The organism is Streptomyces sp. NPDC093064, assembly GCF_044754605.1.
Lineage (GTDB): Bacteria > Actinomycetota > Actinomycetes > Streptomycetales > Streptomycetaceae > Streptomyces.
In genome coordinates this window covers 1-112,403 of sequence record NZ_JBIVPK010000026.1, presented here as the reverse complement: position 1 = coordinate 112,403, position 112,403 = coordinate 1, and the positions used below count along the sequence as shown (strand labels likewise).

Genomic DNA, 112,403 nt, shown 5'->3' with positions numbered 1-112,403 from the left:
CGCGGCCGTCACCCGGCGGGCGGGAACCGACCACGGAAGTTCGATGCAGACCGTCTTGCCGCCCTCCCGGGTCGGCCGCACGGTCAGACTGCCGCCGCACTCGGCGGTGAGCCACCGGATGATCACCATGCCCCGGCCGTTGTCCTGCTGGACGGCGGCCGGCAGGCGTTTCGGGAACCGGGGGTGGCTGTCGGTGACCCCGATGTGCAGTCGTTCGTCTCGCACGAGGACAAGGTCCACCGTGAAGGTGGGTGACTGCCCGAAAGTGTGCTGTACGGCGTTGGTGGCGAGTTCGGAGACGATGAGCCGGACCGTCTCGGCGGTGTCCGCGGCCGGCGGCAGGCCCCACTCCGCGAGCGTGCCGGCCACATAGGCACGGGCCGCGTAGACCGAGGCGGGATCGCTCGGCAGAGTGACGGATGCTTCCAGATGGTCTGCCATGGCGACGTCGTCCCTTTCCCACGGGGCCGGAGTCCGACACTGAGCGGATGATTCGAGTACGGTCCCGCACTGGTGCTTCGCCGTCAGACTGCCATCAGCACTCCGGTCTCGGTGGCGATCCACCGAGATATGCATATATCTGTCGCTCGATGCGGTGAACTCTGCGACGGCAGACCGTATCCGGAGCGGGTCGCGTGGAGCGTTCAGAGGGAGCGAGGGAGTAGCCCATGCAACACGGTCCCGAGGTGCGCCGGCGGAAGCTGGGCGCCGAACTGCGCGCCCTGCGCACCGGCGCGGGTCTCACCAGCGGTGAGGCGGCCCGCCTGGTCGGCTGGCACCAGTCGAAGGTCAGCCGGATCGAGACCGGCACCAGCGGGGTGAAACCGGCCGATGTGCGCTCGCTCCTGGACGCGTACGCCGTCCACGACGCCCAGCTGCGCGAGTTGCTCCTGGTGCTCGCGGGGCTGGACGACGGCGGCGACCGGCACCACTGGTGGCACGCCTATCGCGGAGTGCTGCCGCCGACCTACCGGGACTTCATCAGCCTGGAGTCGCAGGCGAGCGGGATGCGCACCCTGGAGACCTCGGTCGTCCCCGGCCTGCTCCAGACGCCCGAGTACGCGCGCGCGGTCACCCGGGCCGCCGTGGACGGGCTCGACGAGGACCGGCTGGACGCGCTGGTGGAGGTGCGGCTGGCCCGCCAGGACGTGCTGCGCTCGCGACCGCCGCTGAAGCTGGACGCAGTGCTGGACGAGGCGGTGCTGCGCCGGGAGGTGGGCGGGCCCGAGGTGATGAGGCGGCAGCTGGAGCGGCTGACGGAGGCGGCCCGGCTCCCCCAAGTACGGCTCCAGGTGTTGCCGTTCGCCGCCGGCGCTCACATCGGCATCACCGGCCCTTTTGTTATTTTCTCATTTTCGAACGCTTCTGATCTGAACGTAGTGGTTCTCGACCACTTGACGAGTAGCCTCCACCTCGAGCGGAAAGAAGACCTAGAGGCCTACGCCGAGGCCTTCGACACCCTGCGGATCCACGCCCTCTCGCCCGAGGACTCGTTGGACTTCATCGCCGGGATACGCCAGACCCCCTGACGGCGCACAACCGCGTACCGCGTTAAGGAGGCCCCATGTCCGCTCTGCCTCGGCACGTACCTTCCAGCACCGATCTGCACGGCGTGCGCTGGCTGCGCAGCAGCTACAGCACGGGAGCCAACAACTGCGTCGAGACGGCCCGGCCCGCCACGGGACCGTGGGCCGGGCTGCTCGCCGTGCGCGACTCCAAGGCCCCGTCCGGGCCCGCGCTGCTCTTCTCCCCCGCGAGCTGGGCAGGCTTCACGGCCGCGACACACCTCACCTGACGGACAATCCGGTCATATCCGCACTCGGTGACACCCGGCCGTGTCACGCCGACTCATGGTCGTGTTCCACCGATCACCCGTACAGCGCGTTCGATCTGCGCCCCGGAGAGGTCCGCGCGGGCGGTCAGCCTCAGCCGTGAGATGCCGTCGGGCACGGAAGGAGGACGGAAGCAGCCCACGGCCAGCCCGGCCGCCCGGCAGTCGACCGCCCACCGCACGGCCCGCTCCGGGGACGGCGCGCGCACCGAGACCACCGCGGCGTCCGGACGCACCGCCTCCAGGCCCGCGGCGGTCAGGCGTGCGTGGAGTTCGGCCGCCACGGCACGCGCGCGTGCCGCACGCTCCGGCTCGCGGCGCAGCAGTCGCAGCGCCGCGAGGGCGGCGCCCGCGGCCGCGGGGGCGAGACCGGTGTCGAAGATGAACGTCCGGGCCGCGTTGACCAGGTGGTCGATCACCCGCGCGGGCCCGAGGACGACTCCGCCCTGGCTGCCGAGCGACTTCGACAGTGTGGCCGTGACGACCACGTCGCCGGCGCCCGCCAGCCCGGCCGCGTGCGCGGCGCCGCGGCCGCCGGTGCCCAGGACGCCCAGCCCGTGGGCGTCGTCGACGACGAGACCGGCGCCGTGCTCCCGGCAGACCGCGGCGAACTCCGCCAGCGGGGCCGCGTCGCCGTCGACTGAGAACACCGTGTCCGACACGAGCACCGCCGGGCCCTCGTGCGTGCCGAGCGCCTTGCGCACGGCGTCCGGGTCGGCGTGCGCGACGACCTGCGTCGTGCCCCGGGCCAGCCGGCAGCCGTCGATGAGCGAGGCGTGGTTGCCCGCGTCGGAGACGACGAGCGAGCCGTGCGGCGCGAGCGCGGTGACCGCGGCCAGGTTCGCGGCGTATCCGGAGGAGAAGACCAGCGCCGCCTCGAAGCCGCAGAAACCGGCCAGCTCGCGCTCCAGTTCGGCATGGAGTTCGGTGGTGCCGGTGACCAGCCGGGAGCCGGTCGAGCCGCCGCCCCAGGTGCGCGCCGCGACCGCGGCCCCCTCGGTCACCTCCGGATGGCGGGCCAGCCCCAGGTAGTCGTTGCCCGCGAGGTCGAGCAGCGGCGAGTCGGCGGGGCGGGGCCGCAGGGTCCGTACGAGCCCGGCCCGGCGGCGTGCGTCCGCCTGCTCCTCGATCCAGCCGAACGCCATGGGTCCTCCGGGGCATTTGTAGGCAGTGGACAGACCCTAGCGGCAGGTCCGGCCGCCCATGATGTGGCAATACCCACATGTCGATGTGCCCGTCGTTGTGCGGAGTCTCCTTGGCCGCGGACCGGGCCGTAGGACAGGATCAGCTCTCATGAACCTGCTGAACACGCTGGTGGACAAGGGGCTTCGGCGCGAGTCGCCGACCCGCGGGGAAGCTCTGGCCGTACTGGCCACCTCGGACGACGACCTGCTTGATGTGGTGTCCGCGGCCGGGAAGGTGCGCCGCCACTGGTTCGGCCGGCGGGTGAAACTCAACTATCTCGTCAACCTCAAGTCGGGCCTGTGCCCCGAGGACTGCTCCTACTGCTCCCAGCGGCTCGGCTCGAAGGCCGACATCCTCAAGTACACCTGGCTCAAGCCCGACGACGCCTCCAGGGCCGCCGCGGCGGGGCTGGCGGGCGGCGCCAAGCGGGTCTGCCTGGTGGCCAGCGGGCGCGGTCCGACCGACCGTGACGTGGACCGGGTCTCCGACACCATCAAGGCGATCAAGGAGCAGAACGAGGGCGTCGAGGTGTGCGCCTGCCTCGGACTGCTCTCCGACGGCCAGGCCGAACGGCTGCGCGAGGCCGGGGCCGACGCCTACAACCACAACCTCAACACCTCCGAGGCGACGTACGGCGACATCACCACCACCCACACCTATGCCGACCGGGTGGACACGGTGAACAAGGCGCACGCGGCCGGGCTGTCCGCCTGCTCCGGGCTCATCGCCGGGATGGGCGAGAGCGACGAGGACCTGGTCGACGTGGTCTTCTCGCTGCGCGAGCTGGACCCGGACTCCGTTCCGGTGAACTTCCTGATCCCGTTCGAGGGCACACCGCTCGCCAAGGAGTGGAACCTGACCCCGCAGCGCTGCCTGCGGATCCTGGCGATGGTCCGGTTCGTCTGCCCGGACGTGGAGGTGCGGATCGCGGGCGGCCGCGAGGTGCACCTGCGCACCATGCAGCCCCTCGCGCTCCACCTGGCCAACTCGATCTTCCTCGGCGACTACCTGACCAGCGAGGGCCAGGCGGGCAAGGCCGACCTGGAGATGATCGCGGACGCCGGGTTCGAGGTCGAGGACGCCGACCAGGTGACGCTGCCCGAGCACCGGGTGGCGGCCGAGGGCGGGTGCGGGTCCCACGACGGCACGGGGTGCGGGTCCCACGAGGGCTCGGGGCCCGGTGCGCACGAGGGGCCGGGGTGCGGCTCGCACCAGGGTGGCGGGGTCTGCGGTTCCGCCGCGGCACCGACGGAGGAAACGGCATCGGCACCGGCCGCGACCGGCAGCGAGCCGCGTACGGATCTCGTCGCCGTACGCCGCCGGGGCGCTGGAACGGACCTCGCGCCCAATGCCTGAACCGCACACCACACCCGGCCCGAGCGTGCCCGAACTGCTGGAGCTCGACCGGCGGCACGTGTGGCACCCGTACGGACCCATGCCCGGCCGCCACGAACCGCTCGTCGTGGAGTCGGCGAGCGGGGTGCGGCTGCGGCTCGCTGACGGCTCGGGCGAACTGGTCGACGGCATGTCGTCATGGTGGGCGGCGATCCACGGCTACAACCACCCGGTGCTGAACGAGGCCGCGCGGGAGCAGCTGGAGCGGATGAGCCACGTGATGTTCGGCGGACTCACGCACGAGCCCGCCGTCCGACTCGCGAAGCTCCTTGTCGACATGTCGCCAGAGGGACTCGAGCATGTGTTCCTCTCCGACTCCGGTTCGGTGTCGGTCGAGGTCGCGGTCAAGATGTGCCTTCAGTACTGGCGCTCGCTCGGCCGCCCGGACAAGCGGCGGCTGCTGACCTGGCGGGGCGGCTACCACGGGGACACCTGGCAGCCGATGTCCGTGTGCGACCCCGAGGGCGGGATGCACGAGCTGTGGACCGGTGTGCTGCCGCGTCAGGTCTTCGCGGACGCGCCGCCGGCCGAGTACGAGGAGGCGTACGCCGACCATCTGCGGGAGACGGTCGAACGGCACGCCGGCGAACTGGCCGCCGTGATCGTCGAGCCGGTGGTCCAGGGCGCGGGTGGGATGCGCTTCCACTCCCCCGCCTATCTGCGGGTGCTGCGCGAGGTGTGCGACGCGCACGACGTGCTCCTGGTGTTCGACGAGATCGCGACCGGGTTCGGGCGCACCGGCGCCCTGTTCGCGGCGGAGCACGCCGCCGTGACGCCGGACGTGATGTGCGTGGGGAAGGCGCTGACCGGCGGCTATCTGACCATGGCGGCGACGCTGTGCACCGCGCGGGTGGCCGAGGGGATCTCGCGCGGCGAGGTGCCGGTGCTCGCCCATGGCCCCACGTTCATGGCCAACCCGCTGGCGGCGGCCGTGGCCTGCGCGTCGATCGGGCTGCTACTCGGCCAGGACTGGCGCACGGAGGTCAAGCGGATCGAGACGGGCCTGCGGGACGGACTGGCCCCGGCCGCGGAGCTGCCGGGGGTGCGGGACGTACGGGTCCTGGGCGCCATCGGAGTGGTCCAGCTCGACCACGCGGTGGACATGGCGGCGGCCACCCGGGCGGCCGTGCGCGAGGGCGTGTGGCTGCGGCCGTTCCGTGACCTGGTGTATACGATGCCGCCGTACGTCACCGGTGACGTGGACCTGGCACGGATCGCGCGCGCGGTGTGCGCGGCGGCGCGGGAGGGCTGAGATGCCGGTACTGGTGATCACGGGAACGGGCACGGAGGTCGGCAAGACGGTGGCGACGGCCGCCGTCGCCGCTGCGGCCGTCGCGGCCGGGCGGTCGGTGGCCGTGCTGAAGCCCGCGCAGACCGGCGTGGGGCCGGGCGAGCGCGGGGACGCCGACGAGGTCGCTCGGCTGGCCGGTGCGGTGACGGCGCGCGAACTCGCCCGCTATCCCGAGCCGTTGGCGCCCGCGACGGCGGCCCTGCGGGCCGGGCGGGCGCCGGTGCGCCCGCACGAGGTGGCCGAGGCCGCCGCCAAGCTGGCGACCGAGCACGATCTGGTGCTGGTGGAAGGCGCGGGCGGGCTGCTCGTCCGCTTCGACGCGGACGGCGGCACGCTGGCGGACGCGGCGAAGCTGCTGGATGCTCCGGTGCTGGTCGTGGCCACGGCGGGTCTGGGCACGCTGAACACGACGGAGCTGACGGCCCGTGAACTGCGTTCCCGCGAGCTGGATCTCCTCGGCGTGGTGATCGGCAGCTGGCCCACCGAGCCCGACCTCGCCTGCCGCTGCAACGTCACCGACCTCCCCGAAGCGGCCGGCGCCCCCCTGCTCGGCGCCCTCCCCGAAGCCGCCGGAGCCTTGTCCCCGGCCACCTTCCGGTCCATGGCCTCCAAGTGGCTGGCCCCCTGTCTGAACGGCACGTGGAACGCGGAGGAGTTCACCGATCGGGAGGCACCCGCGCCGTTCGCACGCGGGGCCTGAGCGGGGCGGCGGACGTACGGACACCTGGCCCACGTGCCCGCACGCCGCCCGTGTGCGGTCGGGTCGCGGCCGGGTGACCGACCACGACGGCCCGTGCGTGGCGGCCGGACGCCGAGCCATACGGCTAACGTCATCCAACGCGCGGCGGGCCGCGACGAGCCACCCAGCGCGGATCGGGCAGCCCTCGGACCACGACGGCCGAGCGACCGACCACGACAGACCGGCACAAGGGGCACCGGGCCATCGCCCGTGCCAGCACGGCTCGTCGGGCCAACCCGGCCACCGCACGACCGGCGACGCAGGCGGGCGCCGCGGACGGGTAAGGCTTGCGCCATCCAACGCGCGGCGGGCCGCGACGAGCCACCCAGCGCGGATCGGGCGGCCCTCGGACCGCGGCAGCCGGACGACCGACCGCGACGGACCGGCACGCAACAGCCAGGCGCCGGACCGTCGCCCGCGCCGGCGGGCTCGTCGGACCAACTCGGACGAGCGCACGGCCGACGACGCAGGCGGGCACACCGCCGGCGGATACGGCTTACGCCACCCAACGCGGTCGGCCGCCACGGCCACCCAGCGCGGGTCGGGCGACCGACCACGACAGGCCCACGCGCGACAGCCAGGCGCTCGGCCGCCACCCATGCCGGCAGGCTCGTCGGACCAGCCCGGACCAGCGCACGGCCGAGGACGCAGGCAGGTGCGCCGCGGACGGATACGGCTTACGTCTTCCAACGCGCGGCGGGCTGCGACGGCCTCCCGGCGCGGAGGCGCGTTGCGGTTCTGCGGGCGAGCGCGCCAGGCGGCCTCCGGTGACACCCGGAAACCACCCCAGCCCTGCGCATGTGCGGCACGTACGACGAGCCCCCGCGCGCGTGCGCCACGTACACCGGGGACACGGACCGGACGGCAGGAGTCGGCGCACGGCTCCAGCGCACGTGCCGTAGGCACGGCCGGGACGTGCGGGCGGGGTTGGGGATCGGCATTGACGGGCGTGCGGTGGGCAGGCGTGGGGGACACTCACCGTAGGCCCGTCGTGGTCGGGGAGGGTGCCATGTTCTTGCGGTCCGTCGGCTCCGGGAAGGCGGCACGGGATGCCGTGCGTCATCCGGTGTTCGCCCGTTACTACGCCCGCGCCAGCGTGGCCGCGGAGACCAGCATGGGCATCGCCGGGGTGCGCCAGAGGCTGCTGGCCGGGCTGTCCGGGCGGGTGATCGAGATCGGCGCGGGCAACGGGCTGAACTTCGCGCGCTATCCGGGCTCCGTCGCGGAGGTCGTCGCGATCGAACCGGAGCGGCTGCTGCGGCAGCGGGCGCTCGAGGCCGCCGTGCGCGCCGAGCTCCCGGTCGACGTGGTGCCGGGCTGCGCGGAGGCGCTGCCGGTGAAGAGCGAGGCGTTCGACGCGGTGGTGCTCGCGCAGGTGCTGTGCAGCGTGCGCGACGTGCCGCGGGCGCTCGCCGAGGCTCGGCGGGTGCTGAAGCCCGGCGGCGAGGTGCGGTTCTTCGAGCACGGCAGGGGCGGCGGCCGGGCGATGAACCTGACCCAGCGCGCCCTGGACCTCACGGTGTGGCCACTGCTGAGCGGCGGCTGTCATCTGTCCCGCGATCCGGTCTCCGCCCTGCGCGACGCCGGGTTCGAGCTCGGCCCCTACCGGCGGATTCTGGTTCCGGAACAGGGTCCGGTGCTGCCCTCCTCGTACTGCGCGCTGGGCACCGCCTGGCGACCGGTCTCCACCGGCCTCGGTGATCGGCCGACCACCTGATCAGCCCATCACGTGTTCACTCGCGCCTCGGCTACGCGGGCACAGGCACAGGGTGGAGCCCGCATGCCCCTTACAGGGGTGTCAGGGCCCCGTCCTGAAGGCGGAGACCGCTGCTGGGCCCAACGGAGGATACCGATTGTGGGCCCGATCACATTACGCTCGGCCGGGGACAAACCTGTCATGAGCCAGGACGTAACGGGTCGAAGGACCCCCAAGGAGGCCCCCGTGTCCACACCTGCTGCGCCGCCGGCCCAGGCGTCGGTCGACGGGATCGCCGCCCGCGCCCGCGGACTGACCAAGTCGTACGGATCGGACGAGACCGCCGTGCTCGCGCTGGACTCGGTGGACGTCGACATCGAGCGCGGCCGTTTCACTACGGTCATGGGCCCCTCCGGCTCCGGGAAGTCCACGCTGATGCACTGCCTGGCCGGGCTCGACACCGTCTCGGCCGGTCATGTCTGGGTCGGCGACACCGAGATCACCGGACTGAAGGACCGCGAACTGACCCGGCTGCGCCGGGACCGGATCGGCTTCATGTTCCAGTCGTTCAACCTCATCCCCACCCTGAACGCGCTGGAGAACATCACCCTCCCGATGGACATCGCGGGCCGGAAGCCCGACGAGAAGTGGCTGGACGAGGTCATCGACACGCTGGGGCTGCGCAATCGGCTCAAGCACCGGCCGTCCCAGCTGTCCGGCGGCCAGCAGCAACGCGTGGCCTGCGCGCGGGCCCTGGCCTCGCGGCCCGAGCTGATCTTCGCCGACGAACCCACCGGCAATCTCGACTCGCGGGCCGGTCTGGAGGTGCTCGGCTTCCTGCGCGACGCCGTCGACAGCCTCGGGCAGACCGTCGTCATGGTGACCCACGACCCGAACGCCGCCGCCCACTCCGACCTGGTGCTGTACCTCGCGGACGGCCGGATCGTGGACACGATGGAGCACCCGACCGCGGAGGCCGTTCTGGAGCGCATGCGCCTGTTCGCCGGAGGAGTCGTCCCCACCCCCGGCCCTGCTTCCGGCCCCACCCCCAGCCTCACCCCCGGCTTCGACGTGGTCCACGACCGGTTCGACGGGGACGGCGTCGCCGTCGAGGAGGCCTGACCCCGTGCTCAAGGCGACACTGCGCAGCTTCCTGGCCCACAGGGGGCGGCTGCTGCTCTCGGCCCTGGCCGTCATCCTGTCCGTGGCCTTCGTCACGGGCAGCCTGATCTTCTCCGACACCGTCGCCCGCACCTTCGACCGGCTCTTCGCCTCCACCGCCGCCGATGTGACGGTGGCCCCGAAGCAGGAGCTGCAGTCCGCCCTGCCCACCGGGGTCGTGCAGACCGTGCCGGCGTCCCTCGCCCAGCGGGTGGCCGGGGTCGACGGCGTCGCGGCGACGCACGTGGACGTGGCCGTCCAGAACGCCATGGTCGTCGACAGCCGCAACCAACCGGTCGGCCCGACCACGGGCGCCCCGACGATCGTCTCCAACTGGCAGGTCACCGACCGCAGCCCGGTGCGGCTGACCTCCGGCCACGCCCCGCACGGCGACGCCGAGACCCTGTTGGACGCCGACACCGCCCGGCACAACGGCGTGCGGATCGGCGACGTGCTCGCGGTCCAGGCGCAGCCCGGCTCGTTCCGCGTCCGGGTCGTCGGCATCGCCACGTTCACGACCACCAACCCGGGCGCGGCCAGGCTCTTCCTGGACACCCCCACCGCCCAATCCAGGCTGCTCGGCTCCACGGCCCGCGCGACGAGCATCTCGGTCGACGCGGTCAAGGGCGTCACCGACGCCGAGCTCAAGCAGCGCGTCGGCCGGGCCGTCGGTACCACCGGCTACGACCTCAGGACGGCCAGTGAGCAGGCCAAGTCCGCCGCCGCCCGGCTCGGCGGATTCGTCAAGATCATCAAGTACGTCATGGTCGGATTCGCCGGGATCGCGGTCCTGGTCGGCGTCTTCCTGATCGTCAACACCTTCTCCATGCTGATCGCCCAGCGCACCCGCGAGCTGGGCCTGCTGCGCGCCCTGGGCGCCGACCGGCGGCAGGTTCGCCGCTCGGTGCTGGCCGAGGCGGTGCTGCTGGGCGTGGTCGGCTCCACGGTGGGGCTGGCGGCCGGGATCGGCCTCGCGGCCGGGCTGATCCGGCTGATGAGCGCCTTCGGCATGAACCTGACGACCGCGGCGATGGTCGTCCGGTGGATCACGCCCGTCGCCGCGTACGCCGTCGGCATCGGCGTCACCTTCCTGGCCGCCTACCTCCCGGCCCGGCGCGCCGCGACCGTCTCGCCCATGGCGGCCCTGGCGGACGCCGAGGTGACCGGGGTGGGGCGGCCGCTGCGGGTGCGCGCGTTGGCGGGCGCGGGCGTGGGAGCGGCCGGCGCGGCCGCGCTCGCGGGCTGCGCCGCCGCGCACCGGACCGCGACCGCCGCCTCGCTGCTTGGCGTGGGCATCGTCCTCACCCTGGTCGCCGCCGTCGTCGCGGGGCCGCTGCTGGTGCGCCCGCTGATCCGGGTGCTGGGCGGGGCCTTCCCGGCCCTGTTCGGGTCCATCGGGCGGATGAGCCAGCGCAACGCGCTGCGCAACCCGCGCCGAACCGGTGCCACCGCGGCCGCCCTGATGGTGGGCCTGGCCCTGGTCGGCGGGCTGTCCGTGGCCAGTGCCTCCATGACCAGCTCCCTGGACCGCCAGATCGACAAGGTGCTGGGCGCCGACTACCTGGTGCAGAACCGCAGCTTCCTGCCGTTCTCCGCGGAGGTCACGGACGCGGTGCGCGGCACCCGGGGCGCCGGCACCGTCGTACGGCAGCGGCTGGCGGCGGTCGCCCTGCGGATGCCGGACGGCAAGCGCGTCGAGACCACCGCATCCGGGTACGACCCGCGGCTCGACTCGGTCGCCCACATCAAGTACGTCCACGGCAACACGGCGGCGGCCCTCGTCGACGGGCACATCGCCATGGACGCCCGCTTCGCCGGGAAGCACGGGGTGCGGGCCGGAAGCGTGCTGCCCGTCGAGTTCCAGGGCGGACGGCTGGCCCGGCTGACCGTGGCCGCGCTCACCAACCAGGACGCGGCCGAGGGGTTCGGCATCGAGGGCGGCGTGTACTTCGGCATGGGGACCCTGGAGAAGTACGTGCCGGGCACCCCGGACGCGGTCCTGTACGTGAACGCCACGCCCGGCACCGGCGCCGGCGAGTTGCGCTCCCATCTGGAGAAGGCCCTGGCTCCGTACCCCAATGTGGAGGTGCGCGACCAGGCGGACTACAAGAAGCTGGTCCACGACCAGATCGCGGTCCTGCTCTACCTCGTCTACGCGCTGCTCGGCCTCGCGATCGTCATCGCGGTCCTGGGCGTGGTCAACACCCTCGCCCTGTCGGTGGTGGAGCGCACCCGGGAGATCGGTCTGCTGCGCGCCATCGGGCTGGCCCGCCGGCAGCTGCGGCGGATGATCCGGCTGGAGTCGGTGGTGATCGCGGTCTTCGGCGCGGTCCTGGGGCTGGGACTGGGCCTGGTGTGGGGCCTGTGCACCCAGCGGGTGCTGGCCCTCCAGGGCATGAAGGCGCTGGCCATCCCGTGGACCACGATCGTGGCGGTGGTGATCGGCTCGGCGCTCGTGGGCGTCGTCGCGGCCCTGCTGCCCGCGCTGCGCGCCTCCCGGATGAACGTGCTGGCGGCGATCGCGCACGAGTGACCGGTCGAGGCTGTGCGCGAGCATCCGGATGCTGGAATCGGGCCCGGCGGGCGGCGGTGCGTGGTCTGATCACCGCATGAGCGATCTGCACATACGCGCCGCGACCGCCGACGACCTCGACACCGTGCTGGCCTTCTGGACGGCGGCCGCGGAGGGCACGAGCATCAGCGACGACCGGGACGGCATGGCCCGCCTGCTCGCCCGCGACCCGGAGGTCCTGCTGCTGGCGGAGCAGGACGGCGAGCTGGCCGGCACGGTCATCGCGGGTTTCGACGGCTGGCGCTGCCACCTGTACCGGCTGGCCGTGCACCCGGACCGGCGGCGCCGGGGCATCGGCTCGGCCCTGCTGGCGGCCGCCGAGGAGCGGTTCGTGCGGCTCGGCGGACGGCGCGGGGACGCCATGGTGCTCACCCGCAACGAGACCGCGCACCGCGCTTGGCGGGCGGCGGGCTACGCGCCCGAGGAGCGCTGGCGGCGCTGGGTGAAGCCCCTGGCGGACTGACCCGTGAAGCGCTGACGGACTGACCTCGAACTCTTTTTTGCCCTTCCTTTACCCTTGGAGGACACACGATCCTCCATGAAAGGTTGTGAGCGTCCGCCCATGGGCGAGCCTCCCCGAGCGCGACATAGCGCGCCTGTCCCCGTCCTGCCCGACCATAGGCCGGGGGTGACCCGATGACCGAAGTGCTCCTGTTGCTGGTGGCGGTGCTGCTGAGTCTCGCCTGCGGCGCCTTCGTCGCGGCCGAGTTCTCGCTGACGACCGTCGACCGCGGTGCCCTGGAGCGGGCGGCCGAGCGCGGTGAACACGGCGCGGCCGGCGCGCTGAAGGCCGTACGGAACCTGACCTTCCAGCTCTCCGGCGCACAGCTCGGCATCACCGTCACCAATCTGGTGGTCGGCATGCTCGCCGAACCGTCGATCGCCAAGCTGATCGCGGGCCCCATCCAGGCGCTCGGCCTGTCCCGGTCCGCCGCGACCACGGTGGCGCTGGTCCTGGGCACGGCCCTGTCCACGGTGTTCCTGATGGTCGTCGGCGAGCTGGTGCCCAAGAACTGGGCGATCTCCTCGCCGCTCGCGGTGGCCAGGCGGGTGGGCAATCCGCAGCGCTGGTTCAGCGCCGCCTTCCGCCCCTTCATCACCCACCTGAACAACACGGCGAACCACGTGGTACGCCGGCTCGGCGTGGAGCCCGCCGAGGAACTCGCCTCCGCGCGCGGCCCCCAGGAGCTCGCCGCCCTGGCCCGGCACTCCGCCAAGGAGGGCGCCCTGGAGGCGGACACCGCCGAGCTGTTCGTGCGGACCCTCAACCTGGCCGACCTGACCGCGGAGAACGTGATGACCCCGCGCGTCCAGGTCGTTGCCCTCGACGCCCAGGCGACCTGCGAGGACGTGGCGAACGCGACCCGGGCGACCGGGCTGTCGCGGTTCCCCGTGTACCAGGGCGGCCTCGACTCGGTCGTGGGCACCGCCCACATCAAGGACGTGCTGGCGGTGCCCTCCGAGCGCCGCACCCGCACGCGGGTCTCCGAGATCATGCGCGAGCCGCTCCTGGTCCCCGAGTCGCTGACCGTCGACCGGCTGCTGGACCGGCTTTCCGGTAAACGAACGATGGCGGTCGTCATCGACGAGTACGGCGGCACCGCGGGCGTGGCGACGCTGGAGGACATCGTCGAGGAGGTGGTCGGCGAGGTGCGTGACGAGCACGACCCGCACGAGACGCCCGACCTCGCCCCGGCCGGGGCCGACGAGGAGGGCCGCGGCCTGTACTCGGCCGACGGCTCCGCGCGGGTGGACCAGCTCGCGCGGGTCGGGCTGCGGGTGCCCGAGGGCCCGTACGAGACGCTGGCCGGCCTGATCGCCAACGAGCTGGGCCGGATCCCCGAGACCGGCGACATCCTCCAGGTCGCCGGCTGGCGGCTGGACGTGGTGGACGCGAGCGGCCGCCGGGCCGCGCGCGTGCTGCTGCACGCGCCGCTCGACGACGAGGACGGCGACGGCCGCGAGGACGGCGGGGACCGCGAGGGACCCGCAGGGCGGACCGATCATCCGCGCGGTGACGCGCACGACGAGAAGAGGGCCGGCCGGTGACCGCCGTACAGATCCTGATCGGCCTGGCGTCCCTGGTCGTCAACGCCTTCTTCGTGGGCGCCGAGTTCGCGCTGATCTCGGTGCGCCGCAGCCAGGTCGAGCCGTACGCCGAGGAGGGCGACCGGCGCGCCAGGAGCGTGCTGTGGGGCCTGGAGCACGTGTCCGCGCTGCTGGCAGCGGCGCAGCTCGGCATCACCCTGTGCACCCTGGTCCTCGGTGTGGTCGCCGAGCCGGCGATCGCGCACCTGCTGGAGCCGGTGTTCCACGCGGTGGGCCTACCGCCGGGGGCGGGCCACGCGGTGTCGTTCGTGATCGCCCTGGCCCTGGCGACGTATCTGCACATGCTGCTCGGCGAGATGGTGCCGAAGAACGTCGCGCTCGCGGAGCCGGTGCGCAGCGCGCTGCTGCTCGGGCCGCCGCTGGTCGCGCTGTCCCGGGCGCTGCGGCCGGTGATCTTCACGGTGAACACGTTCGCGAACACGCTGCTCAAGCTGTTGCGGGTGGAGACCAAGGGCGAGGTCTCCTCGACCTTCACGGACTCGGAACTGGCCCAGATCGTCAAGGACGCCAGCGCGGCCGGCCTCATCGACGACCGGGCGCAGGAGAGGCTGCACGACGCGCTGGAGCTCGGCAGCCGGCCCGTGCGCGACGTGGTGCTGCCGCTGGAGCGGGTCGTCCACGCGCGTCTGGGGGTCACCCCCGAGCAGTTGGAGGCGCTGTCGGCCGAATCCGGTTTCTCGCGCTTCCCCGTGGTCGACGAGGAGCGCCACATCGTCGGCTACCTGCATGTGAAGGACGCCCTGGACGCCTCACCGCGAGGAGAGCCGTTCCGGCTGCGGGACATGCGCCCGATCGCCCGGGTCCGCGAGGGCACACCGCTGGACGACGTGCTCACCGCGATGCGCGGCGGTCGTGCGCATCTGGCGGCCGTCCTGGGTGCCGACGACCGGCTGGCGGGCCTGGTGACGATGGAGGACGTGCTGCGGGAGCTGTTCGGACCGGCGGGAGTGACCGGGACGGCCTGACCCCGGCGGACCAACCGCTTGGTATGGCGCTGGGCCGCAGGGATACCATCACTCACGCCATGCAGACGAATCCCACGTACACCAGCCTGGTCGCGGTCGGCGACTCCTTCACCGAGGGCATGTCGGACCGGCTGCCCGACGGCTCGTACCGCGGCTGGGCGGACCTCCTCGCGGCGCGGATGGCCGCCCGCACCCCCGGTTTCCGGTACGCCAACCTCGCCGTGCGCGGCAAGCTCATCGGACAGATCGTCGACGAGCAGGTGGAGACGGCGGTGGCCATGCGGGCCGACGTCGTGACCCTGGTGGGCGGCCTCAACGACACACTGCGGCCCAAGTGCGACATGGGCAGGGTCACAGGGCTGCTCACGGAGGCCGTGGAGCGGCTCGCGCCGTCGTGCGAGCGGCTGGTGCTGATGCGCAGCCCCGGCCGGCAGGGCCCCGTCCTGGAGCGCTTCCGGCCCCGTATGGAGGAGTTGTTCGCCTGCGTCGACGAGCTCGCCGAACGGCACGGCGCGCTCGTCGTCGACCTGTACGGGGCGCCGTCGCTCGCCGACCCCCGGCTGTGGGACGTGGACCGGCTGCACCTGACCGGCGAGGGCCACCGCAGGGTCGCGGAGGCGGTGTGGCAGACGCTCGGCCACGCGCCCGAGGACTCCGAGTGGCGCACGCCCATGCCGGCGACCGCACGTCCGGACTGGCGCGCCCGCAGGGTGGCGGACGCCCGTTTCGCCCGGCAGCATCTGCTGCCGTGGATAGGACGGCGCCTGACCGGCCGTTCCTCGGGCGACGGCCGCCCGGCGAAGCGGCCCGAGCTGCTGCCCTACGAGGACCCGGCGCAGCCGCCGACGGCGGCCGACGCGGAGCTCTCGTAGCTTCCCACGAACACCCCCGCGGCGCTGGCCTGCACGAATCGCCAGTAGAATCCGTCTACGTGACTTCAGCGCCCGCCAAGCCCCGCATCCCGAACGTCCTCGCCGGACGTTACGCCTCCGCCGAGCTCGCCACGCTCTGGTCGCCCGAGCAGAAGGTGAGGCTGGAGCGGCAGCTCTGGCTCGCCGTGCTGCGCGCCCAGAAGGACCTCGGCATCGAGGTGCCGGACGAGGCGATCGCCGACTACGAGCGGGTCCTCGACCAGGTCGACCTGGCCTCGATCGCGGAGCGCGAGAAGGTCACCCGGCACGATGTGAAGGCGCGGATCGAGGAGTTCAACGACCTCGCCGGGCACGAGCACGTGCACAAGGGCATGACCTCCCGCGACCTGACCGAGAACGTCGAGCAGCTGCAGATCCGGCTCTCGCTGGAGCTGATGCGGGACCGCACGGTCGCCGTCCTCGCCCGGCTGGGCAGGCTGGCCGCCGAGTACGGCGAGCTCGTCATGGCCGGCCGCTCGCACAACGTCGCCGCGCAGGCGACCACCCTCGGCAAGCGTTTCGCGACGGCGGCGGACGAGCTGCTGGTGGCGCACGGGCGGGTCGAGGAGCTGCTGGGCCGCTACCCGCTGCGCGGTGTCAAGGGTCCGGTGGGCACGGCCCAGGACATGCTGGACCTGCTCGGGGGCGACGCGTCGAAGCTCGCGGAGCTGGAGCGGCGCGTCGCCGGGCACCTGGGCTTCTCGCGGGCGTTCACGTCGGTCGGCCAGGTCTACCCGCGCTCGCTGGACTACGAGGTCGTCACCGCGCTGGTGCAGCTGGCGGCAGGACCCTCCTCGCTGGCGAAGACGATCCGGCTGATGGCCGGGCACGAGCTGGTCACCGAGGGCTTCAAGCCGGGCCAGGTCGGCTCCTCGGCGATGCCGCACAAGATGAACACCCGCTCCTGCGAGCGCGTCAACGGCCTGATGGTGATCCTGCGCGGCTACGCCTCGATGACCGGCGAGCTGGCGGGCGACCAGTGGAACGAGGGCGACGTGTCCTGCTCGGTGGTGCGCCGGGTCGCGCTGCCGGACGCGTTCTTCGCGCTGGACGGCCTGCTGGAGACGTTCCTGACGGTGCTCGACGAGTTCGGCGCCTTCCCCGCGGTGATCGCCCGCGAGCTGGACCGATACCTGCCGTTCCTGGCCACGACCAAGGTGCTGATGGGCGCCGTGCGGGCCGGAGTCGGCCGCGAGGTCGCCCACGAGGCGATCAAGGAGAACGCCGTCACGACCGCGCTCGCCATGCGCGAGCAGGGCGCCGAGCGCAACGACCTGCTCGACAAGCTGGCCGCCGACGACCGCCTCCCGCTCGACCGCACGGCGCTGGACGCGCTGATGGCCGACAAGCTGTCCTTCACCGGCGCGGCTGCCGACCAGGTCGGCGCGGTCGTGGGCCGGATCGAGGAGATCGTGAAGCAGCACCCGGAGGCCGCGGCCTACGCGCCGGGGGCGATCCTCTGACCCGTTTCACCCCGGCGGAGCTCGAGGCCGCCCGCGACCGTCCGGTCCCGGATGTCGTCGCGGACGGCCTGAGGGTGCTGTTCTGCGGCATCAACCCCGGTCTGATGACGGCCGCGACCGGCCACCACTTCGCCCGGCCGGGCAACCGGTTCTGGCCGGTGCTGCACCGGTCGGGGTTCACCCCGAGGCTGATGAAGCCCGCGGAGCAGGGCGACCTGCTGTCGTACGGGCTGGGCATCACGAACGTCGTGGCGCGGCCGACGGCCCGGGCGCAGGAGCTGACGCCCCAGGAGTACCGGGAGGGCGGACGGCTCCTGGCACTGAAGGTGGCGCGGCTGCGGCCGAGGTGGCTGGCCGTGGTCGGCGTCACCGCGTACCGGGCGGCGTTCGGCGACCGCACGGCCCAAGTGGGGCCGCAGGAACGGATGTTCGGCGAAACGCGGGTGTGGGTGCTGCCCAATCCGAGCGGGCTGAACGCGCATTGGACGGCCAAGACGATGGCCGAGGAGTTCGCACGGCTGAGAGTGGCCGCGGAGGCGTCCTAGCGGACCGGTCACGGTGGATCCACGTCGGTGACGACCGCCAGGAGCTGGAACGGCAGCTCCTTGTCCCACTGGGAGACCGCGAGCGCTATCCACGGGCCGGTCTCCTGCGCCCTCCACAACTGGACGTCCGGTACGTGCCCGCTGAGCGAAGCCCACGGCTCGGGCACGTCCTCACCCGACAGGGTCCGTTCGAGCACGCTGTACAGGCTGAACACCTGCGGCGGGCCCCAGCGCCCGGTGAGCCGCTCCCCCAGTCCGTCCCGGTCGAGTTCGTACTGCTCCGCCGTCGCCTCCCGGCGGCTGCCGTCGTCCTCCCAGAAGTCGTCGCTCGACTCCAACTCGGCTATCCGGTAACCGGGGCCGGCCGTGCCGAGGTCCGTCCTGGTGCGCTGGGCGGGACACTCCCCGCGGCGCAGCCGGTCGATGACGGCGAGAGCCTTCGCGATGTCCATGTGCTCCAGTAAAGCGACCCCCACTGACAACTGGCGGGGCGTCAGCGACCGCATCCCGGGCGGGCGGCGCTCCGCCGGCGCGCGCTCGTGCCGTCCCCGGCGCTCGCTGCCCCGGCCCGTGCCGAGTACGATCCGCCCAACACGCGCACGAGCTGGGAGGACGGACGGTGGGGCGGCTGACCGGCGGGGATCCCTCGCTGCTGCGAAGGATCAACTCCGCGGTGGTGCTGCACGCGCTGCGTGCCACCGACTGTGCGACGCTCACGGAGATCACCCGGGTGACGGGGCTGTCCCGGCCGACGGTCGAGGGCGTCGTGGAGGGCCTGATCGAGGCGGGACTCGTCGTCGAGACGGCGGCCGAGGAGGGTGCCGCACGACGGCAGGGACGGCCCGCGCGCCGATTCCGGTTCCGGGCCGAGGCCGGATACCTGCTGGGCCTGGAGATCGGCGCGCACCGGGTCGCCGCGCTGCTGGCCGACCTGGACGGCCGCGTGGTGGGTGCCCAGGCCAAGGACGTGGAGGAGACCGCCGAGGCGGACGAGCGGCTGGAACGGCTGCGCGGCGCGGTCGCCGAACTGCTGCGCAGGGCCGGTGTCCCGCGCAGTTCGCTGCGGGCGGTCGGGGTCGGCACGCCCGGGATCGTCGAGGCGGACGGCACGGTACGGCTGGGCACCGCGCTGCCCGGGTGGACCGGCCTGCCCCTGGGCGAACGGCTGAGCCGTTCGTTCAAGTGCCCGGTGCTCGTCGAGAACGACGCGAACGCGGCGGCGGTGGCCGAGCACTGGAAGGGCGCCGCCACCGAGTCCGACGACATGGTCTTCGTACTGGCGGGACTGAGCCCGGGCGCCGGTTCGCTGATCGGCGGGCGGCTGCACCGCGGGTTCGGCGGGGCCGCCGGCGAGATCGGCGCGCTGCACCTGCTGGGCCGGGAGGCGACCCCCGAGACGCTGCTGTCGACGACGGACCAGCCGCTGCACCCGCTGGACGAGCGGGCGGTGGCCGAGGTCTTCGCACTGGCCCGCCGGGGTGACCGGCGAGCCGGCGCGGCCGTCGAACGGTTCATTCAGCGGCTCGTCCACGATGTGGCGGCGCTGGTGCTGGCCCTGGACCCGGAACTGGTCGTCATCGGCGGCTGGGCGGCCGGGCTGGACGGTGTGCTGGAGCCGCTGCGGTGCGAACTGGACCGCTACTGCCTGCGACCGCCCAAGGTGACCCTGTCGATGCTCGGCGAGGCGGCCGTGGCGACGGGCGCGCTCCGGCTGGCCCTCGACCACGTCGAGGAGCAGCTGTTCGCGGTGGAGGGCACGGTGACGGCGCGCCGCTCCCAGTGACGGCCAGGCGTTGCCGACGAGGGCCCGCCGTTCCCAGTAAGCGCCCGCCGTTCCGGTGACGGCCCGCCGTTCCGGTGACGGCCCGCCGCGAGGGCGGGGCCCGTCGGCCAGGAGGCCTGCCGGCTAGGAGGCCTGCTGGTGCGGTCCGTGGTGTATCTCCACGCCGCCCGAGTCCCCGAAGGTCAGCCGGCAGGTGTCGGCGCGGTAGGTGGCCACGGAGATCGCGGCGGTGCGTCCCCGGACGACGAAGCGGCTGGTGACGACAAGGACGGGGGCGCCGGGCAGCCGGTCGAGTTCCTTGGCGTCGTCCGCGCGGGCCGAGCCCAGCTCGACCGAGCGGTCCTGGCCCTCCAGCTCGAGGCGGTGCAGCTCGCGCAGCACGGCACGCGCGCGTGCCGGCCCGGACGGCGCGTCGATCGCGCTCAGGTCGGGCACCGAGCCGTCCGGAACGTAGAGCAGTTCGGCGGCAACCGGCTGACCGTGGCTCATCCGGGACCGGCGCACGGTGTGCACGGGCTCCTCGTGGCCGATCTCCAGGGCGTCGGCGATCGCGGCCGGCGGGACGGCCCGGGTGCAGTCGACGCTCTGCCAGGCGTCGCCGGCCGCCCCCGGCCAGGCGTGCTGCTCGGTGCCGACGGCCACGCCTACGCGTGGCGGCGCGACGGTCGTACCCACGCCGCGGCGGCGCTGCAGCCGTCCCTCCAGCTCCAGCTGCTCCAGTGCCTGGCGCAGCGTGGCACGGGCCACGCCGAAGCGGGCGGCGAGCTCTCGTTCGTTGGGCAGGATCTCGCCCACCGAGAACTCGGAGTCCAGTGCCTCGCTGAGCACGGTCTTGAGATGCCAGTACTTCGGCTCCGGCACCGATTCCAGCCGCGTGGTCCCCACCCTGTCCTCCGCAATCGCCGTGATCCGGCCGCGTTTTAGCGCCCTTGTTTATTAAAGGTTGTTGTACTTATCTGCGACGATAAAGCGGCCCCCACCCTTGGTCAAGACCAATCCTCGTTCCCTCGGACGGTGCACAGACGCCTGTCGCACGGTGTTCACGACCCGTTCGCACGGGGCCGGGTTACCGGGCACCACGCCGCGGCCCCCGTCATCCGGAACGGGGGCGCGGCAGCCGCGCAGGCGCCCGGGACCGGAGGCCGCGGCAGCCGTGCGGGCGTCGGGGCCGGGAGGCTCAGGGGGTCAGGGACCGCAGCTTGTCGGGGTTGCGGACGATGTAGACGGCCTGGACGCGCCCGTCGGCCACGTCCAGTTGGAGGACGCTGTCGGGCTTGCCCTCGGACAGGATCAGCACGGCGGGGCCGCCGTTGACCTCCAGGAAGCGGACGGACGGATCCGGGATGCCCTTGTGCGCCACACCGACCAGGAAGCGGCCCACCTTGTCGGCGCTCTCCAGGACCCGCAGCGGCGCCCTGGCCTTGCCGCCGCTGTCCCCCACCAGGCGGGCGTCGGGCGCGAGCAGCGACATCAACCCGTCCAGGTCGCCGCCCGCCGCGGCGGCGAGGAACCGCTCGGTGAGGTCGCGCCGGTGGGCGGGGTCGACCTCGTAGCGCGGCCGGCGTTCGCCTACGTGCCTGCGGGCCCGGCCGGCCAGTTGGCGCACCGCGGGCTCGCCGCGGTCGAGCAGGGCGGCGATCTCCGCGTACGGATAACCGAAGGCCTCCCTCAGGACGAACACCGCGCGTTCGAGCGGTGACAGCGTCTCCAGGACGACCAGCACGGCGAGCGACACGGAGTCGGCGAGGACGGCCCGCTCCTCCGCGTCCGGGACGGTCCCCGCGAGATCCGTGACCAGCGGTTCCGGCAGCCAGGGGCCGACGTACGACTCGCCGCGCGCCTGGAACCGGCGGAACCGGTCGATGGCGAGCCGGGTGGTGACCCGCACCAGGTAGCCGCGCGGTTCGCGCACGGCGTCCCGGTCGGCGGTGGACCAGCGCAACCAGGCTTCCTGGAGCACGTCCTCGGCGTCCGCGACGCGCCCGAGCATGCGGTAGGCGACACCCATGAGGACGGGGCGGTGCTCTTCGAAGACTTCGGTCCCGGTATCGGTGGTCACGCCCTCATCCCAGCCGACGTTCGGCATTCGTGTCCAGCCGCGCCGGGTTGGGGGCCATGGCCGCGGAGCGGCGTGTGGGTCTCGGGGCCGGCGCGATCCCCGGAGATCGAGGGCTACCCGTCGGTAGCATTTGCTGACACTCTGTCTACCGTCGTTGTCGGCGATTCCCCCACGAGGAGCACCCATGTCCGCCACCGTCTCCTTCGAGGTCCCCTCCGCGCACGGCCCGCGGACCGTGACCCTCTCCTACGCGCGCGTGGGCGGCGGCGAGCCGCTGCTCCTGCTGCACGGCATCGGACACCACCGCCAGGCCTGGGACCCGGTGGTCCACCTGCTCGCGGCCGAACGCGAGGTGATCACCGTGGACCTGCCGGGCTTCGGGGCCTCCCCCACACTGCCCGAAGGGCTCCGGCACGACCTGCCCACGATGAACGTGGTGCTGGGCGCCCTGTGCGAGGTGCTGGAGATGGAACGGCCCCATGTGGCCGGCAACTCCCTGGGCGGCCTGCTGGCCCTGGAACTGGGCCGCGAGAAGCTCGTACGGTCCGTCACCGCCCTGGCCCCGGCGGGGTTCTGGACACAGGCCGAGCGGCGTTACGCCTTCGGCGTGCTGCGGACCATGCGTACGCTCGCCCGGCGGATGCCGCTGCCGCTGGTCGAGCGGCTCTCGCGGACGGCGGCCGGCCGCACCGCCCTGACCAGCACCATCTACGCCCACCCGGCCCGCCGTTCGCCCGAGGCCGTGGTGGCCGAGACGCTCGCTCTGGCACAGGCGGACGGATTCGAGGAGACCCTCCGGGCGGGCGTCGGCGTCCGCTTCACCGACGTCCTGCCCGGAATCCCCGTCACCGTCGCCTGGGGCACCAAGGACCGGCTGCTGGTGCGCCGCCAGGGAGTGCGCGCCAAGCAGATCATCCCCTCGGCCCGGCTCGTGCGCCTGCCCGGGTGCGGTCACGTCCCGATGAACGACGACCCGGCACTGGTCGCGCGCGTCATCTTGGACGGCAGCCGCTGACCATCGCAGGCGTCCGTCTGGGCGCAACGCCCCCGCACATCGGGGCCGTTCGCATGCGCGCGGACCACGCCACGGTGCGTGCCCTGTCGGCGTACCGGCACGCGGACGCCGCCGGCTTCGGCCACGAGGGCGTGCGCCTCGTCCTCGGTTACGCCCATCTGTCCCCTGGGCGACCTCGGCCGGACCGGGAAATGCGTGCCGAGCCCGGCGGGCCAGCCCCGCCTCGGCGGCCCACGGCCGCTGCGGAAAAGGGCGCCGCGACCAGGTCGGCAACTCCCGCCCCGTGAAGGGTGTTTTCGCAGGTCGAGGCCGGTTGTCAGTGGTCGCCCCTACGGTTTTCCCATGACGCGATCCTTGCAGACCGTGGCCTATTCCCGACCCTCCGTGCTGGAGCCCGCCGCGGGCGGACAGCGCCTGGGACTCGAGACGTCCCGGGGTGCGACGCCCTCGGGAATCCAGGACCACCCGCGTTTCTTCACAGGCTTCCTGACGTCACCTCAGGTGGCCTCCGCCGGACTGCTGGCAGTGGCGGACGTGGCAGCCGCCCGCTACTACCAGCCGCAGTTGCGCGCCTCCCTCGATCCGGTGGTGACGGGGAACGGCGACCGGCTGCGCTTCGAGTCCTTCTCCGGCTGCTGCGGGGTGTACGCGCGCCTGGACGTGCTGCGCCCGGGCCTGGACGGCGGCGAGGTGGGGCACGGCACGACGAACGTCGACGTCAACAACCCGCTGCGCGAGGCGCTGTCACGGATCGGCTCGGACGATCCGCTCCACATGCGGGTGGGTCCGGAGGAGCTGGCCGTGACCACCGTGGACGGACCCGTGGTGGAGAAGAAGGTGCCGCTGCCGGACCGGTGGCTGCGCGGGTTCGCGGAGGCCCAGGTCATAGCAGCCGGCTTCGATCTGCGGGCCGAGCTGTCCGCTGCCGAGGCCGTGCGGTTCCTGCGGTCGCTGCCGCGGAGCGGACCGCGGGGTGCGGGCGGTCCGCGGTGGGTGGTCCCGGCGGGCCGTGCCCTGCGGCCGACCACCCGGCCCGCGCCGGGCGCGGTCTGCCTGCCCGGGCCCGAGCGGCTTGCCGCGCTCCAGCGGGTGCTGCGGCATGCGACCGCCCTGCGCGTATACGGCCCGTCGGTCGCCGGTGCCGGAGCCACGGCCAGCGCCTGGGAGGCGGTCCTGCCGGGCATGCGGCTCACGCTGACGCTGTCGCCCGACGCCTCGCGCGGGTTCTCCGGCGAGGGCGGGGTGCTGGACGCGCTCGCCACCGACGAGGCGGCCGAGGACGCGGAGCTGATCGCGGTGCTGCTGGCCTGGGAGCCCCGCGTCGACGTCGCCGACCTCGCCGGCGCCTCCGGACTCACCCCGGAGCGGGTCCGCGCGGCGCTGGTCCGACTCGGCACCTCGGGCCGGGTCGGGTACGACACCGCGGAGGCGGCGTACTTCCACCGGGAGCTGCCCTACGACGCGGATCGCGCCGAGCGGCACAACCCGCGCCTGCGGACCGCCCGTGCCCTCGTCACCGCGGGAGCGGTAGCCCTGGACGGCGCCCTGGCGACGGTGACGGCCGAGGACGGCCACGCGCACCGGGTACGCGAGGAGAAGGGCGTGCTCAGTTGCAGTTGCCAGTGGTGGGCGAAGTACCGGGGCGGGCGCGGACCGTGCAAGCACGCGCTGGCGGTGCGGATGACGCGGCGGGGCGCCGCCGCGGTGGAGCAGGACATGGCACGAGTCGATGGGGGTGCGCGATGACAACGCTGACGGAGGCGGTACGGGCCGGGCGGACGGCCGAGGTGGTCGGTCTGCTGGACGACATGACCGACGCCGAACGCCGAGCTTTCTTCCCGGAGTTGAAGGCACTGCGCAAGGAGCTGAGAGCGACGCGCTGGGACGGGCCGTCCCGCCGCGCGTATCCGGCGCTGTACGTGGCCGGAGTGGCGTGCCAGACGGGCGCGGCCGGCGTGGCGAGCTGGATCGCGGCCGCCGACATGCGCTGGCCGGGGGTCTCCCCCGCGGTGCTGCTCCGCGTCCTCGCCGACCGGGAGGCCGGCTGGCTCGCCGATCTGGCGAACCGGCTCGCCCAGCGGCCCGCCACCGCGCAGGTGCCCTACGAGCTGATGTCCGCCCTGGTGCGCCTGGCGGGCTGCCCGGTGCCGACGACCGACGCCTATGTGCGGGGCTGGGTGCAGCAGGTCGGCGGCAACTGGCGGCGAGGCAACACCTTGCTGGAGCGGCTGCGCACGGACCCGCACCTCGCGCCGCTCGTGGCCGCGCTCTTCGAGGTGAACGACATCGGCGGCCTGCTGGAATGGGCGGCCGACGAAGGACCCGCCAGCTGGCACGGCGCCCTCGCGCAGCTCACCGCGGGGGGCCCGCTCGACCGGAGGGCCACGGTCGATGCCTGCGTGGCCCGCCTGCTGCGGGGTGGCACGAGCGCCGACCACCGGGCGTTCCTGCGCGTACTGACATCCCTGGCGCTCACGCGCGAGGAGCAGCGGGAGCGGGTGGCCGACTGGGTGGCACTGGCCTCGGACGCGGTGTCTCCGGTGGCCTCGCACGCCCAGTCGGTGCTGGGGGCGCTGGCCCTGGACGACCAGTTGACACACCGTCACCTGGCCGAGGTGTCGGAGGCGGTGCTGTTCCGGCCGGAGCGCAAGCTGGTGCGGGCGCAGCTCGTGCTGTTGGGCAAGGTGCTCGCGCGGGACGCCGCGGCGGCGGACGAGTTGCTGCCCGCCATCGCGCAGGCCTTCGGACACGAGGACCCCGGCGTGCAGGAGCGGGCGCTCAAGCTCGCCCAGCGGCATGTGAAGAAGGTCCGCTCCGCCGAAGTGCGCGCCGAACTCGCCTCGACGGCTGACGAGTTGATCCCTCCGCTGCGCGCCCAGGCGGTGAGGTCGCTGGGCGCGGCACCGGCGGAGGTGGCCCCGGTGTACGAGGAGGTGCTCCCCCTGGTTCCCGAGCCGACACGTCTTGCGCCCGCGGCGGGCTCGGTCGTCGAGCTCGCCGAGGAGGTGGGCGCCGCGCTGGCGTCCGACACCGATGTGACCGGCTTCGAACGCGCTCTGGACGGGCTGGTGCGCCACGCCCACCGCGACCGGGACGCCCTGCTGGAGGCACTGGAACCGGTGATCTCCCGCCAATGGTGGGACGGCGCCGATCCGTTCTACGACCTGCGGCTGGAACATCAATTCAGCGACGTCCGGGGCGGCTTCGACGGGTTCGCGGGCCTGGATCTGCTGCTCATCACGCTGCGGGGAAAGCTGAGCACCACCAGGCTGCACGCCGCGATCCGGCCGGGGGCACCGCATCGGACCTGCGCGCACGGCGCGCTCTCCCAGCCCTTCGAAGCCCGCCTGTGGGAGGTGGCCTACCGGATCCGCACGGATCCCTTGCCGTTCCTGCTCTCGACGCCCACCTGGAGCACGGGCCTGCTGGAGCCGGACGAGCTGGTGCAGCGGCTCGACGCGTACCGGCGTCTGGGGGCGCGCGTGTCGGCGGCCGACTTCGCGCAGGCGCTGCTGCGGGTGCGGCGCGGAAACCGACCGGCGGCAGAGTCCGCCGCGGAGCGGGCGGCGGCCCTCGGTACGGCGGAAGGGAAGCGACTCGCCCACTGGCTGGCCACCGGCGCTCCCGTACTGCCGGCGATCCGGCGCCGCACATCGGGGCCGCGCATACTGGCGGAGTCCGGTGAACTTCCCGAGCTGCAAGAGGACTTCCCCGACGCCTTCCGCGCACTGGGCAGGCCGGCCGGCGCCTTCGCGGAGAGCCGGTACTGCGCCCACTGGAGCGGTTCCGCGCACCCCCACTGGCTGGCCGTGCTGCCCGAACTGCGTGAACTGGTGGCCGTGCGGATCCTGCGGGACCTGTCCGCCGTGGCCGTGGCCGACAGCCGGAGCGCGGCCTCCGTCCTTCCGCTGCTCGCCGAGTCCGGCGGCGAGGCGGGCGAGGCGACGCACCTGTGCGTGGCGTACGGACTGGGCGCCCGGCACCCCGAGGACCGGCTGGCCGCCGTGGACGCGCTGCTCGTCCTCGCCGCGCGCGGACAACTGGACGCCGTCCGCCTCGGCGCGGACCTCGGCGAACTGGTGCGGCGCGGTGCGGTGAAGCCGCTGCGCCTTGCGGAGTCCCTGCGCACGGCCGCATCCACCGGGGCGTACGCCACCGTATGGGGTCTGCTCGGCCATGCGCTGCCGCCGCTGCTCTCCGACCTCGCCGCCGACGGACCGGCCGGTCCGGTGCGGGGGCTCGGTGATCTGCTGGGCGTCGCGGCCGAGTGCGCCGAGCGGTCCGGCGCGCGGGGCGACCTGCCGCACCTGGCACGGGCGGCGGACCGGCGTGGCTCATCGCGCCTGGTCGCGGAGGCCCGCCGGCTGCGCGGCGCGCTGGCCCCGGAGGTGGCCGCCTGACCCGGCGCCCACCCGGCTCGCCGCCTGGAACAGCCGCAGGAGACAACCCCGAGAAACAGCTACGAAAGGTGCGAACATCGCTTTACTCATCGGTCACAGCGCGTTCGTGATCACGCAACACCGATCCGTCACAGTGGCCGTATGACTCGAGAAGTGTCGAACACGACGTGGGCGAAGCACAGTCGCCGGGCGCATCACTGGCGGCGGGACCTGGTCGAACTGGCCGCGCTCTTCACGGCCGTCGCCGTGGCCGACGGGGTGGCGAACCTGATCGGTCACGGCCCCGACGGTCCGGCCCTGCTGGTGATCTCGGCGTTCGCGCTGGTGGCCACGGCGGCCTTCCACACCTGGTGGGCACGGCGCCACGGTCACGCACCGCCCGCGGACGATACCGGCGCCCGGCCGCTCGCCGCCCAGCAGGCCGGGCCGTCCACCGTCGGCCCCGCGGCGGTCGAAGCGGCGCCGGGCGACCGCACGCTGTGGCGGATGCGGACGACCGTGCAGGACGCGCCCGGTTCGCTGGCCTCGCTCTGCGCGGCGCTGGCGGCCCGGCACGTGGACATCCTGAGCCTGCAGACGCATCCACTGGCCGAGGGCACGGTGGACGAGTTCCTGCTGCGCGCTCCCGGCGGGCTCGAGGCGTCCGGCATCACCCGGGCGGTGTCACTGGCCGGCGGTGCCGACACGTGGATCGAGCGGGCGGACGCGCACGACCTGGTGGACGCGCCGACACGGGTCCTGGGCCTGGCCGCGCGCACAGCGCTCGACGCGGCGGAACTCCCGCTGGCGCTGCGGCAATTGCTGGGGCGGTGCACCATCCGTTCACTGCCCGACCGGCCGGCGGCGGCCGAGGACCCGCAGGAGGTGCCGGCCGAGGGGGTGCTGGAGGACACGGTGATGCGGCTGCGGGCACCGGAGGGCGGGACGATCACCGTGGAGCGGCCCTATCTGCCCTTCACGCCCACCGAGTTCGCGCGGGCGCGCGCCCTGGTGGAGCTGGACACCCGGCTCGGACCGCGCATTCCGCGCGGCCAGGACGTGCTGACGCTGCCCGAGGGCGAGGCGATCACCGTGCGCAGGGCCGACACCGGCGACCTGGCTGCGGCCAGGGCGATGCAGGCGCGCTGCTCGGCGCGCACCCTCGGTCTTCGCTACCACGGGCCGGTCGGCGACGCCGACCGCTATCTCGACCACCTGCTGAGCCCGCGGTTCGGCCGCACACTGGCCGCGCGGACCGCCTCGGGGCGGATCGTGGGCCTCGGTCATCTGCTGTGGGACGGCGACGAGACGGAGGTCGCGCTGCTCGTGGAGGACGCCTGGCAGCGCCGCGGCGTCGGCGGCGAACTACTGGGCCGGCTGGTGGCGATGGCCGTCGAGGCGGGCTGCGCGAGCGTGTACGCCGTGACGCAGGCGGCCAACACCGGCATGGTCGCCGCCATGCGGGACCTGGGCCTGCCGCTCGACTTCCAGATCGAGGAGGGCACCGTGGTCATCACTGCCCGGCTGGACGCGACCCCGGTGGCCTCCCGGCTGCCGTACGACGCCGAGCAGGCGCAGGCCGAGGAGGCACAGTACGGGGCGTCGCGCCCGCGGGACTGAGCAGCGGCGGAGGGTGCGCGGCCCGGCACTGCCCGGCCGCGCGTCCTCCGGACGGCCCCGCTCAGCTCATCGCCTGGTGCAGCCCCTTCACTTGCGGCTGTCCCGGCCGCGCCCCCAACGCCCGGTCCAGGTCGGCCCACAGGTCCTCGACGTCCTCCAGGCCCACCGACATCCGCAGCAGCCGGTCGCCGACCCCGGCGCCCCGCCGGTCGGCCGCGTCGACGATGCGGTGGCTGATGGACGCCGGGTGCTGGATCAGGGTGTCGACGCTGCCGAGGCTCACGGCCGGCGTGATCAGGCCGACGCCGCCGATGACGGCGTGCGGGTCGCCGTGCACCTCGAAGGAGACCATGGCACCGCCGATGGACGGGTAGTGCACCCGCGCGACACGCGGGTCGGCCGCCAGGCGAGCGGCCAGTTCCGCGGCGGTGGCGGAGGCGGCCCGCACCCGGACCGGAAGCGTGGACAGTCCGCGCAGCAGCAGATAGCCGGCGAGCGGGTGCAGCACCCCGCCGGTGGCGAACCGCACCTGCCGCAGCCGTCCGGCGAGTTCCTCGTCGCAGGCGACCACGCCCGCCATCACGTCGCCGTGGCCGCCCAGGTACTTGGTGGCGCTGTGCAGCACCAGTCGCGCGCCCTGCTCGGCCGGGCGTTGCAGTACGGGGGTGGCGAAGGTGTTGTCGACGAGGAGCGGCACGGAGCCGCAGGCGTGGGCGACGGCCCGCAGGTCCACCTCGGCCAGCGTCGGGTTCGCCGGTGTCTCGACCATGACCAGGCCGGTGTCCGGGCGCAGCGCGTCGGTGATCCCGGCCGGGTCGGTCCAGGTCACCTCGGTGCCCAGCAGACCGGCGGTGAGCAGGTGGTCGCTGCAGCCGTACAGCGGGCGCACGGCGACGACGTGCCGCAGGCCCATGGCGGACCGGACGAGGAGGACCGCGCTCAGCGCGGCCATGCCGCTGGCGAACGCCACCGCGGACTCGGTGCCCTCGAGCCGGGCCAGGGCGGTCTCGAAGCGGGCGACGGTCGGGTTGCCGAGCCGTCCGTAGACCGGGGTGCCGTCGAGTTCGGCCCCGTCGGTGGCGAAGGCGTCGATGCGGGCGGCCTCGGCGCGGCTGTCGTAGGACGGGTAGGTGGTGGACAGGTCGATCGGCGGGGCGTGCAGTCCCTGCCGGGCGAGGTCGTCACGGCCGGCGTGCACCGCCTCGGTGGCCAGTGCTCTGGGTGCGGTGCGTACGTCGTCGTACGCGGGCGTGCTCGCGGAGTCCAAGGGCGTGTCCATGACCGAAGGGTGAACAGCGGCCGGGATCACGGGGCCGAGGACCGTGCTACGTTCGCCACATGGCCGAATCCGTCGTACTGGATCCGGTGGATCTGCATCTGCTGCGGCTGTTGCAGAACGACGCCCGGACCACCTACCGCGACCTCGCCGCGCAGGTCGGGGTCGCTCCGTCGACCTGTCTGGACCGGGTGACCCGGCTGCGCCGCTCGGGGCTCATTCTCGGCCACCGGCTGCGGCTCGACCCCGCCAAGCTGGGCAGGGGTCTTCAGGCGCTGCTGTCGGTGCAGGTCAGGCCGCACCGGCGGGAGCTGGTGGGGCCGTTCGTGGAGCGGATCCGGGCCCTGCCGGAGTCGCTGACCGTGTTCCATCTGACCGGTCCGGACGACTACCTGGTCCATGTCGCGGTCGCGGACATGGCCGATCTCCAGCGCCTGGTCCTGGACGAGTTCACGGCCCGGCGGGAAGTGGCCCGAGTGGAGACCCGGCTGATCTTCCAGCAGTGGGACTGCGGCCCCCTGCTGCCGCCCGGCGCGCAGCCGGGCACGCCCTCGGCGAAATCGGACTGAACACGGCCAGATGCCGGGTAAACCGGGCTGACGCGAGCCCCCCGTCCATACGAGGATGGTCGGCATGTCACAGACCAAGAGCCCCCTGCCCCGTCAGGTCGCCGACGCCTACGTCGACGAACTCATCGCCCTCGACCCGATCACCGGTACCTATCTCGGCGTGAAGGAGAGTTCGAGCAGGCTGCCCGACACCTCGCCCGCCGGCCAGCAGGCGCTCGCCGACCTCGCGCGCACCACCCACGCCCGGCTGGACGAGGCCGAGCGGCAGCCCGGCGCGGACAGTGACATCGAGCGCCGCTGCGCACGCCTGCTGCGCGAGCGCCTGACCGCGGAACTCGCGGTGCACGACGCCGACGAGGGCCTGCGCACGGTGAGCAACATCCACAGCCCGGTGCACTCGGTGCGCGAGGTGTTCACGATCACGCCCAGCGCCACCGACGAGGACTGGGCCGCGATCGCCGCGCGCCTGCGGGCCGTGCCGGCCGCGCTGAGCGGCTACCGCGAGTCCCTCGCCCTCGGCCTGGACCGCAAGCTGTACGGCGGCCCGCAGCCGACCGCGATCTTCATCGAACAGCTCACCGAGTGGTCGGACACCGACGGCAACGGCCGCGGCTGGTTCGAGGACTTCGCCTCCGAAGGCCCCGAGTCCCTGCGCGCGGAGCTGGACGAGGCCGCCCGCGCGGCGACCGCGGCCGTCGTGGAGCTGCGGGACTGGATGCGCGACGTGTACGAGCCGACGATCGGCGACGCCCCGGACACGGTCGGCCGCGAGCGCTATGCCCGCTTCTCGCGCTACTTCAACGGCACGGACCTGGACCTCGACGAGGCGTACGCGTACGGCTGGGCGGAGTTCCACCGCCTGCTCGGCGAGATGCGGCAGGAGGCCGAGAAGGTCCTGCCCGGCGCCGAGACCCCGTGGGTGGCCCTCGCGCACCTCGACGAGCACGGCACGCACATCGAGGGCGTCGACGAGGTCCGCCAGTGGTTGCAGGACCTGATGGACGAGGCGATCGAGGCGCTCGACGGCACCCACTTCGAACTGGCCGAGCGGGTGCGGAAGGTGGAGTCGTGCATCGCGCCGCCCGGAGGTGCCGCGGCCCCCTACTACACGGCGCCGTCCGCCGACTTCTCCCGGCCGGGCCGGACCTGGCTGCCGACCATGGGGCAGACCCGCTTCCCGGTCTACGACCTGGTCTCGACCTGGTACCACGAGGGCGTCCCCGGCCACCATCTCCAGCTCGCCCAGTGGGTGCACGTGGCCGAAGACCTCTCGCGCTACCAGGCCACCGTCGGCGGGGTCAGCGCCAACGCCGAGGGCTGGGCGCTGTACGCGGAACGTCTGATGGACGAACTCGGCTTCCTCACCGACCCGGAGCGGCGGCTCGGCTACCTGGACGCGCAGATGATGCGCGCGGTCCGCGTCGTCATCGACATCGGCATGCACCTGGAGCTGGAGATTCCGGCGGACTCGCCGTTCCACCCGGGTGAGCGCTGGACGCCGGAGCTGGCGCGGGAGTTCTTCGGCGCGCACAGCAGCCGCCCGAGGGACTTCGTGGCGAGCGAGCTGATCCGCTATCTGTCGATGCCCGGCCAGGCGATCGGCTACAAGCTGGGCGAGCGGGCCTGGCTGCTGGGCCGGGAGAAGGCCAGGCAGCGCCACGGTGCCGCGTTCGACGCGAAGGCCTGGCACATGGCGGCCCTGTCGCAGGGCTCGCTGGGCCTGGACGACCTGGTGGACGAGCTCGCCCAACTGTGAGCCCCTGGGGCGGCCGGTCTCCGGCCGCCCCTCGCCGGTCCCGCGTCCCGCGCCGGTTCCGTTCCCCCGCCGATCTCGCGTCCGGCGTTGCTCCCACTCTCGCGCCGATCCCGCGTCCCCCGCTGGTCCCGCTCCCCCGTCCGTCCCGCGTGCGAGCGCCGTCCCGGCGGTCCTGAACCGCCGCTCCGGGCCGCTCAGCCCGCTCCGCGCAGCCGTACGGCCGATCCCGACCTGCCCTTGACGACCTCGAGTTGGGCGTGGACGCGCCGCCGCAGGTCGGCGACGTGGCTGACGATCCCGACGCTGCGGTCGCGTTCGCGCAGGGAGTCGAGGACGTCGAGGACCTCGTCCAGGGTCTGGTCGTCGAGGCTGCCGAAGCCCTCGTCGATGAAGAGCGTGTCCAGGCGCACCCCTCCGGCCTCGTCCGTGACGACGTCCGCGAGACCGAGGGCGAGGGCGAGCGAGGCGAAGAACGTCTCGCCGCCCGACAGGGTCGCCGTGTCCCGCTCCCGGCCCGTCCAGGCGTCGACGACGTGCAGTCCCAGACCGCTGCGGCCGCGGCCGGCCCGGTCGTCGGAGTGGACGAGGGTGTAGCGGCCGGACGACATGCGCCGCAGGCGTACGGTCGCGGCGGCGGCCACCTGTTCCAGGCGGGCCGCGAGGACGTAGGACTCCAGGCGCATCTTGCGCTCGTTGTCGGCCGAGGTGCCCGCGGTGAGCGTGGCGAGGCGGGCCACGCGGTCGTACTCCTCGCGCAGCGGCGCCAGCCGGCGCATGCCGGTCACCGCGCTCGCGGAGAGCCGGTCGAGTTCGGCGCAGCGGCGGTCGGCGGCGTCCCGCGCGGAGGCGGCCTCCCGCAGCCGCCGGTCCGCGGCGGCCTCCGCGGCCTCCGCGGCGGTGAGGTCGGCGGGCGGCTGCCCGGCGGCGGCCGCGGTGTCGGCCTCGGCGAGGACCGCGCGCACGGCTGCCTCCTCCGTGTGCCAGGCGTCCAGGCGCCGTTGCAGCTCGCGGTGGGCGGCGTCGTCGAGGAGGGCGGCGGACGCGGCCTCGGGGGTGTCGAAGCCGGCGCGGAAGGCGGCCTCGGCGAGCCGTCCGTCGGCGTCCTTGAGCCGCTCGGCGCAGTCCTCGGCGGCGCGTGCGGCGTCGGCTGCCTCGGTGAGCAGTGCCGCGCGCCGCTCCAGTTGGGCAGCGCGCGCGGCGACGCTCTCGGCGGTTCCTCTGGCCTCGGCCAACTCCGCCTCCAGGGCGGCCTTCTGGCGGTCCAGGTTGTCCCGCTGGGCCAGCCGGGAGGTGGCTCGGAGTTCGGCCTGCCTGCGGTCGGACAGCCGCCGCTCGCGCTCCTGCTCGGCGCGGTGCAGTTCCTGCTGTGCCGCGTGCAGGGCGGAGGCGTCCCGGCGGGCCCGGGCCAGCTCGGCCTCCAGTTCCCCGGCCTCGTCGGCGAGTTGCGCCGTGGGGGTGTCGCCCGCCTCGGCGGTGGCGGCGGCCAGCTCCTCGCGGACGGCGCCCAGGCGGCGCTCGTCCCTGCCGCGCCGCTCCTCGGCGGTCTGGTGGTCGCCGAGCGCGCGCTCCTCCGCCTCGCGGTCGACGTGCCCGGCGACCTTGCGCGCGGGCGCGGGGTGTTCGGTGGCGCCGCAGACGGCGCAGGGCTCTCCGTCGGCGAGGCTCGCGGCCAGTTCGGCCGCGATGCCGTTCAGGCGCTGCTCCTTCAGGTCCAGCCAGTGGTCCTTGGCGCGTGCGGCGGCTTCGGCGGAGGCGAGGGCCCGCCGCCGCGCCTCTTCGGTGTCCGCGGCCAGTGAGTCGCGCACCCGGGCGGCGGCGAGCCGCTGTCGCGCGGGTTCCAGCCGCAGGGCGAGCCGCTCGGCCAGGGCGGCCGCCTCCTGGGCGGTGTCGATGCGTGTCTGCAGCGCCGGCCGGGCCGTCTCCCATCCGGCGAGCCAGGCCTCGGCCTCCTGGAGCATGTCGTCGTCGGCGCGCTCCTGCCGGTCCGCCGCGCCGCGCTCGGCGACGACGTCGACCAGGCGCCGCTCGGCGCGGCGGGCCGACTCCAGTCCGCCCAGCTCCTCGGCGGCGCGGCGCGCGTCGGCGGCCAGTCCGGCGGCACCGGCGTCGGCGAACTCCGCCGGGAGCTCCGCACGCGCGCGTGCCTCGGCGGCGGCCGCACGGCGGTGTGCCGCGTCGGCGGCCTCGCGCAGTTCCAGCGCCGGTGCCACCGTCCCGGCCTTGCGCCCCCGCTCCATCCGCGCATGTGCCTCCTGGTGGACACCGGCCCGCTCCGCCAGGCGCTCGGCGCGCTCCCGCGCTTCGGCGGACCGCCGTTGCAGCCGGGCCACTTCGCGTACCCGGTGCAGCGACGCCTCGGCGGCGGCGTGGGCGGACTCGGCAGCCGTGAGCCGGCAGCGGGCGACGGTCAGTTGCTCTCGCGCGGTGGCGCGGGCGACGGCGGCCGAGGTCAGGACGGCCTGGGCCAGGCCGGGCTCGCCGGGCGCGAGTTCCGGCAGCTCCATGGTGTCGCCCGCCGCCTGCTGCATACGGTGCGCGTCGGCCAGCAGCGCGGCGTCGCCCTCGCGCACCCGGGCCTCGGTGGCGCGCCTGCGCTCGGCAAGGCGCTTCTCCACCTCGGCGAAACGGTGGGTGTCGAACAGCCGGCCGAGCAGCTTGCCCCGGGCCTCGGCGTCGGCGCGCAGGAACCGCGCGAAGTCGCCCTGCGGCAGCAGCACCACCTGGCAGAACTGCTCGCGGCTCATCCCGAGCAGCTGGGTGATCTCCTCGCCTATCTCCTGGTGGGAGCGGCTGAGGTCCTTCCAGGCACCGGCCGCCGCGTCGTACTCGCGCAGCAGGCTCTGGGCCTTGTCGAGCGTCGTGCCCGTGCCGCGCTTCTTGGGGCGCTCCCAGGGCGGCAGGCGGGTGACCTCCAGCCGGCGTCCGGCGACGGTGAGGTCGAGGGTGACCTGGGTGCGGGTGCCCGCGGCGGCGTGGTCGCTGCGCAGGGTCGTGCCCTGCCCGCTCTGCCGGGCGCCGGGGACCGCGCCGTACAGCGCATAGCACACGGCGTCCAGCACGGAGGTCTTGCCTGCGCCGGTGGGGCCGTGCAGCAGGAACAGCCCGGCGGCCGACAGCGCGCCGAAGTCGACCGTCTGCGAGCCGCCGAAGGGGCCGAAGGCGGTGATGTCGAGCCGGTGCAGCCTCACCGCGCCACCTCCCGTACCGCCGCGTCCGCGCGCACCGCGTCGAACGTCTCGCGCAGCACGGTCCGTTCGTGCTCGTCGGGTGCGGCGCCGCGCACGTGGGCCACGAAGTCCTCCGCGATCTGCTGGTCGGCGCGGCCGGCGAGCCGGCGGGCGTAGGACACGTCCGGCTCGCCGGGGGCGCGTTCGGGCTCGAAGACGAGGCTGAGGGTGTGCGGGAAGCGCTCGGTGAGGCGGGCCATGGGTTCGGCGGGGCGGACCGGGTCGGTGAGTGTCGCCTCGACCCACGCCTCGCGGTGGCGGGCGAGGTCCGGGTCGGCGAGCAGGTCCTCCAGCGTGCCCCGGATCCGGGCCAGCGCGCGCGGGACCGGGCAGTCGACCCGCTCGGCGCCGGCGAAGCCGTCGGCGTCCAGGTCGACGAGCCACATGCTCTTGCGGTGGGCGGCCTCGGAGAAGGAGTACGGCAGTGGGGAGCCGGAGTAGCGCACGCGCTCGGTGATGGTCTGGCAGCCGTGCAGATGGCCCAGGGCGGTGTAGTCGACTCCGGCGAAGACGCCCGCGGGGACGGCGGCGACCCCGCCGACGGTGATGTCCCGCTCGCTGTCGCTGGGCTCGCCGCCGGTGACGAAGGCGTGCGCGAGGACGACGGAGCGGGTGCCGCGCGCGCGTGCGGCGAGGTCGGCACGAACCCGGTCCATGGCGGCGGCCAGCACCGCCTCGTGACCGGCGCTGTCGACCCCGAACTCGTCCTTGACCAAAGCCGGTTCGAGGTAGGGAAGACCATAGAAGGCCACCTCGCCGTGCGCGTCCGCGAGGACCACCGGGGTCCCGCACGCCGACGGCTCGGTACGCAAGTGGATGCCCGCGCGGTCGATCAGCCCCGCGCCGACGCCGAGGCGGCGGGCCGAGTCGTGGTTCCCGGAGATCATCACCGTGGGCACGCCGAGGCCGGCGAGCCGGTGCAGCGCGTCGTCGAAGAGCTCGACCGCGGCCAGCGGGGGCACCGCGCGGTCGTACACGTCTCCCGACACGACCACCGCGTCGACGTCGCGCTCGCGCACCGTCGTGACGAGGTGCCCGATGAACTCGGCCTGGGCGTCGAGCATGTTCACGCGGTGGAACGCCCGGCCCAGGTGCCAGTCGGAAGTGTGCAGGAGCCTCATGATCCTCGAAGACTAACGGCCGGGTCTGACATCACGGGCGGTTACTCCCGTATCGGCCGTCATGCGCGGCACCGGGCAGGCAGATTGGCGTGATATGCCCGATGTGTCACGCATCTCCGTAGGCCTCGCCGCCCAGTTCGAACCCGGCGGTCCCGGCCGTGGCGTCAGCGAGCCATCCCCGGAAGGCGTCCACGTCGGCGTCCGGCAGGCCGATCTCGATGGTGACGGCCTCGCCGTAGCGCACGTCCCGCACCTCGCGCCCGGTGGCCCTGAGGTCGTTCTGCACCTTGCCGGCCCGCTGGTGGTCCACGGTCACGGTGGCGATGCGGAACCTGCGGCGGGTCCGGGTCCCGAGGGTGTCCAGCGCCTCGCCGACGGCTCCGCCGTAGGCCCGGATGAGCCCGCCCGCGCCGAGCTTGACGCCGCCGTAGTAACGGGTGACGACGGCGACGACGTACCGCATGTCGCGGCGCAGCAGCATCTGGAGCATGGGGACGCCGGCGGTACCGCCCGGTTCGCCGTCGTCGCTCGCCTTCTGGATCCCGGCGTCGGCGCCGATGACGTACGCCCAGCAGTTGTGCGTGGCGTCGGCGTGCTCCTTGCGGACCGCGGCGACGAAGTCCTGGGCCTCCCGCTCGGTGGCCGCCGGGGCGAGAGCGCACAGGAAGCGCGAGCGGTTGACCTCGGTCTCGTGCACGCCCGCGCGTGCGACTGTGCGGTACTCGTCCTGCATCGGTCCAGCCTATGCGGCGCCCGCGCGGGTGCCGCACGAGGGTTCGCTCCGGCGGACGGAAGAACCGGCCGCCGGGCACGCGCGCGGTTCACCGCCGTTTCTTGGTGCCCCGCGGCACGGTCAGGTCCGTGAGGAGGGCGGCGCCCGGGGCGAGGGACGGCCAGCCGGGGCCGTGCCAGGACAGGATGGCGATCGCGGAGGTGGGGAACTTCGTCCGGAGCCGGTCCAGCGTGTCGTCCAGACCGTCCCCGGCCAGTTCCAGGACCAGTTCCTCCAGGCCCGGGTTGTGGCCGAGCAGGAGCAGCGTCCCAACCTCGGGCGGCGCCTCGCGCACGGCGGCGAGCAGGTCGGGGACGTCGGCGGCGTACAGCCGGCGGTCGTAGCGCACCGGCGGTGGGGTGCCCCACTGGGCGGAGGCCAGTTCCCAGGTCTGCCGGGCGCGCAGCGCGGTGGAGCACAGCGCGAAGTCGGGGAGGCAGTCGGACTCGGCGAGCGCGCGGCCCGCCGCGGGCGCGTCCCGGCGGCCGCGGGGCGCGAGCGGGCGGTCGTGGTCGGCGACGCCCTCGGGCCAGGCGGACTTGGCGTGCCGCAGGACCACCAGGCGGCGCAGCGGGCCGGCTCCCGCGCGGGCGATCACGCCGCACGCCCCAGGTCGCGCGTGAGGTCGAGGCCGAGCAGCCGGTCCGCGTACGCGTACGTCTCGAAGCGCGCGCCGTCCGCCAGGTCCGGATCGGTCCCGACCCACTCCAGGACCCGCAGGACCGCCGGCACGTCCAGGTCGTCCTCCCAGGCGCCGCGCAGCCGTCCGCGCACCTCGTCGGGGACCGGCCGGGAGGGCTGCCGTGCCCAGTCGGCGACCGCCGCGCGCCATCGCGCCAGACTCCTGCGGGCGTCGTCCAGCGCCGCCTCGTCCAGCCGTACGGGCCGGGTGTGGCGGCGGGAGAGCAGTGCCAGACGCCAGGCGGCGGGGTCGTCGGCGGGCGCGGGAACGGCGGGTACCGTCGCGTCGACGGGCGCGACGGCGATCCGGACGCCCCTGGTCGCGGTATCGGCGCCCTCGACGGCCACATGGACGATCTGGGCCTCGCCCAGGGCGGTGCCGGCGCCGCGGCCGTCCTCGAAGGGCCGGATGCCGAGGGCGGCTGCGGCCGCCCGCAGTTCCCGCGCCTGTTCCCGGCCGCCGGACAGCAGCGACCACACGGGCGTGCCGCTCAGTTCGAGGGCGCGGACCAGGATGTCGGCGACCAGCAGCACGCGCAGGCCCGACGCGTCGCAGCCCGACGCGTGCGCCTCGACACGGGTCAGCCCGCGGCGGGCGGGGGCGGCGTCCACGGGCTCGCCGGTTCGGGCGTCGATGATGCGCAGCACGGCCCGAGCGTAGGCCGCCGGACGGCCGCGCGCAGGCCGGCGGCGCACGTTCCGGACGGGACGGCGGGTTCCGCGCCGGCCGGGAATCGCCGGGCGGCGCCCGTCGTTGCCCGGACGGCAACCCTTCCCGAGACGAGGAGACCCCTGGTGTACGGCGACGCTGCGACCATCCGGAAGATCCTGACCGAACACGGTGACACCTGGGCGGTCGTGGGCCTGTCCTCGAACCGCGGCCGGGCCGCATATGGCGTCGCCGAGGTGCTGCAACGCTTCGGCAAGCGTGTCGTCCCGGTCCACCCGAAGGCGGAGACGGTGCACGGCGAACAGGGGTACGCCTCCCTCGCGGACATCCCGTTCGACGTGGACGTGGTCGATGTGTTCGTCAACAGCGATCTCGCCGGCCAGGTCGCCGACGAGGCGGTCGTCAAGGGCGCGAAGGCCGTCTGGTTCCAGCTCGGTGTGGTCGACGAGGCCGCCTCCGAGCGCACCCGCGCGGCGGGCCTCGACATGGTCATGGACCGCTGCCCGGCCATCGAGATCCCCCGTCTGGGCTGACCTTCGCCGCCTCTTTCCGGGACCGCCGCCCTCGCCCGTGGGGGGCGCCTCAGTCGTGGAGGGGCCGGTCGCCGAGCCGGTGGTCGGCGACGTTCAAGGCCTCGTCGACCAGCCGGCGCAGGTGGCCGTCGCGCAGGGAGTAGACGACCCTGCGGCCCTCCTTGCGCGTGTTCACCAGCCCGGCCAGCCGCAGCCTGGCCAGATGCTGGCTGACCGCCGGACGGGCCGCCCCGCACGCCTCCGTGAGCGTGGTGACGTCGGCCTCCCCGGACGTCAGCGCGTGCAGCAGGGCGAGCCGGGTGCGGTCGCCGAGCAGGGCGAGGAGTTCGGCGGCCAGCGCCAACTGCTCCTCGCCCGGGGTGCGCGGGTGCGCATCATGCGCGAATGACAGGTGCATGCGTGCGCTCATACGCACATAATGGCGTCGTGGGCGCCGCGCGTCCACCTCCGCGCGCACGGAAGGGGATCCACGTGACCGACCGGCACCACCACGGGCACCACCACGGACCCGAGCACGAGCCCGCGCACGGGCGCTCTCTCCGCCACCGCCTCGCACACCTCCTCGCCCCCCACTCCCACGACTCCGCCGACCGGCTGGACCGCGCGCTGGAATCCTCCGCCCGCGGTATGCGGGCGCTGTGGGTCTCGCTTGCCGTGCTCGGCGTCACGGCGCTCGCGCAGGCGGTGGTGGTGGTCGCGTCCGGCTCGGTCGCGCTGCTCGGCGACACGGTGCACAACGCGGCGGACGCCCTGACCGCCGTACCGCTGGGAATCGCCTTCGTACTGGGCCGCCGCGCGGCGACCCGGCGCTTCACCTACGGCTACGGACGCGCCGAGGACCTGGCGGGCCTGGTGATCGTGGTGACGATCGCCGCGTCCGCCGCCTTCTCCGCCTGGGCCGCCTTCCAGCGGCTTCTCGATCCGCGCCCCGTCGAGCACCTGCCCGCGGTCGCCCTGGCGGCCCTGGTCGGGTTCGCGGGCAACGAGTGGGTGGCCCGCCACCGGATCCGTGTGGGCCGCGCCATCGGCTCGGCCGCGCTGGTCGCCGACGGGCTGCACGCGCGCACGGACGGATTCACCTCACTGGCCGTCCTGCTGGGCGCCGCCGGCTCGGCCCTGGGACTGCGGGCCGCCGACCCGATCGTGGGGCTGGCGATCACGGCGGCCATCGCGCTGGTGCTGCGCGACGCCGCCCGCGAGGTGTTCCGGCGGATGATGGACGCCGTCGACCCGGCCCTGGTGGACCGCGCCGAACGGGCGCTGAGCGAGGTACCGGGCGTACGGGCGGTCGGCGAGCTCCGGCTGCGCTGGATCGGCCACCGGCTGCGCGCGGAGGTCGCGGTGGTCGTGGACGGCGAGGCGACCGTGCGCCAGGCCCACGCCACCGCCGTGGAGGCCGAGCACGCCCTGCTCCACGCCGTACCCGGCCTCACCGCGGCCCTGGTCCACGCCGACCCGGCCCCGGCCCCCGGCGAGGCCGACCCCCATCTGCGCCTCGCCCACCACGCGCCGGCCTGAGCGCCGCGGGCGGAATCAGACCCCGAGCCCGTCCAGCACCACCGCGCCGGGCAGCTGCGCGAACGCCTTGCCCGGCACCAGGAGCTTGCCGCGGCGCCGCCCGCTGCCGACCAGGACGTAGGGCAGGTCGACGACGCGGGAGTCGACCAGGAGGGGCCAGTCGGCGGGGAGTCCGATGGGGGTGATGCCGCCGTACTCCATGCCGGTCTCCCCGGTCGCCACCTCCATCGGCGCGAAGGAGGCCTTGCGGGCGTCGAGTTGGCGGCGCACGACGCCGTTGACGTCGACGCGGGTGGTGGACAGGGCCAGGCAGGCGGCCAGCCGGGTCTCGCCGCCGCGCCGGCCCGCCACGACCACGCAGTTCGCGGAGGTCTCCAGCAGGTCCCGGCCGTAGTGCTCGACGAAGACGGCGGTGTCGGCCCACTCCGGGTCGGTCTCGACGTAGACGATCTGGTCGGCCGGGACACCGCCGTGCCAGTGGCGTACGGCGTCGGCGACCGGGCGGGTCAGCTCGTCGAGGCAGTCGGGGACGGGGGTGGCCTGGTCGAAGTTCCCGATGGGTGCGCGCATGACCGCACGCTAACAGCCGCGCCGGGCCGTGCGGCGAGGCGTCTCAGTGCACGGGCGGGACCGACACGGCCATCACCATGTCCATCGGCTCGGCGCCGTCGTTGGCGTACGTGTGCGGGGTGTTGGCCTCGAAGGAGGCGCTCGCGCCCGCCGCCACGCGGTACTCCACCGCGTCGACGGTGAGCGTCAGCTCCCCCGCGGTGACGTGCACCAGCTCGACGGTGCCGACGGGGTGCGGATCGGAGGGGCTGCCCTCGCCGGGCATCAGGCGCCACTCCCACATCTCCAGCGGACCGGGCGCCTCGGCACCCGCCAGGAGCCGGTTGTAGCTGCCGGCGTCGGTGTGCCACAGCCGGACGGCCTGGTCGGCCGGGACGACGCGGACCCGGGGACCCTGCTCGTAGTCGAGCAGGGTGGTGATGCTGACGCCGAGCGCGTCACCGATCTTGACGACGGTGCCGAGGCTGGGGTTGGTGCGGGCCTGCTCGATCTGGATGAGCATGCCGCGGCTGACTCCCGCGCGTGCGGCGAGCGTGTCCAGGGTGAAGCCCCGCTCGGTACGCCAGCGTTTGACGTTGCGCGCCAGGGACTGGGTCAACAGTTCGAGGTCCGACACATTCCGTCCAATATTCTGGATGACAGAGTTTACTTCGCTGAACTACGGTGGGTTGCACCCGATCGTTCACCGAACTGTACTGCGAGGCACGTCGTGACAGCATTCTTCGCCCTGGCCACCAGCCTCCTGTGGGGGCTGGCCGACTTCGGCGGCGGACTGCTCACCCGGCGCATGCCCGCGCTGACGGTCGTCGTGGTCTCCCAGTCCGTCGCGGCGGGGGTGCTGGGCGTGATCGTCGTCGCCACCGGCGGCTGGAGCGAGGCCGGACCGCGGCTGTGGTTCGCGTTCGCCGCGGGCCTGGTCGGCCCGGTCGCGATGCTCTCCTTCTACAAGGCGCTCGCCCTCGGCCCGATGGGCGTGATCTCGCCGCTGGCCTCGCTCGGCGTGGCCGTCCCGATCTCCGTCGGACTGGTACTGGGCGAGCGGCCGGGACTGCTCCAGGTCGCGGGGATCGCGGTCGCCGTCACCGGTGTCGTGCTCGCGGGCGGGCCGCGCCGGGGAGGCGCCGCCGTGCAGCGGCGGGCGATCGGGCTGACCCTGGTCGCGGCCCTCGGCTTCGGCACGGTGTTCGCGCTGATCGCCGAGGCCTCCACCACCGTCACCGGCCTGTTCCTCGCACTCTTCGTGCAGCGCGTGACCAACGTGGCGGCGGGCGGGGCCGCACTGTACGCCTCCGCGCGACGCGGCGGGCCCGTACTGCCCAAGACCGGATTCCCCTGGCACTCGCTGCCCGCGCTCGGCTTCGTCGGCCTCGCGGACGTCGCCGCCAACGGCACGTACTGCGTCGCCGCCCAGCACGGGCCGGTCACGGTGGCCGCCGTCCTCGCCTCCCTCTACCCGGTGGTGACCGCGCTCGCCGCCCGCGGCTTCCTCAGCGAACGGCTGCGGGCCGTCCAGGCGGCCGGAGCGGGTCTGGCCCTGGTGGGGACACTGCTGCTGGCGACGGGCTGAGCCAGTGGGCCGGCCGGAGGACGACCGGGACCGGATCAGCCGCCCTCGGTCTCCAGCCCCGCCAGCCGGGAACCGGGCTCCCGGCCCCATTCGGCCAGCCGGGCAGCGCCCTCCTCGTCCAGCTCCGCCAGCGCCCGCAACTGCTCCGGGGTGATGCCCTGCGGTATCGGCACCGGGGCCGGGGTCCGCAGCGGCGGCTGCCAGCCCTCGGCGGCGGTCCAGCGGCGTACGACCCGGGCGGGCGCCCCCGCGACCACCGCGTGGTCCGGGACCTCGCCGCGCACCACCGCGCTGGCCGCCACCACGACGTTCCGCCCGATCCGCGCCCCGGGCAGGATCACCGCGCCGGTGCCGATCCAGCAGCCGGGGCCGATCTCCACCGGCTCCATCCGGGGCCACTGCTTGCCGATGGGCTGGTGCGGGTCGTCGTAGGAGTGGTTGGTGGAGGTGACGTAGACGTAGGGGCCGAAGTAGCAGTCGCTGCCGATGGTGACCGTGGTGTCGGCGATGACGTGGCTGCCGCGGCCGAGCACCACCCCGTCCCCGATGCGCAGGATCGGCTCCGGGCCGAGGTCCAGTTCGGGCATCAGACCGGCGGTCAGCGTGACCTGCTCGCCGACGATGCAGTGCGCGCCGAGGTGGATCCACGGTTCGCCGAAGACGGTGCCGAGCGGGAAGGCCAGCCTGGTACCTGTTCCCATCGAGCCGAAGCGGAGGCGTCCGGGCCGCTCGGCCGTGACGGAGCCCGTGCGCTGCACCCAGGCCCAGCCCGCGTGGACGGCGCGCTGCGCGAGGCGGCGCCACCATGGTGAGAACGTGTTCCTACGCGTGGGCACCCGCTCACCGTACTCAGCCCGGGCCACGCCCATGGCGCCGCACGTCTGTGATCTTCGCCCCACCGGATGACGTACGGTGCCGTCGGACCCATGCGGTGAAAGGGAGACGAGGATGACGGACAAGGCGCTGATCGCGGGCATCGGCGGCCGCGAGCCGCAGGTGGACGAGGGGGCGTTCGTGGCGCCCACGGCCACCGTGATCGGTGACGTGGCCCTGGGCGCGGGCGCGAGCGTCTGGTATGGCGCGGTGCTGCGCGGCGACGTGGAGCGGATCGCCGTCGGCGCGGGCAGCAACGTCCAGGACAACTGCACGCTGCACGCCGACCCCGGCTTCCCGGTCGGCGTCGGCGAGCGTGTCTCCATCGGGCACAACGCCGTGGTGCACGGCGCGACCGTCGAGGACGACTGCCTGATCGGCATGGGGGCCACCGTGCTGAACGGCGCGGTGATCGGCGCGGGATCCCTGGTGGCGGCGCAGGCGCTGGTGCCGCAGGGCATGCGGGTGCCGCCGGGGTCGCTGGTCGCGGGCGTCCCCGCCAAGATCAGGCGGGAGCTGACGCAGGAGGAGCGCGAGGGGATCACCCTGAACGGCACGATGTACACGCAGCTCGCGCAGGCGCACCGAGAGGTGCGCGCCTAGGACCCAGGATCCGCGCCCGCGCCCCCTCGGGGGCGCCCGACTACTCCGCGGCGGGAACCGGTTCCGGCTCCTCGGTCCCGCTCTGCGCGCCCGACTGCGCCTTCTTCGCCCTGCGCTTGAGCACCAGCATCGAGCCGAGCCCGAAGAGTACGGCCGCCACCAGGCCGAGCCAGGAGAACTTCTTCAGCCAGGACTCGGCCACGACACCCACGTAGTAGATGACCGCCGTGGTGCCGCCCGCCCAGCAGATGCCGCCGAGGACGTTGGCGACGAGGAACCTCCAGTACGGCATGTGCAGCACGCCCGCCAGGGGGCCGGCGAAGATGCGCAGCAGGGCGACGAAGCGGCCGAAGAACACCGCCCACATGCCCCACTTCTCGAAGGAGCGCTCGGCGGTCGCGATGTGCCCCTCGCTGAAGTGTTTGGGGAACTTCTTCCCCAGCCAGGCGAGCAGCGGCCTGCCGCCCTTGCGGCCGATGGCGTAGCCGATGGAGTCGCCGACGACCGCGCCCACGGTGGCGGACACGCCGAGGACGACCGGGTTGATCCCCGCGTGCTGCGAGGACAGCAGGGCCGCGGAGATCAGGACGATCTCGCCGGGCAGCGGGATGCCCAGGCTCTCCAGACCGATGACCAGGCCGACCACGGCGTAGACGGCGGCCGCGGGTACCGTGTCGAGCCATTCCTGGACGTGCACCGCCGGTTCCTCCCCGTTTCGCGTGCATGTGCTGCGGAGCGCCACGAAGGCGCACCCCCAGGAAGCCTACCGGTTCGGCCCGGCCGGACAGCTCCCGCGGACCGTGCCGACGCTCCCGCCCGCGATCGGACGGACGGGAGCGTCGGCTTGAAGGCTCGCCTGATGCTCGGGGGCTCGCCTGATGTCCGCCTCAGCGCTCCACGGCCGCGTGAGGTGCGGCGGCAGCCGCTCAGCCGTTGGGCCGCAGGGTCCAGACCACCGTCATCTCTCCCGTGACGGCCCCGTCCGCGCGCCGGATCTCGACCGACACCGGGAACTCGGGCCGCTGCCCCGCGTCCAGTTCCGCGACGACGTCGGCGGCGGGACGGCCCAGGGTCGCGGTGGCGGTGACGGCTCCCATGGCCAGCTTCCGGTAGGCGATCTCGGCCCGCACGGCGAGCGGCACGGCACGGGAGAGCTGGTCGCCGAACGCGGCCAGCACGATGGCCCCGCTCGCGGACTCCCCCAGCGTGAACATCGCGCCGGCGTGCGGCCCGCCCACGTGGTTGTGGTAGTCGGCCTGGTCCGGCAGGGTCACCACCGCCTTCTCCGGCGTGGTCTGAAGGAACTCGAGGTTCAGGGTCCGGGCCATCGGCACGGTGGCGGCGAGCATCTCGCCGATCGACATCTGGTCAGCGCTCATGCCGGAATGTTACTCACCAGTAGGCCGTCCGGGCCAGAGCGGGCGGGCCGGTATCTGCACCCGTCACTGGTACGTCCCTGACAAAAGGCGGTGACCGAATCGTGTCCCCGGCGCCACTAGGGTTACTGCCCATGTGGCCAGGACAGCAGCCGCCCGGGGGCGAGCAGAACCCGCAGAACAACCCGTACCAGCAGCCGGGATACCAACAGTCGAATCCCTATCAGCAGCCCGGCTACCAGCAGCCCAACCCATATGCCCAGCAACCGCAGTGGGGTGCGCCCACACAGATAGGCGCTCCCCAGCCGCCGAAGCAGCCGGGCGGGGGCGGCAACCGGACGAAGCTCATCGCGATCCTCTGCGTCACGGCCGTGGCTCTGACCGCCGGTGTGACCGGCTTCCTGGTCCTCGGCGGGAACAAGGACGACAAGGCCGACGGCGGGTCGGACGACGCCAAGTCGAGCCCGTCGCCCACCACTTCGGCCTCCGCCGACCCGAGCGCCTCGGACTCGGGCTCCGGCTCGGACGACAATCCGCGCGGCACGGAGAACGAGAAGCCGACGATCCCCGGCTGGAAGGTCGTCGTGAACCCCAAGCGGGGCATCGCCTTCGACGTCCCGGCCGACTGGGAGGTCCAGTCGGCGGGGATGAGTTTCGGCTTCGAGGACCACAAGAACGGCAAACTGCTCACCATCATGTCCGGCGTGGCCGAGTACAAGTCGAAGTGGTGCACGTCCGACGACGACAAGGACGGCCGCGACGAGGACACGTCGCTCGCCGCGGTGGGCACCAAGGGCGCCGACGGCGCCAAGGACACCGACGAGGTGGCCGTGAACACCGTGGGCTGGTGGGTCTACGGCGGCTACACCCAGCCCGACAAGAAGAGCCTGACGTTCGACCAGAAGGCCAAGCCCTACACGACCACGTCGGGCATCGAGGGCAGCATCGCCTGGGCCCAGTCGAACAACACGCCCCAGAAGGGCAAGTGCGCGAGCGACGGCAAGGCGCTCTCCTTCGGCTTCAAGAACTCCGCCGGGGACTTCGTGTCCTGGAACTTCTACGGTGCCAAGGGCGTGGGCGAGGAGGTCCCCACCGCGACCATCATGAAGATCCTCGGCACGGTCCGGCTGCACGGAACCCCGACCGGCGGCTGACCGGCACCGGGCGGCCCTGGTCAGCCGATGCCGAACGCGCCGTCCGGAGGCTCGGGCGACGGTACGGCCTCGTCGTCCCGCACCGGCTCGGCGCCCCCGGTGAACTCCTTCAGTGCGGCGCCGTGTTCGACGCGGGCGGGGAACGCGTCGGAGGCGGTCCGCCGGGTCAGCGCGGCCACATCGAGCGGGCGGTGCGCGGCGATCAGCACCGCGTTGCCGAAGCGGCGGCCGCGCAGCACCGCGGGTTCGGCGATCAGCGCGATCTCCTCGAAGGCCACCGCGAGGGTGGCGAGTTGGGAACGCAGGAAGGCGAACGGGGCGGCGTCGGCGAGGTTGGCGAGATAGACGCCGCCGGGGCGCAGCACGCGCTCCGCCTCGCGGACGTAGCCGAGGGACGTGAGGTGGGCCGGAACGCGGGAGCCACCGAAGACGTCCGCGATCAGTACGTCCGCCGAGTCGTCGGGGGCGGCCTCCAGCCAGGCGCGGGCGTCGGCGGTATGCAGCGAGACGTCGGCGCCGTCCGGCAGCGGCAGGTGGGCGACGACCAACTCCAGCAGGCCGCGGTCCGCCTCGACGACGTCCTGCCGTGAGCCGGGCCGGGTCGCGGCCACGTACCGCGGCAGTGTGAGGGCGCCCCCGCCGAGGTGCAGCACGTCCAGCGGGGAGCCCGGCCGCGCGACCGTGTCCAGGGCGTGGCCGAGCCGTCGCGCGTACTCGAACTCCAGGTGGGCGGGCTCGTCCAGGTCGACGTACGACTGCGGCGCACCGTCCACGGTCAGCAGCCAGGCCCGCTCACGGTCGACGTCGGGCATCAGCTTGGCGGTCCCGTGATCGACGGCTCGGGTCACGGGTATCTGCTCGTTCACGCGTCCATTGTGCCGGTCCGTCACACCCCGGACGGCCCCGTCACGCACCGGACGCCTCCGCCGTACAAGGGGCGGCGAGGGGACCGCCGGCCGGCAAGCACCGGCCGGCGGTCCCCGGCCTCCGCGGTCCCCTTCACACGACGGCGGTCACGGTCCCCGCGCCGACGGTGCGGCCGCCCTCACGGATGGCGAACCCCAGCCCCGGCTCCAGGGGCACCTCGCGCCCCAGCTCCACCGTCATCGTGACCGTGTCGCCGGGCCGCGCGACGGCCGCCTCGCCGAGGTCGACGTCGCCCACCACGTCCGCCGTGCGGATGTAGAACTGCGGCCGGTAGCCGGTGGACACCGGTGTCGTACGGCCGCCCTCGCGCGCCGACAGCACGTACACCCGCGCGGTGAAGCGCCGGCGCGGGACCACGCTGCCCGGCGCAGCGACGACGTGGCCGCGGCGGACCGCGTCACGCGGCACCCCGCGCAGCAGCAGCGCCACGTTGTCCCCGGCCTGCGCCTCCTCCATGGGCTTGCCGAAGGTCTCCAGGCCGGTGACCACCGTCTCCAGGCCGGCACCCAGCACCTCGACCCGGTCGCCGACGTGGACCGTGCCGCGCTCGACGGCGCCCGTCACCACGGTTCCGCGGCCGGTGATGGTGAGCACGTTCTCCACCGGCAGCAGGAACGGCGCGTCCAGGTACCGCTCGGGCATCGGCACGTAGGTGTCCACCGCGTCGAGCAGCGCCTCGATCGACGCCGTCCAGCGCGGGTCGCCCTCCAGGGCGCGAAGCCCGGAGACCCGTACGACGGGTACCGCGTCGCCGCCGAAGCCGTGCTCGGTGAGCAGGTCGCGGACCTCCAGTTCGACGAGGTCGATGAGCTCCTCGTCACCGGCGTCGGCCTTGTTGAGGGCGACGACGATGTGGTTCACGCCCACCTGCCGGGCGAGCAGCACGTGTTCGGCGGTCTGCGGCATGATCCCGTCGAGCGCGGAGACGACGAGGATCGCGCCGTCGAGCTGCGCGGCCCCGGTGACCATGTTCTTGACGTAGTCGGCATGGCCCGGCATGTCCACGTGCGCGTAGTGCCGGGTGTCGGTCTCGTACTCGACGTGCGCGATGTTGATGGTGATGCCGCGCGCGGCCTCCTCCGGGGCCCGGTCGATGCGGTCGAACGGGACGAAGGTGCCGGAGCCGCGCTCGGCGAGCACCTTCGTGATGGCGGCGGTCAACGTGGTCTTGCCGTGGTCGACATGGCCCATCGTGCCGATGTTCAGGTGCGGTTTGGTGCGTACGTACGCCGTCTTGGGCATGGCTGTACCTCGAAGCCTGGTAGATGCTGCGGGACCCCACGGGATGGCCGACCCTCCCCCTGAGGGGTCCGCCGGACGGTCCGGGGAGGGTCAGCTTCGGGCGCCGTCGACTGCGGCGACGAGGATGAGGACGGCAGCCTCCGGGGCATCCGCGACCGCGGATGCTGCGAGGACGAAGGCGTGCCGGAACATGGGACCGATCATTCACGACACCCGGCCGCCCGTCGAACGGTTTTAGGGCGGCGAACGGTTCTCAGGACAGGAGGGCCGAGGGCTTGGGGACTTGGCCGAGGCGCCGGCGGCGTGCGCACTCGGCGCACTCGTGACCCGGGCCATGCGGCGATCACTCGCATCCGTCCGCTAATGTCACCGAATGCTCGATGCCACCAACCGCTCTGGGGGCACCGCCACGGCCTCTCCCCGGGCCGCCGCCACCGAGTCGGCCGCCGCCGCCCCCACGGCGCCGCCGGCCCCGGTCGTTCCGTCCGCCCCGCCGGCCGGCCTCGCCTCCCGCTGCGCGGGTGTGCTGCTGTCGCCCTGGGCGCGGCTCTCCCTCTTGCTCGTCCTGCTCACGGCGGCCGGAGTGTCCGTGCTGCTTTTCGAGCCGCAGAGACTGCTGGCACACGGCTGGCCGCCGCAGTTGGGCGGGGCCGTCGCGGCGGTGGTGTTCGCCGCGGCGTACGGCCTGTGCACGGTGGCGTTCGTGCCACGGCCGCTGCTGAACCTGGCCGCGGGCGCGCTGTTCGGCTCGCAGCTGGGACTGGCGGCGGCGCTGGCCGGCACGGTGCTGGGCGCGGGGGCGGCCTTCGGCCTCGGCCGCGTGCTGGGCCAGGACGCGCTGCGCCCGCTGCTGCGCGGCCGGCTGCTGAAGGCGGCGGACGGTCAGCTCAGCCGGCACGGCTTCCGTTCGATGATGGTGGCCCGGCTCTTCCCGGGAGTCCCGTTCTGGGCCGCCAACTACTGCGCCGCCGTCTCCCGCATGGGCTGGACGACGTTCCTCCTCGCCACGGCCCTCGGCTCGATCCCCAACACCGCCGCCTACGCCGTCGCCGGCGCCCGCGCCTCCGCGCCGACCTCTCCGGCCTTCCTCCTGGCGATGGCCTGCATCGTGGTACCGGCCGTGCTCGGCACGGCGGTCGCCTGGCGCAAGCGCCACCACCTGCGAAGCCGCTGACGGCACCGCACGCGTACGCGTACCCGCCGACCCGGTCGGTACGGCAGCCGGCACGGGCGCGGGTGACCGAGTCCATACGGCCGCTGTAGCCGTCCGGTAGCGCAGTGTCAGTCCTTGCCCCTAGGCTGTGGCCATGTTCCCCGATTCAGTGACCCCTGGTTCCGTGCGGTCCGCCGCCGAGCTGAACGAGCAGATCCGGTCGCTGTGGCTGCGCTCAGGCGGGTCCCTGTCGACCCAGGAGCGCGAGGAGTACGAGTTGCTGGTGGTCGAGTGGGCCGCCGCGATGAGGGACGAGCTCATCGCAGCCGCCTGACGTCCCCGGTCCACGGGCGGTCGCCGCTCCGGCCCGGGCCGGCCCGTTGCGGCGACCCGGTTCAGGCTCAGCGTCCGCCCGACACCCGCAGCACCGCTCCCGTCGTGTAGGAGGCGTCCGGTGACATCAGCCATGCGACGGCCGCTGCGATCTCCTCCGCCCGGCCCGCCCGGCCCAGCGGGATGTTTCCGGCCGCCCGCCGCACCCGGTCCGGGTCGCCCATCGCCGCGTGCATCCCGGTGTCGATCATGCCGGGCGCGACCGCGTTGACGCGGATGCCGTCCGGGCCGAGTTCCTTGGCCAGGCCCAGGGTGAGGGCGTCCACGGCGGCCTTCGTCGCGGCGTAGTGGACGAACTCCCCGGGGCTGCCGAGCGTGGCGGCCGCGGACGACACGTTCACGATCACGCCGTTCTTCCGGGGCGCCATCAGCTGGGCCGCACGGCGCGAGCACAGCAGGGTGCCCAGAAGGTTGACGTCCACGACGCGTCGCAGGTCGGCGGTGTCGGTGTCGGCGAGCCGGCCCAGCGGTCCACTCACCCCGGCGTTGTTCACCAGCCCCGTGACGGGCCCGAGCCGTTCCTCCGCCATGGCGAAGAGCCGTTCGACGTCCGCCTCCACCGAGGTGTCCATCCGCACGGTCACCCCGCGCGCCCCGGCCTCGAGCACCTCGTCGGCCACCGCCTCGGCGGCCGCGGTGTCGTCGACGTACCCCACGACCACGTCGTGCCCGTCGGCCGCGAGCCGCCGGCAGATCGCGGCCCCGATGCCCCGGCCACCGCCGGTGACGACCGTCACGAGACGTTTCATTCGGACCTCCGCAGCCCCGAGCGACCACACCCCATGTGATCATCCTAGGACCCCGGCCGCCCGCGCGCGGAGGCAGGAATTCCGAGCCCCTCCAAGGCCCTCTGGGCGGGATCTTCCGGGGCGCGCACACTGGAGCCATCCGTGAGGGGTAGGAGGGCACCGTATGAAGACGTTCGGCCGGTGGCTCACCTCCCCGTGGCGGCGTTCGGTGCTCGCCGCGCTCGCGGGTGCCCTGTTCGTGTTCGCGTTTCCCGCCCCGTCGCTGTGGTGGTTCGCCTACGTCGCCCTGGTCCCGTGGATCCTGCTGGTCCACTCCGCCCCGACCGGGAAGCGGGCGGCGTACGACGGCTGGTTCGGCGGGCTGGGGTTCATGCTGGCCGTCTTCCACTGGCTGCTGCCGAACCTGCACGTGTTCACCGTCGTGCTCGCAGCACTCATGGGCCTGCTGTGGGCGCCCTGGGGCTGGCTGGTGCGGCGGTTCCTGGCGGGGACGCCCTCACCGGGGCGGGCCGCGGCCGCGCTGGTCGTGCTGCCGTCGGCGTGGCTGGTGGTCGAGCTCGTCCGGTCCTGGCAGGGGCTGGGCGGGCCGTGGGGCATGCTGGGCTCCAGCCAGTGGCAGGTCGCCCCGGCGCTGCGGCTGGCCTCCGTGGGCGGGGTGTGGCTGCTGAGCTTCCTGGTGGTGGCCGTCAATGTCGCCGTCGCGCTGCTCGTCGCGGTCCGCACGTCCCGGGTGCCCGCGGTGGCCGGGCTGGTGGCCACGGCCGCGGCGACCTCGGCGGTGTGGATGTGGGCGCCGCGCCCCGACGTCGACGGCCACGTCCGGATCGCCGTCGTGCAGCCGGGTGTCGTGGCCGGCATCGAGAGCGGGCAGCGGCGGTTCGACCTGGAGGAGCAGCTGACCCGCCGGCTGGTGGGTCAGCACCCCGACCTGATCGTCTGGGGCGAGAGCAGCGTCGGCTTCGACCTGAGCCACCGGCCGGACCTGGCGCGGCGAATCGCGGCGCTGTCCCGCGCGACCGGCGCCGACGTGCTGGTCAACGTGGACGCCCGGCGCTCCGACCAGCCCGGCATATACAAGAGCTCGGTCCTCGTCGGCCCGGACGGCCCGACCGGCGAGCGCTACGACAAGATGCGGCTCGTCCCGTTCGGCGAGTACATCCCGGCCCGCTCCGTGCTCGGCTGGGCGACCTCCGTCGGCCGGGCCGCCGGCGAGGACCGCAGGCGGGGCACCGAGCAGGTGGTGATGAACGTCGGCCACGGCCTGCGCGTCGGCCCGATGATCTGCTTCGAGACGGCGTTCCCCGACATGAGCCGGCATCTCGCGCAGGACGGCGCGCACGTGCTGCTCGCGCAGTCCTCGACGTCGACCTTCCAGCAGAGCTGGGCCCCCGAGCAGCATGCCTCGCTGGCCGCGCTGCGTGCCGCCGAGACCGGGCGGCCGATGGTGCACGCCACGCTGACGGGTGTGTCCGCCGTGTACGGCCCGCGCGGGCGGCGCGTCGGCTCCTGGCTGGGCACGGACACGGGCACCGCGCGCGTGTACGACGTGCCGACCGCGCACGGCGTCACCCTGTACGTCCGCTTCGGCGACTGGCCGGCGCACGGCGCACTGCTGGTGCTGGCCGTGCTGGGCGCGACGGAGGGGCTGCGGGCGCTCAGGCGGCGCCGGAGCGCTCCAGAACCGTCCGTACCACCCGTTCGCACAGTTCGTGGGTCTCCAGCGCGTCACGGGCGCTGAGCACCTTCCCGGCGCGTACGGCGTCGAGGAAGGACAGCACGGCCTGTTCGATACCGCGCTGCCGGGCGACGGGCACCCAGTCGCCGCGCCGGCGCACGGTCGGCTGGCCCTTGTGGTCGACGGTCTCGGCGAGGTTGACCACCTGCCGCTTGGTGTCCTGCCCGGAGACCTCGAGAACCTCCTCCGTCGAACCGCTGAGCCGGTTCATCACGCCGAGCGCGGTGAACCCGTCCCCGGCGAGTTGCAGCACGACATGGTGCAGCAGGCCGTCACGCACACGCGCGCGTACGGTGACGTCGTCGACCTCGCCCGGCACCAGGAACCGCAGGGTGTCCACGACGTGGATGAAGTCGTCGAGGATCATCGTGCGCGGGTCCTCGGGCAGTCCGATGCGGTTCTTCTGCATCAGGATCAGCTCGCGGGGGTGGTCGGCGCACTGCACGTAGCCGGGTGCGTGGCGCCGGTTGAAGCCGACCATGAGCGAGACGTTCCGCTCCTCGGCGAGCCCGACCAGGCGCGCGGAGTCGGCGAGTTCGTAGGCGAGCGGCTTGTCGACGTACGTCGGCACCCCCGCTTCCAGGAGCCGGGTGACGATCTGCGGGTGGACGGCGGTGGGGGCGTGCACGAAGGCGGCGTCGAGGCCCTGGGAGAGCAGGGAGTCCAGGTCGGCGTGGCGCCGCTCCGCGGGCAGGTGCAGGCTGTCGGCGACCCGCTGGAGCGTTTCGGGCGTCCGGGTCTGCAGGTGCAGGTCGACTCCGGGTTGGGTGCCGAGCACCGGCAGGTACGCCTTCTGCGCGATGTCGCCGAGTCCGATGCAGCCGACCTTCACGTAAGCTCCTTCACCGCTCTGCCGTGCCTGACTGCACGGCAGCATACGGGGGCTGCGGGGGACGCCAGTCGGCGATGCCGTCGAATCCGCGCAGAAGCAGGTTCGGGCTGATCCTGGACAGCGCCGTGATCGCGTTGTCGCGCAGGGCGATCCCGGCGCGGTTGCGCATCATGTCGAGCCGTGCGGTCCGGACGGCCTGGCGGGCGATCGCGGTCGTGCGGGGCAGCCGGGCCGCGGTGTGGGCGGCGAGGTCGTCGGCGTGGTGGGCGAGGACGACGGCGTCCTCGATGGCCTGGTTGCCGCCCTGCCCGAGGTTCGGGGGCATGGCGTGGGCGGCGTCGCCGATGAGCACGGTCCGGCCGCGGTGGTGGGCGGACAGCGGCTGCGCGATGTGGTGGACGTCGTGGCGCAGCACGTCCTCGGGGCGGGCGGCGGCGATGACGGCGGGGATCGGGTCGTGCCAGTGTCCGAAGCGGCGCAGGAGTTCGGCCTTCTCGTCATCGGCCGCACGCTGTCCGGGAGGCGTGACGGCGGCGGCGTACGCGTAGACCCTGCCGTCCTTGAGCGGGTGCGTGCCCCACAGGCATCCCCGGCCCCAGGTCTCGTGGGAGGCGAACTCGGCGCCGGGCACGGGGATCACGACCCGCCAGGTGGTGAATCCGGCGTAGACGGCCCCGGGATGGGCCGGGAACAGCGTGCGGCGCACGGCGGAGTGGACACCGTCGGCGGCCACCACCAGGTCGGCCTCCAGTTCACCGTCGGGGGTGCTCACGCGGGCCGGGCGGTGGTCGTCCCCCGGGTCGGCGAGGCGCGCGTCGGCGGCCGTGCGGACGGTGCCGGGCGGAAGGAGGGCGGCCAGGCTGTCGATCAGGGTGGCGCGGTGCAGCAGGACGAGGGGACCGCCGAACCGCTCGGCCGCCGCGGCGGCGTCCGTCCTGGTGATCCAGCGGCCGGACGGGCTGCGCAGTCCGCCCTCGCCCTGCCAGGCGGCGAGATCGCGGATCCGGTCGCCGATGCCGAGGACGTCCAGGGCGCGCAGGGCGTTCGGGGAGAGCGAGATGGCGGCGCCGACGGGCTCCAGGGAGGGGGCCCGTTCCAGCACGGTGACCTGCCGGCCGCCGAGGTGCAGGGCCGCGGCCGCGGTGAGTCCTGCGATGCCGCCGCCGATGACGACGGCGCGTGGCTGCTGGGGCATGGCTCCTCCTGCACAGTGAGACTACATCTGTAGTGGACCGGCGGCTCGACGATACTACGGATGTAGTGCGCCGCACTACGGGTGTAGTCGCCGGGTAGGTTGATCTCCATGTCCGCACGTCCCGAGAGCGCTCAGCGCGCCGATCTCGTCGCCGACACCGCGCTCGCCCTGCTCGCCGAGCGCGGGATGCGCGGTCTGACGCACCGGGCGGTCGACGAGAGGGCCGGGTTGCCGCAGGGCTCGACGTCGAACGTCGCCCGCACCCGGCAGGCCCTGCTGGAACTGGCGGTGCGGCGGCTGGCCGAGCGAGAGGCGCGGGTGCTGGCGCTGCACGAGATGCCGGACCCGCGAACCGGGAGTCTCGACTCGCTGGTGGAGGGACTGGCGCTGGCCACCCACCGCGCGCTGACCCGCAACCGGGCCCTGACTCTCGCCCGCTACGAACTGGCCCTGGAGGCCACCCGCCGCCCGGAACTGCGCTCCTACTTCGACGCGGCGGGTGCCCGCTTCCGTGACCAACTCGGCGCGCTGGTCACGGCGATGGGCTCGACCGCCCCGGAGCGGCACGTGCTGTCGCTGGTCGCCTGGGCGGACGGGCTCATGTACTCCTGCGTGGCGGGATCGTTCCATGCCCGGGTGCCGGAACTGGAGGAGTTGCGGGCGGGATTGCGGGAGCTGCTGGAGGGGATGTTCGGCGCCGGAAAACCCTTGGTGTGACGGGCCCGGTGTAGGCCAGGATCGGGGCATGACGACCGAGCGACGACAAGAGCCCGCCCAGAACGCCTCCGAACGCGCCATGCTGGAAGGCTGGTTGGAGTACCACCGGCAGACGCTGGCGCAGAAGTGCGAGGGCCTGACCGACGAGCAGTTGCGGATCGCGTCCGCGGAGCCGTCCGAGCTGACCCTGATGGGTCTGGTGCGGCACATGGCCGAGGTGGAGAGGCACTGGTTCCGCAATGTGCTCGTGATGGACGACCCCGGACCCATCTACTACGACGAGCAGGACCCGGACGGCGACTTCCACGTCACCGAGGCGGACACCTGGGCGGAGGCGTACGCCACCTGGCAGTCCGAGATCGAGACCGCCCGCCGCAACGCCGCGGGTCTCGGCCTGGACGAGCTGTCGCAGCGCAAGAGCAGGCGCACCGACGAACCGTTCAGCCTGCGGTGGATCTACACCCACATGATCGAGGAGTACGCCCGGCACAACGGGCACGCCGACCTGCTCCGCGAGCGGATCGACGGAACGACCGGAGACTGAAGCCCGCCCGCGGCCCCCGTGTCACCGCGGGCGCGGTGGCACACCCCTTACGGGGCCCAGGATCACCCGTCCGTGGCATCCTCCGCCCGACCGCGGTTCCGATCATGGCCCGGACCCAGCAGAGTTGCGCGGGTGCATCGTACGACGACCACCGCAACGCTCCTGGTCTCCGTGGCCGTCTCGGCCCTCTCCGGCTGTGTCACGGTCGAGCGACCGCCGGCGTCAGGCCCGGCGGCGGCCACCACCCCGCTCTCTGTCCCGCGCCCGGACGGCAGCGCCGGGCACCCGGCCGTGCAGGCCCCCGCCCGCGAGGCCCTCGAGCGCGTCGGGAACCCGAACCACTCCGCCACCCCCGCCGGACCGGCTCAGGCGCCGTCCGCGGGAGCCCCGCCCGGCGAGCGGCAGCCTCCGGCACCGGCGCACTCCCCCAGCCGGGCACCGGCGCACGCGGCCCCCCGGCATCCACGGCCCGCGTCCCCGCCGCGTGCCCAGCTCCCCGGCACCAAGCATGCCCTGCCACCGAACGCGGACGTCTGCGCCCTCGGCAGGCACTACGGCGGCTGGAAACCGGACAGCCCGGAGAGCAGGATCTGCCGCCAGACGTACAACCGCTGAGACACGACAGGCCTGCGCCATGGGTACGGCGCAGAGCCCGCACGGGCGCAGCCTCCGGCGTCCGCGTGCTCGGCGTGGTACGACGTCGAACTGCCGGCAGCCCGGAAGCGACGCCGCCGGCCCGGCAGCAACCGCGCGCTGGCGGAGGTGCGCCCCGTATGGCACCCGCCCCCGTCGATCGCCGACGAGTGCGGCCTCACGGCACCACGCGCGGGGTCACCGGCACGGCACCGCGTGGGCAGTGAGCCGTTGACCTCTCGGCGGGCACAGAGCGTCCGGGCGGTGGTTGTTCCTCGCGCCCGCCTCCCCGGCCCCGTGGCCCGTCCTACGACCGCTGCCGCGGCGGGCCCCCCGGCTCCGGGCCGGGGCCGCCCTCCCCCAGCCGCAGCGCGAGGCGGTGGATGGCCGAGCGGACGCCGTCGCCGTAGTGGTCGGGGCCGAGGGCGTCCGCCGCGGTGCGGGCGTGGTGAAGGTGGTCCCGGGCGGCCGCGCGGTGGTCGAGTTTCGCGTAGTCGGCGGCCAGGTTGAGATGCAGGGACGGGTACAGGGCGAGAGCCGCGGGCGCGCCCTCGCGCCCGGCAAGCCGGTCCCTCGTGAGCTCCTGGGCCGCCGAGAGCGCCCTGAGATCCCAGGCCAGCTCGTCCGCGGGGTCGTCCTGGGTGTCGGCCATGTAGTGGGCCAGCGTGCAGCGGTGCAGCGGATCGCCGTCCTCGCCGATCTCCGCCCACAGGGCCAGGAAGCGCCCCCGGGCCTCCTCGCGGTCCCCGGCGTGATGCAGCAGGACACCCTGCCCGATCCGCGTCAGCACGGCGTCCGACGACGCCTGCTCCTGTCGCTCCACCACCGCACGCCCTCCAGGACTGTCCCGACCGACGCCTACGACGCTAACCGTGACAACCGCCGATCGGGCGCCCCCGCGCCCACGTCACCCCAGGTTCGGGATCGCCCAGTCGATCGGCTCGTGCCCCTGCCGCGCCACCGCCTCGTTGATCTGGGTGAACGGACGGGAGCCGAAGAACTTCTTCGCGGACAGCGGCGACGGGTGCGCACCCTTGATCACCACGTGCCGGGTCTCGTCGATCAGCGGGAGCTTCTTCTGCGCGTAGTTGCCCCACAGGACGAAGACGGCGGGGTCGGGCCGGCCGGCCACCGAGCGGATCACCGCGTCGGTGAACCGCTCCCAGCCGCGTCCCTTGTGGGAGTTGGCCTCGCCACCGCGCACCGTGAGCACCGCGTTCAGGAGGAGCACGCCCTGCCGGGCCCACGGCATCAGGTAGCCGTTGTCCGGCACCGGCGTCCCCAGCTCCTCGTGCATCTCCTTGTAGATGTTGCGCAGCGACGGCGGAACCTTCACCCCGGGGCGGACCGAGAAGCACAGGCCGTGGCCCTGGCCCTCGCCGTGGTAGGGGTCCTGACCGAGGATCAGGACCTTCACCTTGTCGTACGGCGTGGCGTTGAGCGCGGCGAAGACCTCCTCGCGCGGCGGGTGGACGGGGCCCTTCGCCCGCTCCTCCTCGACGAACTCGGTCAGCTCCTTGAAGTAGGGCTGCTGCAGTTCGTCACCCAGAACCCCGCGCCAGGACCCGGGCAGCATGGCGATGTCGGTCACGTCAACGTCCTCACGATGTGCGGTCACTTCCAGGTCTCAGAACCTACAGGCGACCACTGACAACGGGCTCACGGCCCGAAGAACGCCCCGCCTACCAGCTGGTCTTCCGGGACAGCTCCCACATCATCATGATCGTCGACGGGTCGAGCGCCCGCTCACCGCCGGAGATGTCGTCGTTGGCGCCCACGTACACCTTGCCCTGCCACAGCGGCAGCAGCCGCGCGTCGTCCACCAGGATCTGCTGCGCCCGCTCGAACTGCGTGACCACGTTCGCGCGGTCGGCCTCCTGGCGCGACTTGGGCAGCAGCTGCTCGGTGATCCGCTTCTCCGGGTAGGGCGTGCCGAGCGCGTTCTGCTCGCCCACGAACGGGGCGATGAAGTTGTCGGCGTCGGGGAAGTCCGGGAACCAGCCGCGCCCGAAGACCGGGTACTCGCCCTTCTGGTAGCCGACGACGTACGTCTTCCAGGGCCGGCTCTTCAGGGTGATCGTGAACAGGCCGGAGTCGTCGAGCTGCCGCTTGAGCTCCTCGAACTCCTTGGCCGTCTCCGAGCCGTAGCGGTCGGTGGTGTACCAGAAGGTGAGCGGGACCTTCTCGGTGATGCCCGCGTCGGTGAGGATCTTGCGGGCCTTGGCGACGCTGGGGTCGCCGAAGTTGTCGAAGAATCCGGTGGTGTGGCCGGTGAGGCCCTTGGGGACCATGGAGTACAGCGGGTCGACCGTGTCCTTGTAGACGGTGTGCGCGATGGACGCGCGGTCGACGACCTGGGCGATGGCCTGGCGCACGGCCGGCTTGGCGGACCAGGGGTCCTTCGGGTTGAACACCAGGTAGCTGATGTCGGTGCCGGCGCCCTCGACGAGCTGGAGGTCCTTGGTGTCCCTGCGCTGGAGGGAGATGATGTCGTCGGCGCCCAGACCCCGGTAGGTGACGTCGATCTGCTTGTCCCGCAGCGCCTTGACCATGGCGGCCGAGTCCTGGAAGTAGCGTATGGTCACCGCGTCGTTTCTTCGATCGGCGAACCCCTTGTAGTGGTCGTTCCCGACCAGCTCCGCCTTCTTCCCCTCCTCGTACGTCTTCAGGGAGTACGGTCCGGACCCGTCGACCTTGTTGTCCTTGCGCAGTGAGCGCTCGGGGTAGTCCTCGGGGTCCACGATCGACATGGCCGGCGTGGCGAGCACGAACGGGAACGTGGCGTCGGGCTTGTTCAGCTTGAAGACCACGACCCGGTCGCCGTCCACCTGCACCTGGTCCAGGCTGCCGAGCAGCCCCGCCGGGCCGCCGGCCACGTTGATGGTCCTGATCCGGTCGATCGAGTACTTGACGGCACGCGCGTCCAGCACGTGCCCGTCGGCGAACTTCATGTCCGCGCGCAACTCGCAGCGGTAGGTCTGGTAGCTGTTGTCGGTGAACTTGCAGCTCTCCGCGGCGTCCGGCTGGGGCGTGGTCGCGCCGTTCGGGTAGGCGAGCAGGGTCTGGTAGATGTTCCGGAAGAGCTCCCAGGAACCGTCCCAGGAAGCAGCCGGGTCCAGGGTGCTGGGGGCGCTCGTGGTCCCGACGAGAATCGGTCCCTTGCCATTCGAGTCGCCGTTGGAAAAGACGCCGCAGCCGGCCACCAGGGATAGGGCCGCGGTCGCGACCGCCGGCCGCAGGCATCGGTTCCGGTTGAACACGCGCACGCTCCTCGATCTGACATACCAAGGGGTCGGCAGACCATACCGCAGAGCCCCGCCCGTTGAACCTGCTTCGGAAGGGGCTCTTGATCAGTTCGGAACATGACGACGTTGTCATCCCGCCGAGCGCGCGCGGGCCTTCGGCTCGGGCGCCGATTCCGCCAACGGAACGTCGACGAAGCCATATGTCGACGAAGGGGCGAAGGGACGAAGGGACGGTATCGGCGCCCGGGTCCGTCGGCTCGTCAGCCCACCCCGGCGTTGAGGAAGATGCCGCCGTCGACGACGAGCGTCTGTCCCGTGACCCAGTCGGACTGCGCGGAGGTGAGGAACGCCGCCGCGCCGCCGATGTCGGAGGGCACGCCGAGCCGGCCCAGCGGGTAGGAGGCGGCCGCCTCCTCCTCCCGGCCCTCGTACAGCGCCTTGGCGAACTTGGTCTTCACCACGGCCGGCGCGATCGCGTTGACCCGCACCTTCGGCGCGAACTCGTGCGCCAGTTGCTGGGTCAGGTTGATCATCGCCGCCTTGCTGACGCCGTAGGCGCCGACGAACGGCGAGGCCGACAGGCCCGCGACCGATGCGATGTTCACGATCGCGCCGCCGTTGTCCTTCTGCCAGGCGTGCCAGGTGCGCTGGGCGAAGCCGAGCGCGGAGACGACGTTGGTCTCGAAGACCTTGCGCGCCACGTTCAGGTCGAGGTCGGCGATCGGTCCGAACACCGGGTTGGTACCGGCGTTGTTGATCAGGAAGTCCACGCGGCCGAACGCCTCCATGACGCGCTCGACGGCCTCGGCCCGGTGGGCCTCGTCGTGGGCCTTGCCCGCGACCGCGACGACCCGGTCGGAGCCGAGCTTCTCCACGGCCTCCTTCAGGGCCTCCTCGTTGCGGCCGGTGATGCACACCCGGTCGCCCCGGGCGACCAGCGCCTCGGCGATGCCGTATCCGATGCCGCGGCTCGCACCGGTGACGAGGGCTACCTTGCCGGAAAGTTCAGTCATGTCCGTGATCCCTAGTCGAGCGGTCCGCCGGCGACGTACAGCACCTGGCCGGAGACGAAGCCGGCCGCGTCACCGGTGAAGAAGGCGATGGCGTTGGCGATGTCCTCGGGCTCGCCGACGCGCTGCACCGGGATCTGGGTGGCGGCCACGGCCTTGAAGTCCTCGAAGCCCATGCCGACGCGTTCCGCGGTGGCCTTGGTCATCTCGGTGGCGATGAAGCCCGGGGCCACGGAGTTGGCGGTGATGCCGAACTTGCCGAGTTCCTTGGCGAGGGTCTTGGTGAAGCCCTGCAGACCGGCCTTGGCGGCCGAGTAGTTGGCCTGGCCGCGGTTGCCGAGCGCCGAGGACGAGGAGAGGTTGACGATCCGGCCGAAGCCGGCGTCCACCATGTGCTTCTGGCAGGCACGGCTCATCAGGAAGGAGCCGCGCAGGTGGACGTTCATGACGGTGTCCCAGTCCGGGACGCTCATCTTGAACAGCAGGTTGTCGCGGAGCACACCCGCGTTGTTGACCAGGATGGTGGGCGCGCCGAGTTCCTCGACGACACGCGCGATTGCCGCCTCGACCTGTGCCTCGTCCGAGACGTCGGCGCCGACCGCGACGGCCTTGCCGCCGGCCGCGGTGATCTTCTCCACGGTGTCCTTGCAGGCGGACTCGTCGAGGTCGATCACGGCGACCGCACGCCCCTCGGCGGCCAGTCGTACGGCGGTGGCGGCGCCGATGCCGCGCGCGGCACCGGTGACGACGGCGACCCGCTGCTCAGTGGTGGACATTGCTGCTTCTCCTCGCCCTTGAGAGAACCTGATCTACGGTGAGCGACCGCTTAGTACCTTTGGTGGGTGCGACGCTAAAGGCCGTGGCACCCGGTGTCAACGGCGCACCGGGTGCATGTGATCCATTACCTCACCAGGAGGTCCAGCAACCGCTCCGGCTCCGCGGCCGGGTCGGTGGTCAGCCCGGTGTGCACCGGACCGGGCTGGACAACGGTGGAGCGGGGCGCGACCAGCCAGCGGAAACGCCGCCCGGCGTCGTCGCCCGCCGCCTGCCCGGCCGCCGCTCCCCCGGCGCACACGCTCTCTATCGCGGCGAGCGCGGCGCGGACGCCCGCGACGTCCGCGTCCGGGTCCAGGGCGAGCAGCCGGGACTCGTCCAGGTGGGTGCGGGCGCCGACGTAGGCCCGGGCGCGGCTGTAGACGAGTACGCCCGCGTTGATGCACTCGCCGCGCTCGACGCGCGGGACGACGCGCAGCAGGGCGTACTCGAAGACGTCGCGGTCGTCCGTCCGGCCGGCCCGGACGATGTGGCGGTCGCCCGCCCGGCCGCCTCCGGCGAGGTGACGCTCGCTCACTGGGCCTCCTCGATGCCGTGGATGCGCTCGTGGATCACGGCGGCCCGTGCGAGCAGCGGTCGTGCGTAGGCCCGTCGCAGCTCGTCGGGCGTGTCGAAGCCGGGCTCGCCGGTCAGCCAGGCGTCCGGGATCTCGGCGGTCACCTCGGCGAGCAGGTCCTCGGTGACCAGGGGCGCCAGCCGTCGCGCGGCGGCGACGACGTCCGGGCCGAAGGGTGCGAGGACGTGGTCCGAGGCGCCGTACGGCCGGCCGGCCGAGGCCTGCGCGCCGGGCCAGTTGTGGTGCCAGATCATCGTGGCGCCGTGGTCGATGAGCCACAGCTCGCCACGCCATCTGAGCAGGTTGGGGTTGCGCCAGGAGCGGTCGACGTTGTTCACCAGGGCGTCGAACCAGACGATCCGGCCCGCCTCCTCGGCGTCCACCGGGAAGGCGAGCGGGTCGAAACCGAGCGCTCCGGAGAGGAAGTCCATGCCGAGGTTGGTGCCGCCGCTGGACCTGAGCAGTTCCTGCACCTGCTCGTCGGGTTCGCCGAGTCCCAGCACCGGATCGACGTCGACCGTGACCAGCCCGGGCACCCGCAGTCCCAGCCGGCGCGCGAGTTCCCCGCAGACCACCTCGGCGACGAGCGTCTTGCGGCCCTGCCCGGCGCCGGTGAACTTCAGGACGTACGTCCCGAAGTCGTCGGCCTCGACGAGCCCCGGCAGAGAGCCGCCCTCGCGCAGCGGAGTGATGTAGCGGGTCGCGATGACTTCCTTGAGCACCGCCCCACTTTACCGGTGCGGTGCCGGGCGTCCCGCGGCCCTCCGATTCGCCCGCCGGCCGGGGTCCGGACCCGATCTGAACACCGGCTGCCCGCCGCCCGTACCCCTGGACGGGCCAGGAGGCTCTGCCTGGAACCCGCGCGGAACCAGCGTGAAACCCGTATCGAAAGGGGAACGTCGGCATGACCAGCGAATCGCTTCACCCCCAGGGGGCACCGGCCCGCCGCACGGTGGTGGCGGCGGTGGGCGCGGCGGGGCTCGCCGCCGCGCTGACCGCGTGCGGGTCGGAGGACAAGTCCGGCTCCGGTGCGTCCACCACCCAGAACGGGTCCCAGACGACCGGCGGTTCGGGCGGTGACGGCGCCGCGGCGGGCTCCGGCGGCACCGTGCTCGCGAAGACCTCCGACATCCCCGAGGGCGGCGGCAAGGTCTTCGGCACTCAGGGCGTGGTGGTCACGCAGCCGACGAAGGGCGAGTTCAAGGCCTTCTCCTCCACCTGCACCCACCAGGGCTGCGCGGTGAACCGGATTGCCGACGGCGTGATCGTCTGCCCGTGCCACCAGAGCGAGTTCTCCGCCGCCGACGGCAGCGTCAAGAAGGGCCCGGCCCTGAAGCCGCTGCCCGCCAAGGACATCTCGGTCGCGGACGGGGAGATCAGGCTCGCCTGACACCCGCGGAGGGTGGGGCGGGTCGTGGCGGGGGGCCGTCGGAGGGTGCCCCGCACGTGGGAGAAGAGAGAGGGCCGCATGACCATCACGCAGCGCCGGGGCCGGAAGATCATGATGACGCCGGGCGAGCTGGACGAGTTCCTGACCGCCCAGCGCACCTGCCGGGTCGCCACCGTGTCGCCCGGCGGTGCTCCGCATGTGAGCGCCCTGTGGTTCGTCTGGGACGGCACCTCGCTGTGGCTCTACTCCGTGGTGCGCAGCAGGCGCTGGGCCGATCTGCGCCGCGATCCGCGGGTGGCCGTGGTCGTCGACACCGGCGAGGAGTACGAACAGCTGCGGGGTGCGGAGCTGTCCGGCACGGCGGAGGTCGTGGGCGAGGCACCGCGCACCGGGGACCTGTGCGCCGAACTCGACCTGCCCGAGACGCTGTTCGCCCGCAAGAACTTCGGTCTGGAGGAGATGCCGCACGACGGCCGGCACGCGTGGCTGCGGCTGACCCCGGAGAAGATCGTCTCCTGGGACTTCCGCAAGCTGGGCTCGGTGTAGGCCCGTCGGCGGCGTCTCAGACGATCCGCGCGCCCACCGCCCGCAGGGCGTCGACGGCCGCGCGGATGGAGGGCCGGCGGTCGGCGTCGGCGCGCCAGACGGCGTAGACGTGCCGCCGGACCACCTGCCGCACCGGGACGGTCCGCACTCCGGCGGGCAGCGGCCCGCGCCCGAGCCGGGGAGCCACGCACACGCCGAGGCCGGCGGCGACCAGGGCGAGCTGGGTGGCGTGCTCCTCGGCGCGGTGCGCGATACGCGGTTCGACGCCCTTGGAGCGCAGGGTGTCCAGCAGCCACTCGTCGCAGAACTCGGCCTCGCCCCAGGCGACCCAGTCGTCGTCCGCGAAGTCCTCCAGGTCGACCTCGGTGCGGTCGGCGCAGGGGTGCGCGGCGGGCAGTGCCACATCGGCGGGGTCGTCGAGGATCGCGGCCCGGCTGAGCCCGTCCGGCACGGGCAGCGGCTTGTTGTACCAGTCGAGGACGACGGACAGGTCCACGTCGCCGCGCAGCACGGCGCGCACGGCCGCGGCCGGCTCCATCTCCGCGGTGTGGACCCGCAGGCTCGGGTGCCGATCGCGCAGATGGGACAGGGCGGCCGGAAACAGCCCGCGCGCGGCGGTCGGGAACGCGCCGAGCCGCAGCTCGCCGACCACCTGTCCGCGCTGCGCCTCCAGATCGGCCTGGGCGAGCTCGACCTGGGACAGGATGCGCGTCGCGTGCTCGGCGAGCAGCCGTCCGGCGTCCGTGAGCCGCACTCCCCGGCCGTTCTTGGCCAGGAGCTGCTGGCCCACCTCCCGTTCCAGCTTGGCCATCTGCTGGGAGACGGCCGACGTCGTCACGTGCATCCCCTCCGCGGCGCCGCTGACCGAGCCGTGCCGCGCGAGGGCGTCCAGCGTGCGCAGGCGCTCCAGATTCAACATGTAAGCAATGCTACGAGATACCGCACGCGAATTCTCGATTGTGCTACGATGTCGTGAGCATGCATCGTACGACCATGAGCAGCACCTCGCCCGCCTCCCCGCAGCCCCCGTCCGGCCCGGCCCGACCGGCCCGTCGTCCCGTGCACTGGCGGATCCGTTTCGCCTTCCTTTCGCTGGTCTGGGGCTTCAGCTTCCTGTTCATGAAGGTGGGCACGGACGGCTTCGCCCCGTTCCAGGTGACGCTCGGGCGGCTGGTGTTCGGCACGGCGGTGCTCGCGGTGGCGATGGCGGTGAAGCGGGAGCGGCTGCCGCGCGGTGCGCGGACCTGGGGGCATCTGGCGGTCGCGGCGTTCTTCCTCAACGCGCTGCCGTTCTCGCTCTTCGCGTACTCGGAGCTGACGATCCCCTCCACCCTCGCGGGGATCTGCAACGCGACCTCGCCGCTGTGGGGCATGGCCCTGTCCCTCGTCGCCCTCTCCGAGGACCGCCCGACCCGGCTCCGGGTCGCGGGCCTCGGGCTGGGCTTCCTCGGCGTGCTGACGGTGCTCGGCGCCTGGCAGGGCTTCCACGGACTGGACGCCGGCGGCACGGCGATGGCGCTGCTGGCCTCGCTGAGCTACCCGGTCGGCTGGATCTACGTACGACGCACCCTGGCGGGTTCTGCCGAGTCCCACCTGTCGCTGACCGGCGGTCAGTTGCTGCTGGCCACGGTGCAACTGGCCGTCGTCACACCGCTGCTCACCAGCGCTCCGGACCATCTGCCCGTCATGCCGCTGCTCGCGATCGCCGCCCTGGGCGCGCTGGGCACCGGCTTCGCGATGCTCGTCCAGTACGGCCTGGTCGCGGAGGTCGGGCCGACCACGGCCCAGATGGTCACGTACTTCGTCCCGGTGATCGCCACCGCCGCCGGTGTCGCCGTGCTGGGCGAGACCCTCACCTGGTCGACCCCGGTCGGCGCGGTGATCGTCCTGGCGGGCGCGGCGCTGACCCAGGCCCGCCCCAAGAACCGCGGCACGTCCGCCGGGCGCGGCACGCCCCGGCCGGACCAGACGCCGGCCTCCGCCCCGAAGACGCCCGAGCCGCCCTCCCGCCCGGAGCCGGCCACGACGGCGTAGGACCAAAAGGAGCGGACGCCTCGGGTCTGCCCTAGACGTAACTCCGCGCGGGCGCAGGGCGCAGGGCCGTCGCCACCGCGTCCGCGAGTCGCTCGGTCTCCTCGTCCCGCAGGGTGGAAACGGTGATCCGGATGCCGGGCGGGGCGGCGAGCCGGTAGCGGGCGCCGGGGGCGACGGCCCAGCCGGCGTGCAGCAGGCTCGCGACGACGCCGGTCTCGTCCGGCACGGGCACCCATACGTTCATCCCGCTGCGCCCGTGGGCCGCGATGCCGCGATCGGCCAGCGCGCCGGTCAGCAGGTCGCGCCGCCGCCGGTAGGACGCGGCCACCGCTCTCGAGTCGAGGGCTTCGTCCGACCACAGCCGCACCACGGCGCGTTGGAGGAGGCGGCTCACCCACCCTGGCCCGAGGCGCTGCCGGCCGTGCACCCGGTCGACCGTGGTCTCGTCCCCGGTGAGCACGGCGAGCCGCAGGTCGGGGCCGTAGGCCTTGGCGACCGAGCGCAGAAAGGCCCAGTGTCGAGTGGCGCCGGCGAGCGGGTGCGGGGGCAGGTCCACGATGCCGTGGCCGTGGTCGTCCTCGATCAGCAGTGTCTCCGGATGTTCCCGGAGGACGGCCCGCAGGGCACGCGCGCGCGTGGCGCCGACCGCGGCGCCGGTCGGGTTCTGCGCGCGGGCCGTGACGATCAGCGCGCGGGCGCCGTCAGTGAGGGCGCGGCGCACGTCGTCGGCGCGCGGGCCCTCGTCGTCCACCCTCACCGGCGCCGTGCGCAGTCCGAGGGCGGGGACGAGGTCCAGGGTGCGGCCCCACCCGGGGTCCTCGACGGCGACGGTGTCGCCGGGCCTGAGATGGGCGGCGAGGACGCGCTCCACCCCGTCGAGGGAACCGGAGAGGACGGCGAGCGGACCGTCCGGCACCCCGTCGGCGTCCAGCGCGGCACGGGCGATCCGGGCCAGCTCCGGCTCCACGGCCACGTCCCCGTAGAGCACCGGCTCACGGTCGGCGAGCGCGGCGGCCGCCGCGAACGCGGGTGCCAGCGGCGGCAGCAGCGCCGGATCCGGGTTGCCGCTCGACATGTCGCGCACGCCCTCGGGCACGTCCACTCGTACAAGGTCACGCCCGGTCGTGGCGGGCGCGGGCCGCACCCGGCTGCCGCGGCGCCCGGCGGTCTCGATGACCCCACGCTCGCGCAGGGTCCGGTACGCGGCCGCGACGGTATTGGGGTTCACCCCGAGCTGGGCCGCCAACTCCCGCATGGGCGGCAGCGGTTGACCCGGCTCCAGGCCCCCGGCGCCCACCGCGCGCTCGATGCTCGCCGCGATCTCGGCTGCGCGCCGCCCTTCGATCCGATACTCTCCTAGCACAAAGCAGATTATGCACTAATGCAATGGAGAACGCAATGCAGGAGACCCAGCCGCCGACGTCGCCGCCCGCTGCCTACGCCCCGACCGACCGCACCGTTCCCACCCGCTCCGCCGACCGGGCGTCGTACGACGGGGAACTGGTGCACGCGATACTCGACGAGGGCTACGTCTGCCACCTCGGCTTCGTGCGCGACGGCGCGCCCGTGGTGCTGCCGACGCTGTACGCCCGGGTCGGCGAGCGGCTCTACGTGCACGGCTCGACGGGCTCGCGCCCGCTGCGGATGGCCGGCAGGACCGACCCCGGGCTGCCGGTCTGCCTGACGGTCACCCATGTCGACGGCCTGGTCCTGGCCCGCTCCGCCTTCCACCACTCGATCAACTACCGCTCGGTGGTGGTGCACGGGACCGCCCACCAGGTCACCGACCCCGAGGAGAAGCGCCTGGCGCTGGACGCCCTGGTCGACCACGTGGTGCCGGGCCGGTCGGCCGACTCCCGCCCCGCCAACACCAAGGAGCTGGCCGCGACCGCCGTGCTCCGCCTGGACCTGGACGAGGTCTCCGCCAAGCTGCGCGTCGGCGGCGTGAACGACGAACCCGAGGACCTCTCCCTGCCGCACTGGGCCGGCGTGGTCCCGGTCCGCAGGGAGTACGGCACCCCGCTCGCCGACCCCGACCTGGCCCCCGGCACCAGGCTTCCCGGCTATCTCACGGCACTGTGACGCTGATCCACCCGTGAGACGCGTCCCGCGAGGACGCCGAGTGGCAACGGTGGCTGTCCGCCCACGACTTCGACCAGCCGCCCTTCATCGCCGGGCACGGCGAGGCGAGCACCTTCGAGTTCGCCTCCAGTGCGGCCCACAGGTCCAGGACCGTGTCGCGACGGCATTCGCGGACCGGGACGGTTCCCGCGACGCGACTGCCAGGAAACCTCTGCTGTGCGGAGGCGCGAACTGAACGCGTGGGCCCGCCCGACGGTGGCCGGGCGGCCCGCTCCGGAAACGCCCGACGCACCCGTCCTGGCCACAGCGGGCGGGCCCTTCCCGGCGACGACCTCGCGGGCCCACCCCGATGACCGGTGTGCGGGTCCCGCCGGTAACGGCCCAGCACACCCGCCACGGCAACGACCGAGCGAGCACCTCCCGGTGACGCCGGACAGGCCCCCCGCGTCGGCCCGGCAAACCCGTCCCGACGACAGGCATGCGGGCCCCGCCCGGTAACGCCCGACGCAACCGCCCCGGTGACAGCCGGACGGCCCCCTCCCGGTGACAGCCCGGTGGCCCGTTCGTTCCCGGTCACGACCGAACGGGCCCATCCCGGCGACAGCCCGGCGGGCCGACCCGGCAACGGGCCCCGGTCCGGGCCCGTCCGGTGTCATGCGAGCGCCGGTTCCTTCACCGTCGTTCGCGCTCCGCGCGCCTCCGTCAGGGCGAGGCCGGCGACTGAGCCGAGCATCAGTGCGGTGCCGACGAGGGTCGCAGCTGTGAGGCGTTCGCCTAGCAGGGCGATGGCCAGCACCGCCGCGCTGACCGGCTCCAGCAGCATGATCACCGAGACCGTGGCCGACCGGACGACGGCCGCGCCCGCGAAGTAGAGCGCGTAGGCCAGGGCCGTCGGGACCGAGGCGATGTACGCCAGCAGCCACAGCACCCGTACGGGGTCGTCGGTGTGCGGCACCAGCCCTTCCCACAGCGCGAACGGCAGCAGGCACAGGCTGGTGACCGCGAACGCCCCGAGGGTCGAACCGGAGTGGTCGGCTGCGCCGTCGCGGCCCCACCAGCGGGTGAGCAGCGTCATCACGCAGTAGCCGGCCGCCGAGAGCAGGGCGAGCAGCACACCCCACGGCCGTACGGCGGCACCGCCGCTGCCCAGCACCAGCACCCCAAGACCGGCCAGCGCCCCGGCGACGGCGGTCAGGCCGGCCCGGCCGATCCGTTCGCCCATTGTCAGGCGGGCGCCGAGCGCGATGAGGACGGGCCCGGCGCCGAGGGTGACGACGGTCGCCACGGCCAGTCCGGTGGCCGCGACCGCGGCGAAGTAGGCCGTCTGGAACACGGCGAGGCCGACGCCGGTGGCACCGGCCCGCAGCAGCCTGCGGCCGAGCGGCACGGGCACGGCCTGCCGGACGCGCGGGCGCAGCAGGCGCGCGGCGAGCAGCAGGACGAAGCCGATGGCACAGCGCCAGAAGGAGAGGGTGACCGGCCCGATGTCGCTGGTCCGGTAGACCAGCGAGGCGGCCGCGCCGGCGGTGCCCCAGGCGGCACCGGCGACGATCAGATAGAGCAGGCCACGCCCGACGGGCAGGCCAAGAGAAGCATGGGACATGAGTCGTCTCCGCAGAGGTGCAGAAGTTCGGGAGGCACGACCCCGTCGGTCGGGATCGTGCGGACTTCCTCTGCGGGCAGCACCGTTCGGCCCGGCTCGTCGCCGGGCGCGCTCACCGGAGGGCCCGCCTCAGGCGGCCGGAGGCGGAAGAACGAGTGCGTCCGAATGCATGATCCGTACCCTAGGCCGCCGTTCCCCGGGCCGACAACTCCCTTTCCGCCCCGCCGCTCGCCACCGGCTCCGCCGAGCCCTTCGACGGCGTGGAGGACTGCGCGATGAACGCGCCGAGCAGGACGACCGCGCCACCGACGACCTGCGGCGCCGAGAGACGCTCGCCGAGCAGCACCCAGGCCAGCACGGTCGCGATGACCGCCTCCAGGCATGCCACCACACCGGCGACCTGCGGCGAGAGCCGCCGCACGGAGAGCACCCCGGTGACGTACGCCAGGACCGTGGCGACCAGTACGACCCACAGCAGCAGGGCGACGGCCGGGACCGACGTGCCGTTCATGTCCGCGCTGTGCGCGAGCACCGACCAGTCCATGTTCCAGGGTCGTGCCACGACGGTCAGGACGGCGGCGCCGATCAGCAGTCCGTAGGCGATGACCCCGAGCGGGTTCGGGGCCGCGTCGCCCGCGTCGCCGCCCTGGTCGGACAGCACGAAGTAGCCGACCTGGCAGCAGGCCGCGCCGAGCGCGAGCAGCAGTCCGAGGACGTCGAAGCGCAGGCCGGACCACACCTCGACGACACAGGCGAGTCCGCCCGCCGCGAGGACCACGCCGAAGGCGGCGGCCCGGGTGACCGGCCGCCGCTGCACGAACCGGACCCAGCCGAGCACCAGGGCGGGCGCCAGGTACTCGATGAGCAGGGCGACGCCGACGGGTATCCGGGAGAGCGCGGCGAAGTAGCAGGCCTGGACGCCGGCGACGGCGAGCAGGCCGAACCCGGCGAGCAGGGCGGGGCGGCTGCGCAGCAGCGCGCGGTGGCGTACGGCGAGCGGCAGCATGACCAGGGCCGCGCCGGTGGCGCGCAGCCACACCACGTGCAGCGGGTCGAGGCCCGCCTCGATCAGCGGCTTGGCCGCGACACCGGAACCGCCGAAGGCGACCGCGGAAAGGAGCGCGAGACCGAGCCCGACACCCTTGCCGGGGCGGCCCTGACTGATCTGAGACGTACGCACCGGCACATGATGACAGGCGATGACATGAGCGTCATCTTCGATGGCACCTGTCTCACCGCCTGGACGGGGCCATCACCGGGCATAACGAACAAAAGACCCGGAACACCTCGACGGCACGCCCGCCCCGGCCGACCCTCCCGTCCCTCCTCAGTAGGCGGGCCCGCCGTCCGCGGCGTACTCCCCCGGACAGTCCTTGGCATCGTTGTCGAGCCGCGCGGCGAGCTCTCCCGCGTCGATCGCCGCGCGGGTGAGCACCTCGACGGCCCGCGCCTGCGGGTCCACGACGATCGCCGCGAGCAGGTCGAGGCCGCGCGCCAGGTCGTCGCCGCGCCGGGCGGCGCGCTCGCAGGCGTACTCCAAGGCGATGGAGGCCATCGGCGAGAGGCCGTCGGCCTCCGTCACCACGGGCAGGGCGCCGGAGTCCTCGACGGTGCTCTGCCAGCGCAGGCCGTATCCGATGCTGCGCTGCACGAGGTAGCCGAGCAGCCGGGCGATCTGCGGTCCGCCGTCGAACACGGCGCGCACCTCAGGGTCGGACTCCAGAAGCGTGTGCAGCAGATGGGCGGTGTCGATCTGCCGGTCCCCGTCCCGGACGGCCCTTCTGCGGGCACCGGCGACCGCCGCCGCCAGCTCGGCACTGAGCCGGGCGTCGTCGTCCGGACGGAGGGCGTCCTGCCCGGAGGGCGGCTGCCGGGGAACACGGGATTGCACATCGTCCAGCTCACCAGCCTCTCCGGCTCCGGTCATCCCCGGCGGGAAGCATTTCGGCGTCCCACGGGAAGTGGACCCGGGCAGACGGAATCTCCTCCTTACGGATGAGATCGGGACGCATCCGCACAGTCGCTCCCCGGGGAGCACACAGGCGCGCGGGTCGTCTGCGGCTCCCCGGCGCGGAGAGCACGGAGGGGGCCCGGGCCCCGCGGCCGACCGTCAGTCCTCGTCGGCGAGGATCAGGTACAGCTTCTTGCGGGCCTCGTTGATGACGGCGAGCGCCTTCTCGCGCTGCTCCTTGCTGCCCGTCTTCCACACCTGCCCGAAGGCCTCCATCAGGCCGAAGCCGGCCTGCCGGATCTCGCCGAGGGCCTCCCAGTCGACTCCGCGCGAGGCCTCCTCCCAGGGCGCGTCCGGCCCCTCTTCGGCGGCGGTACGGCCCGCCTCGGTGAGCGAGAACAGCTTCTTGCCACCTTCGCTCTGACTGACGATCAGGCCCTCGTCCTCCAGCAGTTGGAGGGTGGGATAGACCGAGCCGGGGCTGGGCTTCCACGCGCCGCCGCTGCGCTCGGCGATCTCCTGGATCATCTCGTAGCCGTGCATGGGACGGTCCTTCAGCAGGGCCAGGATCGAGGCCCGTACATCACCGCGCCGGGCCCGGCCGCGCGGTCCGCCGCGCCCTCGCCCGCCCCAGTGCCCCGGGCCGAAACCCGGTCCGAAGCCGGGGCCGAAACCCGGTCCGCCCGGGCCGAAGGGCCCGAAGGCCGCCCGGCGCTCCTCGAAACCGCCGCGGCCGCGCCGGGGACCGCCCTGCCGGTGCCCGTGCTCGAATCCATGGGTACGCATCGCAACCACTCCATTCCATCGTCGATCTGTCACGATGCTTCAACGATATATCGGAACAGCTCGCTTGGCCACCCTCTCCGAACTGCGACTGACCTGTGTCAGTGGGTGTTGATCGACTGCCACGGAAGGCCGATCGATTGACTTCTGTGACAATTAGGGATGACTGCCTGCGGGGTTTGTGACAGTGGAGGATGACCGCAGACGGCGACGATCACTCTGCTCGACGGGTCTGTAGTGTGCGGCAATGACAAGAAGCGAGCGGCTCGCGGAGCAGTTGGACTGGTACTGGCGCAAGAACCTGCGGCCACGGCTGGACGGTCTTACCGACGAGGAGTACTTCTGGGAGCCGGTGCGCGGCTGCTGGAGCATCCGCCCACGTGGCACGTCGGCCGCACCGATGTTGGAAGGCTCGGGGGAATGGACGATGGACTCCGCGTCCCCTGCCCCGGTGCCGGCACCGGTGACCACGATTGCCTGGCGGCTGGCGCACATCATCGTCTCGTGCCTGGGCTATCGGGTCGGATGGTACTTCGGCGGCCAGGACGTCGACTCCCAGACATTCGCCTACGCGGGGACCGCTGACGAGGCGCTGAAACAGCTCGATGAGATGTATGGGAGATGGAACGCGGGGGTCCGCGAGCTCTCCGACGCTGACCTGGACAATCCGCCCACGGTGGGTCTCGAGCGGTTTCCCATGGAGAACAGGGTCCTGCACGTCAACAGGGAGCTGATCCATCACGGCGCCGAGATTTCCCTGCTGCGCGACCTCTACCGCTGGCAGGACGGAGCCGTGCCGCGCCGAATATGACTTTCGGTAACCGGCGATCGAGCTTCGAAAACCTACGTGGACCCGTGACGCTCCGTGGCTGCTGCCGAGAGGCCTTTCAACCTTCCCCACGTTCTTCTTCGGGACAGGACAGCGTCGTCTTCCGTCGTCGATATGCCTTCTGGCGGCAGCGCTGGGAGCATGTCCGGCGCTGTGACCTGCGGCTTCCTTCTGGCATAGGGCCTGAACAGCCTGGGCAGCGCGGTGATTCAAGGGATTCGTTGCGGGTCGAGCTGCAGGTCCCGGCAACGGGACGGGGCTTGGGGTTGTCGCCGCACGTTGCTCTCCGGATGACCGGTAGGCCCGCTGACGGCATCGGGCTGAACACGTGCGGCGCCGTGACTGTCCGCGGCCAGGAGGCAGCGGCTGTTCGCAGATCTCGCATGTGCGGGGCGGGTCCGGTGTACGCAGTGGTCTTGTTCTCCAGCGGTAGGCGGACTGGCGGCAGCGTTGCGAGCACGTGCGTCGTCGGCTCTTCGCGGTGCCCGGTGCCAGGGGGCCTTCGCAGACCGGACAGGCCGGGGGTGAGTCGCCCTCCGGGTTCGAAGGCGCCTGGGCGGCCTGTTGGTTGCGTTGCTGTCGTTCGAGGTAGGCGGTCCGTCGGCAGGCCGACGAGCAGAGCGGGCGGCGCTGGCCGATCTGTATCCGCATGACTTTGCCGCAGATCCGGCAGGGTTCCCGGCGCCACTCGCTGGCGGGGTAACGCTTGCGGTGTCTCCTCTGGCGACAGGCCCTCGAGCAGGTCAGGGGTTTGGCGCCGAACATCGACTTGCGCCGGATCGGGGCCCCGCATTCCTTGCACTCGACCGTGTTCAGGATCAGCTGAAGATCGGCCAGGTCACGGCTGGCGGCCGCGGCGATGCGGGGCCAGGTCGGTCTGCCGAGGTGTTGGGGTGGTTCGGCACGGTATTTCCGCAGGTAGGCGGGAGGAAGGAAGTTCGCCTGGGCCAGGCGTGTGATGAACGAGGCGGCTCCTTCTACGCGCTGCGGACGGACCGTGAACGGAAGGCGGGCGACCTCGGTGTCCGGGGCCGGCGACGTCATCCGTCGGTGCCGGGCTGTTTGCGGCGGGAGGCGATGTCGAGGTCGACGGCCAGCAGTCCTGCTTTGGTGATCTTTTCGGTGCCGGTGAGGATGGCGTCGACGGCGGCCCCGCGGAGCTGGTGGGACAGGGTGCCGATCATGCCGCCGGTGCGGGCGTGCAGGAACCGGTCCAGGCGGGTGAGGGTGCCGGGCTTGTGCTGGTGCAGCAGGAGGTTCGCCCCCAACTGGGCGACCAGGGCCTTCCATTCCGCGTTGTAGGGGAAGGGGTGGGTGTCCACTGCCGTGAACCGGGCGGCGATCTGGTCGCCGCGGGTTCCGGTCAGGAGACTGCTGTCCTCGATGTCGATGCCCGCGTAGGCGAAGGTCGCCGGGATCCGCTCGGAGAAGTACTTGAGTGTGTCGGATGCGTCGGCTCCGGTGCGGGTCTGCAGCGAGATGTTGTGGATTTCGTCGACCAGGACGAGGCTGGTGCGGGCCTTGGTGCAGACGCCGACCACGGCTTCGGTGAGGTCGGTGATGTTGGAGCTTCGCAGGACCGGGAGGCCGAGGAACCGGGCGAACTCGGCGGCGATCATGCGGGGGGGGTCGCGGCGGGCGGAACGGTGATGTAGATGACCGGTATGCGCTCGTCTTGCCCGGGGTGCCGGCGACGGTCCTGGAGTTCGTGGGCCAGGCCCAGCTGGGTCAGGGCGATCGTCTTGCCGGTGTTGGCCGGACCAGTGACGATCAGGCCCCGGCGTGCGCTGATGGCACCGCGGTTGAGGACGGTCAGGCGACGTCCGCAAGTGACGGTGCGGCGGACGGTGGAGGTGGCGACCACCTGGAGACGGGCGTGGTGGTCGAGCCGGTCCTCGTCGTAGTCGTACTTCTCCTCTTTGCTCAGGGCATCGTACTCGTTCTTCGTCAGCACGGTCATCGTGGTGCTGGTCGTCGACGCGACGAACTGCTGCCAGCCGGGCAGGACGGTCAGGTACTGGCCGAAGTCGTCGTGCGGGCCGCTGCCGGCCATCGTCGTCATGATCTCTTCCAGGGATCCTCGAGCGGGTCGAAGAGCCCCAGCGGGATCACCTCGGCCATGGTTTCCTCGTCCTCCGCCGGCTCGTGCGGGGCGGGCTCGCCCTGCGTGTTCGTCGGTGGCGGCGCTGTGGCTGCCGTCGGCGTGGTGGCCTTGGTGCGGGCCGCGACGCGGCGGTCCTTCTTGGCCGTTGCGGCTTTCCGGCTCTTCTTCGCCGCCGGCCGGGCGGGGCCGGCGTGTGCGCGGGTGAGCAGGGCGGCCACTGCTTGGGCGAGTTCTTCCTCGGTGGCCTTGGACAGTTGGTGGCTGACGTGGTCCCAGGCCAGGTCGCCGAAGGGGACCGGAGCCCGGTTCAGGTACTTCCAGGTCGCCTGGATCCATTCGCCGCCGCCGCGGTGATTGCGTACCCAGACGCGGGAGACGTCGTAGGGGTCGCGGTGGACCTCCCAGAGTCCGCGTTTGGCGGTGATGCCCGAGTCGCGGCGTCGCATCGGCCCGAGTTCGGGGGCGTCGTAGGTGCGGTTGTTGATCCGGATGCCGTAGGAGTTGACGGCCCGCCAGGCCGCGGGCAGGAGTTCGATGTAGTCCTGGCCGCTGAGTGCGACCGGGACGTAGCCGCAGGCCTCGACCAGGGCGGCGTACTTCTGGTTGGGGGTGAACAGGCGTCCCGGGTGGTCGGGATCACGCAGCCCCTCGTGCGGGCGGTTCTGCCAGTGGGCGACGATCCACTCGTCCAGCAGGTCCTGGAGTTCAGGCAGTGACCACAGGTTCTCCTCCTCCGGGTACCGGCCGCGGTGGTCGGTGTTGCGGCCGGTGTAGCCGGGGAGGAACTGGGCGAACATCGTCGCGACGGAGCCCAGCATTTTCTCGATGTGGCCCTTCTCGAAGGGCGAGCCCTTGTGCGTGGGTTGGAAGTCGATCTCCAGGAACCGGCAGGAAGCCCGGAAGTTGTGCGAGACGAACACCTTGCCGTGATCGCAGACGATCATCTCCGGGACGATCACCGGCTTGGCTGCGGCGTGCTCGAGGCGTTCGTCGATGGTCAGCAGGCGGCGGTGCGGCAGCACCGAGCGCGACATCTTCAGTGCGTCGATCCAGCCCGGCCGCATCAATTCCGGCGTGACCGTGCGGGCCAGCAGCACGCTGGCGTCGACCGACTTCGTGGTGGGTCTGAGCACCACCGCGGTGAGCGTCCTGGACGCGACGTCGATCATGCCGGTCAGTTCGACCTTGCCGACCACTCCGTCGTCGAGGCGGACCATGACGTCCAGCGGAGTGGAGTCGATCTGCATGACCTCGCCCGGAGCCGACACCGTCAGCTCTCCGAACGGGGCAGCGGCCCCGTGGGCCTTCGACCTGCGGGTGACCGCCGACCCGGTCGTGTGCGTGCCCGCCGCCAGCCTGTCCAGCAGCCGGTAGAGCGTTCGCCGCGACGGCAGTCCGGCCAGGTCCCCGCCGTTCTCCCGGAGGATCTCCCCCGTCCTCCAGATCAGGTAGGACCCGTTGCGCGTCGAGGTCTCGACGCCCTCTTTGATCGCCTGCCGCATCGCCGCGACGACGGTGTCCGGTGCCTCACCGAACTCCTTGCGCTTGCGGACCGAACGGTGGTCCACGAGCCTGGCCAGTCCGACCAGGCCGTCCTCCGTGTAGCGGCGTCGCCGCAGCCCCACCGCCCCGGACTTGATCTCGTGGCCGAGAGCCGCGAGTTCGGCAGCCTTGGTCTTCTGGCGTGAGGTCACGGACGTGCCCGGTCCGTAGCCCGGCCGTGGCGGTGTTCCGGGTTCGACGCCGGGTGGCAGGCCGTGCAGGACCTCGAGGATGTGTTCTTCCCACCAAAGTGCCCGCTTCATCACGTCGGGAGCGAAGGTCTCCAGCAGGCCGGACGGGGGCAGCGGCATGCGTTCGGGCTGGAAGAGGATCTCGAAGTCCGCGGTCTCGAACAGGTCGATCAGAGCGACCACTCGGTGCGGTGTCTCAGTGTCCTCCAGCACCGCCGCCTGTGCGGTGACCTCGAGAACCCCCCTGACCTGGCCCTCGAACCGGATCCGCTGGCCGACCGCCAAGGCCGGCGGCCGCTTCAGGCTGCCCATGCGTTTCCTTCCGTCCAGACCAGGCTGTCGGTCTCCATCAGTCCTCCCACCAGGTCCGTCTTCAAGGCACCGGACCACAGCAGATGGAACAGCACCGGCAGAACCTGCAGACGGTCTCCGACCAGCCCGGCGCCGTCCCAGAGCCCCATCGGTTCGCGGAAGACCTCCAGCAGCCGGGCCGCCACCGGCGCCGGTCGAGCGCAGCGGGCCCGCCGATACCGGGACAGCCAGCGGACATTCGCCATGAACACCGACTCGGGCCGCCCGGCCCACTCGAACTCCCAGCCCACGGCCCGGCAGGCATGCCCGGTCGCGTCGAACGCCTCCTGCGTCGCCTCATCCATCTCGTCCGCGGCCCGGACGTCAACGATGCGGGCGCCGCCGTCGGACAGCCGGACGAAGTAGTCGGGAGCGTGCCGACGCTTGCGGGTGCCGTCGTGCCAGTGCAGCCAGAACGGCTGCGAGGCGATCGCGACCACGTGCGGATCACGGTCCAGCAGGATCAGCCGGTCCCGCTCCAGCCACGACTCGTAGCCGACGTGATCCCGCATCGTCGACGAGTAGTACCAGCCCGCGAACCCGTGGCCGTCCTTGCGCCAGCTGAACTCCCGTACCGGGTCCACAGCCTCGAACGGCATGTCCCAGCTGGCCCCCAGGGATCGGCGCACGAGCGTGCCGTTGACGGAAAAGGCCAGGTCAAAGGCCGCCAGGGCAACCTCTTCGAACACACCGACAGGTGCCCCCACCACGTCCCCCGCGTACCTGTACACCGAATGATCAACCTGCGGTGGCACAAACTAGCGTTGATCATCCTTCAGTGGCAATCGATCAGCGATCACTGGCACAGGTCAGCGACTTCCCCTGCCCCAAGGCCGCAGGCCCTGGATTGGCCTTGGTTCGCCACTCGCCGGAGCCCTTACCGTCTGGGCATGCGGATTCGAATCGTCGACGCCTTCACCGACCGCCCGTTCACCGGCAACCCCGCGGGGGTGCTGCTGCTGGACGCCTTCCCCGAGGACGACTGGCTCCAGAAGGTGGCGCTGGAGGTCAACCACGCCGAGACGGCGTTCGCCCACCGACTGCCGGAGGGCGGCGAGGCCGACTGGGCACTGCGCTGGTTCACGCCCGCCACCGAGGTCGCGATGTGCGGTCACGCCACCCTCGCCACCGCCCATGTCCTGCGTACGACGGGCGCTCACGAGGGGCCCGTGCGCTTCGCCACCCGCAGTGGTGTGCTGATTGCCGACCCCGCCGGCGACGGCGCGATCACCCTGGACTTCCCGACCGCCCCGCTCACCGCGGTGGACGTGCCCGACGGGGTCGCCCGGGCCCTGGGTGCCGAGCCCCGCACCGCCTACGACACCGGGGCCAACGTCGGCGACCTGGTCCTGGAGCTGGCCGACGAGAAGACCGTCCGCGGCCTCGCCCCGGACCACAAGGCCCTCGCCGCCTACTCCGCCCGCGGCATCATCGCCACCGCCCGCGCCGAGGACCCCGCCCGCGGCTACGACTTCGTCTCCCGGTGCTTCTTCCCCAACGTCGGCATCGACGAGGACCCGGTCACCGGCAGCGCCCACACGGCCCTGGCCCCCTACTGGTCCGAACGCCTCGGCCGCCCCGACCTCACCGGGCTCCAGGCCTCCGCCCGCTCCGGCCTGGTACGCACCGGCCTGCGCGGCGACCGCACCCTGCTCACCGGCCACGCGGTCACCGTCATCGAGGGCGACCTGCTCGTCTAGTGCTGCGACCGGAAAGGTTTGCCGGAAAGCTCGCGGCGTCCGGTGCTGGGGGCACCTCCCACGCCCTTCAGGCAGTGGGGGAGCATCGCAAGGCGGAGCATCACCCGCGTACTGGATGTACTCGGGTGATGCGACAACGCGGCTGGGGGTCCCCCTGCTCGAAGAGCTTGGGGGAGCCGTGCCGGGCGTCGCGAGCCGGTACGCCGAGGGGGCGTACGACACTGTCGTACGCCCCCTGGCGAGTTCCCCGTGCCGCTCACGCCGTCGGCAGCCAGCCCACCTTCCCGGCCAGCAGGGCGTAGCCCACGAACGCGCCGATGTCGAGCAGGGAGTGCGCCACGACGAGCGGGCCGACCCGGCCCCACCGCCGGTACAGCCAGACGAAGACCACGCCCATCACCATGTTGCCGACGAAGCCGCCGACGCCCTGGTAGAGGTGGTACGAGCCGCGCAGTACGGAACTGGCCACCAGCGCGGACCCCGGGGTCCAGCCCAACTGTCCGAGCCGGCGCAGCAGATAGCCGACGACGATGACCTCTTCGAGGACGGCGTTCTGCAGCGCGGACAGGATCAGCACCGGGAACTTCCACCACACGGCGGGCAGCGCCTCGGGCACCACGGTGAGGTTGAAGCCGAACGCGCGGGCTGCCAGGTAGAAGGCGATGCCGGTGCTGCCGATCACCGCCGCGACCAGCGCTCCGCGGCCGAGATCCGGCCAGGGGCGGGTGCGGTCGAAGCCGAGCGTGCGCAGGCTCCGCCCCTCGCGCAGCAGGAAGTGGGCGACGAGGGCCACGGGGATCAGGGCCGTGGCGATCCCGAAAAGCTGCCAGGCGAGGTCGAGCCAGGGACGGCCCGGGGCGGCGGAGGCGTTGAGCGTGGTGGCCTGGTCCTTGAGCCCACCGGGTTTGGTGACCGACCCGACAAAGCTGATCAGCGCGGACACCCCGCTCGCCCCGAGCGAGAGCCCGAGGACGAGCAGTGTCTCGTCGCGGAGGATCCGCCGCGACGGCCGCTCCTGCGGTTGAGAGTCGCCCACCGGCTGTGACTCCGCCAGCACACCTGCCTCCAGTTCGGTCGTCCCACCACGGGGCGCGCCGGCCCGCCGCACGGGTACGGCCGGATTCCGGCACGGGTGCGCACGCGCGGCGCCACCGTCGTGGGACGTCACAGCTTGCCCGATCCCTCCCCCGCGGGCACGAGTGCCCCCGCCTACGGCGAGGCGGCACCGACGGCTGGGCCCGTCCGCGGTTCAAGGCACAGGGCATCGCAGGTCGTCGCGGGACAGCACACCTAGCCTGCCGGGACCGGTTCCGGCAGGCCGATCGGCCAGGTGTGGACCGGCTCGCCGAACTTCGTCAGCTCGCGGTAGCGCCGGGTCGTGGCGGCCAGGGCGGCTTCCCGGCCCATCCCCTGCTCCAGCGCCTGGTGGAAGGTGGCGGCCTGCCACTCCGCGCCGTTGGTCCGGCGCCGGCACCGCTCCTCGATCACGCCCAGATACAGGTCCCGGTCGGCGCGCTCCACGCCCCAGGCCCTCAGTCCGGCCTCCGCGAGCGGCAGCAGTTCGTCACGGACGAGAGTGACGGCGTCGACCTCGGCCGTGCCCGAGTGGCGTCCGCGCCGGGGCCAGGTGAACCGGGCGTCGATGCCGTGCCGGCAGGCGGCGTCGAAGTTGGCGGCCGCGGCCTCGAAGGGCAGCCGGGTCCACACCGGCCGGGGCTCTTCGGCCAGGGCGCGCACGAGGCCGTAGTAGAAGGCCGCGTTGGCGATCACATCGGTGACGGTGGGTCCGGCGGGCAGCACCCGGTTCTCCACGCGCAGGTGCGGCACGCCGTCCGCGACGTCGTAGACCGGGCGGTTCCAGCGGTAGACGGTGCCGTTGTGCAGGACCAGCTCGGCCAGCTTGGGCACGCCGCCCGCCTCCAGCACGTCGAGGGGGTCCTCGCCGTCGCAGATCGGCAGCAGGGCCGGGAAGTAGCGCAGGTTCTCCTCGAAGAGGTCGTACGCCGAGGAGATCCACCGTTCGCCGAACCAGGTGCGCGGCCTCACTCCCTGGGCCTGGAGCTCGGGCGGGCGGGTGTCGGTGGACTGCTGGAACAGCGGCGGCCGCGACTCCCGCCACAGCTCGCGACCGAAGAGGAAGGGCGAGTTGGCGCCGACGGCTATCTGCGCGGCGCAGGCGGCCTCTGCCGCGTTCCACACGTCCGCGAAACGGCCCGGGGTGACCTGGAGGTGCAGCTGCACGGAGGTGCAGGCGGCCTCGGGCGCGATGGACTTCGAGGTGCAGGTGAGATGTTCCACGCCCTCGATGTCGAGGGTGAAATCCTCTCCGCGGGCCGCCACGATCTGATCGTTCAGCAGCACGTAGCGGTCGACGTCGGAGAGATTGGAGGACACCAGGTCGTCCCGGCCGAGGGTGGGCAGAATGCCGATCATCGCTATTCCGGCGTCCACCTCACCGGCTTTCCGGTCGGCATATGCCAGTGACGTCCGCAGCTCCTCGGCGAGCTGGTCGAATACCCGGCCGCCCAGTCGGTGTGGGGCAATGTTGACTTCCAGATTGAACATGGCGAGTTCTGTTTGGAAGTCACGGCTCGCGATGCGCTCGAGAACTTGCGCATTCAGCATTTTCGGCATGCCGTCGGAGCCGACCAGATTCAATTCGATCTCCAGCCCCATGAGGTTCTTCGGCCGGTCGAACCGCTTCTCTTCCAGCAACCGCTCCAGCCCCGTCAGGCACCGCCGCAGCTTGTCGCGGTACCGGTTTCGGTCCGACAGGTCCAACTGGCCGGCGACGACCTTCTCCCCCATCGCAGCGTCCCTCCTCGCAAGGCGGACCGAAGATCCGGCCGCCGGGGTCCCGGTCAGGAGGGATGATGCCCCGCCAACGCGATCGATAACGTCCCGCTCCCGCCCCGCACCGACTACTCTGGTCCTGTGTGACCGGAGGCACATTCACGGGGCATGCGGCAGCCAGCAGTTTCGGGTACCCCACGAAACTCGTGAAAAACGCCGACAAGATCAGGCCGACCGCCGTGCGGGCACAACCCGAGGTCATCGCGATACGGCTGACGCGGAGCAGGGATGATTCCCGATCAACTCCGACTGAATAGGCTCTTGCCGTTCACATCGAAAACAGCTAGGCGAAACATCACCTGAACATTTGTCGTATAAACTCTGCACCACAGCAGAAGTTGGCGCCCACAGCCCTGAACCCTGTCAGGAGCCCGTGCGGCAGGCCGCGCCCCGCACCCCTCGCTCACCAGAGCCCGGCCCCAGCCTGCTCCTGCCCTGAGAGCAGACAACGCCGTCCGCACCCAGCCCGCCCTCGCGCCACCGTGCCTGCCGAATGAGAGGCGACCCACCATGCCGCTGCATGTACCCCCGGCTCCCGCGCCCGCCCTGCGCTCCGTCCTCACGGCACTCGGTTCCCCCACCGCGGTCCGCGAGGCCGGGTCCCCCGCACTGCGCTCGGCCCAGGAGCCCGCGATCCCCGAGCTTCCGCTGCCGGTGCACGTCCTGGACCGGATCACCCCCGAGGGAATCTCCGCGACCAGGCTGGCCGGATGGCGCTTCCTGATCCGCTGCGGCGACCACGCGGTGGCGGCGGCCGAGACCATCCTGACCCCCGACGGCTGGACCTTCTCGCACTTCTTCGAGGGCCCCTACGTCGCCTCCACCGAGCGCGCGTTGCGCCAGGCGGAGGCCCTGAGCCAGCCGTACCAGCCGCGACTGCTGTCCATACCCAGCCTGTACATGCTCACGCTGTGGCTGCACGGCGCCCTCTCGGACGACGGCGCCACCGGCCACCCCGCCGCCACCGACCTGCTCGTGCCGCTCGCGCCGGCCCCGCCCGGTATCGCGGCCTACCTTCCGCACCAGGTCGCCGACCTGCTCCCGCTCCTCACCCACCGGGTGACCCCGATCCGGCTCATGGGCTCCCGCGCCTGACCGCCCGCCCGCCGATCGGCCTCGTACCCCGCTGCCGGAATCCCCGGCGGCGGGGTACGACGCCGTTCAGCCGCCGAAGACACTCGTACGTGGCGAAATCCGCTCGCACGACCCGCGTTCGCGACAGGGGGTCCCATCGGACTAGCCCCATCCGGCCAGTGCGAACCATCCGAAGAGGCGGTGCTGTCGGGATGAACCGCTCGTGCGTGTGACGCGTCTCCAACCGGTGAGAAGCGGTGCTGCGAAATCCCTGCGGAATCAGGCCCGTGGGGGAACACTGGTTTTGGACCGACTCGACAACGGGGGGCGGCCATGGAGAACACCATCAGCCGCGGGACACGTACGACAGCCGACAGCGACCACACGACAGAGCGAAAGATCCCATCAATGTGCCAGCATCAGCCACCGTGCCCGTCAGCCGACTCCGCCGACCGGGAATCCGCCCGTCTCGTGGCGCACCACCCGGAGCAGGGCTGGAGCCTGCTGTGCAACGGCGTCCTGTTCTTCGAGGACACCGGTGAGCTCCTGCCGGACGGCCAGATCATCGCCCCGCACCGCCCGCTGGGCGCCGACCGGGTGGTGACCGCCGCCTGAGCACCACCGGGCGGCTTCGGCGAACCGCCCGCGGATCACCAGGGGCCGGCGCGCACGTCCGCGCGGACCGGCCCCGACGCGTGTCCGGGGCCGACAACTCTCGGTGACCGGTCGGTGACATCGTCGCCGTCCCGGGAGCCGCCCGTCACGGCGTAGGTCCGGATGCCTCCCGCCACCGACGCTGCACGGGGCCGCCGACGGTCAGCCGCCGACGGGTCGGCGCGGATGCCGCGCCTGGTAGTCGAACCAGTCGAAGGCCGCGCTGCCCTCGGTGACGTACATGCCGATCACCCGCCCGGTGAAGCCGGCCGCGACCTGGGTGGACAGATAGCGCCCGTCGAGTTCGGCCAGCGCCAGCGTGCCCTCCGGGCCCTCGGCCGAGAAGGCGATCACGTCCGGGCCGGCCGCGCGGACCCCGGTCGCCGCCCGCACGCCGGTGGCGGGCCGGTCCGGAGCCGTGACCGTGGGCGGGGGCACGTCGTCCGTGCGGATGTCCACGACCAGGGTGAGCGGTCCGGGCGGCACCGGGTACTCCGCGATCCGCTGCCGCAGCGGCCCGATCCGGGCGACCACGCCCACCACTCCCCCGCCGATCTCCACGTCGTAGTGGTGCGCCTCGTCCAGCCGGACGGACAGGCCGGCCCGGCCCGAGCCCGCCTCGACGCGCACCGCCACCCGGCAGTCGGGGTGCTGCTGCCGGCGTCCGACGAAGGTGTGGCCGGGCCGGTCGAGGCTGTCGCCGGTCGCGTGCAGCGTCAGTCGGCCGTGCTGTTCGCTCAGCGACCAGGAGCCCGCCGGCCTGCTGCGCGGGGAGATCCAGACCGGCGCCAGGGACGGCGCGTCGAAGTCGTCCCGGTCGGGCTGCGGCGGCAGGGGGTGCCAGGCCGCGGGCGCCGGATGCCGCTCGCGCACCGGTCCGACCCGCGGCCACCCGTCCACCCACTCCACCGGGGTCAGGAAGGTCTCCCTGCCGAGCACGTGGAACTCCGGGAACCATCCCCCGGGGCGGGTGCCGAGCAGCACCATCCACCAGGTGCCGTCGGCCGCCTGCACCAGGTCGGCGTGGCCCGTGCACTGGACGGGCAGGTCGGTGCCGCGGTGGGAGAGGACCGGGTTGTCCGGCGCGGGTTCCCAGGGGCCGCGCGGGGAGCGGGCGCGGGCGATCGAGACACCGTGGCCGTGCCCGGTGCCGCCCTCGGCCAGCATGAGGTACCACCAGGTGCCGATCCGGTACAGGTGCGGCGCCTCCGGGTGCTGAAGCCCCGTCCCCGACCAGGCCGGCAGCGGCCCTTCCAGGACCTTGCCGGTCGCCGGGTCGATCCTGGCCACCCGCACCCCGGCGACGGCGCACCAGCAGGAGCCGTCGTCGTCCCAGGCGAGGTCGGGGTCGATCCCGGGCAGGTCGATCCGGACCGGGTCCGACCAGGGCCCCCGCGGATCCTCGGCGCTGACCAGGAAGGTGCCCCCGGCCGCGACGTTGGTGGTGATCACGTAGAAGCGGCCGTCGTGGTGGCGGATCGTCGGGGCGTAGATGCCGGCGGAGACGGGGAGGTCGTCCGGCAGCTCCAACTGCCCCGGCCGGTCCAGCACGTTGCCGATCTGCCGCCAGTGCACCAGGTCGCGGCTGTGGAACAGCGGGACCCCGGGGAAGTACTCGAAGCTGGAGCACACCAGGTAGTGGTCCTCGCCCACCCGGCACACGCTGGGATCGGGGTGGAAGCCTCCGATCACGGGGTTCTCGTACGTCCGCACGGCGGTCGGTCCCTTCACTTCCCGTCACCCCTCACTGAATCCTCGAAACTTTCGCCACTGACGGCGAACCTTCCGGAGCCGCACTGTAGGTGCGGCTCCGGAAGGCGACAAGGGTGCGCGGGGCGCGGGCGGGCCGTCAGCGGCCCGTGGTCAGTTCCCTGAGCGCGATGTTGAGTTGGAGGACGTTCACCCGCGGCTCGCCGATGAAGCCGAGGGTGCGGCTCTCGGTGTGATCCCGCACCAGGTGCTCGACCCGCGCCACGGACAGGTGGTTGCGCTCCGCCACTCGGTGCGCCTGGAGCAGCGCGTACGCCGGGGAGATGTCCGGATCCAGACCCGAACCCGAGGAGGTCACGGCGTCGGCCGGAACCTGGGAGGGCTTCACCTTGTAGTCGGACGTGGAGTTGACCCTGACCACCTCGGCCCGGGCCTGCTCGATGGCCTTGACCAGCTTGGGGTTGTCGGCGGCGAGGTTGGTGGCGCCGGAAAGGATCAGCTTGTACTGGGTGTTCAGGGTGCTCGTGCCCAGCCCGGCGGCCGGGCGCGGCTGGAAGTAGTCGAGGCCGTAGTGCTGTTGCCCGATCAGGGAGGAGCCCACGACCCTGCCACTCTCCCTGACCTCCGAGCCGTTGGCCCGGTGCCCGAGGAGGGCCTGGGCCACGCCCGTGACGACGAGCGGGTAGACGACGCCGGTGAGCAGGGTCAGCGCGAGCAGTGCCCGCAGGCCCGCCGCCAGCAGACGGCCGGTGTTCGCGAAGGACTGGTTCATGTGCGTCAGCCGATCCCGGGAATCAGGGAGATGATCAGGTCGATGAGCTTGATCCCGACGAAGGGCGCGATCAGCCCGCCGAGGCCGTAGACGGCGAGGTTGCGGCGGAGCATCCGGTCCGCGCTCGTCGGCCGGTAGCGCACACCCCGCAGGGCGAGCGGCACCAGCGCGATGATGACCAGCGCGTTGAAGACGACCGCGGACAGGATCGCCGAGTCCGGAGAGGACAGCTGCATGATGTTCAGCTTGTCCAGGCCCGGGTAGACCGCGGCGAACAGGGCCGGGATGATCGCGAAGTACTTCGCCACGTCGTTGGCGATGGAGAACGTCGTGAGCGCACCGCGGGTGATCAGGAGCTGCTTGCCGATCTCGACGATCTCGATCAGCTTGGTCGGGTCGGAGTCGAGGTCGACCATGTTGCCGGCCTCCTTGGCGGCCGACGTACCGGTGTTCATCGCCACGCCGACGTCGGCCTGGGCCAGCGCGGGCGCGTCGTTGGTGCCGTCACCGGTCATCGCGACCAGCTTGCCGCCGCTCTGCTCGCGCCTGATCACGGCCATCTTGTCCTCGGGCGTGGCCTCGGCGAGGAAGTCGTCGACACCGGCCTCGTCCGCGATCGCCCGGGCGGTCAGCGGGTTGTCACCCGTGATCATGACGGTTTTGATGCCCATCCGGCGAAGTTCGGCGAAGCGTTCCCGCATGCCGTCCTTGACCACGTCCTTGAGGTGGATGACGCCCAGGACCCGGGCGCCGTCCTGGTCCTGCGCGGCGACCAGCAGCGGTGTGCCGCCGGCCGCGGAGATCTCCTTCGAGAGGCGGTCGGCGTCCTCGGCGATCCGCCCGTCCTGCTCCTCGACCCAGGCGATGACGGATCCCGTCGCGCCCTTGCGGATCCTGCGGCCGTCCACGTCCACGCCGGACATCCGGGTCTGGGCGGTGAACGCGATCCACTCGGCTCCGGCCAGTTCGCCCTGGTGCCGCTCGCGCAGCCCGTACTTCTCCTTGGCCAGCACCACCACGGAACGGCCCTCGGGCGTCTCGTCGGCCAGCGAGGAGAGCTGGGCGGCGTCCGCCAGTTCGGCGGCGGTGGTACCGCGCACCGGGACGAACTCCGCGGCCCTGCGGTTGCCGAGGGTGATCGTGCCGGTCTTGTCCAGCAGCAGCGTCGACACGTCGCCGGCGGCCTCCACCGCCCGTCCCGACATCGCCAGCACATTGCGCTGGACCAGCCGGTCCATGCCCGCGATGCCGATGGCCGACAGCAGCGCGCCGATCGTCGTCGGGATCAGGCAGACCAGCAGCGCGACCAGCACCACCATGGTCAGGTGCGTGCCCGCGTAGTCGGCGAACGGCGGCAGTGTGGCGCAGGCGAGAAGGAAGACGATCGTCAGCGAGGCCAGCAGGATGTTCAGCGCGATCTCGTTCGGCGTCTTCTGCCGGGCGGCGCCCTCGACGAGGCCGATCATCCGGTCGATGAAGGTCTCGCCGGGCTTGGTGGTGATCTTGATGACGATTCGGTCGGACAGCACCCTGGTGCCGCCGGTCACCGCGGACCGGTCGCCGCCGGACTCGCGGATCACGGGCGCCGACTCGCCGGTGATGGCCGACTCGTCGACCGAGGCGACGCCCTCGACGACGTCCCCGTCGCCGGGGATGACGTCGCCCGCCTCGCACACGACGAGGTCGCCGACGTGCAGCTCGGTGCCGGGGACCTCGGTCCCGTCCACCCGGTGCGCCACGGTGTCGGTCTTGGCCCGGCGCAGGGTCTCCGCCTGCGCCTTGCCACGGCCCTCGGCTACCGCCTCGGCGAGGTTGGCGAAGACGACGGTCAGCCAGAGCCAGGCGCTGATCGCCCAGCCGAACCAGTCGCCCGGCCTGGTGAGGGAGAAGGCGGTGGTCAGCAGCGAGCCGATCCACACCACGAACATCACCGGTGACTTGACCATCACCCGCGGATCGAGCTTGCGGCAGGCGTCGGGCAGCGACCTGACCAGCTGCCGGGCGTCGAAGAGACCGGCACCGACCCGGCTCGGTCCGGACGGGTGCCCGGTGGGCACGTCGCTGTGCGGTGCCCGGGTCCTGGTGACTGCGGACATGGAGTCCTCGTGGTTCTGTGTGGAGGTGGTCATCACGCCAGCCCCTCGGCGAGCGGGCCCAGTGCGAGGGCCGGGAAGTACGTCAGACCGACGACGATCAGGACGGCGCCCACCAACATGCCGGTGAACAGCGGTTTCTCGGTGCGCAGGGTGCCCGCGGTGACCGGCACCGGCTGCTGCGCGCCCAGGGAGCCGGCCAGGGCGAGGACGAACACCATGGGCAGGAAGCGGCCGAGCAGCATGGCGAGCCCGGTCGTGGTGTTGAACCAGTCGGTGTTGGCGTTCAGGCCGGCGAAGGCCGAACCGTTGTTGTTCGCGGCCGAGGTGTAGGCGTAGAGCACTTCGGAGAATCCGTGCGCGCCCGGGTTGAGCGCCGAGTGCGGCGGGGTCGGCAGGGCCATCGAGAAGGCGCTGAACACCAGCACCAGCGCCGGGGTGATCAGGATGTAGACGGCGGCCAGCTTGATCTCCCGGGAGCCGATCTTCTTGCCCAGGTACTCGGGTGTGCGCCCGACCATCAGACCGGCGATGAAGACCGCGATGACGGCCATGATCAGGATGCCGTACAGGCCGGAGCCGACCCCGCCGGGCGCGATCTCGCCGAGCATCATGCCGAGCATCGCGATCCCGCCGCCGAACCCGGTGAGCGAGGAGTGCGCGGCGTCGACGGCGCCGGTCGAGGTGAGCGTGGTCGACGCCGCGAAGATCGAGGAGGCGCCGATGCCGAACCCGATCTCCTTGCCCTCCATCGCGCCGCCCGCGATCCGCAGCGCGCCTCCGTGGTGGGCGAACTCGCTCCACATCATCAGGGAGACGAAGGCGAGCCAGATGGTGGCCATCGCCGCGAGGATGGCGTAGCCCTGCCGGACCGAGCCGACCATGACACCGAACGTCCGGGTCAGCGCGAAGGGGATCACCAGGATCAGGAAGACCTCGAAGAGGTTGGAGAACGGGGTCGGGTTCTCGAAGGGGTGGGCGCTGTTGGCGTTGAAGTAGCCGCCGCCGTTGGTGCCCAGCTCCTTGATGGCCTCCTGGGAGGCCACCGCGCCGCCGTTCCACTGCTGCGCGCCGCCGAAGAACTGGCCGACCTCGTGGATCCCGGAGAAGTTCTGGATCACCCCGCAGGCCACCAGCACAATCGCGGCGACCGTGGCCAGCGGGAGGAGGATGCGCACGGTGCCGCGCACCAGGTCGGCCCAGAAGTTGCCCAGTGCACCGGTGCGGATGGGGGTCCCCCCTGCTCGAGCGGAGCCGAGAGCTCGGGGGAGGGCGAAGCCGCGCACCAGGGCCACGGCCACCGCCATGCCGACGGCGGCGGAGGCGAAGTTCTGCACGGCGAGACCGGCGGTCTGGACCACGTGCCCCATGGTCTGCTCGCCCGCGTACGACTGCCAGTTGGTGTTGGTGACGAAGGACGCGGCGGTGTTGAAGGCCTGGGCGGGGCCGACGGACCGGAAGCCGAGCGAGAGCGGCAGCACGCCCTGGATCCGCTGGAGCAGGTACAGGAAGAGGACACCGGCCAGGGAGAAGGCGAGCACGGCGCGGATGTACGCGGGCCAGCGCATCTCCGCGTCCGGATCGGCGCCGACGACCCGGTAGATCCATCTCTCCACCCGCAAGTGGCGCTGCGCGCGGTAGACGCCGGCCAAGTAGGTGCCCAGCGGTACGTAGGCCAGCCCCAGCGCGGCCATGAGAGCGAGCAGCTGGAGCACTCCGGCGAGTACGGGACTCATGACGCTGCTCAGAACCTCTCCGGGAAGATCAGGGCGAGGACGAGATAGCCCAGCAGGGCGACGGCCACGACCAGGCCGACGATGTTCTCGGCGGTCACAGCTTCGTCACCCCCTTGACGGCGAGGGCCACGAGCGCGAACACCGCGAGCGTGATGACGACGAAGGCCACATCGGCCATCGCGAACTCCTGGGATGAGAGACGAACGGACATCGACGATTCGAGGAAACGACCTCCTCTGCCCGATTCCGACCACCGTTGACGGCTCTCATACGGCGGCACACCCACCCTTGACGGACCTCTGACGACGCGCCACCCGACGGCGTCGGCGGGGTGGCGTCAAGAACCGGCCCGGGCGCGTCAGGGGGGTGTCAAGGGCAGGTGCCGAAGCCCTCGGGGGGCTCTAACGTCGAGCACATGGGACGCCGCGACGACGAGCGAGCCGGCACCGGTCCGGTGCCGCGGGAACCCGGCCGCGAGGCCCGCACCCATCCGTGGGCGCGGGAGCTGCGCACCTCGGTCGGCTGCTCCGTGGCGCTGCTCGTCCTGCTGCTCCTGATCGACTGGGGCACGGGCAGCCTCACCTGGTGGCGCGGGGTCCTCTGGTTCACGCTCGCGGTGCTGCTCTTCGTGGTGCTGTGCCCGCCCCGTGTCCGCGCCGGCCGGGGCTGGATCGCCTCCCGGTCGCTGCTGCGCAGCCGTCTGGTCCGTACCGACCTGCTGGTGTCGGTGCGCGCGGTCGACGGTGTCTGCCGGCGGCTGGTGCTGCTGGACTCCCTCGGCGGGCGGGTGGAGCTGGATCCCGAGGTCCTGGTGGACCATCCCGACGTCTGGTACCGCCTCGACGAGGACGCCCGGCACTGTGTGGCGGCGGGCAGGCTCCAGTGCGGGACGGACGAACTGCGCGCCATCTCCGAGCAGGTGGACCGGGAGACCGCACTGGCGGTGTTCCGGGTCTCGGGACTGGAGTCATGACACTGGGTGCCCACCCCGGTTCCGGCGCCGTGTCTCCCCCGGATGGCCGAAGGTGCGGTGAAACCTGCGTGTCCACTGGTCATGAAGTGACGTCTGGGTCGTCACGGCCGCTCTTGACGGAAGATTGACGCCTGCTCACCCGGGTACTCGTGAGCCCCTGCGTTACTCTCCGCATACGTTGGTGACCCGTCCGCGTGACGGCCCGGTCCGTGACGGCCCGGTCCGCACGCGAGCCACACCTCAGGAGCAGGGGCATGGCGACCACCGAGCACCCTCCCAGTCGTCTGCGCGCCTGGATGCTGGAGGGCCTGTCCGACATGGGCAAGGGCATTCAGCAGGCCCCGCACGCCCTGCCGGAGCCCCCGCACAAGGGACAGCGGTGGTGGAGGGTGATGTGCCTGACCGGCGTGGACTACTTCTCCACGCTCGGATACCAGCCGGGCATCGCGGCGCTGGCGGCCGGGCTGCTGTCGCCGATCGCCACCCTCGTGCTGGTCCTCGTCACCCTCGCGGGTGCCCTGCCGGTGTACCGCAGGGTGGCGGCGGAGAGCCCGCACGGCGCGGGCTCGATCGCGATGCTGGAGCGGCTGCTGTCGTTCTGGCAGGGCAAGCTGTTCGTGCTGACCCTGCTCGGCTTCGCCGCCACCGACTTCCTGATCACCATGACGCTGTCGGCCGCGGACGCCTCGACCCACCTGGTGGAGAACCCGCACCTGACGGCCGCGCTGCACAGCCACCAGATGCTGATCACGCTCCTGCTCATCGCGCTGCTCGGCGCGGTCTTCCTCAAGGGCTTCGTGGAGGCGATCGGCGTCGCCTTCGCCCTGGTCGGGATCTATCTCGCGCTGAACGCCGTCGTGGTGGCCGTCGGTCTGTGGCACGTCCTGACCGCCGGCCATGTGGTCACCGACTGGACCGGCGCGCTGACCGCCCAGCACGGCAACGTCTTCCTCATGGTCGGCGTGGCCCTGCTCGTCTTCCCCAAGCTCGCGCTCGGCCTGTCCGGCTTCGAGACCGGCGTCGCCGTCATGCCGCACGTGCGGGGCGACCCGGACGACACCGAGGAGCGGCCCACCGGCCGGATCCGGGACACCAGGAAGCTGCTCACCACGGCCGCGCTGATCATGAGCTGCTTCCTCATCGCCACCAGCTTCATCACCACGCTGCTGATCCCGGCGCCGGAGTTCAAGGCCGGCGGCCAGGCCAACGGCCGTGCCCTGGCCTATCTGGCGCACGAGTACCTCGGCAACACCTTCGGCACCGTCTACGACGTCTCGACCATCCTGATCCTGTGGTTCGCGGGCGCCTCCGCGATGGCCGGGCTGCTCAACCTGATGCCGCGGTACCTGCCCCGCTACGGAATGGCCCCGCACTGGGCGCGGGCGGTCCGCCCGATGGTCATCGTCTTCATCTTGATCGGCTTCCTGGTCACCTGGATCTTCGATGCCAACGTCGACAAGCAGGGCGGCGCGTACGCCACGGGCGTGCTCGTGCTGATCAGCTCCGCGGCGATCGCGGTGACCATCGCCGCCCGCAGGGCCGGCCAGCGCAAATGGACCATCGCGTTCGGGGTCATCTCGGCCGTGTTCCTGTACACGACCGTCGTCAACGTCATCGAGCGTCCCGACGGTGTGAAGATCGGCGCCTGCTTCATCGCCGGGATCATGCTGGTCTCGCTGCTGTCGCGGCTCGCGCGCTCCTTCGAGCTGCGGGTGACGAGCGTGACGCTCGACGCCATGGCGGAACGGTTCGTCAGAGACATCGCCAGCCGCAAGATCCGGTTCATCGCCAAGGAGCCCGAGCGGCAGGCGAAGTCCGAGTACCGCGACAAGATCGAGCAGATCCGCAGCGACAGCGACATCCCGCTCACGGAGGACTTCGTCTTCGTCGAGGTGACGGTCACCGACCCCTCGGAGTTCGAGGCCGGCCTGACCGTGCACGGCGAGGTCAGGCACGACCGGTACCGCGTGCTGGCCCTGGAGTCCGCGTCCGTCCCGAACGCCCTGGCCGCGCTCCTCCTCCATGTCCGGGAGATGACCGGCCGCACCCCGCACATCTACTTCGAGTGGACCGAGGGCAACCCGTTCGCCAACTTCCTGCGGTTCTTCCTCTTCGGCCAGGGCGAGGTCGCGCCGGTCACGCGCGAGGTGCTGCGCGAGGCGGAGCCGGACCGCGCCAAGCGGCCGCGGGTGCACACCGGCTGAGCCGCGCCCGCGAACGGCCCACCCCCGGGTCAGTCCACGCCGCCCGCGGCCCTATCGTGACCGGCATGCAGTCCTACACGATCGGGCAGGCGGCCCGGCTGCTCGGCGTCAGCCCGGACACCGCGCGCCGCTGGGCGGACGCGGGCCGGATGGCCACCCACCGCGACGACAGCGGACGCCGACTCATCGACGGCCGGGACCTCGCCGCGTTCTCGGTCGAGCTGGCCCGGACCGGCGGCGGCGAGGAGGGCCCCTCGTACACGTCGGCCCGCAACGCCTTCGCCGGCATCGTGACCGCCATCAAACTCGGTGACGTCGCCGCCCAGGTCGAGATCCAGGCGGGACCGCACCGCCTCGTCTCCCTGCTGACCCGGGAGGCCGTGGAGGAACTGGGTCTGGAGGTCGGCATGGAGGCCACCGCCCGCGTGAAGTCGACGAACGTGCACATCGACCGCACGTAGCAGAACCGCCTCACACCCGGGTACGCGCGCGATAGCCGCCGTCCATGCGTATCGCCCGGACACCGCTGACGTACCGCGCGCCGCAGCGGTCCTGCGGCAGGACCAACTGGGGGCCGGCGCCGTCGAGCCGGGAGCCGTCGATGGTCACCGCGAGCAGGACCGGAGCGTCGGCGAAGTCGGGATCGATCTCGGCCCACGACAGCAGCGCGTGATGCCCGTCGGCGGCCGTGACCGCGATCAGGAAGCGCAGCCGGTCCTTGCGCCGGGCCGGGTCGAAACCGGGCCCCGCCGCGGACAGCACGTCGTACAGGCGCGGTCCGGTGAACCGGTGGTGCTGCGCTCCGCTGGTGGCGCAGTCGAAGGCGACTCCCACCCCGTGCTGCGGCCACCCGAGCAGATCCCGCACGGTCAGCCGGGCCGGGCGGGCGAGGTCGCCGGTCAGGTCGAGCTCCGCGAGCGTCACGGGCACCACCTCCTGAGTGTCCGTACCCGAACGACCGCCCCGTACAAACGCACATGCAAGCCGTGCGTCACGTCTCGCCAGCTCGTGCAATGCAACAGGGGCCTTACACCTGGCAATTGCGGCAGTATGATCGCGGCACGGCCGTGTGAGCGGTCGTGGCAGGGCGCGACAGCTTCTTGCGTGCAGAGCCAGAGGAGTAGAACCGTGATGACCCGTTCCACGCGGCGGACCAGGATGCTGAAGTCGGGAGTTGCGGGGGCCGCGGCGTTGCTGGCTCTCAGCGCCTGCTCCTCCTCGTCCTCCGACGACTCGTCCTCGGCGGGGTCCGGCACGTCGGAGGCCGCCGCGCCGAAGCTGTCCGGCACCGTGACCGTCTTCGCCGCCGCCTCGCTGAAGGAGAGCTTCACCACGCTCGGCAAGCAGTTCGAGCAGCAGCACCCGGGCACCAAGGTCACCTTCAACTTCGGCGGCAGCGACAGCCTCGCCGCGAGCATCACCTCCGGTGCCCCCGCCGACGTGTTCGCCGCCGCCAGCACCAAGACCATGGCGATCGTGACCGACAAGAAGGACGCGGCCGGCACCCCGGTCACCTTCGTCCGCAACCAGCTCGAGATCGCGACCGCGCCGGGCAACCCGGACAAGATCTCCTCGCTGAAGGACCTCACCGGGCCCGGCCTGAAGGTCGTCCTGTGCGACAAGACCGTGCCCTGCGGCGCCGCCGCCCAGAAGGTGCTGGACGCGAGCCACCTCAAGCTGACCCCGGTCTCCTACGAGCAGGACGTCAAGAGCGCCCTGACCAAGGTCGAGCTGAAGGAGGCCGACGCGGCCCTCGTCTACAAGACCGACGTGAAGGCCGCCGCCGGCAGGGTCCAGGGCGTGGAGTTCCCCGAGTCGGCCGATGCCGTCAACGACTACCCGATCACCCTGCTCAAGAACGCACCCAACGCCACCGCGGCCAAGGCGTTCGTCGAGCTGGTGACGTCGGCCGAAGGCCAGAAGGTCCTGACCGGGGCCGGGTTCCTGAAGCCGTGACCGAGATCGACGAGGCCCGCGCCGTGACCCGGAAGAACGGGTCGCGGCGCGGCCGCGCGCTCGGCGGGGCCCCGCTGCCCCTGCTGGTCCCCGCCCTGGTCGGCCTGGCCTTCCTGCTGCTGCCGCTGATCGCGCTGCTGATCCGGGCCCCCTGGCGCAGCCTGCCGGACCAGCTGACCAGCGCCGAGGTGTGGCAGGCGCTCCAGTTGTCCCTGATCAGCGCCACCGCGGCCACCGCCGTGAGCCTGGTGCTCGGCGTCCCGCTGGCCTGGCTGCTGGCCCGTACGGACTTCCCCGGACGCGGATTCGTCCGGGCGCTGGTCACGCTGCCGCTCGTGCTGCCCCCGGTCGTGGGCGGTGTGGCCCTGCTGCTGGCCCTGGGGCGCAACGGTGTCGTCGGGCAATGGCTGGACTCCTGGTTCGGCATCACGCTGCCGTTCACCACGGCCGGGGTGGTGGTCGCGGAGGCGTTCGTGGCCATGCCGTTCCTCGTGATCAGCGTCGAGGGCACGTTGCGGGCCGCCGACCCGCGCTACGAGGAGGCGGCCACCACGCTGGGTGCCTCCCGCTTCACCGCGTTCCGCCGGGTCACCCTGCCGCTGATCGCGCCGGGCATCGCCGCGGGCGCCGTGCTCGCCTGGGCGCGAGCGCTCGGCGAGTTCGGCGCGACGATCACCTTCGCCGGCAACTTCCCCGGCCGTACGCAGACCATGCCGCTGGCCGTCTACCTGGCCCTGCAGAACGACCCGGCGGCGGCGATCGCCCTGAGCCTGGTGCTGCTCGCGGTGTCGATCGCCGTACTGGCGGGTCTGCGGGACCGTTGGATGACGGCCTCCTGATGAACCCGCCGCCGATCCCGACCCGCCCCGCATCCAGGACGTTCACCTCATGACCGACAGCGACCGGACCACCGCCGGCGTACGTACCGAGGGCGTGCCCGGGGAGGGCCTGGACGCCCGCCTCGTCGTCGAACGCGGCGGCTTCCGCCTCGACGTCGCGCTCACCGCCGCCCCCGGCGACGTGGTGGCACTGCTCGGCCCGAACGGCGCCGGGAAGACGACGGCTCTGCGCGCGCTGGCGGGCCTGGTCCCGCTCACCGGCGGCCATCTGCGCCTGGACGGCGCCGCGCTGGACCGCACGCCGCCCGAGGCACGCCCGGTCGGCGTGGTCTTCCAGGACTACCTGCTGTTCCCGCACCTGTCGGCGCTGGACAACGTGGCGTTCGGGCCACGCTGCCGGGGCGCGTCCAAGGCCGAGGCCCGCGCGCAGGCCGCGCGGTGGCTGGACCGGATGGGACTGGCCGACCACACCGGTGCCAAGCCCCGCCGCCTCTCCGGCGGCCAGGCGCAGCGCGTGGCCCTGGCCCGCGCCCTGGCCACCGGGCCCCGGCTGCTGCTGCTCGACGAACCGCTCGCCGCGCTCGACGCCCGCACCCGGCTGGAGGTCCGCGCCCAGCTGCGCCGGCACCTCGCCGAGTTCGAGGCCGTCGCCGTCCTGGTCACCCATGACCCGCTGGACGCGATGGTGCTGGCCGACCGGCTGGTCGTCGTCGAGCACGGCCATGTCGTCCAGAAGGGCACCCCGTCGGAGATCGCCCGCCATCCGCGCACCGACTACGTCGCGCAGCTCGTGGGCCTGAACCTCTACCGAGGTGAGGCAGAAGGCCACTGCGTCCGTCTCGCGGCCGGTCCCGCCATCACCACCACCGAGGACCTGACGGGAGAGGTCTTCGTGGCCTTCCCGCCGAGTGCGGTCACCCTCCACCGGGACCGCCCCTCGGGCTCCAGCGCGCGCAATCTGTGGCGCTGCGAGGTCGCCGGTCTTGAGACCCACGGCGACCAGATCCGCGCCGACCTGACCGGCGAACTCGCCCTCACCGCGGACCTGACCACGGTCGCGGCCGCCGAGCTGGACCTGCACCCGGGCGCGGCGGTCTGGGCGACGGTCAAGGCGGCGCAGACCCACGCCTACCCGGCCTGAGGCACCGGCCGCCCTACGGTGGTGATCACCACGTCCCCCACCCACCGCGAGGCACGCCCATGAGCCTGAGCATGCGCAACCAGTTGCCCGGCACGGTCACCACCGTCACCCCCGGCGAGGCGATGGCCCTCGTTCACGTGCGCCTGGACGGAGGCGGACAGCTCACGTCCGCGATCACCCGCGACGCCGTCGAGGACCTGCGTCTGGCCGAAGGCAGCGCCGTGCGCGCCCTGGTGAAGTCGACGGAGGTGTCCCTGGCCACCGGGCCGGTCGAGGGCCTGTCCATCCGCAACCGGCTGCCGGGCACCGTCACCGGGATCGCCCTGGGCGCGGCCATGGCGTCCGTCCGGGTCGAGGTGGAGGGCGGCGAGCTGACCGCCGCGATCACCAGGGACGCCGCCACGGAACTCGGCCTGGCGGCGGGCACACGCGTCACCGCCCTGATCAAGTCGACCGAGGTCGCCCTGGCCACCGTGTGACACGCCTGGAAAAGCCCTGGGGCTCCCGCCCGGATCGGACGGGAGCCCCATAAGCCGCTCGATCAGTCCTCGTACGCGTCCAGCGGCGGGCAGGAGCAGACGAGGTTGCGGTCGCCGTAGGCCTGGTCGATACGGCGCACCGGCGGCCAGTACTTGTCGGCCACCGAGACCCCGGCCGGGAAGACGGCCTCCTCACGGGTGTAGCCGTGCTGCCACTCCCCGCCGAGCGCCGCGGCGGTGTGCGGGGCGCCGTACAGCGGGTTGTCGTCCGCGGGCCACTGGCCGGAACCGACCTTCTCGATCTCGGCGCGGATCGCGATCATCGCGTCGCAGAACCGGTCCAGCTCGGCCAGGTCCTCGGACTCGGTCGGCTCGATCATCAGCGTGCCGGCCACCGGGAACGACATCGTCGGCGCGTGGAAGCCGTAGTCGATGAGCCGCTTGGCGACGTCGTCCACGCTCACCCCGGTCGCCTTGGTCAGCGGGCGCAGGTCGATGATGCACTCGTGGGCGACCAGGCCGCCGGGACCGGTGTAGAGCACCGGGTAGTGCGGCTCGAGGCGCTTGGCGACGTAGTTGGCGCTGAGCACGGCGACCTGCGTGGCCCGCTTGAGGCCCTCGCCGCCCATCAGGCGGACGTAGGCCCAGGAGATCGGCAGGATGCCGGCCGAGCCCCACGGCGCGGCCGAGATCGGGCCGACTCCGGTCTCCGGGCCGGCGTCGGGCTGGAGCGGGTGGTTGGGCAGGTACGGCGCCAGGTGGGAGCGCACACCGACCGGGCCGACGCCGGGACCGCCGCCGCCGTGCGGGATGCAGAACGTCTTGTGCAGGTTCAGGTGGGAGACGTCGCCGCCGAAGTGGCCCGGCTTGGCGAGGCCCACCAGGGCGTTGAGGTTGGCGCCGTCGACGTACACCTGGCCGCCGGCCTCGTGGACCTGCGCGCAGATGTCGGCGACGTGCTCCTCGAACACGCCGTGCGTGGACGGGTAGGTGATCATCAGCACGGCCAGCTGCTCGCGGTACTGCTCGATCTTCGCCCGCAGGTCCTCGACGTCGATCTCGCCGTCCTCGGAGGTCCTGACGACGACGACCTTCATGCCGGCCATCACGGCGCTGGCGGCGTTGGTGCCGTGCGCGGAGGACGGGATGAGGCAGATGGTGCGCTGCTCGTCCCCGTTGGCACGGTGGTACCCGCGCACGGCGAGCAGACCGGCCAGCTCGCCCTGGGAGCCGGCGTTCGGCTGAAGGGAGACCTTGTCGTAGCCGGTGACCTCGGCGAGACGGTCCTCCAGCTCGCGGATGAGGGTGAGGTAGCCCTGCGCCTGCTCGGCGGGCACGAAGGGGTGCAGCTGCCCGAACTCCGGCCAGGTGACCGGCTCCATCTCGGTCGTCGCGTTGAGCTTCATGGTGCACGAGCCCAGCGGGATCATGCCGCGGTCGAGCGCGTAGTCGCGGTCGGACAGCCGGCGCAGGTAGCGCAGCATCGCGGTCTCGGACCGGTACTGGTGGAAGACCGGGTGGGTGAGGTAGGCGTCGTCGCGCAGCAGCGCCTCGGGCAGCGCGTCCTCGGCGGCGGCGTCCAGCGCCTCGATGTCGCCCCCGACGCCGAAGGCGGCCCACACGGCGCGCAGCCGGTCCCGGGTGGTGGTCTCGTCGCAGGCGACCGAGGCGTGGTCGGCGTCGACCAGGCGCAGGTTCACGCCGCCTTCGCGGGCCTCGGCGACGACCTCGGCGGCGCGCCCCTCCGCCTTGACGGTCAGGGTGTCGAAGTATGCGCCGTGCACGACCTCGAAACCGCCGGCCTCGAGGCCCTCTGCGAGGACCGTGGCGTACCGGTGGGTGCGCAGCGCGATGTCCCGCAGGCCCTCGGGGCCGTGGTAGACCGCGTACATGCCCGCCATGACGGCGAGCAGCACCTGGGCGGTGCAGATGTTGCTGGTGGCCTTCTCGCGGCGGATGTGCTGCTCACGGGTCTGCAGGGCGAGGCGGTAGGCCTTGTTGCCGTCGGCGTCGACGGAGACGCCGACCAGGCGGCCGGGCAGACTGCGCGCGAACTTCTCGCGCACCGCCATGAAGCCGGCGTGCGGGCCGCCGAAGCCGATCGGCACGCCGAAGCGCTGGGTGGTGCCGACGGCGATGTCCGCGCCGAGCTCGCCGGGCGACTTCAGCAGGGTGAGCGCGAGCAGGTCGGCGGCGACGGTGACCACGGCGCCCAGCTCGTGCGCCTGGTCGATGACGGGCTTCAGGTCGCGCACGGCACCGGAGGCGCCCGGGTACTGCAGGAGCACGCCGTTGATCTCGCGCTCGGCGATCTCGGCCGGGATGCCCTTGCTGAGGTCGGCGACGACGACCTCGACGCCGGTCGGCTCGGCGCGGGTCTCGATGACGGCGATGGTCTGCGGCAGCGCGTCCGCGTCGACCAGGAACAGGCCCTTCTTGTTCTTGCCCATGCGCCGGGACAGCGCCATGGCCTCGGCGGCGGCGGTGCCCTCGTCGAGCAGCGACGCGCCGGAAGTCGGCAGACCGGTCAGCTCGGCGACCACGGTCTGGAAGTTCAGCAGCGCCTCGAGGCGGCCCTGGGAGATCTCCGGCTGGTAGGGGGTGTAGGCGGTGTACCAGGCCGGGTTCTCCATGACGTTGCGCAGGATGACCGGCGGGGTGAAGGTCCCGTAGTAGCCGAGTCCGATCATCGAGCCGAGGACCTGGTTGCGGTCGGCGAGCGAGCGCAGCTCGGCCAGCACCTCGGCCTCGGTGCGGGCGCCGGGCAGGTCGAGCGCGTCGGCGTTCTTGATCACATCGGGCACCGCGGCGGCGGTGAGCTCGTCGAGCGAGCCGTAGCCGACCTGCGCGAGCATTTTGGCCCGCGCCTCCTGGTCGGGCCCGATGTGGCGCTGTTCGAAGGGGATGCCCTGTTCGAGCTCGGAGAGCGGAATGCGCTGGGCGGTCATTGCGGAGGCCTCCTGGTCTGACACGACCTTCGAGGGACACCCCGGCACGGGTGCCCCGACGGCCTCCCCCTCTGTCATCTCAACCTGAGAGCTTCACCGGGCCGCCCGAGGGCTCCCGGTTTTCACCGTCGGTGAGAGCGGAAGCCGTCGACAACCGCTCTGCTTTCCAGAGTGACCTCGTCCGTGCGGTACGTGGGCCTGAGAGATTCCGGGGAGGATTTGCTCCTTCGGCGCCCCCGGTGGTGCCGGAGGGCTCTCCCGCACGGGGTCAGCAGCCGTTGCCAGAGTACCAGCGGGCCGACCGCACGGGTCTTCGAGTGGCCGCCATGCTGAATGTGCTCTTTTGTAGTGGTTACGGATGAGTTGCGACCACGTGGAGGGACAGTGCAGACGGAGATCGATCCGCGCAACCTGATCGGCCGCAAGGCGTTCGACCGCAGCGGCCACAAGATCGGCACGGTGGACGAGGTCTACCTCGACGACGCGACGGGTGTGCCGGAGTGGGCGGCGATACGCACCGGCTTGTTCTCCCGGGACGCCTTCGTCCCCCTGGAGCCCAGCGAACTGGTCGAGGGCGCCCTGCGTGTCCCCTTCGACCGCGCACTGATCAAGGAGGCCCCCGACTTCGGCGTGGGCCGCCATCTGTCCCCGGAGCAGGAACTGCAGCTCTACCACCACTACGGCCTCGACGTGGCCCCTCCACCGACCGTTCCGGACCACCATTTCGGCAAGCTGGCAGGCTCCGGCTCGGGCCCGGACGAGAGCTGAGCCGGCGGGACCGGAGGTACCGAAGGAACCAGAGGAAGGGGCTCGGCCGGTTCCAGGTCCGGGTCGTCCATCAGGAACGTGCGTACCCGGCCCGGCGCGGAGTCGGGGGTCTCGAAGCGGACGGTGACGCGGCCGAGGCCGCTGCCCTGCACCCATCCGTGGCCGTATTCTGCGTGCCGTACGTCGTGGCCCGCCGGCCACCGCCGCTCGGTGGGTGCCGGCTGCCGCTCGGCGGGTTCCTCCGGCCGCTCCTCGGCCGGGCCCTCCGCCTGCGCGCCCGCGGCCTGCGCGAACAGGTCCTCCTGGGTGTAGTCGGCGAGCCCGGACACGCCCACGCCGAGCAGCCGTACGCCGCCGGTGGTGTCCACGGAGTCCAGCAACCGGGCGGCCGCCTCCCGTATCACCGCGGGGTCGTCGGTGGGTCCGCGCAGTGTCTCGGAGCGGGTCAGGGTGGAGAAGTCGTAGCGGCGCACCTTCAGCACGATGGTGCGCCCCGACAGACCGGCCCCGCGCAGCCGCCGCACGCACCGGTCGGCCAGCCGCTGCACCTCCAGGGCCACCCGGACGCGGTCGTGGATGTCCACGTCGTAGGTGTCCTCGACGGACACCGACTTCGCCTCGCGCTCGGCGACGACGGGACGCTCGTCGTGGGCCAGCGCCATCGCGTACAGCGCGTGCCCGTGCGCTTTGCCGAGCAGGCGTACGAGTTCGTCCTCGCCGGCCTCGGCGATCTCCTCGACGGTGTGGATCCCGGCCCGCCGCAGATGGTCGCCCGTGGCCGGGCCCACGCCCGGCAGGGTCCGCACGGACAGCGGACCGAGCAGGGCCCGCTCGGTGCCGGGCTCGATGAGCACCAGCCCGTCGGGCTTGGCCTGCTCAGAGCCGATCTTGGCGAGCATCTTGGCGGCGGCCAGCCCCACGGATCCCGTGAGCCCCGTGACGGCCTGGATGTCGGCACGCAGCTTCGTCCCCGCCAGCCGGGCTGACTCCGCGTCCCAGGCGGCTCCCCCGGCCTCCAGGTCCACGAACGCCTCGTCCAGGCTCAGCGGCTCCACCAGGGGCGACAGCGCCCGCAGGAGGCCCATCACCCGCTCGCTGATGGAGCGGTAGAAGGCGAAGCGCGGCACGAGGTACGCGGCGTTCGGCGCCAGCCGCCTCGCCTGGGCCATGGGCATCGCGGAGTGGACGCCGAAGACGCGCGCCTCGTACGACGCCGTGGCCACCACCCCGCGCGGTCCCAGCCCGCCCACGACCACGGCCTTCCCGCGCAGACTCGGCTTGGACGCCTGCTCCGCGGAGGCGAAGAAGGCATCCATGTCGAGATGGAGGATCGTGGGTGCGGTTCTCACATCTACGATGCTGCACCACGCCACTGACAATGCCCCGGTTCCGGCGGCACCCGTACGGGCTCTCGAAGCCGGTCCGGGGCCGAGCACGCGGATAGGGCCGATGGGGCCAGGTCGGTGGCCGAAACGACCGAAGCCGGCCGAGGGGCCGCTCAGACGGCCCGGTTGCGCCGCCGGGCGAGCTCGTCGCCCGGGTTGTGCCCCACGAGCGTCTCCCCGGTGTCGATGCGCTCACCGTGCAGCTGCGACAGCGCGCTCTCCACATCGCGCCACACCACGCCGACGGCGATGCCGAAGATTCCCTGGCCTCCCTGGAGCAGGGCGTGCACCTCGTCGGGCGATGTGCACTCGTACACCGTGGCACCGTCGCTCATCAGCGTCATGCGCTCCAGGTCACGCAGACCGCACTCGCGCAGGTGCTGGACGGCGCTGCGGATGTTCTGCAGCGACACGCCGGTGTCGAGGAACCGCTTCACGATCTTCAGGACGACGACGTCCCGGAAGCTGTAAAGGCGCTGGGTGCCGGACCCGTGGGCGGGGCGCACGCTCGGCTCGACCAGCCCGGTGCGCGCCCAGTAGTCCAGTTGCCGGTAGGTGATCCCGGCGGCCGCACAGGCCGTCGGACCGCGGTAGCCGATCTGCTCGGTCGCCATGGCCGCCGCCCCTCCGCTGCTCGGCACCGCCGTCGGTCGCTGCGGAGCACGACCGGCCACGCCCCCGGCAGGGGGATACCCCCCGCTCGGTCGGAGCCGAGAGCTCGGGGGAGGGTACGGACCGCTTCCCCCGGCATTGCGTCCGGGGGCACCCCCAGCCGTACCGTCGCCGCTGCTTCTCACGCCGACCTCCGTCCTTGACCTGCCTCCTCGACGGTAGGCAGTCACCAGGGGTGCGTCAACGATCGCCACACTCGGCACGCCGAGTGATAATCACCCTAAGAGTGGTTTCGCGTACCCCATCGCCGGGAAAGGCTATCCGAATGCCACGGAGGGAGGCCGCAGGACCGTCTCCCGTGGCCCCTGCGGGCGCTTCACTGGCTGCTGGTGCCGAAGTCCTCCGGCGAGATCTGGTCGAGGAACTCGCGGAACTTCTCCACCTCGTCCTCCTGCTCGTCCGGGATCGCGATGCCCGCGTCGTCGAGCACCGTGTCGCTGCCGAAGATCGGCGTCCCTGTACGCAGGGCCAGCGCTATGGCATCGGACGGCCGGGCGCTCACCTCGACACCGCTGGCGAACACCAGCTCGGCGTAGAAGACGCCTTCACGCAGGTCCGTGATGCGCACTTCCGTGAGTTCCTGGCCGACCGCTTCCAGCACGTCCTTGAACAGGTCGTGGGTCAGCGGTCGCGCAGGGGCCATGCCCTGTTGGGCGAAGGCGATCGCCGTCGCCTCCCCTGGCCCGATCCAGATGGGGAGGTAACGGTCGCCTCCCACTTCACGCAGGAGCACGATCGGCTGGTTGGAGGGCATCTCGACCCGGACACCTACGACATCGAGCTCGTTCACACAGCAACCCTAGGCGGTGCCCCGACCGTTTGGGTAGTCGGGCCGGGCATGGGAGGAGGATCCAGCCGCCTCCCCGGGCCCGCTCACGGCAGCCGCACCCCCAGCGCGGTCTGGACGAGCACCGTGTGCAGCCGGACCGTGAGCTCCGCGAGCTCCTTGGCGCGGGCCTCCGCATGCGCCCTGGTCTGCGGGTTGCGATGCCGCTTGAGCGGGGCCACCACCTGGTCGACGAGCCCGGCCTCCCGGTCGGCGGCCGCCTTCATCACCCGCAGGTGCCGGGGCTCGATCCCGAAACGCCCCAGCTCGGAGACGAGCGAGGCCACGGTCACCGCCTCGGCGCCGTAGGCCCCGTCCGCCAACGGAGTGAGCAGCCCGTACGACTCCCACTCCCGCAGTTCACCCTCCTCGATACCGGCGGCGACGAGCAGCTCGGCCCGCCCGATCCGGGCCCCTGATGGCGCCTCTGCCGATGTCGGTACGGCCGCGCCCTCACGCTGCCGGCCGACCGCGGGCAGGTGGACCGCCTCGCCGCGCTCCATCGCGTCCAGGTACTCGCGGATCACCTTCAACGGCAGGTAGTGGTCCCGCTGCATCCGCAGGACCAGGGCCAGTCGCTCGACGTCGCCGGTGCTGAACTTGCGGTACCCCGAGGGGGTGCGCCGCGGCTCGACGAGCCCTTCAGACTCCAGGAAACGGATCTTGGAGACGGTGACCTCGGGGAACTCGTCGCGCAGCGCGTTCAGCACCGTGCCGATGCTCTTCAGCCCACTGTCCGTGGCGGCGGCGCCGTGCCCGGCACCGCCGCTCGGTGATTGACGCATGGACCTTCCCTGACAGGTCAGATGCCCTGCCGGCTCGAGTAGAAGACCAGCCGGTACTTGCCGATCTGCACCTCGTCACCGTTGGACAGAGCGACCTGGTCGATCGGCTCCCGGTTGACGTACGTGCCGTTCAGACTGCCGACGTCGGCCACCGTGAACGAGCCGTCCGGGCTGCGGCGGAACTCCACATGGCGACGCGAGACCGTCACGTCGTCCAGGAAGATGTCGCTCTGCGGATGACGCCCCGCCGTGGTCAGCTCGCCGTCCAGGAGGAAGCGGCTGCCGGAGTTCGGGCCGCGGCGCACCACCAGCAGGGCCGAGCCCAGCGGCAGCGCGTCGACGGCCGCCTGCGCCTCCGGAGACAGCATCGGCGTCTGGCCGGTGGCCTCGGCGTCGTAGGCCTCGAGACCGGAGATGGAGATCGTCGAGGTCGTCTCCGACGAGCGCTCCGGCGTCGCACCGGGCCGCAGCGGCGCACCGCAGTTGGAGCAGAAGCGGCTGTTCTCCGCGTTGCGGTTACCGCACCTCGTACACACCAGGGCCGACATGGACGGATCCTCCTGCCGCGGCTGCCCCGCGGGGGCATCGGACGCGTACGGGCCGGCGGCAAACCCTCCAGCCGTACCTGAGGTCGACGGTTGCCCGAAACCTATGCCGCCCGACTGGGCAGGGTCAACCGACGACGCGTCCTGACCGGCCACCTGGTCCCTGAACAGCGGACGCCGGCCCTCGGCGTCAGGCTGTGCGCGATGACGGGCCGTCGCGTTCTCCCCGCCCTCTCGCGCGCTCTTGCCGAACAACTTCGCAAACAACTTCACGGGCGATTCCCCTTGACCGAAACAGACCCGCCCGTGGGGCAGGACGAACCCTGACTGCATACACCGGTCGACCCGGACATCTTCACAACGTCCGTATCCACCAGACAGTTTCCACCACGCACCACCCAATCGGTGCGCCGACCCCCCGCAACCTCATGCCCCTGCCGGACGAACGCCATGCACCGCCGGTTCACCGCGAGGACGACCGAGCGTAGTCAGGCCTCTTCGCCGCCCGCAAGGCATCCACGACGATCTTGTCCGAACGGTCGATGGTCACGGTGGCCTGCTCCTTCTCCAGGGTCTGCACCACGCCTCCAGGAATGTTGAGCGCCGGTTCGAGGTCCTGCGGCTTGCCGATGACCTTGAAACGATACGGGGCGTTGATCTTGTTCCCGTCGACGTCCACACTCTTGCCGGCGTCGGTGAGATAAGTGTTCGCCACCACGCGTACACCGTTCACCTCGATCGCCTCCGCACCGGCCGCGCGCAGTTCCTGTATCGCGTCGAGCAGCATGTCCGCCCGGACCGTCCCCTTCGTGTCCTCGATCGTCACCGTGATGCCGGGCCCCTGCGCGGCCACCGTGCCCGCGAGGATGCCGAGTTGCTTCTCCTTCTCGGCCGTCTGCCTGCGGGCCTCCTCGGCCTGGTCCGAGCTGTTCTCCAGCTCCTGGCGCTGCTTCTCCAGACCCTGCTTCTCGTCTTCAAGACGCTGAGTACGGTCGTCCAGTTCATCGAGGATGCGGACGAGATCCTCCTGCCGGGCGCCACGCAGCGCGTTGTCGCCGCTGCTGTTGGAGGCGACCTGGACGGCGAGTCCGAAGCCGAGGCCGAACAGCAGCAGGGCGACGACGAGTTGGGCCCGGGTGAAGCGCGGCGGCCACAGCCCCTGGGCCAGCCGCTGGCGACCGGTCAGCGCGAGCTCGGAACTCGCCGCGGCGCTCTGGCCCGCACCGGCGGCCGCCTGCGCGGGCACCTCCTGGGGCAACTCCTGGCGCAGTCGCTGCTGCTCGGGCTGTGTGTCCTGCTGCCCGTTCTCGGGCTGTTCGTCCTGGTGGCTCATGACTCTCACGCTCGGAACACGTGCCGTCGGATCGCCGCGGCATTGGAGAAGATGCGGATACCGAGGACGACCACGACACCCGTGGACAGCTGGGCGCCCACGCCCAACTTGTCGCCGAGGAAGACGATCAGCGCGGCCACGACCACGTTGGACAGGAACGACACGACGAAGACCTTGTCGTCGAAGATGCCGTCCAGCATGGCCCGCAGGCCACCGAAGACGGCGTCCAGGGCCGCGACGACGGCGATCGGCAGATAAGGCTCGACGACCGCCGGAACCTCCGGCCGGACCAACAGGCCGGCCACCACTCCCACAACGAGGCCCAGTACGGCGATCACGATGTGCCCTTCTCAGTGCTCGGCTGTGCTGTACGTACGATCACACTCGGTGCTGCGGCCAGCCGGAGGTCACTCTCCACGGAGATGCCGGTCCGGATGCCGTAGTTGTCCTTCAGGGCCTGGAGGTACAACCCGTCGGGGCTGTCCTGGAACCGGGCGCTCAGCCGCTTCCCGTCCCCCACGGCGAGCACCGTGTAGGGCGGCACCAGCGGCTTGTTGTCGACCAGTATCGCGTCACCCGCGGCCCTGATCGCCGACAGGGCCGTCAGCCGCTGCCCGTTGATGGAGACCGCCTCGGCGCCCGACTGCCACAGCCCGTTCACCACCCGCTGCATGTCCCGGTCACGCACCCGGCCGGTGTCGGAGAAACCCGACGCGCCGCGCGGATTGCCGCCGCCGCCCGTGCCGGCCTCCTTGGCGTCGTCCACCACGAGCCTCATACCGGGGCCGTACACCTCGCTGGCGCCCGCCAGCATGCTCACCAGGTCGGCCTGCGGGTTGCCACCGGTGTGCCGCAGCGCCTGGCGCTGCCGCGCGTTCACGTCGTCCCGCAGCTTGTCGACGGTGCCCTCGAGCTCGTCGGCCGCCGCGGTCTCCTTGTCGATGCGGTCGATCAGCTCCTGGCGCTCCTTGGCGACGACCGGGGCCGCCACACGCGCCTGTGCCGCTCCCACGGTCACCACGAGCCCGGCCAGCACCAGCCCGCCCGCCAGGCCGAGCTTCGCCCGGACGGTTTTCGGCATGCCGCTCTCACCCGCGGCCTTCTTCCGAGCGGCGGCCTCGGCATAACCGTCGTCGAGGCTGTGGTCCATGACGTTGGTGATCAACGACATAGAGGCATCCGGTCGGGAGGGCCGCGCGGGGTTGCTCCGAATGGGGGGATGCTGCGGCATGCCGCACATCGTCGCACGACGCGGCCGTGACCTCCGAATGGCCCCACCGGCGTGCCGGGCAGGCAACCCTTGGGGGACACTTGTCCGGCACGCGCGCGTGCTGTCCGTTTTACCGGCCGACGCCCTGTTCCAGCGGCTGGCGTTCTACCGGCCGGCGCTGTCCACGACCGCCGCCCACTCGTCCAGCAGCGTCTGCGCGGAGGAGTCGTCGGGCCCCTCGGCCCATAGGTGGGTGACCGCCTCGGCGGGGTCGGGCAGGACCATCACCCAGCGGCCGTCGGTCTCCACCACCCGCACACCGTCCGTGGTGTCCACGAAGCGGTCTCCGGCCGCCTCGACGACCCGGCGCATCACCAGGCCCTTGACGGCCCACGGCGTCGCCAGGTCGCGCTTGAGGACGTGCGCACGCGGGATCCGGGCGTCGATCTGGCTCAGGGTGAGCTGAGTGCGCGCGACCAGCCCGATGAGCCGTACGAAGGCCGCCGTGCCGTCGTAGACGCTGCTGAACTCCGGGACGATGAACCCGCCCTTGCCGTCGCCGCCGAAGATCGTCCCTTCCTCGCCGCCGACCCGTGTGAGGTCGTCGGGCGAGGTCGTCGTCCACTCCACCTGGGTGCCGTGATAGGCGGCCACCTGCTCGGCGATCCGCGTGGTCGTGACGGGTAGCGCCACCCGGCCGCTGCGCCGCTCGGCCGCGATGAGGTCGAGCATCACCAGCAGCGCCCGGTCGTCCTCGATGATGCGGCCCCTCTCGTCGACGAGCGACAGCCGCTCGCCCACCGGGTCGAACCGCACACCGAACGCGGCCCCGGAGGAGGCCACGATCTCGCCGAGCCGCACCAGACCCGAACGCCGAATGTCGGCGGTCTCCGTCGGCCGGGCCTCGTTCAGCCCGGGGTTGATCGTCAGCGAGTCCACCCCGAGCTTGCCGAGCAGGCTGGGCAGCACGAGTCCGGCGCTGCCGTTCGAGGCGTCCACGACGACCTTGAGCCCTGACTCGGCGATCGCGGTGGTGTCGACGTTGCGCAGCAGCGATCCGGTGTACGAGTCGAAGACGCTGGACGGGAAGTACAGGTCACCGATCTCGCCCGGGAACGCACGCCGGTACTCCTGGCGCGCGAAGACCCGGTCCAGCTTGCGCTGGCTGCCCTGGGACAGGTCGGCGCCTTGTCCGTCGAAGAACATGATGTCGACCGAGTCGGGCACCCCGGGCGTGGTCCGGATCATGATGCCGCCTGCGCTGCCCCGCGCGGTCTGCTGCCGCGCGACCGGCAGCGGTACGTTCTCCAGGTCCCGTACGTCGATGGCGCTGGCCTGGAGGGCCGAGATGACCGCCCGCTTGAGCGCGCGGGCACCCCGGGAGTGGTCGCGGGCCGTGGTGACCGTGGAGCCCTTCTTGAGCGTGGTCGCGTAGGCGCCGGCAAGCCGTACGGCGAGCTCCGGAGTGATCTCCACGTTCAGGATCCCGGACACTCCGCGGGCCCCGAAGAGGTGCGCCTGGCCCCGCGACTCCCAGATGACCGAGGTGTTGACGAAGGCGCCGGCCTCGATGGTCTTGAACGGGTACACCCGGACGTTGCCCTGCACGATCGATTCTTCACCGATCAGGCACTCGTCACCGATGACCGCGCCGTCCTCGATCCGCGCCGCACGCATGATGTCGGTGTTCTTGCCGACGACACAGCCGCGCAGGTTGCTGTGCTGGCCTATGTACACGTTGTCGTGCACGACGGCCTTGTGCAGGAAGGCACCGCTCTTCACGACGACGTTGGAGCCGACGACGGTGTGCTCGCGGATTTCGACGCCGGCCTCCACCTTGGCGTAGTCGCCGATGTAGAGCGGCCCGCGCAGCACGGCGTCGGGGTGCACCTCGGCGCCCTCGGCGACCCAGACTCCCGGGGAGATCTCGAAGCCGTCGATCTCGACTTCGACCTTGCCCTCCAGGACGTCGGCCTGCGCCTTCACATAGCTCTCGTGGGTGCCGACGTCCTCCCAGTAGCCCTCGGCGATATAGCCGTAAATGGGCTTGCCTTCCTTCATCAGCTGCGGGAAGACATCGCCGGACCAGTCGACCGGAACGTCGGGGTCGACATAGTTGAACACCTCGGGCTCCATTACGTAGATGCCCGTGTTCACGGTGTCGGAGAAGACCTGGCCCCAGGTCGGCTTCTCCAGGAAGCGCTCGACCTTGCCCTCTTCGTCGACGATGGTGATACCGAATTCCAGCGGATTGGGCACGCGCGTGAGACACACGGTCACCATCGCGCCCTTTTCCTTGTGGAATTCAATCAGCCGGGTGAGGTCGAAGTCGGTCAGGGCATCACCGGAGATGACGAGGAACGCGTCGTCCTTCAACGCCTCCTCGGCGTTCTTGACGCTTCCGGCGGTTCCGAGTGGCTTCTCCTCGTTGGCATAGGTGAGCTCCATTCCGAGCTCTTCACCATCACCAAAGTAGTTCTTGACCAACGAGGCCAGGAACTGGACTGTGACGACGGTCTCATTCAGCCCATGCCTTTTGAGCAGCCGCAGCACATGCTCCATGATCGGCCGGTTGACCACCGGCAGGAGTGGCTTGGGCATGCTCGAGGTCATCGGTCGAAGGCGCGTGCCTTCGCCTCCGGCCATCACGACGGCCTTCATGTCGGAAGCGTCCTCCTCCAAGAGACGACGATCTAGCCGACTGCACCCGTCCTGATTGTCCCGCACTTTTCCCAGGCGGGCCATCGGAGTCCCCGCGGTTGCCTCGATGAGGGGAAGTCAGTCGGCCATGGCGTCCGCACGGACCAGACGGCGGACTTGTACCACGTAGAGGACTCCTGCCCACCAATAGAGCGTTGTACCCCAAACTGCGAACGCCCATCCGAAAATGGCCGCGAGTGACGCGATCCATCCGCTGCCGTCACTGAGCAGCAACAAGGGGAACGCATACATCAGGTTGAACGTCGCCGCCTTCCCCAGGAAGTTCACCTGCGGCGGCGGGTAGCCGTGCCGTCTGAGGACGCCCACGGCCACCAGGAGCATCAATTCGCGTGCCACAAGCAGAGCGGTCAGCCACAGCGGCAGAATCTCGCGCCAGGTGAGACCGAGGAGGGTGGAGAGAACGTAGAGCCGGTCGGCGGCCGGGTCGAGTAGCCGGCCGAGACTGCTCACCTGGTTCCACCGTCGTGCGAGCTTGCCGTCGAGGTAGTCGCTGACTCCGCTCAACGCCAGCACCAGCAGTGCCCAGCCGTCACTCTTGGGGCCACCGAACTCCGGCCGGAGGATCAGCCACAGGAAGAGGGGTACGCCGACGAGCCGCGCCATGCTGAGGATATTCGGGATGGTGAGGACCCGGTCCGTCTGGACACGGGTCTCCTGGACCTCCACCCGGGGGCCTCCTGTGGGAAAGATACCGACGATGCCTCCTGACTTTACCCCAACGCAAAAAAGCTCCGACCCCCGGGCTGTTTGCCCAGGAGCCGGAGCTCTAAAGGTAGTTCGGCGGCGTCCTACTCTCCCACAGGGTCCCCCCTGCAGTACCATCGGCGCTGTGAGGCTTAGCTTCCGGGTTCGGTATGTAACCGGGCGTTT

General features: G+C 72.3%; 104 protein-coding genes, 1 rRNA gene, 1 pseudogene and 1 riboswitch (1 of these 107 running past the window's edge). Of the genes and pseudogenes, 48 read left to right on the top strand and 58 right to left on the bottom strand.

The window, feature by feature from the left end:
* Positions 1-441: the 5' portion of an ATP-binding protein gene (locus ACIQFZ_RS27375; RefSeq protein WP_402692369.1), read on the bottom strand. The gene continues 15 nt to the left of window position 1, outside the view; only the first 441 of its 456 coding nucleotides appear in the window; the start codon lies at positions 439-441; its stop codon lies beyond the left edge, outside the window.
* Positions 442-668: 227 nt separating this feature from the next.
* On the opposite strand from ACIQFZ_RS27375, the gene ACIQFZ_RS27370 reads away from it, so the two are divergent.
* On the top strand, positions 669-1,529 hold the full coding sequence (locus ACIQFZ_RS27370) for a helix-turn-helix transcriptional regulator (protein ID WP_365433793.1): 861 nt from the start codon (positions 669-671) through the stop codon (positions 1,527-1,529).
* Positions 1,530-1,564: 35 nt separating this feature from the next.
* Positions 1,565-1,795: a DUF397 domain-containing protein gene (locus ACIQFZ_RS27365; protein WP_402692368.1), complete on the top strand. Its 231-nt coding sequence runs from the start codon at positions 1,565-1,567 to the stop codon at positions 1,793-1,795.
* 53 nt (positions 1,796-1,848) lie between these two features.
* Here the strand turns inward: ACIQFZ_RS27365 and ACIQFZ_RS27360 are convergent, their stop codons facing one another.
* Positions 1,849-2,976, bottom strand: a complete 1,128-nt coding sequence (locus ACIQFZ_RS27360) for an 8-amino-7-oxononanoate synthase (RefSeq protein ID WP_365776115.1) — start codon at positions 2,974-2,976, stop codon at positions 1,849-1,851.
* A gap of 148 nt (positions 2,977-3,124) precedes the next feature.
* Between ACIQFZ_RS27360 and bioB the strand changes: the two genes are divergently transcribed.
* The 12 genes from bioB to mug all read left to right on the top strand — a co-directional run bounded on the left by bioB (position 3,125) and on the right by mug (position 17,863).
* A complete protein-coding gene (gene bioB / locus ACIQFZ_RS27355; RefSeq protein ID WP_402692367.1) occupies positions 3,125-4,372 on the top strand; it encodes a biotin synthase BioB in 1,248 nt (415 codons plus the stop codon).
* Positions 4,365-5,663: an adenosylmethionine--8-amino-7-oxononanoate transaminase gene (locus ACIQFZ_RS27350; RefSeq protein WP_383059049.1), complete on the top strand. Its 1,299-nt coding sequence runs from the start codon at positions 4,365-4,367 to the stop codon at positions 5,661-5,663. Before bioB ends, ACIQFZ_RS27350 begins: the two co-directional genes overlap by 8 nt.
* Position 5,664: 1 nt before the next feature.
* On the top strand, positions 5,665-6,402 hold the full coding sequence (gene bioD, locus ACIQFZ_RS27345) for a dethiobiotin synthase (protein ID WP_365419815.1): 738 nt from the start codon (positions 5,665-5,667) through the stop codon (positions 6,400-6,402).
* 1,048 nt (positions 6,403-7,450) lie between these two features.
* On the top strand, positions 7,451-8,158 hold the full coding sequence (locus tag ACIQFZ_RS27340) for a class I SAM-dependent methyltransferase (protein ID WP_365419818.1): 708 nt from the start codon (positions 7,451-7,453) through the stop codon (positions 8,156-8,158).
* 225 nt (positions 8,159-8,383) lie between these two features.
* Positions 8,384-9,259: an ABC transporter ATP-binding protein gene (locus ACIQFZ_RS27335; RefSeq protein WP_383059052.1), complete on the top strand. Its 876-nt coding sequence runs from the start codon at positions 8,384-8,386 to the stop codon at positions 9,257-9,259.
* Positions 9,260-9,263: 4 nt separating this feature from the next.
* A complete protein-coding gene (locus tag ACIQFZ_RS27330) occupies positions 9,264-11,831 on the top strand; it encodes an ABC transporter permease (protein ID WP_383059054.1) in 2,568 nt (855 codons plus the stop codon).
* A gap of 76 nt (positions 11,832-11,907) precedes the next feature.
* Positions 11,908-12,333 carry a GNAT family N-acetyltransferase gene (locus ACIQFZ_RS27325; RefSeq protein ID WP_402692366.1) on the top strand — a complete coding sequence of 142 codons (426 nt, stop codon included), beginning with the start codon at positions 11,908-11,910 and terminating at the stop codon, positions 12,331-12,333.
* Between the two features lie 173 nt (positions 12,334-12,506).
* Positions 12,507-13,919, top strand: a complete 1,413-nt coding sequence (locus ACIQFZ_RS27320; RefSeq protein ID WP_402692365.1) for a hemolysin family protein — start codon at positions 12,507-12,509, stop codon at positions 13,917-13,919.
* The gene (locus tag ACIQFZ_RS27315) at positions 13,916-14,944 is read left to right on the top strand and encodes a hemolysin family protein (RefSeq protein ID WP_365419831.1); all 1,029 of its coding nucleotides are present in this window, start codon (positions 13,916-13,918) and stop codon (positions 14,942-14,944) included. Before ACIQFZ_RS27320 ends, ACIQFZ_RS27315 begins: the two co-directional genes overlap by 4 nt.
* Positions 14,945-15,003: 59 nt before the next feature.
* Positions 15,004-15,816: an SGNH/GDSL hydrolase family protein gene (locus ACIQFZ_RS27310; protein WP_365419834.1), complete on the top strand. Its 813-nt coding sequence runs from the start codon at positions 15,004-15,006 to the stop codon at positions 15,814-15,816.
* A 59-nt stretch (positions 15,817-15,875) separates the two neighbouring features.
* Entirely contained in the window at positions 15,876-17,318 is a 1,443-nt protein-coding gene (gene purB / locus ACIQFZ_RS27305; RefSeq protein ID WP_383059057.1) for an adenylosuccinate lyase, read from the top strand.
* The gene (gene mug / locus ACIQFZ_RS27300) at positions 17,315-17,863 is read left to right on the top strand and encodes a G/U mismatch-specific DNA glycosylase (protein ID WP_402692375.1); all 549 of its coding nucleotides are present in this window, start codon (positions 17,315-17,317) and stop codon (positions 17,861-17,863) included. The genes purB and mug overlap by 4 nt, the downstream gene beginning before the upstream one ends.
* A gap of 8 nt (positions 17,864-17,871) precedes the next feature.
* Here mug and ACIQFZ_RS27295 read toward each other — a convergent pair whose 3' ends face one another.
* Positions 17,872-18,315, bottom strand: a complete 444-nt coding sequence (locus ACIQFZ_RS27295) for a hypothetical protein (RefSeq protein ID WP_365419840.1) — start codon at positions 18,313-18,315, stop codon at positions 17,872-17,874.
* Between the two features lie 167 nt (positions 18,316-18,482).
* Here ACIQFZ_RS27295 and ACIQFZ_RS27290 point away from each other — a divergent pair, with 167 nt between their 5' ends.
* Positions 18,483-19,646 (top strand): ROK family transcriptional regulator, encoded by a 1,164-nt coding sequence (locus tag ACIQFZ_RS27290; RefSeq protein ID WP_402692364.1) that lies wholly within the window; start codon positions 18,483-18,485, stop codon positions 19,644-19,646.
* A 123-nt stretch (positions 19,647-19,769) separates the two neighbouring features.
* Here ACIQFZ_RS27290 and ACIQFZ_RS27285 read toward each other — a convergent pair whose 3' ends face one another.
* A complete protein-coding gene (locus tag ACIQFZ_RS27285; protein WP_365419845.1) occupies positions 19,770-20,531 on the bottom strand; it encodes a GntR family transcriptional regulator in 762 nt (253 codons plus the stop codon).
* Positions 20,532-20,823: 292 nt separating this feature from the next.
* Positions 20,824-21,705 carry an RNA polymerase sigma-70 factor gene (locus tag ACIQFZ_RS27280; RefSeq protein WP_402692363.1) on the bottom strand — a complete coding sequence of 294 codons (882 nt, stop codon included), beginning with the start codon at positions 21,703-21,705 and terminating at the stop codon, positions 20,824-20,826.
* A 184-nt stretch (positions 21,706-21,889) separates the two neighbouring features.
* On the opposite strand from ACIQFZ_RS27280, the gene ACIQFZ_RS27275 reads away from it, so the two are divergent.
* The 4 genes from ACIQFZ_RS27275 (at position 21,890) to ACIQFZ_RS27260 (ending at position 28,719) form a co-directional block, all read left to right on the top strand.
* Positions 21,890-22,720: an alpha/beta fold hydrolase gene (locus ACIQFZ_RS27275; protein ID WP_383059061.1), complete on the top strand. Its 831-nt coding sequence runs from the start codon at positions 21,890-21,892 to the stop codon at positions 22,718-22,720.
* A 342-nt stretch (positions 22,721-23,062) separates the two neighbouring features.
* Entirely contained in the window at positions 23,063-24,466 is a 1,404-nt protein-coding gene (locus tag ACIQFZ_RS27270) for an SWIM zinc finger family protein (RefSeq protein ID WP_402692362.1), read from the top strand.
* Positions 24,463-27,120: a DUF6493 family protein gene (locus ACIQFZ_RS27265; RefSeq protein WP_402692361.1), complete on the top strand. Its 2,658-nt coding sequence runs from the start codon at positions 24,463-24,465 to the stop codon at positions 27,118-27,120. The genes ACIQFZ_RS27270 and ACIQFZ_RS27265 overlap by 4 nt, the downstream gene beginning before the upstream one ends.
* A 141-nt stretch (positions 27,121-27,261) precedes the next feature.
* Positions 27,262-28,719, top strand: coding sequence for a GNAT family N-acetyltransferase (locus ACIQFZ_RS27260; protein ID WP_402692360.1), 1,458 nt, complete (start codon positions 27,262-27,264; stop codon positions 28,717-28,719).
* Between the two features lie 61 nt (positions 28,720-28,780).
* On the opposite strand, the gene ACIQFZ_RS27255 is transcribed toward ACIQFZ_RS27260, so the two are convergent.
* Entirely contained in the window at positions 28,781-29,998 is a 1,218-nt protein-coding gene (locus tag ACIQFZ_RS27255) for a trans-sulfuration enzyme family protein (protein WP_402692359.1), read from the bottom strand.
* A 59-nt stretch (positions 29,999-30,057) separates the two neighbouring features.
* Here ACIQFZ_RS27255 and ACIQFZ_RS27250 point away from each other — a divergent pair, with 59 nt between their 5' ends.
* Positions 30,058-30,564 carry an Lrp/AsnC family transcriptional regulator gene (locus ACIQFZ_RS27250; protein ID WP_141363100.1) on the top strand — a complete coding sequence of 169 codons (507 nt, stop codon included), beginning with the start codon at positions 30,058-30,060 and terminating at the stop codon, positions 30,562-30,564.
* 64 nt (positions 30,565-30,628) lie between these two features.
* Positions 30,629-32,320, top strand: coding sequence for a DUF885 domain-containing protein (locus tag ACIQFZ_RS27245; protein ID WP_402692358.1), 1,692 nt, complete (start codon positions 30,629-30,631; stop codon positions 32,318-32,320).
* A gap of 194 nt (positions 32,321-32,514) precedes the next feature.
* Here the strand turns inward: ACIQFZ_RS27245 and ACIQFZ_RS27240 are convergent, their stop codons facing one another.
* The 5 genes from ACIQFZ_RS27240 to ACIQFZ_RS27220 form a co-directional block, all read right to left on the bottom strand.
* Positions 32,515-35,508, bottom strand: a complete 2,994-nt coding sequence (locus tag ACIQFZ_RS27240; protein WP_402692357.1) for an AAA family ATPase — start codon at positions 35,506-35,508, stop codon at positions 32,515-32,517.
* On the bottom strand, positions 35,505-36,668 hold the full coding sequence (locus ACIQFZ_RS27235) for an exonuclease SbcCD subunit D (RefSeq protein WP_365418940.1): 1,164 nt from the start codon (positions 36,666-36,668) through the stop codon (positions 35,505-35,507). The genes ACIQFZ_RS27240 and ACIQFZ_RS27235 overlap by 4 nt, the downstream gene beginning before the upstream one ends.
* Positions 36,669-36,774: 106 nt before the next feature.
* On the bottom strand, positions 36,775-37,401 hold the full coding sequence (locus ACIQFZ_RS27230) for a YigZ family protein (RefSeq protein WP_361414780.1): 627 nt from the start codon (positions 37,399-37,401) through the stop codon (positions 36,775-36,777).
* Between the two features lie 88 nt (positions 37,402-37,489).
* The gene (locus ACIQFZ_RS27225) at positions 37,490-38,038 is read right to left on the bottom strand and encodes a SixA phosphatase family protein (RefSeq protein WP_383059072.1); all 549 of its coding nucleotides are present in this window, start codon (positions 38,036-38,038) and stop codon (positions 37,490-37,492) included.
* The gene (locus ACIQFZ_RS27220) at positions 38,035-38,769 is read right to left on the bottom strand and encodes a hypothetical protein (protein ID WP_365418943.1); all 735 of its coding nucleotides are present in this window, start codon (positions 38,767-38,769) and stop codon (positions 38,035-38,037) included. The genes ACIQFZ_RS27225 and ACIQFZ_RS27220 overlap by 4 nt, the downstream gene beginning before the upstream one ends.
* 147 nt (positions 38,770-38,916) lie before the next feature.
* On the opposite strand from ACIQFZ_RS27220, the gene ACIQFZ_RS27215 reads away from it, so the two are divergent.
* Entirely contained in the window at positions 38,917-39,324 is a 408-nt protein-coding gene (locus ACIQFZ_RS27215) for a CoA-binding protein (RefSeq protein ID WP_383059074.1), read from the top strand.
* Between the two features lie 49 nt (positions 39,325-39,373).
* On the opposite strand, the gene ACIQFZ_RS27210 is transcribed toward ACIQFZ_RS27215, so the two are convergent.
* Positions 39,374-39,733: an ArsR/SmtB family transcription factor gene (locus tag ACIQFZ_RS27210; protein ID WP_383059075.1), complete on the bottom strand. Its 360-nt coding sequence runs from the start codon at positions 39,731-39,733 to the stop codon at positions 39,374-39,376.
* 62 nt (positions 39,734-39,795) lie between these two features.
* Here ACIQFZ_RS27210 and ACIQFZ_RS27205 point away from each other — a divergent pair, with 62 nt between their 5' ends.
* Positions 39,796-40,842 carry a cation diffusion facilitator family transporter gene (locus ACIQFZ_RS27205; protein WP_402692356.1) on the top strand — a complete coding sequence of 349 codons (1,047 nt, stop codon included), beginning with the start codon at positions 39,796-39,798 and terminating at the stop codon, positions 40,840-40,842.
* Between the two features lie 15 nt (positions 40,843-40,857).
* Here the strand turns inward: ACIQFZ_RS27205 and ACIQFZ_RS27200 are convergent, their stop codons facing one another.
* The gene (locus tag ACIQFZ_RS27200; protein WP_383059079.1) at positions 40,858-41,412 is read right to left on the bottom strand and encodes a YbaK/EbsC family protein; all 555 of its coding nucleotides are present in this window, start codon (positions 41,410-41,412) and stop codon (positions 40,858-40,860) included.
* Between the two features lie 43 nt (positions 41,413-41,455).
* Positions 41,456-42,028, bottom strand: a complete 573-nt coding sequence (locus tag ACIQFZ_RS27195) for an XRE family transcriptional regulator (RefSeq protein WP_365418954.1) — start codon at positions 42,026-42,028, stop codon at positions 41,456-41,458.
* 93 nt (positions 42,029-42,121) lie between these two features.
* On the opposite strand from ACIQFZ_RS27195, the gene ACIQFZ_RS27190 reads away from it, so the two are divergent.
* Positions 42,122-42,979 (top strand): EamA family transporter, encoded by an 858-nt coding sequence (locus tag ACIQFZ_RS27190; RefSeq protein ID WP_383059081.1) that lies wholly within the window; start codon positions 42,122-42,124, stop codon positions 42,977-42,979.
* Positions 42,980-43,014: 35 nt separating this feature from the next.
* On the opposite strand, the gene ACIQFZ_RS27185 is transcribed toward ACIQFZ_RS27190, so the two are convergent.
* Positions 43,015-43,848: an acyltransferase gene (locus tag ACIQFZ_RS27185; protein ID WP_402692355.1), complete on the bottom strand. Its 834-nt coding sequence runs from the start codon at positions 43,846-43,848 to the stop codon at positions 43,015-43,017.
* Between the two features lie 79 nt (positions 43,849-43,927).
* On the opposite strand from ACIQFZ_RS27185, the gene ACIQFZ_RS27180 reads away from it, so the two are divergent.
* A complete protein-coding gene (locus ACIQFZ_RS27180; RefSeq protein WP_365418963.1) occupies positions 43,928-44,455 on the top strand; it encodes a gamma carbonic anhydrase family protein in 528 nt (175 codons plus the stop codon).
* A 40-nt stretch (positions 44,456-44,495) separates the two neighbouring features.
* Here the strand turns inward: ACIQFZ_RS27180 and ACIQFZ_RS27175 are convergent, their stop codons facing one another.
* Positions 44,496-45,152: a DedA family protein gene (locus ACIQFZ_RS27175; protein WP_383059083.1), complete on the bottom strand. Its 657-nt coding sequence runs from the start codon at positions 45,150-45,152 to the stop codon at positions 44,496-44,498.
* Positions 45,153-45,381: 229 nt separating this feature from the next.
* Positions 45,382-45,819 carry a DUF4442 domain-containing protein gene (locus ACIQFZ_RS27170; protein ID WP_361414909.1) on the bottom strand — a complete coding sequence of 146 codons (438 nt, stop codon included), beginning with the start codon at positions 45,817-45,819 and terminating at the stop codon, positions 45,382-45,384.
* Between the two features lie 146 nt (positions 45,820-45,965).
* Here ACIQFZ_RS27170 and ACIQFZ_RS27165 point away from each other — a divergent pair, with 146 nt between their 5' ends.
* Positions 45,966-46,985 (top strand): hypothetical protein, encoded by a 1,020-nt coding sequence (locus ACIQFZ_RS27165; protein ID WP_365418968.1) that lies wholly within the window; start codon positions 45,966-45,968, stop codon positions 46,983-46,985.
* 20 nt (positions 46,986-47,005) lie between these two features.
* On the opposite strand, the gene ACIQFZ_RS27160 is transcribed toward ACIQFZ_RS27165, so the two are convergent.
* Positions 47,006-47,851 carry a fused MFS/spermidine synthase gene (locus ACIQFZ_RS27160; RefSeq protein WP_365418970.1) on the bottom strand — a complete coding sequence of 282 codons (846 nt, stop codon included), beginning with the start codon at positions 47,849-47,851 and terminating at the stop codon, positions 47,006-47,008.
* A gap of 133 nt (positions 47,852-47,984) precedes the next feature.
* Positions 47,985-49,154 (bottom strand): elongation factor Tu, encoded by a 1,170-nt coding sequence (gene tuf / locus ACIQFZ_RS27155; RefSeq protein ID WP_365418973.1) that lies wholly within the window; start codon positions 49,152-49,154, stop codon positions 47,985-47,987.
* Positions 49,155-49,527: 373 nt separating this feature from the next.
* On the opposite strand from tuf, the gene ACIQFZ_RS27150 reads away from it, so the two are divergent.
* A complete protein-coding gene (locus ACIQFZ_RS27150) occupies positions 49,528-50,328 on the top strand; it encodes a VTT domain-containing protein (protein ID WP_365418976.1) in 801 nt (266 codons plus the stop codon).
* 133 nt (positions 50,329-50,461) lie between these two features.
* Positions 50,462-50,641 (top strand): hypothetical protein, encoded by a 180-nt coding sequence (locus ACIQFZ_RS27145; protein ID WP_365418979.1) that lies wholly within the window; start codon positions 50,462-50,464, stop codon positions 50,639-50,641.
* A gap of 67 nt (positions 50,642-50,708) precedes the next feature.
* Here ACIQFZ_RS27145 and ACIQFZ_RS27140 read toward each other — a convergent pair whose 3' ends face one another.
* The gene (locus tag ACIQFZ_RS27140) at positions 50,709-51,449 is read right to left on the bottom strand and encodes a glucose 1-dehydrogenase (protein ID WP_365418981.1); all 741 of its coding nucleotides are present in this window, start codon (positions 51,447-51,449) and stop codon (positions 50,709-50,711) included.
* Between the two features lie 163 nt (positions 51,450-51,612).
* Here ACIQFZ_RS27140 and lnt point away from each other — a divergent pair, with 163 nt between their 5' ends.
* Complete coding sequence (gene lnt, locus ACIQFZ_RS27135; protein ID WP_402692354.1) at positions 51,613-53,187, top strand: apolipoprotein N-acyltransferase; 1,575 nt, start codon at positions 51,613-51,615, stop codon at positions 53,185-53,187.
* Here the strand turns inward: lnt and ACIQFZ_RS27130 are convergent.
* Together ACIQFZ_RS27130 and ACIQFZ_RS27125 are read right to left on the bottom strand one after the other, a co-directional pair.
* Positions 53,105-54,016, bottom strand: a complete 912-nt coding sequence (locus tag ACIQFZ_RS27130) for a Gfo/Idh/MocA family oxidoreductase (RefSeq protein WP_365418986.1) — start codon at positions 54,014-54,016, stop codon at positions 53,105-53,107. The two genes, lnt and ACIQFZ_RS27130, sit on opposite strands and share 83 nt — an antisense overlap.
* Positions 54,017-54,026: 10 nt before the next feature.
* On the bottom strand, positions 54,027-55,211 hold the full coding sequence (locus ACIQFZ_RS27125) for an FAD-dependent monooxygenase (protein ID WP_383059089.1): 1,185 nt from the start codon (positions 55,209-55,211) through the stop codon (positions 54,027-54,029).
* Between the two features lie 108 nt (positions 55,212-55,319).
* Here ACIQFZ_RS27125 and ACIQFZ_RS27120 point away from each other — a divergent pair, with 108 nt between their 5' ends.
* From ACIQFZ_RS27120 to ACIQFZ_RS27110, 3 genes are all read left to right on the top strand, one after another.
* Positions 55,320-55,928, top strand: coding sequence for a TetR/AcrR family transcriptional regulator (locus ACIQFZ_RS27120; protein ID WP_383059091.1), 609 nt, complete (start codon positions 55,320-55,322; stop codon positions 55,926-55,928).
* Between the two features lie 28 nt (positions 55,929-55,956).
* The gene (locus ACIQFZ_RS27115; RefSeq protein ID WP_365418994.1) at positions 55,957-56,472 is read left to right on the top strand and encodes a DinB family protein; all 516 of its coding nucleotides are present in this window, start codon (positions 55,957-55,959) and stop codon (positions 56,470-56,472) included.
* 132 nt (positions 56,473-56,604) lie between these two features.
* Positions 56,605-57,087, top strand: a complete 483-nt coding sequence (locus ACIQFZ_RS27110) for a hypothetical protein (RefSeq protein WP_365418997.1) — start codon at positions 56,605-56,607, stop codon at positions 57,085-57,087.
* A 325-nt stretch (positions 57,088-57,412) separates the two neighbouring features.
* On the opposite strand, the gene ACIQFZ_RS27105 is transcribed toward ACIQFZ_RS27110, so the two are convergent.
* From ACIQFZ_RS27105 to ACIQFZ_RS27075, 7 genes are all read right to left on the bottom strand, one after another.
* Positions 57,413-57,931 (bottom strand): hypothetical protein, encoded by a 519-nt coding sequence (locus ACIQFZ_RS27105; RefSeq protein ID WP_365419000.1) that lies wholly within the window; start codon positions 57,929-57,931, stop codon positions 57,413-57,415.
* A gap of 81 nt (positions 57,932-58,012) precedes the next feature.
* Positions 58,013-58,696 carry a uracil-DNA glycosylase gene (gene ung, locus ACIQFZ_RS27100; RefSeq protein ID WP_365419003.1) on the bottom strand — a complete coding sequence of 228 codons (684 nt, stop codon included), beginning with the start codon at positions 58,694-58,696 and terminating at the stop codon, positions 58,013-58,015.
* Positions 58,697-58,787: 91 nt separating this feature from the next.
* Entirely contained in the window at positions 58,788-60,365 is a 1,578-nt protein-coding gene (locus tag ACIQFZ_RS27095) for an ABC transporter substrate-binding protein (RefSeq protein WP_383059095.1), read from the bottom strand.
* Between the two features lie 245 nt (positions 60,366-60,610).
* Positions 60,611-61,363 carry an SDR family oxidoreductase gene (locus tag ACIQFZ_RS27090; RefSeq protein ID WP_383059097.1) on the bottom strand — a complete coding sequence of 251 codons (753 nt, stop codon included), beginning with the start codon at positions 61,361-61,363 and terminating at the stop codon, positions 60,611-60,613.
* An 11-nt stretch (positions 61,364-61,374) separates the two neighbouring features.
* Positions 61,375-62,136, bottom strand: a complete 762-nt coding sequence (fabG, locus tag ACIQFZ_RS27085) for a 3-oxoacyl-ACP reductase FabG (protein ID WP_365419010.1) — start codon at positions 62,134-62,136, stop codon at positions 61,375-61,377.
* 125 nt (positions 62,137-62,261) lie between these two features.
* A complete protein-coding gene (locus tag ACIQFZ_RS27080) occupies positions 62,262-62,711 on the bottom strand; it encodes a DUF3037 domain-containing protein (RefSeq protein WP_376549721.1) in 450 nt (149 codons plus the stop codon).
* Positions 62,708-63,472: a HipA family kinase gene (locus tag ACIQFZ_RS27075; RefSeq protein ID WP_402692353.1), complete on the bottom strand. Its 765-nt coding sequence runs from the start codon at positions 63,470-63,472 to the stop codon at positions 62,708-62,710. The genes ACIQFZ_RS27080 and ACIQFZ_RS27075 overlap by 4 nt, the downstream gene beginning before the upstream one ends.
* Positions 63,473-63,654: 182 nt before the next feature.
* Between ACIQFZ_RS27075 and ACIQFZ_RS27070 the strand changes: the two genes are divergently transcribed.
* Together ACIQFZ_RS27070 and ACIQFZ_RS27065 are read left to right on the top strand one after the other, a co-directional pair.
* Positions 63,655-64,140, top strand: a complete 486-nt coding sequence (locus ACIQFZ_RS27070) for a Rieske (2Fe-2S) protein (RefSeq protein WP_383059099.1) — start codon at positions 63,655-63,657, stop codon at positions 64,138-64,140.
* 78 nt (positions 64,141-64,218) lie between these two features.
* The gene (locus ACIQFZ_RS27065) at positions 64,219-64,686 is read left to right on the top strand and encodes a pyridoxamine 5'-phosphate oxidase family protein (protein WP_383059100.1); all 468 of its coding nucleotides are present in this window, start codon (positions 64,219-64,221) and stop codon (positions 64,684-64,686) included.
* Positions 64,687-64,702: 16 nt separating this feature from the next.
* On the opposite strand, the gene ACIQFZ_RS27060 is transcribed toward ACIQFZ_RS27065, so the two are convergent.
* Positions 64,703-65,605 carry a LysR family transcriptional regulator gene (locus ACIQFZ_RS27060; RefSeq protein ID WP_365419020.1) on the bottom strand — a complete coding sequence of 301 codons (903 nt, stop codon included), beginning with the start codon at positions 65,603-65,605 and terminating at the stop codon, positions 64,703-64,705.
* 74 nt (positions 65,606-65,679) lie between these two features.
* Between ACIQFZ_RS27060 and ACIQFZ_RS27055 the strand changes: the two genes are divergently transcribed.
* Entirely contained in the window at positions 65,680-66,720 is a 1,041-nt protein-coding gene (locus ACIQFZ_RS27055; RefSeq protein ID WP_402692352.1) for a DMT family transporter, read from the top strand.
* Between the two features lie 31 nt (positions 66,721-66,751).
* Here ACIQFZ_RS27055 and ACIQFZ_RS27050 read toward each other — a convergent pair whose 3' ends face one another.
* Positions 66,752-68,083: an aminotransferase class I/II-fold pyridoxal phosphate-dependent enzyme gene (locus tag ACIQFZ_RS27050; protein ID WP_383059101.1), complete on the bottom strand. Its 1,332-nt coding sequence runs from the start codon at positions 68,081-68,083 to the stop codon at positions 66,752-66,754.
* Between the two features lie 35 nt (positions 68,084-68,118).
* Between ACIQFZ_RS27050 and ACIQFZ_RS27045 the strand changes: the two genes are divergently transcribed.
* Entirely contained in the window at positions 68,119-68,802 is a 684-nt protein-coding gene (locus ACIQFZ_RS27045; RefSeq protein ID WP_383059112.1) for a pyridoxamine 5'-phosphate oxidase family protein, read from the top strand.
* A gap of 652 nt (positions 68,803-69,454) precedes the next feature.
* Here the strand turns inward: ACIQFZ_RS27045 and ACIQFZ_RS27040 are convergent.
* The 4 genes from ACIQFZ_RS27040 to ACIQFZ_RS27025 form a co-directional block, all read right to left on the bottom strand.
* Positions 69,455-70,405: a DMT family transporter gene (locus tag ACIQFZ_RS27040; RefSeq protein WP_402692351.1), complete on the bottom strand. Its 951-nt coding sequence runs from the start codon at positions 70,403-70,405 to the stop codon at positions 69,455-69,457.
* Positions 70,406-70,586: 181 nt separating this feature from the next.
* Positions 70,587-71,591 carry an EamA family transporter gene (locus tag ACIQFZ_RS27035; protein WP_365432116.1) on the bottom strand — a complete coding sequence of 335 codons (1,005 nt, stop codon included), beginning with the start codon at positions 71,589-71,591 and terminating at the stop codon, positions 70,587-70,589.
* A 141-nt stretch (positions 71,592-71,732) separates the two neighbouring features.
* Positions 71,733-72,296 (bottom strand): Clp protease N-terminal domain-containing protein, encoded by a 564-nt coding sequence (locus ACIQFZ_RS27030; protein WP_383059104.1) that lies wholly within the window; start codon positions 72,294-72,296, stop codon positions 71,733-71,735.
* 219 nt (positions 72,297-72,515) lie between these two features.
* Positions 72,516-73,142 (bottom strand): PadR family transcriptional regulator, encoded by a 627-nt coding sequence (locus ACIQFZ_RS27025; RefSeq protein ID WP_365432110.1) that lies wholly within the window; start codon positions 73,140-73,142, stop codon positions 72,516-72,518.
* A gap of 244 nt (positions 73,143-73,386) precedes the next feature.
* Between ACIQFZ_RS27025 and ACIQFZ_RS27020 the strand changes: the two genes are divergently transcribed.
* Positions 73,387-73,950, top strand: coding sequence for a DinB family protein (locus tag ACIQFZ_RS27020; RefSeq protein ID WP_365432107.1), 564 nt, complete (start codon positions 73,387-73,389; stop codon positions 73,948-73,950).
* A 1,058-nt stretch (positions 73,951-75,008) separates the two neighbouring features.
* Here the strand turns inward: ACIQFZ_RS27020 and ACIQFZ_RS27015 are convergent.
* The 3 genes and pseudogenes from ACIQFZ_RS27015 to ACIQFZ_RS27005 all read right to left on the bottom strand — a co-directional run bounded on the left by ACIQFZ_RS27015 (position 75,009) and on the right by ACIQFZ_RS27005 (position 78,887).
* Positions 75,009-76,030: pseudogene (locus tag ACIQFZ_RS27015) on the bottom strand (TniB family NTP-binding protein).
* Positions 76,027-78,117, bottom strand: coding sequence for a Mu transposase C-terminal domain-containing protein (locus ACIQFZ_RS27010; RefSeq protein WP_402692350.1), 2,091 nt, complete (start codon positions 78,115-78,117; stop codon positions 76,027-76,029). The pseudogene ACIQFZ_RS27015 and the gene ACIQFZ_RS27010 overlap by 4 nt, the downstream one beginning before the upstream one ends.
* Positions 78,105-78,887, bottom strand: a complete 783-nt coding sequence (locus tag ACIQFZ_RS27005; protein WP_402692349.1) for a TnsA-like heteromeric transposase endonuclease subunit — start codon at positions 78,885-78,887, stop codon at positions 78,105-78,107. Before ACIQFZ_RS27005 ends, ACIQFZ_RS27010 begins: the two co-directional genes overlap by 13 nt.
* Positions 78,888-79,046: 159 nt before the next feature.
* Here ACIQFZ_RS27005 and ACIQFZ_RS27000 point away from each other — a divergent pair, with 159 nt between their 5' ends.
* A complete protein-coding gene (locus ACIQFZ_RS27000; RefSeq protein ID WP_365433939.1) occupies positions 79,047-79,856 on the top strand; it encodes a PhzF family phenazine biosynthesis protein in 810 nt (269 codons plus the stop codon).
* 256 nt (positions 79,857-80,112) lie between these two features.
* Here ACIQFZ_RS27000 and ACIQFZ_RS26995 read toward each other — a convergent pair whose 3' ends face one another.
* Entirely contained in the window at positions 80,113-80,910 is a 798-nt protein-coding gene (locus tag ACIQFZ_RS26995) for a CPBP family intramembrane glutamic endopeptidase (RefSeq protein WP_383061143.1), read from the bottom strand.
* 236 nt (positions 80,911-81,146) lie between these two features.
* Positions 81,147-82,664 carry a glutamate--cysteine ligase gene (locus tag ACIQFZ_RS26990; RefSeq protein WP_365433528.1) on the bottom strand — a complete coding sequence of 506 codons (1,518 nt, stop codon included), beginning with the start codon at positions 82,662-82,664 and terminating at the stop codon, positions 81,147-81,149.
* Between the two features lie 555 nt (positions 82,665-83,219).
* Here ACIQFZ_RS26990 and ACIQFZ_RS26985 point away from each other — a divergent pair.
* Positions 83,220-83,804, top strand: coding sequence for a hypothetical protein (locus ACIQFZ_RS26985; RefSeq protein WP_402692348.1), 585 nt, complete (start codon positions 83,220-83,222; stop codon positions 83,802-83,804).
* A 387-nt stretch (positions 83,805-84,191) separates the two neighbouring features.
* Positions 84,192-84,398 (top strand): DUF5999 family protein, encoded by a 207-nt coding sequence (locus ACIQFZ_RS26980; RefSeq protein ID WP_281155090.1) that lies wholly within the window; start codon positions 84,192-84,194, stop codon positions 84,396-84,398.
* A 201-nt stretch (positions 84,399-84,599) separates the two neighbouring features.
* On the opposite strand, the gene ACIQFZ_RS26975 is transcribed toward ACIQFZ_RS26980, so the two are convergent.
* From ACIQFZ_RS26975 to kdpF, 5 genes are all read right to left on the bottom strand, one after another.
* Positions 84,600-86,150 carry a glycoside hydrolase family 43 protein gene (locus ACIQFZ_RS26975; protein WP_402692374.1) on the bottom strand — a complete coding sequence of 517 codons (1,551 nt, stop codon included), beginning with the start codon at positions 86,148-86,150 and terminating at the stop codon, positions 84,600-84,602.
* 136 nt (positions 86,151-86,286) lie between these two features.
* Positions 86,287-86,919: a potassium-transporting ATPase subunit KdpC gene (kdpC, locus tag ACIQFZ_RS26970; RefSeq protein ID WP_402692347.1), complete on the bottom strand. Its 633-nt coding sequence runs from the start codon at positions 86,917-86,919 to the stop codon at positions 86,287-86,289.
* 5 nt (positions 86,920-86,924) lie between these two features.
* The gene (gene kdpB, locus ACIQFZ_RS26965; RefSeq protein WP_402692346.1) at positions 86,925-89,048 is read right to left on the bottom strand and encodes a potassium-transporting ATPase subunit KdpB; all 2,124 of its coding nucleotides are present in this window, start codon (positions 89,046-89,048) and stop codon (positions 86,925-86,927) included.
* Positions 89,048-90,748 (bottom strand): potassium-transporting ATPase subunit KdpA, encoded by a 1,701-nt coding sequence (gene kdpA, locus ACIQFZ_RS26960; protein ID WP_402692345.1) that lies wholly within the window; start codon positions 90,746-90,748, stop codon positions 89,048-89,050. The genes kdpB and kdpA overlap by 1 nt, the downstream gene beginning before the upstream one ends.
* A gap of 8 nt (positions 90,749-90,756) precedes the next feature.
* A complete protein-coding gene (gene kdpF / locus ACIQFZ_RS26955) occupies positions 90,757-90,846 on the bottom strand; it encodes a K(+)-transporting ATPase subunit F (RefSeq protein WP_016434100.1) in 90 nt (29 codons plus the stop codon).
* A 317-nt stretch (positions 90,847-91,163) separates the two neighbouring features.
* On the opposite strand from kdpF, the gene ACIQFZ_RS26950 reads away from it, so the two are divergent.
* The 3 genes from ACIQFZ_RS26950 to ACIQFZ_RS26940 all read left to right on the top strand — a co-directional run bounded on the left by ACIQFZ_RS26950 (position 91,164) and on the right by ACIQFZ_RS26940 (position 94,386).
* A complete protein-coding gene (locus ACIQFZ_RS26950; protein ID WP_365778080.1) occupies positions 91,164-91,721 on the top strand; it encodes a hypothetical protein in 558 nt (185 codons plus the stop codon).
* A gap of 254 nt (positions 91,722-91,975) precedes the next feature.
* Entirely contained in the window at positions 91,976-93,925 is a 1,950-nt protein-coding gene (locus ACIQFZ_RS26945) for an amino acid transporter (protein WP_383061136.1), read from the top strand.
* A 65-nt stretch (positions 93,926-93,990) separates the two neighbouring features.
* A complete protein-coding gene (locus ACIQFZ_RS26940) occupies positions 93,991-94,386 on the top strand; it encodes a molybdopterin-binding protein (protein WP_141362976.1) in 396 nt (131 codons plus the stop codon).
* Between the two features lie 10 nt (positions 94,387-94,396).
* Here the strand turns inward: ACIQFZ_RS26940 and ACIQFZ_RS26935 are convergent, their stop codons facing one another.
* Positions 94,397-94,858: a molybdopterin-dependent oxidoreductase gene (locus ACIQFZ_RS26935; RefSeq protein ID WP_402692344.1), complete on the bottom strand. Its 462-nt coding sequence runs from the start codon at positions 94,856-94,858 to the stop codon at positions 94,397-94,399.
* 198 nt (positions 94,859-95,056) lie between these two features.
* Between ACIQFZ_RS26935 and modA the strand changes: the two genes are divergently transcribed.
* Genes modA through ACIQFZ_RS26915 form a run of 4 tightly spaced genes read left to right on the top strand, consistent with a single transcriptional unit; the run spans position 95,057 to position 98,340 of the window.
* Positions 95,057-95,881, top strand: a complete 825-nt coding sequence (gene modA, locus ACIQFZ_RS26930; protein WP_365422124.1) for a molybdate ABC transporter substrate-binding protein — start codon at positions 95,057-95,059, stop codon at positions 95,879-95,881.
* Complete coding sequence (gene modB, locus ACIQFZ_RS26925; RefSeq protein WP_376652529.1) at positions 95,878-96,720, top strand: molybdate ABC transporter permease subunit; 843 nt, start codon at positions 95,878-95,880, stop codon at positions 96,718-96,720. Before modA ends, modB begins: the two co-directional genes overlap by 4 nt.
* A gap of 49 nt (positions 96,721-96,769) precedes the next feature.
* Positions 96,770-97,861 carry an ABC transporter ATP-binding protein gene (locus ACIQFZ_RS26920; RefSeq protein WP_402692343.1) on the top strand — a complete coding sequence of 364 codons (1,092 nt, stop codon included), beginning with the start codon at positions 96,770-96,772 and terminating at the stop codon, positions 97,859-97,861.
* Positions 97,862-97,920: 59 nt separating this feature from the next.
* The gene (locus ACIQFZ_RS26915) at positions 97,921-98,340 is read left to right on the top strand and encodes a molybdopterin-binding protein (protein ID WP_402692342.1); all 420 of its coding nucleotides are present in this window, start codon (positions 97,921-97,923) and stop codon (positions 98,338-98,340) included.
* 62 nt (positions 98,341-98,402) lie between these two features.
* Here ACIQFZ_RS26915 and gcvP read toward each other — a convergent pair whose 3' ends face one another.
* The gene (gene gcvP, locus ACIQFZ_RS26910; protein WP_402692341.1) at positions 98,403-101,288 is read right to left on the bottom strand and encodes an aminomethyl-transferring glycine dehydrogenase; all 2,886 of its coding nucleotides are present in this window, start codon (positions 101,286-101,288) and stop codon (positions 98,403-98,405) included.
* Positions 101,289-101,464: 176 nt separating this feature from the next.
* A riboswitch (glycine riboswitch) is annotated at positions 101,465-101,559 on the bottom strand.
* A 113-nt stretch (positions 101,560-101,672) separates the two neighbouring features.
* Here gcvP and ACIQFZ_RS26905 point away from each other — a divergent pair.
* Positions 101,673-102,056 (top strand): PRC-barrel domain-containing protein, encoded by a 384-nt coding sequence (locus ACIQFZ_RS26905; protein ID WP_361414887.1) that lies wholly within the window; start codon positions 101,673-101,675, stop codon positions 102,054-102,056.
* Here ACIQFZ_RS26905 and ACIQFZ_RS26900 read toward each other — a convergent pair.
* The 11 genes from ACIQFZ_RS26900 to rrf form a co-directional block, all read right to left on the bottom strand.
* Positions 101,966-103,405 (bottom strand): DNA polymerase IV, encoded by a 1,440-nt coding sequence (locus tag ACIQFZ_RS26900; RefSeq protein WP_383061139.1) that lies wholly within the window; start codon positions 103,403-103,405, stop codon positions 101,966-101,968. The two genes, ACIQFZ_RS26905 and ACIQFZ_RS26900, sit on opposite strands and share 91 nt — an antisense overlap.
* 149 nt (positions 103,406-103,554) lie before the next feature.
* Positions 103,555-104,238 carry a MerR family transcriptional regulator gene (locus tag ACIQFZ_RS26895; RefSeq protein WP_365422110.1) on the bottom strand — a complete coding sequence of 228 codons (684 nt, stop codon included), beginning with the start codon at positions 104,236-104,238 and terminating at the stop codon, positions 103,555-103,557.
* A 191-nt stretch (positions 104,239-104,429) separates the two neighbouring features.
* The gene (locus ACIQFZ_RS26890) at positions 104,430-104,903 is read right to left on the bottom strand and encodes a bifunctional nuclease family protein (RefSeq protein WP_037684412.1); all 474 of its coding nucleotides are present in this window, start codon (positions 104,901-104,903) and stop codon (positions 104,430-104,432) included.
* 83 nt (positions 104,904-104,986) lie between these two features.
* Positions 104,987-105,724, bottom strand: coding sequence for a MerR family transcriptional regulator (locus tag ACIQFZ_RS26885; RefSeq protein WP_365422108.1), 738 nt, complete (start codon positions 105,722-105,724; stop codon positions 104,987-104,989).
* Positions 105,725-105,741: 17 nt separating this feature from the next.
* Entirely contained in the window at positions 105,742-106,602 is an 861-nt protein-coding gene (locus tag ACIQFZ_RS26880) for an FHA domain-containing protein (protein ID WP_365422105.1), read from the bottom strand.
* Positions 106,603-106,732: 130 nt separating this feature from the next.
* The gene (locus ACIQFZ_RS26875; RefSeq protein WP_365422102.1) at positions 106,733-107,602 is read right to left on the bottom strand and encodes a DUF881 domain-containing protein; all 870 of its coding nucleotides are present in this window, start codon (positions 107,600-107,602) and stop codon (positions 106,733-106,735) included.
* 5 nt (positions 107,603-107,607) lie between these two features.
* Positions 107,608-107,940, bottom strand: a complete 333-nt coding sequence (locus tag ACIQFZ_RS26870) for a small basic family protein (protein WP_003988855.1) — start codon at positions 107,938-107,940, stop codon at positions 107,608-107,610.
* Positions 107,937-108,833, bottom strand: coding sequence for a DUF881 domain-containing protein (locus tag ACIQFZ_RS26865; RefSeq protein ID WP_383061141.1), 897 nt, complete (start codon positions 108,831-108,833; stop codon positions 107,937-107,939). Before ACIQFZ_RS26865 ends, ACIQFZ_RS26870 begins: the two co-directional genes overlap by 4 nt.
* A gap of 144 nt (positions 108,834-108,977) precedes the next feature.
* The gene (locus ACIQFZ_RS26860) at positions 108,978-111,473 is read right to left on the bottom strand and encodes a mannose-1-phosphate guanyltransferase (protein ID WP_365422096.1); all 2,496 of its coding nucleotides are present in this window, start codon (positions 111,471-111,473) and stop codon (positions 108,978-108,980) included.
* Between the two features lie 117 nt (positions 111,474-111,590).
* Positions 111,591-112,199 carry a CDP-alcohol phosphatidyltransferase family protein gene (locus ACIQFZ_RS26855; protein ID WP_365422093.1) on the bottom strand — a complete coding sequence of 203 codons (609 nt, stop codon included), beginning with the start codon at positions 112,197-112,199 and terminating at the stop codon, positions 111,591-111,593.
* Positions 112,200-112,308: 109 nt separating this feature from the next.
* Positions 112,309-112,403, bottom strand: a 5S ribosomal RNA gene (gene rrf / locus ACIQFZ_RS26850); the annotation flags it as partial.

Bases quoted from the DNA above. Each gene is read 5' to 3' on its own strand.
- ACIQFZ_RS27360 (WP_365776115.1), bottom strand. From the start codon at position 2,976: ATGGCGTTCGGCTGGATCGAGGAGCAGGCGGACGCACGCCGCCGGGCC.
- kdpA (WP_402692345.1), bottom strand. From the start codon at position 90,748: ATGAGTCCCGTACTCGCCGGAGTGCTCCAGCTGCTCGCTCTCATGGCC.
- ACIQFZ_RS26990 (WP_365433528.1), bottom strand. From the start codon at position 82,664: ATGGGGGAGAAGGTCGTCGCCGGCCAGTTGGACCTGTCGGACCGAAAC.
- ACIQFZ_RS27200 (WP_383059079.1), bottom strand. From the start codon at position 41,412: ATGCGCGCACCCATCGGGAACTTCGACCAGGCCACCCCCGTCCCCGAC.
- ACIQFZ_RS26945 (WP_383061136.1), top strand. From the start codon at position 91,976: ATGGCGACCACCGAGCACCCTCCCAGTCGTCTGCGCGCCTGGATGCTG.
- ACIQFZ_RS27350 (WP_383059049.1), top strand. From the start codon at position 4,365: ATGCCTGAACCGCACACCACACCCGGCCCGAGCGTGCCCGAACTGCTG.
- ACIQFZ_RS27140 (WP_365418981.1), bottom strand. From the start codon at position 51,449: ATGAAACGTCTCGTGACGGTCGTCACCGGCGGTGGCCGGGGCATCGGG.
- ACIQFZ_RS27170 (WP_361414909.1), bottom strand. From the start codon at position 45,819: ATGTCGATCGGCGAGATGCTCGCCGCCACCGTGCCGATGGCCCGGACC.
- ACIQFZ_RS27310 (WP_365419834.1), top strand. From the start codon at position 15,004: ATGCAGACGAATCCCACGTACACCAGCCTGGTCGCGGTCGGCGACTCC.
- ACIQFZ_RS27025 (WP_365432110.1), bottom strand. From the start codon at position 73,142: ATGCGTACCCATGGATTCGAGCACGGGCACCGGCAGGGCGGTCCCCGG.
- ACIQFZ_RS26875 (WP_365422102.1), bottom strand. From the start codon at position 107,602: ATGAGCCACCAGGACGAACAGCCCGAGAACGGGCAGCAGGACACACAG.
- ACIQFZ_RS27120 (WP_383059091.1), top strand. From the start codon at position 55,320: ATGTCCGCACGTCCCGAGAGCGCTCAGCGCGCCGATCTCGTCGCCGAC.
- ACIQFZ_RS27065 (WP_383059100.1), top strand. From the start codon at position 64,219: ATGACCATCACGCAGCGCCGGGGCCGGAAGATCATGATGACGCCGGGC.
- ACIQFZ_RS27340 (WP_365419818.1), top strand. From the start codon at position 7,451: ATGTTCTTGCGGTCCGTCGGCTCCGGGAAGGCGGCACGGGATGCCGTG.
- ACIQFZ_RS26865 (WP_383061141.1), bottom strand. From the start codon at position 108,833: ATGCCGCAGCATCCCCCCATTCGGAGCAACCCCGCGCGGCCCTCCCGA.
- ACIQFZ_RS27040 (WP_402692351.1), bottom strand. From the start codon at position 70,405: ATGTCCCATGCTTCTCTTGGCCTGCCCGTCGGGCGTGGCCTGCTCTAT.
- tuf (WP_365418973.1), bottom strand. From the start codon at position 49,154: ATGCCCAAGACGGCGTACGTACGCACCAAACCGCACCTGAACATCGGC.
- ACIQFZ_RS27250 (WP_141363100.1), top strand. From the start codon at position 30,058: ATGGCCGAATCCGTCGTACTGGATCCGGTGGATCTGCATCTGCTGCGG.
- ACIQFZ_RS26860 (WP_365422096.1), bottom strand. From the start codon at position 111,473: ATGAAGGCCGTCGTGATGGCCGGAGGCGAAGGCACGCGCCTTCGACCG.
- ACIQFZ_RS27265 (WP_402692361.1), top strand. From the start codon at position 24,463: ATGACAACGCTGACGGAGGCGGTACGGGCCGGGCGGACGGCCGAGGTG.
- ACIQFZ_RS27115 (WP_365418994.1), top strand. From the start codon at position 55,957: ATGACGACCGAGCGACGACAAGAGCCCGCCCAGAACGCCTCCGAACGC.
- ACIQFZ_RS26940 (WP_141362976.1), top strand. From the start codon at position 93,991: ATGCAGTCCTACACGATCGGGCAGGCGGCCCGGCTGCTCGGCGTCAGC.
- ACIQFZ_RS27150 (WP_365418976.1), top strand. From the start codon at position 49,528: ATGCTCGATGCCACCAACCGCTCTGGGGGCACCGCCACGGCCTCTCCC.
- ACIQFZ_RS27180 (WP_365418963.1), top strand. From the start codon at position 43,928: ATGACGGACAAGGCGCTGATCGCGGGCATCGGCGGCCGCGAGCCGCAG.
- ACIQFZ_RS27055 (WP_402692352.1), top strand. From the start codon at position 65,680: ATGAGCAGCACCTCGCCCGCCTCCCCGCAGCCCCCGTCCGGCCCGGCC.
- gcvP (WP_402692341.1), bottom strand. From the start codon at position 101,288: ATGACCGCCCAGCGCATTCCGCTCTCCGAGCTCGAACAGGGCATCCCC.
- ACIQFZ_RS27260 (WP_402692360.1), top strand. From the start codon at position 27,262: ATGACTCGAGAAGTGTCGAACACGACGTGGGCGAAGCACAGTCGCCGG.
- lnt (WP_402692354.1), top strand. From the start codon at position 51,613: ATGAAGACGTTCGGCCGGTGGCTCACCTCCCCGTGGCGGCGTTCGGTG.
- bioB (WP_402692367.1), top strand. From the start codon at position 3,125: ATGAACCTGCTGAACACGCTGGTGGACAAGGGGCTTCGGCGCGAGTCG.
- ACIQFZ_RS27370 (WP_365433793.1), top strand. From the start codon at position 669: ATGCAACACGGTCCCGAGGTGCGCCGGCGGAAGCTGGGCGCCGAACTG.
- ACIQFZ_RS27165 (WP_365418968.1), top strand. From the start codon at position 45,966: ATGTGGCCAGGACAGCAGCCGCCCGGGGGCGAGCAGAACCCGCAGAAC.
- ACIQFZ_RS27045 (WP_383059112.1), top strand. From the start codon at position 68,119: ATGCAGGAGACCCAGCCGCCGACGTCGCCGCCCGCTGCCTACGCCCCG.
- ACIQFZ_RS27235 (WP_365418940.1), bottom strand. From the start codon at position 36,668: ATGAGGCTCCTGCACACTTCCGACTGGCACCTGGGCCGGGCGTTCCAC.
- ACIQFZ_RS27145 (WP_365418979.1), top strand. From the start codon at position 50,462: ATGTTCCCCGATTCAGTGACCCCTGGTTCCGTGCGGTCCGCCGCCGAG.
- ACIQFZ_RS27070 (WP_383059099.1), top strand. From the start codon at position 63,655: ATGACCAGCGAATCGCTTCACCCCCAGGGGGCACCGGCCCGCCGCACG.
- ACIQFZ_RS27295 (WP_365419840.1), bottom strand. From the start codon at position 18,315: ATGGACATCGCGAAGGCTCTCGCCGTCATCGACCGGCTGCGCCGCGGG.
- ACIQFZ_RS26985 (WP_402692348.1), top strand. From the start codon at position 83,220: ATGCCGCTGCATGTACCCCCGGCTCCCGCGCCCGCCCTGCGCTCCGTC.
- ACIQFZ_RS27125 (WP_383059089.1), bottom strand. From the start codon at position 55,211: ATGCCCCAGCAGCCACGCGCCGTCGTCATCGGCGGCGGCATCGCAGGA.
- ACIQFZ_RS27245 (WP_402692358.1), top strand. From the start codon at position 30,629: ATGTCACAGACCAAGAGCCCCCTGCCCCGTCAGGTCGCCGACGCCTAC.
- ACIQFZ_RS27090 (WP_383059097.1), bottom strand. From the start codon at position 61,363: ATGACTGAACTTTCCGGCAAGGTAGCCCTCGTCACCGGTGCGAGCCGC.
- ACIQFZ_RS27320 (WP_402692365.1), top strand. From the start codon at position 12,507: ATGACCGAAGTGCTCCTGTTGCTGGTGGCGGTGCTGCTGAGTCTCGCC.
- ACIQFZ_RS26920 (WP_402692343.1), top strand. From the start codon at position 96,770: ATGACCGACAGCGACCGGACCACCGCCGGCGTACGTACCGAGGGCGTG.
- kdpB (WP_402692346.1), bottom strand. From the start codon at position 89,048: ATGACCACCTCCACACAGAACCACGAGGACTCCATGTCCGCAGTCACC.
- ACIQFZ_RS27185 (WP_402692355.1), bottom strand. From the start codon at position 43,848: ATGGGCGTGGCCCGGGCTGAGTACGGTGAGCGGGTGCCCACGCGTAGG.
- ACIQFZ_RS26980 (WP_281155090.1), top strand. From the start codon at position 84,192: ATGTGCCAGCATCAGCCACCGTGCCCGTCAGCCGACTCCGCCGACCGG.
- ACIQFZ_RS27000 (WP_365433939.1), top strand. From the start codon at position 79,047: ATGCGGATTCGAATCGTCGACGCCTTCACCGACCGCCCGTTCACCGGC.
- ACIQFZ_RS26915 (WP_402692342.1), top strand. From the start codon at position 97,921: ATGAGCCTGAGCATGCGCAACCAGTTGCCCGGCACGGTCACCACCGTC.
- ACIQFZ_RS27255 (WP_402692359.1), bottom strand. From the start codon at position 29,998: ATGGACACGCCCTTGGACTCCGCGAGCACGCCCGCGTACGACGACGTA.
- ACIQFZ_RS27010 (WP_402692350.1), bottom strand. From the start codon at position 78,117: ATGGGCAGCCTGAAGCGGCCGCCGGCCTTGGCGGTCGGCCAGCGGATC.
- ACIQFZ_RS27210 (WP_383059075.1), bottom strand. From the start codon at position 39,733: ATGAGCGCACGCATGCACCTGTCATTCGCGCATGATGCGCACCCGCGC.
- ACIQFZ_RS26880 (WP_365422105.1), bottom strand. From the start codon at position 106,602: ATGCAGTCAGGGTTCGTCCTGCCCCACGGGCGGGTCTGTTTCGGTCAA.
- ACIQFZ_RS26950 (WP_365778080.1), top strand. From the start codon at position 91,164: ATGGGACGCCGCGACGACGAGCGAGCCGGCACCGGTCCGGTGCCGCGG.
- ACIQFZ_RS27325 (WP_402692366.1), top strand. From the start codon at position 11,908: ATGAGCGATCTGCACATACGCGCCGCGACCGCCGACGACCTCGACACC.
- ACIQFZ_RS27275 (WP_383059061.1), top strand. From the start codon at position 21,890: ATGTCCGCCACCGTCTCCTTCGAGGTCCCCTCCGCGCACGGCCCGCGG.
- fabG (WP_365419010.1), bottom strand. From the start codon at position 62,136: ATGTCCACCACTGAGCAGCGGGTCGCCGTCGTCACCGGTGCCGCGCGC.
- ACIQFZ_RS26885 (WP_365422108.1), bottom strand. From the start codon at position 105,724: ATGCGTCAATCACCGAGCGGCGGTGCCGGGCACGGCGCCGCCGCCACG.
- ACIQFZ_RS27020 (WP_365432107.1), top strand. From the start codon at position 73,387: ATGACAAGAAGCGAGCGGCTCGCGGAGCAGTTGGACTGGTACTGGCGC.
- ACIQFZ_RS27230 (WP_361414780.1), bottom strand. From the start codon at position 37,401: ATGCAGGACGAGTACCGCACAGTCGCACGCGCGGGCGTGCACGAGACC.
- ACIQFZ_RS27365 (WP_402692368.1), top strand. From the start codon at position 1,565: ATGTCCGCTCTGCCTCGGCACGTACCTTCCAGCACCGATCTGCACGGC.
- ACIQFZ_RS27270 (WP_402692362.1), top strand. From the start codon at position 23,063: ATGACGCGATCCTTGCAGACCGTGGCCTATTCCCGACCCTCCGTGCTG.
- ACIQFZ_RS27060 (WP_365419020.1), bottom strand. From the start codon at position 65,605: ATGTTGAATCTGGAGCGCCTGCGCACGCTGGACGCCCTCGCGCGGCAC.
- bioD (WP_365419815.1), top strand. From the start codon at position 5,665: ATGCCGGTACTGGTGATCACGGGAACGGGCACGGAGGTCGGCAAGACG.
- modA (WP_365422124.1), top strand. From the start codon at position 95,057: ATGACCCGTTCCACGCGGCGGACCAGGATGCTGAAGTCGGGAGTTGCG.
- kdpC (WP_402692347.1), bottom strand. From the start codon at position 86,919: ATGAACCAGTCCTTCGCGAACACCGGCCGTCTGCTGGCGGCGGGCCTG.